The 115,343-nt window shown below is 35.1% G+C and carries 91 protein-coding genes and 1 tRNA gene (1 of these 92 running past the window's edge); 43 read left to right on the top strand and 49 right to left on the bottom strand.

From position 1 onward, the window contains the following. On the bottom strand, window positions 1-1,265 hold the 5' portion of the coding sequence (gene hisS, locus QOL71_RS00460) for a histidine--tRNA ligase (protein ID WP_283415047.1). 364 nt of this gene lie to the left of the window's left edge; the window shows 1,265 of its 1,629 coding nt (coding positions 1-1,265); it begins with the start codon at window positions 1,263-1,265; its stop codon lies off the left edge, out of view. A gap of 157 nt (window positions 1,266-1,422) precedes the next feature. On the opposite strand from hisS, the gene QOL71_RS00455 reads away from it, so the two are divergent. From QOL71_RS00455 to QOL71_RS00445, 3 genes are read left to right on the top strand one after another with little or no spacing between them, the layout of a single operon-like run. Further along, window positions 1,423-3,024 carry a Na+/H+ antiporter gene (locus QOL71_RS00455; RefSeq protein WP_283415046.1) on the top strand — a complete coding sequence of 534 codons (1,602 nt, stop codon included), beginning with the start codon at window positions 1,423-1,425 and terminating at the stop codon, window positions 3,022-3,024. Between the two features lie 11 nt (window positions 3,025-3,035). Then, the gene (locus QOL71_RS00450; protein ID WP_283415045.1) at window positions 3,036-3,491 is read left to right on the top strand and encodes a nuclear transport factor 2 family protein; all 456 of its coding nucleotides are present in this window, start codon (window positions 3,036-3,038) and stop codon (window positions 3,489-3,491) included. Next, window positions 3,491-4,105: an alpha-ketoglutarate-dependent dioxygenase AlkB family protein gene (locus QOL71_RS00445; protein WP_283415044.1), complete on the top strand. Its 615-nt coding sequence runs from the start codon at window positions 3,491-3,493 to the stop codon at window positions 4,103-4,105. The genes QOL71_RS00450 and QOL71_RS00445 overlap by 1 nt, the downstream gene beginning before the upstream one ends. Here the strand turns inward: QOL71_RS00445 and QOL71_RS00440 are convergent. Next, the gene (locus tag QOL71_RS00440; RefSeq protein WP_283415043.1) at window positions 4,098-5,249 is read right to left on the bottom strand and encodes an MFS transporter; all 1,152 of its coding nucleotides are present in this window, start codon (window positions 5,247-5,249) and stop codon (window positions 4,098-4,100) included. The two genes, QOL71_RS00445 and QOL71_RS00440, sit on opposite strands and share 8 nt — an antisense overlap. Window positions 5,250-5,573: 324 nt before the next feature. On the opposite strand from QOL71_RS00440, the gene yidD reads away from it, so the two are divergent. Beyond that, window positions 5,574-5,810: a membrane protein insertion efficiency factor YidD gene (gene yidD / locus QOL71_RS00435; protein WP_283415042.1), complete on the top strand. Its 237-nt coding sequence runs from the start codon at window positions 5,574-5,576 to the stop codon at window positions 5,808-5,810. 453 nt (window positions 5,811-6,263) lie between these two features. After that, window positions 6,264-7,094 (top strand): prolipoprotein diacylglyceryl transferase, encoded by an 831-nt coding sequence (gene lgt / locus QOL71_RS00430; protein WP_346772090.1) that lies wholly within the window; start codon window positions 6,264-6,266, stop codon window positions 7,092-7,094. Window positions 7,095-7,129: 35 nt separating this feature from the next. Here lgt and QOL71_RS00425 read toward each other — a convergent pair whose 3' ends face one another. Continuing rightward, window positions 7,130-8,161: a threonine aldolase family protein gene (locus tag QOL71_RS00425; protein WP_283415040.1), complete on the bottom strand. Its 1,032-nt coding sequence runs from the start codon at window positions 8,159-8,161 to the stop codon at window positions 7,130-7,132. Window positions 8,162-8,265: 104 nt separating this feature from the next. Here QOL71_RS00425 and QOL71_RS00420 point away from each other — a divergent pair, with 104 nt between their 5' ends. Next, window positions 8,266-8,913: a metal-dependent transcriptional regulator gene (locus QOL71_RS00420; RefSeq protein WP_283415039.1), complete on the top strand. Its 648-nt coding sequence runs from the start codon at window positions 8,266-8,268 to the stop codon at window positions 8,911-8,913. A gap of 36 nt (window positions 8,914-8,949) precedes the next feature. On the opposite strand, the gene dnaJ is transcribed toward QOL71_RS00420, so the two are convergent. From dnaJ to QOL71_RS00405, 3 genes are all read right to left on the bottom strand, one after another. Then, complete coding sequence (dnaJ, locus tag QOL71_RS00415) at window positions 8,950-10,071, bottom strand: molecular chaperone DnaJ (RefSeq protein ID WP_283415038.1); 1,122 nt, start codon at window positions 10,069-10,071, stop codon at window positions 8,950-8,952. A 71-nt stretch (window positions 10,072-10,142) separates the two neighbouring features. Then, entirely contained in the window at window positions 10,143-10,682 is a 540-nt protein-coding gene (locus QOL71_RS00410) for a nucleotide exchange factor GrpE (RefSeq protein ID WP_283415037.1), read from the bottom strand. Window positions 10,683-10,832: 150 nt separating this feature from the next. Beyond that, window positions 10,833-12,377, bottom strand: coding sequence for a S41 family peptidase (locus QOL71_RS00405; protein WP_283415036.1), 1,545 nt, complete (start codon window positions 12,375-12,377; stop codon window positions 10,833-10,835). A 113-nt stretch (window positions 12,378-12,490) separates the two neighbouring features. Between QOL71_RS00405 and QOL71_RS00400 the strand changes: the two genes are divergently transcribed. Continuing rightward, the gene (locus tag QOL71_RS00400; protein WP_283415035.1) at window positions 12,491-13,156 is read left to right on the top strand and encodes a head GIN domain-containing protein; all 666 of its coding nucleotides are present in this window, start codon (window positions 12,491-12,493) and stop codon (window positions 13,154-13,156) included. A 49-nt stretch (window positions 13,157-13,205) separates the two neighbouring features. Here the strand turns inward: QOL71_RS00400 and QOL71_RS00395 are convergent, their stop codons facing one another. From QOL71_RS00395 to QOL71_RS00325, 15 genes are all read right to left on the bottom strand, one after another. After that, entirely contained in the window at window positions 13,206-14,237 is a 1,032-nt protein-coding gene (locus QOL71_RS00395) for a LacI family DNA-binding transcriptional regulator (RefSeq protein ID WP_283415034.1), read from the bottom strand. 176 nt (window positions 14,238-14,413) lie between these two features. Further along, window positions 14,414-17,038, bottom strand: a complete 2,625-nt coding sequence (locus QOL71_RS00390; protein ID WP_283415033.1) for a pectinesterase family protein — start codon at window positions 17,036-17,038, stop codon at window positions 14,414-14,416. 43 nt (window positions 17,039-17,081) lie between these two features. Further along, window positions 17,082-18,389 carry a pectate lyase family protein gene (locus QOL71_RS00385; RefSeq protein ID WP_283415032.1) on the bottom strand — a complete coding sequence of 436 codons (1,308 nt, stop codon included), beginning with the start codon at window positions 18,387-18,389 and terminating at the stop codon, window positions 17,082-17,084. Window positions 18,390-18,612: 223 nt separating this feature from the next. Continuing rightward, on the bottom strand, window positions 18,613-19,392 hold the full coding sequence (locus QOL71_RS00380) for a T9SS type A sorting domain-containing protein (RefSeq protein ID WP_283415031.1): 780 nt from the start codon (window positions 19,390-19,392) through the stop codon (window positions 18,613-18,615). A gap of 459 nt (window positions 19,393-19,851) precedes the next feature. Further along, window positions 19,852-20,634, bottom strand: coding sequence for a T9SS type A sorting domain-containing protein (locus QOL71_RS00375; protein ID WP_283415030.1), 783 nt, complete (start codon window positions 20,632-20,634; stop codon window positions 19,852-19,854). Window positions 20,635-20,988: 354 nt separating this feature from the next. Next, window positions 20,989-21,960 (bottom strand): pectinesterase family protein, encoded by a 972-nt coding sequence (locus QOL71_RS00370; RefSeq protein ID WP_283415029.1) that lies wholly within the window; start codon window positions 21,958-21,960, stop codon window positions 20,989-20,991. 4 nt (window positions 21,961-21,964) lie between these two features. Further along, window positions 21,965-22,909 (bottom strand): alpha/beta hydrolase, encoded by a 945-nt coding sequence (locus QOL71_RS00365; protein ID WP_283415028.1) that lies wholly within the window; start codon window positions 22,907-22,909, stop codon window positions 21,965-21,967. 71 nt (window positions 22,910-22,980) lie between these two features. Beyond that, a complete protein-coding gene (locus tag QOL71_RS00360; protein WP_283415027.1) occupies window positions 22,981-24,648 on the bottom strand; it encodes a glycoside hydrolase family 28 protein in 1,668 nt (555 codons plus the stop codon). A 149-nt stretch (window positions 24,649-24,797) separates the two neighbouring features. After that, a complete protein-coding gene (locus tag QOL71_RS00355) occupies window positions 24,798-25,634 on the bottom strand; it encodes a rhamnogalacturonan acetylesterase (protein WP_283415026.1) in 837 nt (278 codons plus the stop codon). Between the two features lie 94 nt (window positions 25,635-25,728). After that, entirely contained in the window at window positions 25,729-26,973 is a 1,245-nt protein-coding gene (locus QOL71_RS00350; protein WP_283415025.1) for a glycoside hydrolase family 88/105 protein, read from the bottom strand. Between the two features lie 162 nt (window positions 26,974-27,135). Further along, on the bottom strand, window positions 27,136-28,134 hold the full coding sequence (locus QOL71_RS00345; protein ID WP_283415024.1) for a DUF4861 family protein: 999 nt from the start codon (window positions 28,132-28,134) through the stop codon (window positions 27,136-27,138). 100 nt (window positions 28,135-28,234) lie between these two features. Beyond that, the gene (locus QOL71_RS00340; RefSeq protein ID WP_283415023.1) at window positions 28,235-29,248 is read right to left on the bottom strand and encodes a pectinesterase family protein; all 1,014 of its coding nucleotides are present in this window, start codon (window positions 29,246-29,248) and stop codon (window positions 28,235-28,237) included. Window positions 29,249-29,495: 247 nt separating this feature from the next. Continuing rightward, entirely contained in the window at window positions 29,496-32,054 is a 2,559-nt protein-coding gene (locus QOL71_RS00335) for a pectate lyase family protein (RefSeq protein WP_283415022.1), read from the bottom strand. Between the two features lie 244 nt (window positions 32,055-32,298). After that, complete coding sequence (locus tag QOL71_RS00330) at window positions 32,299-34,119, bottom strand: RagB/SusD family nutrient uptake outer membrane protein (protein WP_283415021.1); 1,821 nt, start codon at window positions 34,117-34,119, stop codon at window positions 32,299-32,301. Window positions 34,120-34,128: 9 nt separating this feature from the next. Next, window positions 34,129-37,419, bottom strand: a complete 3,291-nt coding sequence (locus QOL71_RS00325; protein ID WP_283415020.1) for a SusC/RagA family TonB-linked outer membrane protein — start codon at window positions 37,417-37,419, stop codon at window positions 34,129-34,131. A gap of 789 nt (window positions 37,420-38,208) precedes the next feature. Here QOL71_RS00325 and kduI point away from each other — a divergent pair. From kduI to QOL71_RS00280, 9 genes are all read left to right on the top strand, one after another. Further along, window positions 38,209-39,045, top strand: a complete 837-nt coding sequence (gene kduI, locus QOL71_RS00320) for a 5-dehydro-4-deoxy-D-glucuronate isomerase (protein ID WP_283415019.1) — start codon at window positions 38,209-38,211, stop codon at window positions 39,043-39,045. A 3-nt stretch (window positions 39,046-39,048) separates the two neighbouring features. Further along, window positions 39,049-39,834, top strand: a complete 786-nt coding sequence (locus tag QOL71_RS00315; protein WP_283415018.1) for a gluconate 5-dehydrogenase — start codon at window positions 39,049-39,051, stop codon at window positions 39,832-39,834. Between the two features lie 21 nt (window positions 39,835-39,855). Then, window positions 39,856-41,265 (top strand): glucuronate isomerase, encoded by a 1,410-nt coding sequence (gene uxaC, locus QOL71_RS00310; protein ID WP_283415017.1) that lies wholly within the window; start codon window positions 39,856-39,858, stop codon window positions 41,263-41,265. 193 nt (window positions 41,266-41,458) lie between these two features. Beyond that, entirely contained in the window at window positions 41,459-41,806 is a 348-nt protein-coding gene (locus tag QOL71_RS00305) for a cupin domain-containing protein (protein ID WP_027383858.1), read from the top strand. Between the two features lie 99 nt (window positions 41,807-41,905). Then, window positions 41,906-42,910, top strand: a complete 1,005-nt coding sequence (locus QOL71_RS00300; protein ID WP_283415016.1) for a sugar kinase — start codon at window positions 41,906-41,908, stop codon at window positions 42,908-42,910. A gap of 72 nt (window positions 42,911-42,982) precedes the next feature. Further along, window positions 42,983-43,645: a beta/alpha barrel domain-containing protein gene (locus QOL71_RS00295; RefSeq protein WP_283415015.1), complete on the top strand. Its 663-nt coding sequence runs from the start codon at window positions 42,983-42,985 to the stop codon at window positions 43,643-43,645. A 24-nt stretch (window positions 43,646-43,669) separates the two neighbouring features. After that, window positions 43,670-45,199: an MFS transporter gene (locus QOL71_RS00290; protein WP_283415014.1), complete on the top strand. Its 1,530-nt coding sequence runs from the start codon at window positions 43,670-43,672 to the stop codon at window positions 45,197-45,199. Between the two features lie 4 nt (window positions 45,200-45,203). Next, window positions 45,204-46,667: a tagaturonate reductase gene (locus tag QOL71_RS00285; protein WP_283415013.1), complete on the top strand. Its 1,464-nt coding sequence runs from the start codon at window positions 45,204-45,206 to the stop codon at window positions 46,665-46,667. A 135-nt stretch (window positions 46,668-46,802) separates the two neighbouring features. After that, window positions 46,803-48,416, top strand: coding sequence for a UxaA family hydrolase (locus QOL71_RS00280; RefSeq protein WP_283415012.1), 1,614 nt, complete (start codon window positions 46,803-46,805; stop codon window positions 48,414-48,416). Window positions 48,417-48,718: 302 nt separating this feature from the next. Here QOL71_RS00280 and QOL71_RS00275 read toward each other — a convergent pair whose 3' ends face one another. The 4 genes from QOL71_RS00275 to ku form a co-directional block, all read right to left on the bottom strand. After that, on the bottom strand, window positions 48,719-49,450 hold the full coding sequence (locus tag QOL71_RS00275; protein ID WP_283415011.1) for a DNA-binding domain-containing protein: 732 nt from the start codon (window positions 49,448-49,450) through the stop codon (window positions 48,719-48,721). Between the two features lie 48 nt (window positions 49,451-49,498). Then, window positions 49,499-51,358 carry a DNA ligase D gene (gene ligD / locus QOL71_RS00270; RefSeq protein WP_283415010.1) on the bottom strand — a complete coding sequence of 620 codons (1,860 nt, stop codon included), beginning with the start codon at window positions 51,356-51,358 and terminating at the stop codon, window positions 49,499-49,501. Window positions 51,359-51,423: 65 nt separating this feature from the next. Further along, on the bottom strand, window positions 51,424-52,035 hold the full coding sequence (locus QOL71_RS00265; RefSeq protein ID WP_283415009.1) for a DNA polymerase ligase N-terminal domain-containing protein: 612 nt from the start codon (window positions 52,033-52,035) through the stop codon (window positions 51,424-51,426). An 88-nt stretch (window positions 52,036-52,123) separates the two neighbouring features. Next, window positions 52,124-52,903 carry a non-homologous end joining protein Ku gene (gene ku, locus QOL71_RS00260; protein WP_120214141.1) on the bottom strand — a complete coding sequence of 260 codons (780 nt, stop codon included), beginning with the start codon at window positions 52,901-52,903 and terminating at the stop codon, window positions 52,124-52,126. A gap of 162 nt (window positions 52,904-53,065) precedes the next feature. On the opposite strand from ku, the gene QOL71_RS00255 reads away from it, so the two are divergent. The 6 genes from QOL71_RS00255 (at window position 53,066) to pdeM (ending at window position 60,744) form a co-directional block, all read left to right on the top strand. Further along, window positions 53,066-53,926: an SDR family oxidoreductase gene (locus QOL71_RS00255; protein ID WP_283415008.1), complete on the top strand. Its 861-nt coding sequence runs from the start codon at window positions 53,066-53,068 to the stop codon at window positions 53,924-53,926. A gap of 33 nt (window positions 53,927-53,959) precedes the next feature. Beyond that, window positions 53,960-54,466 (top strand): pyridoxamine 5'-phosphate oxidase family protein, encoded by a 507-nt coding sequence (locus QOL71_RS00250; protein ID WP_283415007.1) that lies wholly within the window; start codon window positions 53,960-53,962, stop codon window positions 54,464-54,466. A gap of 88 nt (window positions 54,467-54,554) precedes the next feature. After that, window positions 54,555-55,574, top strand: a complete 1,020-nt coding sequence (locus QOL71_RS00245; RefSeq protein ID WP_283415006.1) for a ligase-associated DNA damage response exonuclease — start codon at window positions 54,555-54,557, stop codon at window positions 55,572-55,574. 239 nt (window positions 55,575-55,813) lie between these two features. Then, window positions 55,814-57,394, top strand: coding sequence for an ATP-dependent DNA ligase (locus QOL71_RS00240; RefSeq protein ID WP_283415005.1), 1,581 nt, complete (start codon window positions 55,814-55,816; stop codon window positions 57,392-57,394). 156 nt (window positions 57,395-57,550) lie between these two features. After that, window positions 57,551-59,998: a ligase-associated DNA damage response DEXH box helicase gene (locus QOL71_RS00235; protein ID WP_283415004.1), complete on the top strand. Its 2,448-nt coding sequence runs from the start codon at window positions 57,551-57,553 to the stop codon at window positions 59,996-59,998. Window positions 59,999-60,099: 101 nt separating this feature from the next. Beyond that, window positions 60,100-60,744: a ligase-associated DNA damage response endonuclease PdeM gene (pdeM, locus tag QOL71_RS00230; RefSeq protein WP_283415003.1), complete on the top strand. Its 645-nt coding sequence runs from the start codon at window positions 60,100-60,102 to the stop codon at window positions 60,742-60,744. On the opposite strand, the gene QOL71_RS00225 is transcribed toward pdeM, so the two are convergent. The 3 genes from QOL71_RS00225 to QOL71_RS00215 form a co-directional block, all read right to left on the bottom strand. Beyond that, complete coding sequence (locus tag QOL71_RS00225) at window positions 60,741-61,001, bottom strand: SemiSWEET transporter (protein WP_283415002.1); 261 nt, start codon at window positions 60,999-61,001, stop codon at window positions 60,741-60,743. The genes pdeM and QOL71_RS00225 overlap by 4 nt on opposite strands. Then, window positions 60,998-61,978, bottom strand: a complete 981-nt coding sequence (locus tag QOL71_RS00220; RefSeq protein WP_283415001.1) for a catalase family protein — start codon at window positions 61,976-61,978, stop codon at window positions 60,998-61,000. The genes QOL71_RS00225 and QOL71_RS00220 overlap by 4 nt, the downstream gene beginning before the upstream one ends. Window positions 61,979-62,055: 77 nt before the next feature. Then, entirely contained in the window at window positions 62,056-62,478 is a 423-nt protein-coding gene (locus tag QOL71_RS00215; protein WP_283415000.1) for a cold shock domain-containing protein, read from the bottom strand. Between the two features lie 344 nt (window positions 62,479-62,822). On the opposite strand from QOL71_RS00215, the gene QOL71_RS00210 reads away from it, so the two are divergent. Continuing rightward, window positions 62,823-63,767, top strand: a complete 945-nt coding sequence (locus QOL71_RS00210; protein WP_283414999.1) for a beta-1,6-N-acetylglucosaminyltransferase — start codon at window positions 62,823-62,825, stop codon at window positions 63,765-63,767. Between the two features lie 58 nt (window positions 63,768-63,825). Here QOL71_RS00210 and QOL71_RS00205 read toward each other — a convergent pair whose 3' ends face one another. After that, window positions 63,826-65,337: an acyl-CoA dehydrogenase family protein gene (locus tag QOL71_RS00205; protein WP_283414998.1), complete on the bottom strand. Its 1,512-nt coding sequence runs from the start codon at window positions 65,335-65,337 to the stop codon at window positions 63,826-63,828. A 184-nt stretch (window positions 65,338-65,521) separates the two neighbouring features. Here QOL71_RS00205 and crcB point away from each other — a divergent pair, with 184 nt between their 5' ends. The 3 genes from crcB to QOL71_RS00190 all read left to right on the top strand — a co-directional run bounded on the left by crcB (window position 65,522) and on the right by QOL71_RS00190 (window position 67,558). Next, on the top strand, window positions 65,522-65,887 hold the full coding sequence (crcB, locus tag QOL71_RS00200; RefSeq protein WP_283414997.1) for a fluoride efflux transporter CrcB: 366 nt from the start codon (window positions 65,522-65,524) through the stop codon (window positions 65,885-65,887). A 111-nt stretch (window positions 65,888-65,998) separates the two neighbouring features. Continuing rightward, a tRNA-Ser gene (locus QOL71_RS00195) sits at window positions 65,999-66,086 on the top strand. A gap of 251 nt (window positions 66,087-66,337) precedes the next feature. Further along, the gene (locus QOL71_RS00190; RefSeq protein ID WP_283414996.1) at window positions 66,338-67,558 is read left to right on the top strand and encodes a site-specific integrase; all 1,221 of its coding nucleotides are present in this window, start codon (window positions 66,338-66,340) and stop codon (window positions 67,556-67,558) included. 691 nt (window positions 67,559-68,249) lie between these two features. Here the strand turns inward: QOL71_RS00190 and QOL71_RS00185 are convergent. The 9 genes from QOL71_RS00185 to QOL71_RS00145 form a co-directional block, all read right to left on the bottom strand. Beyond that, window positions 68,250-70,586 (bottom strand): hypothetical protein, encoded by a 2,337-nt coding sequence (locus QOL71_RS00185; RefSeq protein ID WP_089854741.1) that lies wholly within the window; start codon window positions 70,584-70,586, stop codon window positions 68,250-68,252. Continuing rightward, window positions 70,579-71,802 carry a hypothetical protein gene (locus tag QOL71_RS00180; protein ID WP_089854737.1) on the bottom strand — a complete coding sequence of 408 codons (1,224 nt, stop codon included), beginning with the start codon at window positions 71,800-71,802 and terminating at the stop codon, window positions 70,579-70,581. Before QOL71_RS00180 ends, QOL71_RS00185 begins: the two co-directional genes overlap by 8 nt. Window positions 71,803-71,973: 171 nt before the next feature. Next, on the bottom strand, window positions 71,974-73,188 hold the full coding sequence (locus QOL71_RS00175; RefSeq protein ID WP_089854734.1) for a hypothetical protein: 1,215 nt from the start codon (window positions 73,186-73,188) through the stop codon (window positions 71,974-71,976). A gap of 242 nt (window positions 73,189-73,430) precedes the next feature. Beyond that, window positions 73,431-73,562: a hypothetical protein gene (locus tag QOL71_RS00170; RefSeq protein ID WP_262484100.1), complete on the bottom strand. Its 132-nt coding sequence runs from the start codon at window positions 73,560-73,562 to the stop codon at window positions 73,431-73,433. 103 nt (window positions 73,563-73,665) lie between these two features. Then, window positions 73,666-76,032, bottom strand: a complete 2,367-nt coding sequence (locus QOL71_RS00165) for a S8 family peptidase (RefSeq protein WP_283414995.1) — start codon at window positions 76,030-76,032, stop codon at window positions 73,666-73,668. A gap of 8 nt (window positions 76,033-76,040) precedes the next feature. Further along, complete coding sequence (locus QOL71_RS00160) at window positions 76,041-77,129, bottom strand: AAA family ATPase (RefSeq protein ID WP_283414994.1); 1,089 nt, start codon at window positions 77,127-77,129, stop codon at window positions 76,041-76,043. A gap of 891 nt (window positions 77,130-78,020) precedes the next feature. Continuing rightward, complete coding sequence (locus QOL71_RS00155) at window positions 78,021-79,289, bottom strand: HNH endonuclease (protein WP_283414993.1); 1,269 nt, start codon at window positions 79,287-79,289, stop codon at window positions 78,021-78,023. Window positions 79,290-79,616: 327 nt separating this feature from the next. Continuing rightward, window positions 79,617-80,462, bottom strand: a complete 846-nt coding sequence (locus QOL71_RS00150; protein WP_283414992.1) for a hypothetical protein — start codon at window positions 80,460-80,462, stop codon at window positions 79,617-79,619. A gap of 213 nt (window positions 80,463-80,675) precedes the next feature. Next, window positions 80,676-81,515: a hypothetical protein gene (locus tag QOL71_RS00145; RefSeq protein ID WP_283414991.1), complete on the bottom strand. Its 840-nt coding sequence runs from the start codon at window positions 81,513-81,515 to the stop codon at window positions 80,676-80,678. Window positions 81,516-82,006: 491 nt separating this feature from the next. Between QOL71_RS00145 and QOL71_RS00140 the strand changes: the two genes are divergently transcribed. Then, complete coding sequence (locus tag QOL71_RS00140) at window positions 82,007-83,503, top strand: reverse transcriptase domain-containing protein (RefSeq protein ID WP_283414990.1); 1,497 nt, start codon at window positions 82,007-82,009, stop codon at window positions 83,501-83,503. Window positions 83,504-83,662: 159 nt separating this feature from the next. On the opposite strand, the gene QOL71_RS00135 is transcribed toward QOL71_RS00140, so the two are convergent. From QOL71_RS00135 to QOL71_RS00105, 7 genes are all read right to left on the bottom strand, one after another. Continuing rightward, entirely contained in the window at window positions 83,663-83,839 is a 177-nt protein-coding gene (locus QOL71_RS00135; RefSeq protein WP_283414989.1) for a DUF3606 domain-containing protein, read from the bottom strand. Between the two features lie 94 nt (window positions 83,840-83,933). Then, a complete protein-coding gene (locus tag QOL71_RS00130) occupies window positions 83,934-84,065 on the bottom strand; it encodes an HIT family protein (protein WP_283414988.1) in 132 nt (43 codons plus the stop codon). 16 nt (window positions 84,066-84,081) lie between these two features. Then, entirely contained in the window at window positions 84,082-84,300 is a 219-nt protein-coding gene (locus QOL71_RS00125) for an HIT family protein (RefSeq protein WP_283414987.1), read from the bottom strand. A 22-nt stretch (window positions 84,301-84,322) separates the two neighbouring features. Beyond that, window positions 84,323-85,552 carry a Shedu immune nuclease family protein gene (locus tag QOL71_RS00120; RefSeq protein WP_283414986.1) on the bottom strand — a complete coding sequence of 410 codons (1,230 nt, stop codon included), beginning with the start codon at window positions 85,550-85,552 and terminating at the stop codon, window positions 84,323-84,325. A 174-nt stretch (window positions 85,553-85,726) separates the two neighbouring features. Next, window positions 85,727-86,479 carry a hypothetical protein gene (locus QOL71_RS00115; RefSeq protein ID WP_283414985.1) on the bottom strand — a complete coding sequence of 251 codons (753 nt, stop codon included), beginning with the start codon at window positions 86,477-86,479 and terminating at the stop codon, window positions 85,727-85,729. Between the two features lie 114 nt (window positions 86,480-86,593). After that, a complete protein-coding gene (locus QOL71_RS00110) occupies window positions 86,594-86,782 on the bottom strand; it encodes a hypothetical protein (RefSeq protein WP_283414984.1) in 189 nt (62 codons plus the stop codon). Window positions 86,783-86,839: 57 nt separating this feature from the next. Then, complete coding sequence (locus QOL71_RS00105) at window positions 86,840-87,091, bottom strand: helix-turn-helix domain-containing protein (protein WP_283414983.1); 252 nt, start codon at window positions 87,089-87,091, stop codon at window positions 86,840-86,842. A gap of 624 nt (window positions 87,092-87,715) precedes the next feature. Between QOL71_RS00105 and QOL71_RS00100 the strand changes: the two genes are divergently transcribed. The 4 genes from QOL71_RS00100 (at window position 87,716) to QOL71_RS00085 (ending at window position 94,333) form a co-directional block, all read left to right on the top strand. Continuing rightward, the gene (locus tag QOL71_RS00100; RefSeq protein WP_283414982.1) at window positions 87,716-88,129 is read left to right on the top strand and encodes a hypothetical protein; all 414 of its coding nucleotides are present in this window, start codon (window positions 87,716-87,718) and stop codon (window positions 88,127-88,129) included. A 193-nt stretch (window positions 88,130-88,322) separates the two neighbouring features. Next, entirely contained in the window at window positions 88,323-89,573 is a 1,251-nt protein-coding gene (locus QOL71_RS00095; RefSeq protein WP_283414981.1) for a TlpA family protein disulfide reductase, read from the top strand. A gap of 92 nt (window positions 89,574-89,665) precedes the next feature. After that, window positions 89,666-92,860 carry a SusC/RagA family TonB-linked outer membrane protein gene (locus QOL71_RS00090; RefSeq protein ID WP_283414980.1) on the top strand — a complete coding sequence of 1,065 codons (3,195 nt, stop codon included), beginning with the start codon at window positions 89,666-89,668 and terminating at the stop codon, window positions 92,858-92,860. 117 nt (window positions 92,861-92,977) lie between these two features. After that, a complete protein-coding gene (locus tag QOL71_RS00085) occupies window positions 92,978-94,333 on the top strand; it encodes a RagB/SusD family nutrient uptake outer membrane protein (RefSeq protein ID WP_283414979.1) in 1,356 nt (451 codons plus the stop codon). An 85-nt stretch (window positions 94,334-94,418) separates the two neighbouring features. Here the strand turns inward: QOL71_RS00085 and QOL71_RS00080 are convergent, their stop codons facing one another. Next, a complete protein-coding gene (locus QOL71_RS00080) occupies window positions 94,419-94,727 on the bottom strand; it encodes a hypothetical protein (protein WP_027384002.1) in 309 nt (102 codons plus the stop codon). A 280-nt stretch (window positions 94,728-95,007) separates the two neighbouring features. Then, window positions 95,008-95,436: a MauE/DoxX family redox-associated membrane protein gene (locus QOL71_RS00075; protein ID WP_283414978.1), complete on the bottom strand. Its 429-nt coding sequence runs from the start codon at window positions 95,434-95,436 to the stop codon at window positions 95,008-95,010. 350 nt (window positions 95,437-95,786) lie between these two features. Here QOL71_RS00075 and QOL71_RS00070 point away from each other — a divergent pair, with 350 nt between their 5' ends. The 8 genes from QOL71_RS00070 to QOL71_RS00035 all read left to right on the top strand — a co-directional run bounded on the left by QOL71_RS00070 (window position 95,787) and on the right by QOL71_RS00035 (window position 107,769). Beyond that, a complete protein-coding gene (locus QOL71_RS00070; protein WP_283414977.1) occupies window positions 95,787-97,412 on the top strand; it encodes a helix-turn-helix domain-containing protein in 1,626 nt (541 codons plus the stop codon). A 375-nt stretch (window positions 97,413-97,787) separates the two neighbouring features. Next, window positions 97,788-98,507, top strand: a complete 720-nt coding sequence (locus QOL71_RS00065; RefSeq protein ID WP_027384004.1) for an OmpA/MotB family protein — start codon at window positions 97,788-97,790, stop codon at window positions 98,505-98,507. Beyond that, on the top strand, window positions 98,507-100,036 hold the full coding sequence (locus QOL71_RS00060) for a hypothetical protein (protein ID WP_027384005.1): 1,530 nt from the start codon (window positions 98,507-98,509) through the stop codon (window positions 100,034-100,036). The genes QOL71_RS00065 and QOL71_RS00060 overlap by 1 nt, the downstream gene beginning before the upstream one ends. Before the next feature lies 1 nt (window position 100,037). After that, a complete protein-coding gene (locus tag QOL71_RS00055; protein ID WP_283414976.1) occupies window positions 100,038-101,465 on the top strand; it encodes an EH signature domain-containing protein in 1,428 nt (475 codons plus the stop codon). Beyond that, on the top strand, window positions 101,458-104,721 hold the full coding sequence (locus QOL71_RS00050) for an SNF2-related protein (protein ID WP_283414975.1): 3,264 nt from the start codon (window positions 101,458-101,460) through the stop codon (window positions 104,719-104,721). The genes QOL71_RS00055 and QOL71_RS00050 overlap by 8 nt, the downstream gene beginning before the upstream one ends. Window positions 104,722-104,724: 3 nt before the next feature. Further along, window positions 104,725-106,275, top strand: coding sequence for a hypothetical protein (locus tag QOL71_RS00045; RefSeq protein ID WP_283414974.1), 1,551 nt, complete (start codon window positions 104,725-104,727; stop codon window positions 106,273-106,275). A gap of 133 nt (window positions 106,276-106,408) precedes the next feature. Further along, entirely contained in the window at window positions 106,409-107,047 is a 639-nt protein-coding gene (locus QOL71_RS00040; RefSeq protein ID WP_027384008.1) for a hypothetical protein, read from the top strand. Window positions 107,048-107,226: 179 nt separating this feature from the next. After that, window positions 107,227-107,769, top strand: coding sequence for a DUF421 domain-containing protein (locus tag QOL71_RS00035; RefSeq protein ID WP_283414973.1), 543 nt, complete (start codon window positions 107,227-107,229; stop codon window positions 107,767-107,769). Window positions 107,770-107,825: 56 nt separating this feature from the next. Here the strand turns inward: QOL71_RS00035 and QOL71_RS00030 are convergent, their stop codons facing one another. Beyond that, window positions 107,826-108,308: a DUF6265 family protein gene (locus tag QOL71_RS00030; protein ID WP_283414972.1), complete on the bottom strand. Its 483-nt coding sequence runs from the start codon at window positions 108,306-108,308 to the stop codon at window positions 107,826-107,828. 126 nt (window positions 108,309-108,434) lie between these two features. Further along, window positions 108,435-109,250, bottom strand: coding sequence for a DUF6597 domain-containing transcriptional factor (locus QOL71_RS00025; protein WP_283414971.1), 816 nt, complete (start codon window positions 109,248-109,250; stop codon window positions 108,435-108,437). Between the two features lie 1,057 nt (window positions 109,251-110,307). Between QOL71_RS00025 and QOL71_RS00020 the strand changes: the two genes are divergently transcribed. The 4 genes from QOL71_RS00020 to QOL71_RS00005 all read left to right on the top strand — a co-directional run. Continuing rightward, entirely contained in the window at window positions 110,308-110,568 is a 261-nt protein-coding gene (locus QOL71_RS00020; RefSeq protein WP_283414970.1) for a helix-turn-helix domain-containing protein, read from the top strand. A 25-nt stretch (window positions 110,569-110,593) separates the two neighbouring features. After that, window positions 110,594-110,926, top strand: a complete 333-nt coding sequence (locus QOL71_RS00015) for a hypothetical protein (RefSeq protein WP_213083439.1) — start codon at window positions 110,594-110,596, stop codon at window positions 110,924-110,926. Window positions 110,927-111,069: 143 nt separating this feature from the next. Beyond that, window positions 111,070-112,134 carry a PDDEXK nuclease domain-containing protein gene (locus QOL71_RS00010; protein ID WP_283414969.1) on the top strand — a complete coding sequence of 355 codons (1,065 nt, stop codon included), beginning with the start codon at window positions 111,070-111,072 and terminating at the stop codon, window positions 112,132-112,134. 21 nt (window positions 112,135-112,155) lie between these two features. Then, a partial coding sequence (locus QOL71_RS00005; RefSeq protein WP_283414968.1) for a DUF7149 domain-containing protein occupies window positions 112,156-115,343 on the top strand: 3,188 nt, incomplete at its 3' end.

Raw genomic sequence — 115,343 nt, 5'->3', positions numbered from 1 at the left:
CCGAAAACTTCCGTCAGATTGTCATAACGACCGCCACCACCTATAGAACCCATTACGACTTCATCGGCCTTAACCTCAAAAATAGCGCCTGTATAATAATCCAAACCTCTGGCTAAAGTGATATCAAAAACAAGATTCTGAGAATCGATGCCGAGATTCAAAGCATTAGTAATAACAAATTCCAATTCTTCAACACCTTTCAGTCCGATTTCGTTTCCAGCGAATTTTTCTTTAAGATTAAGAAGATTTTCCAAAGCATCAGTCGTTTGATTGAAAAGAAAATCCAATTTGAAAATCGCTTCCTCAGAAATGCCTTTTTCCTGCATTTCTTTTACAACGCCATCTTTTCCAATTTTATCAAGCTTGTCCAACGCAACGGTAAAATCAATCAATTGATTGGCAATTCCGGCATATTCGGCTAATCCGGAAAGAATTTTTCTGTTGTTGATGTGAATCGAAACGGATAATTTCAAATCCTGGAATGATTTAAAATACAACTGTAACAATTCCACTTCCTGCCAAAGACTGGTACTTCCTACAACATCCGCATCACATTGATAAAACTCTCGAAATCTCCCTTTTTGAGGTCTGTCAGCTCTCCAAACCGGCTGAATCTGATAGCGCTTAAAAGGAAAAGCCAATTGTCCGTGATTCATAGCTACAAAACGAGCGAATGGAACCGTTAAGTCATAGCGGAGTGCCTTGTCAGATATAGTTGCAATGCTTGATTTACTATCTAATACAACTGTATTATAAAATCCTAGTAAAAATAAATATTTAAGTCTATCATAAATTTCCTTTACCTGCTTATTTTCTTTTGATAATTCAAAGGATTCGTATCCGTTATGAACGATAAAATCCCTTAGCTTTTCTAAGCTACTAATTTGATTTTCATTATTAAAAAAGGAATTAAAATAATTTATATCATATTTTCTTTTGAAATTGTGAAAAGAAAAATTATTTGATGCATTATAAACTGCTTCATTTAAAAAATAATCAAAGTCGTTTAACAGTTCAAATATTTCCTCCTGACTATTTCTTTTATTTCTAAAAAAATCTCCTGATTCCAAAATTTTAAAAATCAATCTATCACCTTCCTCGCCATATTTTCCTGTCAAAGTTGAAAGATTTTCGAAACTTGGCGTTTCCAAAGGCTGGAATCCAAACAATTCAAAATTCTTCTGTAATGTATTGATGATGTATTTTCTCCTGGAAACTTCTTTCGCAGTAAAATCTCTGGTTCCTTTTGCTAAGCTCGGCTTCATTATATAAAATAAATGATGATTGATAAATGTTAAATCGACTGCAAAAATAAGAATAATCAAACAAAGGTTTCTAAAATCAGAAATAACTTATAGGAAAAATTCGGGCATTTTTATATTTTTAAGAATTATTTTGAACTTAAAAACACAACAATAATTAATGCATACACTTTTACCTTTTTTGCTTGCTATGGTTGCGGCCATTGTTTTGCTTACCATTTTGGCCAATAAGCTGAGAATCGCCTACCCTATTTTGCTGGTGGTTGCCGGCTTACTCATCAGTTTTGTTCCCGGTTTGCCAATGGTGAGAGTAGACCCGGACCTTATATTTTTCATTTTCTTACCACCTTTACTGTTCGAAGCAGCTTGGAGCATTTCTTTCAAAGAAATGAAAAAATGGTGGCGAATCATCGGCAGTTTCGCATTTTTGGTCGTTTTTTTTACGGCATTGTCAGTAGCTATTTTCGCCAATCATTTTATTCCCGGCTTCACCATCGGATTGGGATTTCTTTTGGGCGGAATTGTCTCGCCTCCTGATGCTGTTAGTACGGGTGCTATTACCAAATTTGTCAAAATTCCAAAATCAACATCAGCAATTCTTGAGGGCGAAAGTCTCCTGAACGATGCTTCTTCATTAATTATTTTCCGATTTGCACTGATTGCTGTCGGGACTGGACAATTTATCTGGCAGGAAGCAGCTACCAGCTTTGTATGGATGGTCATCGGCGGCGCTGGAATCGGATTGGTTTTGGGTTGGTTATTCGTTCAGATTCACAAATTACTGGATACAGAACCTGCTTCTGATGTCGCATTGACATTGATTGAACCTTATTTTATGTATCTCGCTGCAGAATTACTCCACAGTTCCGGCGTTTTGGCGGTAGTTGCCGGCGGATTGTATATGTCCTCCAAACGTTTGATTTTTCTTAACAGCGCCAGTAGAATCAAAGGTTACAGCGTTTGGGAAAGCTTTGTTTTTATTCTCAACGGCGTCGTGTTTTTGCTGATAGGATTGGAACTTCCGGAGATTGTGGACGGCATCCGTTCCGAGGGTGTTCAGGTAAGAACGGCAGTTGGTTATAGCATTTTGGTGACAGCTGTTTTGATTTTGGCCAGAATTATCAGTGCTTATGCGGCTTTGGTGGCAACGATTATTTTCCGTCCCAGTGTCATTCCTAATGCTTCATCCAGACGCAGACGTTATCTGATGCCATTACTTCTCGGTTGGACGGGAATGCGTGGTGTGGTTTCACTGGCTGCTGCTTTGGCTATTCCGGTGACTTTAAATGGCGAAGCATTTCCGCACAGAAATTTAATTTTATTCATCACATTTATTGTCATTTTATTGACCTTAGTGATTCAGGGGCTTACCTTGCCTGTGCTAATTCAAAGAACAGGTTTGTTTGGCGGAATTTACAATGAAGATGACGAATTGGAAACCAGGCGAAAAATCAAGCACGGATTGCGACACCATATCTATGACAAATTGAAATATAAGTATGACAAATTGAAATATAAGTATGACAATGGTCTGAATGGAAATCCGGGATTTGAAAGGATTATGAAACATTGGGAAGAAAAAATCAATGCGAATGACGACAGCTGGATGAGCAATGAATCGAAAGAAATATTTTACGAACTTCTTGAAAACCAAAGAGAATATCTGACAGAACTGAATCAAGATCCGAAAATTGATGAGGAAATCATCCGTCAGCAATTGTACCAGATTGATTTGGAAGAGGAACGAATTAAGAGCATCTAAAAAAATATAATATGAAAATCATTCAAATTCTGATAACAGCATTATTTGTTTCTGTAATTACAATTGCCTGTAACAATTGTGATTCGAAGGACAATTCGACTAATGAACAATTCGTAAAGAAATATTTCCAACTGTTCAACCAACATCAATGGAAAGCGCTCTCTGAACTTTACGTGGAAAACGCAGAATTTAAAGATCCAAGTTTCGGAATCGGAATTGTAAAGCAAAGCCGACAAGAATTTGTCAAGAAATATTCGGAGTTAACCGAAATCTTTCCTGACCTGAAAGATGAGATCAAAACAATTTATGTATCTGGCAATAACAATGTCATTGTTGAATTTGTTTCGACAGGAACTGCGCCGGATAATTCCAAATTTGAATTGCCGATTTGTACAATTTTCACCATTGAGAATGGAAAAATTACCAAAGATTTTACTTATTACGATAATTTTGACGAAAATAAATAATGAGCCTTTTTGACGACCAATTCGACATCATAGAAAACATTCTGCCCTACGATGGAACAACTTCTTACTATGGAAAAATATTTTCTGAGGAAGAAGCGAACAACTATTTCAACAAATTAATGACCGAAGTTGAATGGAAAAGTGATGAAGCAGTCATCTTCGGAAAATTGATTGAAACCAAAAGAAAAGTGGCTTGGTACGGTAATGAGGAATTCAGTTATACTTATTCCGGAAGAACAAAAACAGCGTTGCCCTGGAACAAAACTCTTCTTGAAATTAAAGAAAAAATTGAAAACGTAAGTGGCGAAACTTTTAATTCCTGTTTACTGAATCTCTATCAAGACGGATCCGAAGGAATGGCTTATCACAGTGACGGCGAAAAGGATTTGAAAGATAATGGCGCAATTAGTTCCGTGAGTTTTGGTGCAGAGCGAAAATTCAATTTCAAACATAAAACTACGAAAGAATTAGTTTCATTGATTCTAGAAAACGGAAGCCTGCTGATGATGAAAGATACAACACAAAAATTCTGGCTTCACAGATTACCAACGACCACAAAAATCATCAAACCGAGAATCAGTCTGACTTTCCGGACAATTGATAAGTCTAAATAACCGGCTTATATTTTCTGATAAATGCGATACAAAGCAACAACCCGATTCCTGCTAAACCAGCACCAACCAACGAAGGATAATTATATGACAAACCGAATTCCAAAGGTAAACCACCAAAGAAAGCACCTAGTGAATTTCCCACATTGAACGCCGCCTGCATAAAAGCCGCCGCCATCATTTCCGAGTTTTTGGCAGAACGCAGCATTATAATATTAACCGGTGTTCCCACAGCCATAGATAAAGCACCACAGACAAAAGTCAGAACCAATGAAACCGACTGGTTTTCTGAAAAGAAGAAAACACCAATCAGAGCCAGAATCATCGCACTAAGCAAAATTGCCGCAGCTAAAGCCGGTCGCATTTTGTCAGCCATTATACCGCCAAGAAAATTCCCGACTACCATTCCGGCGCCGGCTAAAACCATAATGTAAGCGATAAAATCCGTTTCGAATCTGGAAACATTAGTCATCAAAGGTGTGATATAGCTGAACCACGCAAACAAACCTCCAAACCCGATTCCGGTAATTGCGATGATGTGCCAGGCTTTTGCAGATTTGAAAAACTCCAGCTCGTCTCTGAGTGTTGTTGTGCGCAGGCTGTCCATATAAGGCAAAAGGAATTTTAAACTAATCAACGTTAAAAGTCCTAAAACAGAAACAACACCGAATGCATAACGCCAGCTTAGCTGATGCCCCAACCAGGTTACAAACGGAACCATTGCCAGGTTGGCCAATGTTAATCCGGTGAACATCATGGCGATGCTTTGCGCTTGTTTGCCGGGTTTTGCCAATCTTGTTGCCACCACAGTTCCGACTCCGAAAAAAGCCCCGTGTGGAAGCCCTGAGAAGAATCTCACAACCATCATGGTATAATAATCATTGACCAGTGCGGACAATGCGTTGAAAATCACAAATGCAATCATCAGGAATGCCAGAATTTTCTTCGGTGGAAATTTGGCCGCATAAGCAATTAAAACGGGAGCCCCGACAACAACGCCGAATGCATAAGACGAAATCAAATGTCCGGCCTGTGGGATTGATATGTTCAGGGATTTTGCAACGTCCGGCAATAGGCCCATAATCACAAACTCTGTAGTTCCAATTCCTAATGCGCCCAAAGCCAACGGAAATATTCTTTTATCCATTTTGCAAAAGTCTTGTTTTTACCAATCATTTTCAAGTTTTTGAGATATAAAATCTATAATGATAAGATTGATTTAAACAATAGTTTAAATTCCGTTAATAAACAAGAATTTTTTACCAAAGAATTGTAACCTAATTTTATTAGAGCACTTTACTTAGAATTTGAGACTGTGCATACAAGAAGTTAAAAACGTGAAACTTTCTGCGAGCCATTAAAACTAAGAAGGGAAATAGCAGTATCAAAATAAAGAAAGATTAATGTTATTGTTGGTTAAATTTGATTCCCATTAGCTTTTTTCTGTTATTTTTGTATTAGTAAAACCAAAATGTTAAACAGGATTCTCACTTTTCCATTTGTGATAATGATAAAATTTTATCAGTATTGTATCTCGCCTTGGCTAGGGAAAAACTGCAGATACGACCCAACCTGTTCACATTATACTTTGGAAGCGCTGAAAGTTCATGGACTTTTCAAAGGAAGCTGGCTTGCAATCAAAAGAATCAGTAGCTGTCACCCTTGGGGTGGTGAAGGTTATGATCCGGTTCCGCCAAAACAACATTAAAATAATCAATCAATGAACAATATTTTTCTTAGATTTTATCTAATCCTTTTTGCAGTAATTTTCCAGTTATTTTCTTCTCAAACCTCTTCCATTGGTCTTTCCGATGGAACTCTTAAAATCAATAACCAAGAAGATCTGGCTGTAAAAATTTTTGCAACTCAAAGCAGCAATGAGCTTTATCAACAAGCTTCTAAAAACATTCCGAATGAATTGATTATACTGAATGAAGATAATGTCAAGGCGGAATCTGCAGAACATTTGGCGAGTATTCAGAATATTTTAGAAACATTCAAGACTAACAAATTCCAGTTTCTGGATAAAAATTTCAAGCCGGTAGAATCTGTTTTTGAACAGAAAAACATTGAGAATTTTAAATATCTTCTGAAATCTGATAAGATTCTGAAATCAACCGACAATACTGAACTGGAAACCCAATTCAAAATCTGGGATCCGATGAAAGGAATTCCTCTTGGTCCTGTAATGCTGCATTTCTATAGCCTGATGTTCATTTTTGCATTTGGGCTTGGTTATGTAATCATGGCAAAAATTTTTAAGATTGATGGTGTTGATGAAAAATTCCTGGAGCCTCTTTTCACCTGGACTTTAATAGGAACTATACTTGGTGCAAGATTGGGACATGTTATTTTCTATCAGCCGGAATTGTTTAAAGAAGATTTTTTCAGTGTTTTCTTGCCTATCAGTACCAAAGGTGGTTTGCATTTTACAGGATTTTCCGGTCTGGCTAGTCACGGTGCAACGATTGCTTTGATTTTTACCACGTTATATTACAGTTTTAAAATTATTAAGAAAAATCCGTTTTGGGTCTATGACAGAATCGGAATTGTAGTGGCTTTAGGTGGTGCTTTTGTGAGAATGGGAAATTTTTTCAATTCGGAAATCATCGGAAAGCCGGTTGACCCAAGCTCTCCATTTGCGATTCTTTTCCCACAGCAGAGTTCCGAATATGGTGTGACGATTCCGCGTTATCCAAGCCAATTATTTGAAGCCGTTGGCTATTTCTGTTTGTTTGTACTATTATGGTTTCTTTATCGTAAGACCGACAAAAAGTATCAGCAAGGCTGGTTATTTGGATTGTTTTTTATCATTCTTTGGGCGGTAAGATTCTTTGTAGAATTCCTGAAAGAACCGCAGGGTGATGAATTCATCCAATTTGCCGGACTGAATACAGGTCAGGTTTTGAGCATACCGTTTATGATTGCAGGATTCCTGATTATGATTTATTCTAAGAAATTCAAACTTCCGAAAGAGGAAGCCGTTGCATAAAATCAAACTCCCGATTTAGTCGGGAGTTTTTTGTTTTATAATAATTGGATTTCTTTTACAAAATCTTCTATCATCTCATCAGAAATTGCCCAAGAAGTGATCAATCGGATTGCAGAATTTTCTTGATCCATCTTTTTCCAAACATAAAAATCAAAATTTTCTGATAATTTTTCGATTTGAGAATTGGTTAAGATTGGAAAAATCTGATTGGTGAATGTATCGGATAAAAATTGGAAACCTTTGTTCTGAAAAGCAGATTTGATTTTCATCGCCTGAACGTTGGAATGTTTTGCCAAATCGAAATACAAATCATTTTTCATCAATTCCAAAAACTGAATGCCCAACAATCTGCCTTTCGCCAACATCGCTCCTTTTTGCTTGATATGGAATCCGAATTCTTCTCCCAGTTTGTCATTGGTAATGACAATCGCTTCGCCCAATAGAGCACCATTTTTTGTTCCACCTAGATAGAAAACATCTGTCAGCTTAGCAATATCTTCCAATGTCAAATCATTGATATCGGAAGTTAAAGCTTGTCCCAATCTTGCGCCATCCATGAAAAGATACAAATCATTGGCTTTGCAAAATGCTGATAATTCTTGCAATTCTTTCTTGGTGTAGATCGTCCCAACCTCCGTAGAATTCGAAATGTAAACTAATTTTTGCTTGACTTGATGAGGCTTATTCGTATGCGTATCCAAAACCAATTGGATGTGCTCTGGCTTTAGTTTTCCATCTTCTGTAACAAGCCCGTGAACTTTGTGTCCGGTTGCTTCAATTGCGCCTGTTTCGTTGGTAAAAATATGACCTGTTTCCGCAGAAACAACACTCTCGTGGGGACGAAGAACCGAAGAAATGATTAATAGATTAGCTTGCGTTCCACCACTCACAAAATGAATATCTGCGTTTGGATAATTCATTTTTTGCTTGATTAATGCTCTGGCTTCTGCAGAATAATCATCGTAACCGTAACCATTTTGCTGAACGAGGTTAGTTTTGATTAATGCTTCTAATATATTAGGATGGCAACCTTCCGAATAATCATTTTTAAAGGAATATTTCTTCATTATTTCTTCTTCTTTTCTAGATATCAAAGGTATTGATTTATCAATTAAAATTAAATTGTTAGAATAAAATATAATCCCTTCTAACTTTTTCTTATCTTTGAAATATGAATTCTTTGACAGAAGAAAATTATCTGAAAGCGCTTTATCATCTTGTGAATGAGAATGATGAAGTTTCTGTGAATGATCTGAGCCGACAGCTTAACATCAAAATGCCGTCTGTGAATAGTATGATTAAAAAGTTTGCGGACAAAAACTGGGTAAAATATGAATCATACAAACCTATCAGATTGACGGAATCCGGGAAAAAAGAGGCTTCGCTCATTGTAAGAAAACACAGGTTGACAGAGATGTTCCTAGTAGAAAAAATGGGATTTGGCTGGGAGAATGTTCACGAAATTGCTGAACAATTGGAACACATCCATTCGGAACTATTTTTTGATAAAATGGACGAAATCCTGAATTATCCAAAAGTGGATCCTCACGGTGAACCAATCCCTGACAAAGACGGTAATGTAATACAGCCCGATTTGAAAAAATTGAGCAAGTGTAAAGAAAACGAAACAGTAGAATTAGCCTCCGTAACGACTTCTTCTGAAGAATTTCTTAACTTCCTTAATAAAAGAAATCTAAGTCTTGGAACAGAAATCAAGGTTTTGCTAAAGGAAGAATTTGACCAGTCTATGAAGGTTTTTTACAATAATCAGGAAGAGAATTTCAGCAAAACGGTTTGTGACAGATTGCTGGTGAAATAAAAAAAGAGACTTAAAATTTAAGTCTCTTTTTTATGCTTAGTTGAACATATCTTTTACTTTTTCGAAGAATGTCTTTTCCTTTCCGGTTGGTTCGGCATTCATATCGCCACTTTCCAGCTGACTTTGAAAGAATTCTTTTTGTTCTTTTGTCAGTTTTTGTGGTGTCCATACGTTGATATGAACAAACATATCGCCTTTTCCGCCGTAACCTTCAATATTAGGAAGACCTTTTCCAGCCAATCTAAGGATTTTACCGGACTGTGTCCCTTCATCTACTTTGATTTTCACTTTTCCACCAACCACATTGATTTCTTTCGAAGTGCCCAAAGCAGCTTCCGCAAACGAAATATATAACTCCTGATGAAGGTTGTCACCTTCTCTTTTGATGAGTTTATCCACCTCTTCCTCTACTACAACCAAAAGATCACCGGGAGTTCCTCCAAGCGGCGCATCGTTTCCTTTTCCTCTCACATTCAGTTGGATGCCGTCTCTTGCCCCAGCAGGAATATTGATGGTGATTTCTTCCTCTTCTTTGATAAGGCCTTGTGCATTAGCTCCGGAAGGAATCTTGTCAGCCACTTTTCCAACACCCTGACAAGTGCCACAAGTGGTTTGTGTTTGCATTTGTCCGAACATCGTGTTCATTACTTTTACCTGAACACCGCTTCCCTGGCAAGTAGGACAGGTTTTAGAAGTAACACCTGCAGCCAATTTCATCTTTTTAACTTTAACGGTTTTCTGTGTCCCGTTAATCATCTCTTCAAGATTCAGCTTGATACGGATTCTCAGGTTGGAGCCGCGAGATTGCTGTTGTCTTTGACCACCGCCAAAGCCTCCACCAAAATGTCCACCAAAGATATCGCCGAACTGGCTAAAAATATCCTCCATATTCATTCCGCCACCAAAACCACCAAAGCCGCCGCCTGCTGCACCGCCCATTCCGGCATGTCCAAACTGGTCATACCTTGCCCTTTTGTTGTCATCGCTCAGTACTTCATAAGCCTCGGCCGCTTCTTTGAATTTTTCTTCTGCATCTTTATCACCTGGGTTTTTGTCCGGGTGATATTTGATTGCCATTTTTCTGTAGGCTTTCTTGATTTCCTCCGTACTGGCCGATTTGGATATTTCTAAAACTTCGTAATAATCTCGCTTACTCATAATTGATGATTGATATATGTTGATTGGCCCGCAATCTATTATCTAATACCTTTTTTTTCTAAATTCTTAAATTAATTACCCGTTACAACTTTAGCAAATCTGATAACTTTGTCGTGCAACTGATAACCTGTTTCTATAACATCAACGATTTTGCCTTTGAATTCAGGGCTTGGGGCTGGGATTTGCGTAATAGCTTCGTGAAAATCTACATTAAAATCGTCACCTGGATTCACTTCGATTGGCTTAAGACCTTTCTCAATCAATTTGTTTCTGAATTTCTGATAGATAAGTTCAACACCTTTAAGATCTGCTTCATTGCCATTTTTAGCAATTTCCTTCAAAGCTCTTTCGAAATCATCTAACACACCCAGCATAGACGTCATCAAATCTTTTGAAGCATACAGATAGAACTCGTTCTTTTCTTTAAGAGTTCTTTTTTTATAATTTTCGAACTCTGCATACAAACGGATATATCTGTCTTTTTCTTCTGCCAAAAGTTCTTCTGCAGACTGCTGTTGTGACACATTTTCCTGATTATCCTGTTCAGATGATTCAGTATTCTGCGTGTTTGTATCCAGGTTTTCCTCGTGTATATCTTTGTTTTCTTCCATTATCGATTAATTTATAGGAACTGTTTTTCAATTCCTTTGCCAATTCGGATTTTTTGACAATTAGGCAGAATTTCAGCGGAAAAGTTTTTATTTAAATGATAAATGAGACTTTATTCTGCAGGCAAAAGTTCATAGAAATAAGATACAATATCATTTCTTTCTCTCTATAATAGAATTGCGGAATTTAATATCATCCAAAACCCAATTCAGGATTTTATCTTCAGAATCTGATAAATTCTCGAATTCCGGATCCACTAAAAAGTTTGGAATCACGCCCCTGCTTTGATTTTCGAATTCAATATTAGGACGAATTAAAAAGAGGCCTATTGGCAGAGACAATTTAGAATGAGGTAAAGTGACTGTATTGTTAACACCTGCAACAGTTCCGTCATTAGCTCCGCCCGTTTCTTCACCCACAATTACCGCTCTTTTTTCATATTTTAGTTTTGCTGATATAATGGATGAAGCGGAAAAACTGGCACCATTAATCAAGACATAAATCTTACCTTTAAAAGCATTAGACCTAGGTTTTGTGGAACGAGAAGCAAACTCCCGGAAATAATAGTGATCTTCTTTTTTGGATGATAAGAGGTAATTACCTGCCAAAAAGAACGGATAACCAAAAGCACTAAAAACTGAAGAAAAAACAGTCTGACCACGGAAATAATTCTGATACATCCCGGAAGTTCTGGAAGTCATTTCCGGAGGCTTTATCAATGTAAATTCTTTATCTGTAAGGTAAGAATACAGCGTATTGATCTCTGAAAGTGAACCGCCCAGATTATCCCTGATATCCAGAATCAAATACTTTGATTTTGCGTGATTAATTTTTTCAAAAGTTTCTTTATAAAACTTTTTTGCCAGAGTTGCAGAGAATGTTTTCACTTTTATATATGCCACACTGCTGTCCGGACTCATGAACTTAAAGCTTCTGTTATAAGTTTTGGAATTAGCATCATAATCCTGAACTTTTTGCAGTGTTGTTATTTTTGGCTGTACCCTATCTACAATAACTTCCTTTTCGGTTTTTTTCTGTCTTTTAATAGAAACATTTTCAAGCTTGTTATTGTATCTGGTTACTAATTTCGCGCTATCCAGATAGCCGTTTTCCAATGTATAATAATTGAAAAACGAGAGATTCATAAAATATTTTTGAAAAGTCTGGTTCTTTCCATCGGAACTGTAAAGTTTCCTGTATTTTTTTATTAAATCAGAGACATTTTCATTATTGATTTTGATAATCTCCGTTCCCTTTTTGATTTGGCCAACATCTTCTTTATTTTCTACCACAAACATCTTATCATCCAGAATCCTGTAATCCAACAAAGCAAAAAGAGGCTTCTTTGTTTTGAATGCTTTTTGTTCAGCTTTGGTATATTGCCTTGGAATTGCCCTCAATCTCAAATGACCTTCGTTCACACTTGCAATGACGGGTGATAATTGGAAATAGAACTCGTTAGGCGTCAAAGGTTTTGACAAACTGTTTTTGAGGCTGTCAAACTTGTAATCCAGTTCTTCTTTTGTAATGTACCAATAGAGATTTGGATGAAAGCGTTGCAATTTGCTATAAGCAAAATCGACATCTGCTTTCAGTTGTGAAACAGAAATTTTCTTTTCAAGGAAAAGATTGTTTTTCTTAACGGATTGGCAAGAAAAAATGATGCTTAATACAAAAAGAATAACCGTTCTCTTCATCTGAGATAAAAGTATGATTTTTACATCAGAAAATCAGTATTGTAAGGAAATTTAACATATTCTAACATAGATGTGGTTTTGATTTTGTTACTGAATCACAAATTAAAAAAGACATGAAAAACATAATCATTGCAGCATCTGTATTTCTGGTTTCCCAGTTTTCATTTGCACAGACAAAAGATGTAGCAGCCTTCACTTCGCTTAAAGTGTTTGACAAAATACCTGTAGAATTAGTTTCATCTACTTCTTATAAAGCTGAATTAAGTGGGACTAAAGCAGATGATGTCGAATTGGTAAATTCCGGTAACGAGCTAAGAGTTAGAATGAAACCTACAAAATTATTGCAAGGTGATGATGTCAAAGTAGTTATTTATTATAAGGACATCAATCAGATCCAGGCAAGCCAAGGTGCAAGAATAAGTTCAAATGATACCGTAAAATTTTCCAAACTGGAAGTAACATCAAATGAAGGTTCTCAAATTGACCTCAATATCAATGCTAAAGTCTTGGAAGGAAAAGTGAATACCGGAGGATTATTGAAACTTTCCGGTGGTGCGGAATCTCAAACCGTAGTCGTGAATACCGGCGGACAATATGAAGGACAAAACCTAAAAACAGAAATTACCAAAATCACTACCAATGCAGGAGGAAACGCTTCTGTGAACGCAACGGTTTCTGTAGATGCAACAACCAGAGCCGGCGGCGTAATAGATGTTTATGGAAATCCGAAAACCAGAAATGATAAAAAAGTAGTCGGAGGCAAAATCAACTACCATTAACAGTTTGATCTGTCTTATAAAAGTAAAACTCCCGAATCGCGGGAGTTTTTTATTTTTTTCTTTTGGATGATTGTCTGATATGAAGTGTCGGCGTTAAAACCAGTTTTTTCTCTATACTGATTCCCGATGAATTATCTTTGATACTTTCCAGAAAAACATTCCCTGAAATTTTCCCCATCAAAACCGGTGTTTGATCTACAGAACTTATTGACAATTCCATAAATTGAGTAAACGGCTCATTACTAAAGCCAATCACACCAATATCTTCCGGGATTTTAATTTTCAGATTTTTGATTTCTTTGCAGGCGCCCAATGCCGTAAAATCACTGGCAGAAAAAATTGCGTCCGGTTTCACTTTGCGTTTCCATAAGCTTTTCATCGCACTGATTCCTTCTTCAATCGAACTTCCTGTATTAATAATATTTTCCTTAATCACGGGCAGTTTATAATCTTTCAGTGCATCGAGATAGCCATTGAGACGATTCTGATAGATTTCAAGATTTTGATCTCCCGCAAAATGGCAAATATTCTTATAACCCTGCTGAATCAAATGTTCCGTAGCCTGATAAGCACCCTTATGGTCATCAATTGTAATCGTACTGATTCCCGGGATATCTTTCTTCCTATCAAAAAATATAATCGGTGTATTGGTCGTACTAAGAATTTTTTTGACATACTCCATATCAGACGTATTTCTGGAAATCGAAATAAAAATACAATCTACCTGAGTATGCAATAATGTATTCAGTTGTTTTTTTTCAATCGCAGCATCATCGTGACTTTGGCAAATAATCACACGATAACCGTGAGGAGACAACTCTTCTTCCAGGCCTCTGATGACGGATGAGAAGAAATTGGTATTAATATAAGGCACAATAACACCTACGGTTTTTGTCTCGCCGCTTTTGAGTGCCTTTGCAAGATTATTTTGCTTATAATTCATTTCCTTAGCTGCAGCCGCAACCAATTCCTTGGTTTCCTGACTGATTCTTGGATGGTTGTTTAGCGCCCTGGAAACAGTCGCCACACTCACATTCAGTTTTTTGGAAATGTCATAGATGGTCGTGTTTTTTTTCGTCATATATTCTTATGAATATTCGGTTGTTGTAAATATATAAAATAATACGTGTCACAACTGCTTTTCGGAACCAAAATCTTCTTTAATTGCTTTTTCAGTCCTGCAAATCAGAATTTTTCAACTTATAAAAAGCCGCCTCACCGAAATGAAGACGGCTTCTATTATGAGATTAAGTTGTTTTATTTCTTAACCAACTTTCCTGTTGATTCTCCTGAGTTTGTTTTCAGATTATAAAAATAAATTCCTGTTCTCAAATCTTTTGTATCAATTGTTAATTGTTTCAAACCTTTTTTCTGATTACTTCTAATGGTTTTGACAACTCTTCCGTTAACATCATAAAATGTAAGATTAACATCAGAATTAGATTTCAAATCAAATGCAATCGTAACCTTATCCGTAAAAGGATTTGGATATACTAAAAGCTTGTTATCTTTTACATCATTGACAGCCAAAGTTTCGAAATCGATATTAACAGCTGCGTCCGGCATCCAATCAAAAACGAAAGACGGATCTGTATCTTTTTTGAAGACATTAGAAATTGTATAAACCTGAGAATCGGTTTCTGTTAAAACGACTCCTCCATTAGCTCTTTGTGCTAATCTGTCAGGTGTTGCTCCTGCTCCTGTATTGCCATATTCTACAAATGTCACAGGAATTGTTCCGTTAATAGGGGTTGTCCAACCAGTAGGATTCAGCATAGAAGGTGTTTCGCATCGTATGAAAGCGGACTTTGGCGTATTCTGCCAAGCTCTTCCGAAATGGAAATTGCTGATAATTGTTCCGTTAAAATCCGCTGTTCCAGCTGCAGGCACTGTCAAATTGCAATCCAGAAATACAAATCCAAACTTAGTGGTAGCTTCTGTTGAAGGCGCTGTTACAACACTATTATTACGATTAATGTAAGTTGTACAATGATCAAAAACAACAGTCTGGCGTCCGAATATGAAATCCACATTACCTTCGATATAACAATTTTTGAAATAAGCTCTTCCAATGCTGTTTCCCAGATATGTATCCTGATAACCCAAAATTTTACAATCATAAAAAGCCTGTCTGTCACCTTGCGTTTTAAGAGCAACAGCCTGGGTTGATGAATTGATCTGTGTATTTGCTGTTGAATTAACGAATGTATTGGCAATAGTAATTTTAGAAGCTGTAAAATCACTTCCGAAAACAGCCATAGTCTGAGAAAGAGAAGTTCCGTAAGCGATTCCTGTATCAGGGTTGATATCACCAGCAGAGATATTATTGGTAATAACCGTTGTATCCGCATTATCCCCAATCAGGAATACATTACTCTTATTAGATAAAAGTGTTGGTCTTTCTGTATAAGTTCCCGGTTTGATGTGGATGATCCACCTTCCCGTATAATTATCAGGAACCGCATCAAAAGCTGCCTGAACAGTGGTATAATCCCCAGAGCCGTCTTTAGCTATTGTTTTGATCACATCCGGCTCTGTAGCTTTTGTGGTAACTGTAGCTTGTGAACCATAAGAAGTTCCTGCAGCGTTGGTTGCAAATGTTCTTACATAATATAATGTAGAAGATGCAACACCGTAAGCATAAGACGAAAATGTCCCAAGTCCTGTTCCTGTAGAAATTTTGGTGGCGTTGTCAATTGTTGGGTTTGCGGATGTCGAATAAACAATTCCTCTGTCAGTCACATTGGCACCGCCCCAGTCTGTAACGTTTCCTGAAACTACAAATGACTTGTTCGTTACCTGAGACTGTGAAGTTGTTGTGACAGTCGGTGCGACAATATTCGCTAAAGTGGTAAAGCTGACCTGACTGCCGTAAGATGTTCCAGCAGAATTGGTTGCATACGCACGAACATAATACGTGGTTGAAGGCAAAAGCCCTGACAAATTACTCGTGTATGAGCCAGAGGTTGCATTTTCAGTTGTTTTAGAATCTGCAGTTGTCGGGTTTTCATTGGTACTGTAAACAACACCACTTGCTGTTACTGCGCCACCGCCGTTGCTGGATATCGTTCCGCCTGTTACTGCTGTTGTTGTAGAGATTGAGGTCATCGCTGTTGTAGAAACGGTTGCAGGATTGGCAACAGAACCTTCCATTGTTCCGGAGATTTTAATATTTCTTAATCCGAATTGCTTATTCGTTGCAGCTGAAGCTAGATATGGGTAAAATCTCACATACATCTTTTGGGTTCCGGAAAGTACAACCGCCGTAGATAGTGTTACACTGAGAGCCGATGAACCGTTATTAGGTAATTTTGTTGCAGCCTGAATCGAAACCGGGTTAGAAAAATCAGAATTCAAACTGTAAAAAGCCTGGTAATACATATTTCCTGTTCCGGCAGCTCCAACCAATCCTTCAATTTTATTAACTGTGAAAGTTCCGCTGTTGGTTGGCTTAACGTCCAACTGAATATAAACCGACGAATTAATAGTATTGATGTTGCCTGTTGCTGTCCAGCTATTGTTGCTGCTTGTTCCTTCCCAAAATACGACATTGCTGTCCGTTACAGAATCTCCGGTAAAATCAATTTTTGTATTGACATTATAAGATACAGTTGAAGGATAACTGAGTGTAGATTCCAGATTACCTTCCAAGGATTTTGTAGTAACATCTGTAATCAAAGGCCAGTTAACAGAAGCCGGAGTTGCTTCAAATATTTTCGGATATTTTGTAGTTTCCGTTGTATTCTTATTTTCTTTTATTGATGAAGAATGCTTTTTTGCATCATCATTGACAGAATCTGAAAAAAAAGATATGCTCTTTCCGATCCCAAAAATCGTAGCTGTACCGAAAAGTACAATTGGTAAGATTAGATTTTTTTTCATTAGTAATTAAAGTTAGTAGTTAAGTTAGTATTTGATTCTAAATTTATTTTACAATCACTTTTTGGGTATAAGAATCTTTGTCTGTTTTCACTTCAAAAATTTTCACCCCTTTGCTCAGTTTTTTAATCGAAATCGAATTAACCGTGTTATTTCCTTTCCTAAAATTTCCCTGGTAAATAGTTCCTTCTGATTTACCTGAAATATCTGTTACATTAATTTTTATCGATTGACTATTTCCAGAAAAAGCTTTTAAAAAAATTTGTTCTGAAGCCGGGTTTGGATAAAACAAAAAATCAGATTTAGATTTAGAATTAATTTCATTGGTTGATAAAAAAACACAGTCTGTTGACTGTAACAGAACCGCTCCGGCTCCAGTCATAACTGTTTGTTTAACATCCTGAGATGCAATTTTGTTAATTGAATATGGTGGTGTAAAAGCTGTTCCCGAACCAGTTGCTGTTCCCGATGTTCCAACAAATGTATTGTCAACCAATTGTGCCGCAGTGAAATTACCTGTTTCCAGACGGATTGGATTTTTCACACCTTCAAAATAATTACTTTCTATCAACAGATCTGCCTGGTAACCTGCGTAGATGCAGTAATTGCTTACGGAGCTATTGAAATAATTATTCAGAAGATGAACCTTACCGTAACGTACCCTTGGCATTCTTTCCCTTACACCATTGCCCCACCAGCAGTATTGCATTGTAATTCTCAGCTTTCCGGAATCCTGCGTATCACTGTCGGATGACCCGAATAAATTGGAGAATCTGTGATCATTACTTCCTCCGGAACCTCCAGGAATCGGAGCTTTTAGATATTCGAACTTTGTCCAGGAAATTGTAATAAGATCAGAACCATTTTTGATGTCAAGATTGCCGTCCAAAGCATCCTGAAAGGTACAATGATCCACCCAGACATTGGTACAATTATCAATTGTCATATTATCATTTCCATCCACATCATAAGCACCGGGACCTTCGAAAGTGATGTTTTTGATGAGAACGTTGGAACTGTTTTTCAAAGTCAAAATTCCGGAACCTCCAGCTGTAAGATCTGTTGAAATCAATCTTGCTCCGGCCAGACCTAATATCGATTTGTTGGTTTGATTATTAAGCGTCAATCTTCCCGCACTTGGAAAAGTGATTTGCCCCGAAACATGAATGACTTTTACAGCTGTACTATTTACGGCGGTTCTCAGTTCTGCATAGGTTGTCACAACAGTCGGAGCAGCAGTTCCGCCACCAGTAACACCATTGGTAGAAGCCCAGCCTGCAACATTACATTGTGCAAATAAATTAGTTACAATAGTTGATGTTAATAATGTAAGTATTAAAAATATTCTTTTCATTAGAATAAAATCTTTAAGAATTTGTTTGGAAGTTTAAGATTGCTACATCAATCTTAATTCGGAATTATTTTATAACAAAATGGTTATTAACTATTTAAGAAACAGTTGTATTGATTGAAGTAAAAAAAAGTTTGACGAAAGCAAGTTTCATCAAACTTTAATTAATGAAAAATTTAATCTCCTATAAATTTTTATTGATTTCCAAATTTTCCCGGAACTGTTTTTATTTCACTAAAACTTTCACAGATTTTACACCTGCATCAGATTTCAAATTAACAATGTAAACACCTTTAGTATTAACTTCAAAGTTTGTATCAGCAGAAACTTTGGCAGTTTTTACCAAGGATCCAGTTGCAGAATAAACGTTAACTTCTGTATTCTTTGATTCAAGATCAGAGATATAAACTTTGTTACCGCTGGAGAAAACCTGAGCTTTCATTTCTTTTTTAACATCATTTACCCCAAGGACAGTTGTTCCAACATTTGTAGCAGTGATTTTGTAAAAGTTAAGTGATGTGTCACCATAGATATAAATATCTCTTGCTGGTCCTACATAATCATAATTGTAGATAATGCCGTCTGATGAATTAGAATAAGTTTTAGAAGCTAAAATCGCTGTTCCCGTTCCTATGTATAATGTGCGATCACCAGAACCACCATTTTTGTACCAGATAGTAATTGAAGAGTTACCGTTTGTTTTGAAATAGATGTAACGTTGTGTCGGTGTAGTATTAACTCCTGTTGATGTAAAACCGCCACCATTTAGTTTGAAACGTTTTGTTGCAGAAAAACCGTCAGAAAAAGTCGCAGAATTAGCTTCTACCTGAGCAAAGTTAACAACAGTTTCTGGCCCCGGAACCAAAGCAAGATTATTTTTAACCTTAGCAGTTTCACCAGAAATTACCGGCCAAGCAGCAGATGAAAAATCCCAAGTGGTTTGTGCTTTAACATTGCCAACGGTAGCAACAATAGAAAAAGCTAAAAGAAGTAATGATTTTTTCATGATAAATAATTATTAATTGTTTGTTTAAATTTCAATGCAATCGATTACACAATTATGTGTAAATTTTCTATGGTTCTAATATAAAATTATTATTTAATTGCAAGATATTTTTTTTAAATTTAATATTAATTTTTACACACATCAATCAAAAACTCTTTATTAATAGCACTTTCAGGTAATACCAATTTTCTATTTTGTGAAACTTAATATTATTAAGAAGGTAATTTTATGACAAAAATCAATGCAATCGGTTGTCTTAATTTAACTAAAATCTCTGCCAATTTGGATAAAATTTGTTTTTGAATACTTTTTCCATGCTAACTTTATGATAAACAGAAATAAATAAATATTAATTCTTAATACGGAAAAGAATAATTATAATTCAATAAAAAATCCCTGAGACAAAAGCCTGCAGGGAGTTCTTAAAAAATAATGCGAAAAATTTTACCTTCTGGCCGGTTATTTAATCATCACTTTTACAGACTTTTCGCCAGCCTCTGATTTAACATTCACTATGTAAACACCTTTTGCACCGATATCAAAACTAGCATCCGTAGAAGTTTCAGCAGTTTTCACCAGGGTTCCATTAGCAGAATAAACATTAATGTGTGTATTTTTAGACTCCAAGTCTCTCACGTGGATTGTATTACCAGTTGAAAAAGCAGTTGCCTTGATTCCGGATTTGAAGCCGCTTACAGCCAAAGTACCTGCAGAAACCTCAATCTTGTAGATATAGTTATCTCCAACACCAGACGAAATTATCAAGTAAGGCGCTGACCCAGCATAGGTGTAGGAAATTACAGCAATATCTGCTGTTGTATTACCGGCAAAAGCTGTGGAACTAAGCACCGTTCCCGTATTATCAGAGATGAGAACATTTCTGGCACCGCCGCCTCTAGCCCATATTTTCAGAACGGAATTAGTCGGCACAGCAACTTCTACCCATTTTTTTGTTGGCATCGTCTGTGATCCTACAGCCGGGCTTGATGAGCCGGAATAACTGTTACCGCCAAACTGAAAACGTTTTGTCGCAACAAAATTATCACCAAATGTAACCGAATTAGATGTTATGGCAAAAGCCGAAGATCCCGAAGCTCCACTAAATTTCAGACCGTTTATTGTAGTAGGAACAACAATAGATGCGTCCGGAAAAGTGGCCGTATCTGCCAGATCCCAAACCTGAGCATTGAGAGTAACTGCAGAAATCCCTGCAAACATCAAAGAAAATAATAGTTTTTTCATAATAAATGAGTTTTATAGTTGTTGTTAAAATTTATTGCGCAATCGATTACACTATTTAATAGTAAAAACCGAGAGTTCTAATATAGAATTATTTTTATGTCGTCCACTATTTTTCAGAAAATTTTTTAAAATTGAGTTCAGACTAAGTTAATAATTAATTAAAATTCGCTTTAAATAAATAGCCTAATCGTTAAATAACTGTTTAATTATTTTTTCAGATCATATTGTTCAGATACATCATGTGAGCTATAATTGTTAAAAAAAATAACGTAATCGATTGCATAAAATTCCCAAAATCATAAGTGAAAAATCAAAATTCCGGGACTACAGAAAATTTTAGTTTGTGCAACAAATTTAGGGAATCCAGTTATCCGATTTTTTGAAAATCTTTTCAAGGGAATAATTCTTCAATTCTTTTCTGGAAAGCTGATGAGACCACTCAGCTCTTTTGCCGGGATTGGCACCAATGCCTAAACTTTTGAACTCTGCATAATAAGCAGTTTTCTCTTTATCAGGAAACATTTTATCACCTTTCCAAGGATTCCAGCCTTCCGGTAAAATGTGATTTTCCATTCTTGTATTGATGAAAACAGTTTTCGCAAATGGTCGCCAAGGTCTTCCAAGATAAACTTTTGAAACGCCTTCTTTTGCCGTCAAATGACAGTCAGTAAAAACAAAACCAAATTGACTGTCTTTGCTTGTTGCAGCCGCAGTGATGTAAGAATTTGATAAACTTTTGATTTCACAATTTTTGAAAACCGCAATCGCCTGACCGAAAATAAAATCCGTCGTTCCTTCTATATAACAGTTTTCATAGTATTGCCGGCTATGATCAGTCGCTGCATAAAGTGTATCCTGACAACCCAAAATTTTGGAATTTTTCATCATAAATCGGTCGCCCTCTACATGAAGTGCAACGGCTTGTCCTTGATTACACGACGAATTTTTGATGGTCAGATTTGAAATCTTAATATTATCTCCAGCAACCAAAAATGTGTAAGAATTGAATGTATTAAGCTTTTCTTTGGTTAAAGGATTCTGCTTTCCTGAAAAATCATCATTGTTAATAATAGTACAGTCTTTGTTCTCGCCTTCAATCCTAATTAAATGTTTTGAGGATGGAATCACAACTTTTTCATTATAGATTCCTGATTTGACTTTAATCAAGGCTTCAGCCGGACCTAAATCACGGATCGAATTAATTGCATTTTGAACTGTTGTAAAATCGCCTGAACCGTCCTTCGCCACAATAATAGTGATGTAAGGTGATTGAGCAAAATTTAAAATAACAAGACACAAACTAAGAAAAGAAAGCAACTTTTTCATTGGATTAATTTTTTAAAACTTTATCCAGAAAATCAACAATATATCCCAGAGTTTCACCAAACCAAGGCTGAACCAGCCAAAATGAGTGCGGAGATTCTTTGATTTCATGAGATTCTGTTGGGATATTGTATTGTTTTAATTTCTTTATCATATCGTCTCTTCCAGCGTGAAATCTCGGTTGAGAGCTATTGACAAATAATGTTGGCGGTGTGTTTTTTCCGACATATTCCAAAGGTGAAGCTTCTTTCCAAAGTTCGAAATTCTGAGCTTTTGTCGCACCAAACCAATAAGCCGCATAAGTACCTTCTTCAGATTCGGGATGAATAAATGAGACAATTCCATCGATATTGACAATTGCCTGAACTTTATTTTTGACGCCAACCAAAGTTGCCAATTGTGCTCCGGCTGAGTTTCCTCCAATTGCAATTTTCTTTTTATTAAGACCAAATTTTTTATGATACTTTTTGAGGAATTTCAAAGCATCTTGGATATCTTCAACAGCGGCAGGATATTTTGCAAAATCACTCAAACTGTAATTGATTGCCATTGCAATATAACCTTTTGAAGCTAATTCCTGAGCCAAAAACTTTTCATTTTCTTTGCTTCCAGAAATCCAGCCACCCCCGTGAACAAGAATAATTGCAGGATCTTTCTGAGATGAATTTTCAGGAAAATAAATATCCGCCAAAAGTGATTTACCGTTTCTGGTTTTATATTTTAAGTCATTTTTGACTTTGATATTTTTTGGAAATTCCAGATTCAAAGGTTGTATGAAAGAGTATTTCTTTTTCAGTTTTTCGAATGTCGCTTCAACTGTATAAGGCTGCGCGTTTGGTCTTTCGATTTCCTGAGAATAAATCTTTGAAATCGAAATGAACACCAAAGAAAAACGGATGAAAATCTTCCGCAGGTGACTATTTTGATTCAAGTTAACTTGGGCTGGCTTCATCCGTTTAAATTTTTGTTCGTTAAGTTAAGTCATAATGCTGCGCAAAATTTTGTTCTGAATGACAAAACTGACTATTTTACAGCATTCTTCGGAACATCTTTGGAAATCGATAATTTATCTCCGGAGATTCCTTTTGGTAATTTGATGGCTTTAGTTTTACTTCCGATGACCTTTACCAAAGGTGTTTTGGAAGATTCCAAAGTTAATCCGGAGATGTCAACATTTTTAGAATTATAAATAGTTGCACCAGTTCCATCGGTGTACTTTATTTTAACATTTTCCAATGTAATTCCGTCTGTATCTACGATGGTTAAAGCTTTTTTGGTATCAAAATAAGAATCTTCTATCACGATATTTTTAAGGTTCATTTCAGATAAACCATTTAGTGACAACGCTTCGTAGGAATTGGAAGCTGTGATATTTTTGAAGAACACATTTCTGAAAACCGGTGTTTCCTCGGTCACAGGAATATCTTTTTCTTTTCTTTTCTCATTGTCAGCATTTTGGTCATCTTCGATGATTGGCGAATTGCCTTCATAGAACATATTGAAACCAATGACCTGCGCCGGAATTCCCGTCATATCAACATTACTGATCCATATATTCTCCACAACGCCACCTCTTCCTCTGGTTGTTTTGAAACGAAGTCCAATGTCCGTTCCGATAAACGTACAATCTGAAGCATGAAGATTCCGGACACCGCCGGACATTTCGCTTCCGATAACAATGCCGCCGTGAGCATGATAAACCGTATTGTTTTTGATGATGACATTTTCGGTCGGAATGCCTCTGTCGCGACCATCTTTATCTTTTCCGGATTTGATACAAATCGCGTCATCGCCAACATCAAATGTATTGTTATAAACCAAAACGTTTTTACAAGATTCCAAATCCAGACCGTCACCATTTTGTGAATACCAAGGATTTCTGACCGTCAGATTCCTTAAAATCAAATTACTTGACATCAACGGATGAAGATTCCAGGCTGGTGAATTCTGGAACGTTGGTCCGTCCAAAAGCACTTTGTCACAGCTCACCAAACTCACCATCACCGGCCGGAGAAAATCCTTCACCGATTCCAACTGTTCTCGAGTTATCAATTTTTCAGGAATATTAAAATTGGCCGTACTTTCAAAACCTTTTTTGGAGCTTTCGCTCGGAAACCATATTTTTTTATCATCAGACAAAACGCCGCCTTTTGACAGTAATTCTTTCCATTGCCTGTCGGTCATTTTTCCTTTTTTCACATATCTCCAGGCATCGCCGTTGCCGTCAATCACACCTTTTCCGGTAATGGCAATGTTGGTCGCCCCTTTTGCAGAAATCGGAGACTGACAACGCGTTGTGTTCAAACCTTCGAAACTGACATCAACCAAAGGATAATCCGCAAAATCTCTACTAAACATCACCAAAGCGCCGTCTTCCAAATGCAGATTGATATTACTTTTCAAAACAATTGGTCCTGTTAGCCAAATTCCTCTTGGAACGACAACTGTTCCGCCACCTTTTTGGGAGGTTTCATCAATGGCTCTTCTAAACGCTTCGGTATTTTTCACGATGCCGCCAGAAACAGCACCAAAATTTTTGATATTGACAGAAGTTGCAGGAAAAGAAGTTTCTGCAACTGTCGGCATTTTGAACTCTACATTTTTGTAAATATCAGAAATACTCTGTCCAAAAGCGTTTCCTGAAAATAATGTTGCTAAGCTTAAAGCTAAAATTTTAATCGTGTTCTTCATTCTCAGTATTTTGATTTTAACGCAAAGAGCGCAAATTTCTATTTTATTATATTTTTAAAGTCGCAAGGTTTTTGACCTTATTTTCAATATTTGTCATTCCGTAGGAATCCAAACTGTCGAGATTCCCTTCGGAATGACAAACTTTGAGTTTATTTCTTGCTTACTATTTTTTTGAATTCATTATAAACCAATTGAGCGACAGCTTTTGCACCTTCCGGCTGGAAATGGGTGTCATCTTTCTGACCTTTTGGATAAGCTTGATATTTTCCTTCGGGAAGATTCATAAAATAGGTTGTGGTCACGAAATCTTTTCCTTTTTTCGTGAAAAATTCTCTGGACAATCTGTTCAAATCAATAACATCGACTTTTTGTTCTTGCCCCACTTCTATCATTGCTTTTGCGTAATCGACATGACTATCTTCTAAAATACCTTCTTTCCAAGGATAATTTCTTGAAACCGGCGTTACCAACACGGGCGTTGCCCCTTTCTCACGAACCTGATGAATATACAACCTCAAATACTCTTTGTAACCCGGAACATCCACATAACGGTCGACTTTTTTCTCAGATTCATCGTTGTGACCAAACTGGATCAGTACCCAATCCTTCGGTTTCAGATTTTCAAAAATGTAACGCCACCGGCCTTCCTGAAAAAAGGTTCTTGTGCTTCTTCCACCTTTAGCTTTGTCCACAACCAAAACTTGTTTTGCTAAATTCGATTTGAAAGTTTTGAGACTGTCCGCGCCAAAAAACTCCTGAAAAACGCCGCCCCAACCTTGCTGCGGATAACGCTTTTCCTGATAATTGCTTTCTAAAGTATAATCGGTCAACGTAGAATCGCCAGCTAAAAAAATATTGGTCGTGTTTTTGTCTGTGGAAGGTTGCACGATTCTCTCTTTTTGATTATCCTGTTCTGTCTGAGCAACAATCATCACAGAAGCTGCGATAAAAAATGCTGTCGAGATTTTTTTGAAAGAAATTTTCATTTTTGATTATAATCTATTTCGTTTTAATTTTTTGTAATTCTGAAAAGTCAAATTTGACCTAAAATACCTGAACGCTTTGACAGAACTTATATTTTTATTTCTCTAGTTCCAGACTTGCGAGGATGAACGGGCCTGTTCCTTTTGGGTCATTGGAACGTATCTCTTCATTGACATAATATTCGTAAGTTCCGCTTCTGTAAGGTGTTCCGCCTAATCCGGCAACTGCGCAGTTTTGGTTCAGATTGACTGTCCCATCCTTCTCAACCGAGATTAGATTTTTGAGGATTCCGTTGTAGCCTTTTTTAGCAACCGCATTATAAGAAGCTGGTAAGTATTTTTTTCTGACAGCTTTTGCAAAGGTGTAAACAAACATTGATGATGCTGAAGCTTCGAGATAATTTCCTTTTTCGCCACCTTTGTCCAAAACCTGGTACCAAAGTCCCGTTTTCTCGTCCTGAATTTTCACCAAAGCTTCTGAATAAGATTTAAGATAACCCATGAGTTTTGCTCTTCCGGGATGATGTTCCGGCAAATAATCCAGAACATCTACGATAGCCATGCCGTACCAGCCCATCGCACGTCCCCAGAAATTGGGGGAAAGTCCTGTTTTTTTATCTGCCCACTGTTGTTCTTTGCTCTCGTCCCAGCCATGATACAACAAGCCGGTTTTAGGATCAACCATGTGCTTCTGGATGATATCAAACTGATTCACAATATCATTGTAAGCTTTATCCGCATCAGCTCCTTCATCAAACAATCTTGTATAATTAGCATAAAACGGCTCTGCCATATACAATCCATCCAGCCACATTTGATTGGGATAAATTTTCTTGTGCCAGAATCCACCTTCGGAAGTTCTTGGATGATCGTTCAGTTGTGACCTTAGCAATTGCGTCGCTTTCAGGTATTTTTCATCTTTGGTTGCGAGGAAAAGATAAATTAAAACATTACCGGAATTCAGCATATCGAGATTATACTTATTGATATCGTAGGTTTTAATCGTGCCGTCTGCATTGACCAATTCGTCAGCATAGGCTTTGATGTAATCATAATATTCTCTTTTTCCCGTTTTCCTGAATAATTGTTCCGCAGCTTTCAAAACCAAGCCGTTGGGATAGCTCCATTTCGGTGATTTAAAAAAATCCAACATCCAGGCTTCGGGAAAACGTTTCATCTCGGATTGCATCATTCTTTCTGACCAAGGCAGCTTTGTAGAAATAGTCTGTCTTGTAACCTTCAAAACTTTTTGATTGGTCTGTTTTGGTTGTTGCGCACAGGAAAAAAACAGTCCTGATGCTAATGCAGCCATAGTTAATATTCTGAGTCTGTTGAATTTCATTTTTCTTACTTTTATTCTTTCTCTTCTGTTTAAACAGATCGAGATGATTTGTTTTAACGTTGAATAGCACGCAGCCCGGCCTGAGTGGAGCTCTTTTTCTTTTTTACCGAAAAAGAAAAAAGCGGGAACGGAGGACGGATTAAGCTGCCCAAATTATTCTATTTACAATGTTCCATCGTTGTCGAGCTGGTCTAATTTTTTATTCAGATCCTGATAGAACTCGGTTTCGGTTTTGATGCCGTCTGGTTCCTGTGACCATGCTGCCAAAAAGTAATACGATACATTTTGGGTCTTTTTGAAAACCACTGTATGTGTGGATTTGGTCTTTACATACTTATCAAAACTATTGATGGGATAAAAAACCGCCATCCCGAGATTGTCATCTTTTTTAGCCAAAGTCTGCTGACCAAAAGTAGCAATGTAAGCCCACTTTTTATTCTTGCCTGTAACCTGTTTGACCGGTATTTTGTCGAACGCCACGATCCCTGTACATAATCCGGAAATGGCGTTGCTCAAAGTTAAATCTACTTTTACAAAACGGTCTCTGTTGAAAATCGTGAGTCTGGACTGAACATCTATCGCATCGCCCCAGGTTTTCCAGCCTTTGTAATTGATAATCGCATATGAGTAATCTTTCTCGTTGATTACTTTTGCGGCTGTTGATTTTACCATTTTGAAAGTCTCGACAAAATCGTTTTGTTCATCATATCTGCCGTAAGAACCAATACCAATCGTTCGCCCGGATTTCAATATATCCTGTCCCCAAACTGCATCGTGGTGATATGATTCGAAGCCATCCTGACCGACTTCCGGCAAAACCAAAGTGTTAACTTTTTTCCCGAAAATATCCGTTGCATTGCGCCAATCGAGATATAATCTATAACCAATCTGGTTGTTTTCCAAACCTATCCCTTCATATCTGATGTAAGTTGAATGGTCTGTGTGTTCCGCAGGAATCGTAAGCTCATTAACATTTTTAAACGTCCCTCCGACATATTGATTACCATCCCATTTTCCGCCTTCTTTTATAGATAATTCGGCGTAAGAAAATGGAGCATTTCCGTTTTTCCTGATTGTCCGAATGACATCTGTCTGCGCAGAGCAACTGATAAAACTTATCAGCAATCCTGAATAAATAGTTTTGAGTATGATGTTTTTCATTTTTATTATTTTGTTTGAACGCAAAGTCCTAGAAAATTTTTTATTCTATGCAATGCTTTAAGTTAGCAAAGACACTTCGACTTCGTTCAGTGACCTAATATTAATTTATTTTAAAATTCCAGTTGTCTTTTCCTGAAAGAATATTTTTGATTGAGTAGTCTTTGGACTGTTCCTTTGTTAATTGACGAGACCAGGCAACTCTATTCTTGACATCACCTCCACTTCCGGTCGAATTGAATTCTGCGTAAAAAACAGTTTTTTCAGCTTCCGGCTTTTTCCAATTGTGCCAGCCTTCGGGTTTTATGATATTTGAAATTTCTGTATTGATAAAAACTGTTTTAGCAAAAGGTCGCCAAGGTCTTCCAAGGTAAACAGATTCTGGTTTCGCCTCGCCTTTGATTTTGCAATCGATGAAAACAAAACCAAACCTTATATTTTCCGGAGTTGAAGCTGCTGTGAGATAAGTTGCACTTTCTTTCGCATAGATTGTGCAATCTTTAAAAACCGCAGTTGCCGCACCGAAAATGAAATCAGTTGTTCCTTCAATGTAACAGTTTTTAAAATAATGACGGATTTCCCTTTTGGGCTCAGGAACATCCTGCTGTCCTTTCAGATACAAGGTATCCTGAAATCCGAGAAACCTGCAATTCTTAAAAATAGCTTTGTCGCCTGTAATGAGAACAGCAACGGCTTGTCCTACTTTTCCGGCATCATTTTGAAAAGTGACATTCTTCGCCGAAAAGTTGTCTGAAAAAATAAAAATGGTTGATGAACCTGTTGTTCCCATTTCTTTTCCTTCGGGATTTTTCTTTGATGCAAAATCGCCGTTAACAATTATGGTTTCATCCAAACTTTCACCTTCGAAACAAATAGCCCCTTTGGCTGCAGGAACAATTATTTTTTCTCTGTAAATTCCCTTTCTGATAATAATCTTTGTTTTGGAATCCAACTTATCTTCAACTGCATTAACCGCTTCCTGAATTGTTTTGAAATCTCCTTTTCCGTCTTTTGAAACGGTATAAATTGTTTCAGAATTATGCATAACGCTGAAAGAATTGATAATAATCAAAACAAAGATGAAAGAAAAAAACAATAACGGATTTCTGGTTTTCATTGATGTTGATTCTATTAACAGGTCGCTCCTACGGAGCTCTTTGTTTTTTTAATATTTTACTACAAACATATCGCTCTTACAGAGCTATAAATTTTTGATGTCTATTTCTAGAAATTTTTTTTGTATGAGCCGTGCCAATCTTTTTAAATATACAAGTTTCCACCCCTTTCGGGATGAAAACCTGTATGAATTTAACAATTAAATAATGTGACCTGAATGCTACAGGCTGACATTAGATGATTTAAGTTTATTTTTTGATAATCTTTTTAGTGATTACTCCCTTATCAGTTGTGATGCTGATAATGTAATTACCTGTTGTAAGATCTCTCAAATCAACTGTATCTGCTTTTGCATCCGTTATATTCCTAACCAATGCACCTGCAAAATTGTAAACTTTAATACTTTGCATTTTTTCTCCAGCAGTATTGATATGCAAATAATCAGAAACCGGGTTTGGATATAAAGTTATCTGCGCTTTATTAATATCATTGGCTGCTAATGCATAAGTTGTTTTAATATAATAAAGGTTGGTTGTATCTCCTTTTGTAATGCTATGTGCTCCTGCTGCGACATTAGGGATTGTCACAATACCGTTTACCGCAGTGTAATTAACGCCATCAAATTTCACATTTTTAGCAAAATCGGCATCGAAAACCAATACCAAAGTTGATACTGCAGTTGTTGTATAATTGATACTTGTAGCAGATTCCATTTTGAAACGCTTAGTCAGTGTAAATCCGTCATAAGACTGAGAACCATCTGTAGAATTCATGTTACCTGTGATGGTGTAGAATGTACTTATTTTCCCGGAAGTTGTGAAGTTATGGATCAATCCATCTGAACCCGGATTCCCGGTTGAACCGACTGTAACAGTTCCGCTGATAGAAACAGCTGTCCCAGTGGACCCAACTGTTGTAACTGTGTAAGCTGTAGTTTGAGTCGGAGTTCCGGTAATTGTTACAGTTTTAGCAGTTGAATCTTTTGTAAATGTAAGACCATTGGTAACACCCGTTAACGACACATCTGTCGCATCTCCACCCCAAGTAAATACAATAGGAGCCACTGCAGATCCTGAAGTTACCGTCTGATCTTTGTTTCCTGACGTGTTAACCAAAGTCTGTGAACCGCCTTCTGCCTGGATAAAAACCATAGTTGTTCCATAACCAGTCAAAGCTGATTTGAGGCCTGTAATTACTGTATAAGATTTATCATCAACAGCGTTATCAAAAGTCCAGTTGAAATCGCCACCTTGTACACGTCCTGCATATAATTTTGTTCTGTCTCTAGCAGCAGTCGGATCTTCAACAGATAGATTCTTTACATAAAGAGAAGCATCTGTATCAAAATTATTATATGAGTTTGCTCCTACTTTTGATTTGACCGTGTTAGGAACTATTTCTCCACGTGAGGTTGCCAGGTAAGCATCAAAATCTGTTAATGAACTGATTTTTCCTTCGATATTGTATAAAGGATTCGGGTCTGCATAAGCTACAAAACGCATAGAATTGGTTGCAATATCTGCATCCATAACATTATTAAAAGCTTTGATCATTCCCCCGTCTTCTCCAGAAAAAGTCCCTTGATTGGTTGGATCGTTCATTTGTTTTGAAGGATTCCAAACGTCTGTTCCTTGTAAAGAGATCATCATTGGATTTTTAGAATTTCTGAAATAGTTCCCTTCTAAAAATAAAGATGAACCTTCCGTAGATCCTGAACCGTATTTAGAAATTCCGTCAAAATAATTGTTGTAAATGTGAGCCGAATAATAACGAACTCTTGGATGTCTTGAGTCTGAATGATCGAACCAGTTGTGGTGGTATGTTACATATAATCCGGACGTTGTTCCTTCGCTCAATCCTAATAAACTTGATTTCCCTGAATCCCAGAAATGATTGTAAGAATAAGTCGCGTATGAAGTTCCTTTGTTGTCCAGTGCACCGTCACCTTTGATCTGATCCGCATCGCTGCCGGCATGTCCGTAAAACAAATCATTATTATGAACCCAGATATAAGAGTTGTTTTGCTGCATGCCAATATTATCGCCTTCGCTGCTGTCACAATTCATGAATCCAAGATTCGCAATCTCAATATTAGTCGCATTCTTTACACGAATTCCCCAGCCATTTGCCGTTGCATCATTCCCAACACCTTCTACAGTAATATAGCTCTGATCATTGTTCTTGTTTTCAACCACAAGATCACCGCCTTCCATATCTGTAAAATCGGTAATATTACCAACTAATCTAAAAATATAAGGTCTTTTATCAATTCCTTTTTTGATACCGGAAAAGATGTTCTGAAACCCAACATAATTAGTCGTATTTCCATTGTTACTGGTAATTACATTAAAAGAAATCGTATTTTTACTTTTCTCTGTAATATACAAGATGACAGCATTATCCTTTGGCGTCCCGTCGGCTTTGTAACCACCTGGAACTCTTCCACCATTAAAGGCAAAACCATTCCTGTCCTGTGGAAGAACTGTCAAAGCACCGGTTGTAGAACCTGAGCCTTCAATCCCTAAAATTACCGGTTTAACGGTAATGGTATAATTACCTGCTTTCAGTCCTAAAATGTCAGCTCTGAAATATGATCCGTAACTGCGAATCAAATAATCATCAACCTGCTTGTTTACAACGCCTTCACCGGAATAGTAAACATTGTATCTTCCGGCATTTTCTACCGGCTGCCATTTTACAAAGGCTGTTTCTACCCAGCCTGCAGATTCGTTGAATGTAACAGACTGTCCTGATACCTGCGTCATTACAAATAACAAGAATACATAAAGTAGTTTAAATTTATTCATATAAAATTTATTTTAATGAGTCTTTTACGAGTTTTTATAAAATGTAATTATTATAATTAGTGTTGACTTCAACGAACCCTTCTCATTAACTAATTTTAAATAATAGAATATAGTTTTTGTTTAAATTTTGGACAAAAATCCCTTAGATTCAGCTCTACCAGGATATAAAATCCTGATAGAGTGAGTCTTCAAAAAAAATTAAAAATATAATAACTTAAAAAAATTCTAGTCCAGAATTCTATTTCTAATAACCGTAATCCTGAGTCAGATTATAGTTTGATTGTATAATATCGTTATAGATAGGAAGTAATTCTTTTCTATTTGCTTCAAAATATTGGGCGTATCCTTTTGCAGGATCATTGATGTAAGTAGCTGTCATAGCTGCTCTCCAATTGACTCTTGTATAGCCTGCCGGCGTATTTGCTACTGACGGCATATAATATACGTCTGATCTGTCAACACCCGCAGGAACATACACATCAATTGCCTGAAGTGCTGCCTGTGCGGATTTTGTTTTGTCATATGGAGAAACCTTGTAATACAGATAAGATGGAACATTCGCATACTGTCCCGTTCCATTTAACAGATCTGAAAGCTTTTGTCTGGTTTCAGCAATTTTTGTTGCTAAGAGATTCCAACGGATCAAGTCATATTTTCTAAGACCTTCTCCTCCGAATTCCAATAATCTCTCATGAACAATATAATTAAAGAATCCTGTTTTATCTGTCGGAATTGTTCCAGCCTGTCCCAAGTTACCTGCATATGCCCTGTTTCTAACTTGTCTTACCGCATCCACAGCTTGTGCAGAAGGATTGCCGTTGATTTCATTATCTGCTTCAGCAAACATTAGAAGAATGTCAGAGTAACGTAACAATGGCCAGTCGATAGCAAGATTTTGTGCAGTTCCTGTAACATTTGTCCAAGACTTTCTGAATTTTCCGTCTGTACACAAAACGCCGGTCGACAATATTGCCTGGTTGGTAGCATTGATCTGCATAGACGCAACGGTAAGGTCTCTTCTGACATCATATTTTCCGAATTCGTAAAAATAAGTTGCTATAGCATTGATACCGCCACTACTTTTCCAATTAGAAGCATCATCGTGTCGCATTCCGTTGTAATAACCAATCTTACTATCTGTTGCAGCATTACCTCCGTATGCACCTACTGCAAAGATAACCTCATGTGCTGCATCTTCCGTATTCTCATGCAATGGTCTGAAAGCTGCTTCAAAGCTGCTATTCAAACCGTGTTGCCCGGAATTGATAATATCTCTGCATTCATCATAAGCAATTTTGTAATACACCTCGGAATTAGATCCTTTTGCCATAACTCTTGGATCTCTTCTAAGAGAATACCCGGCTCTAGCCAAAGCAATTCTTGCTCTAAGACCTTTTACAGCAGCTTTGGTGAATCTTGTATTAGATGTTCCTGATTCTGATCTCCAGGGAACTAATTGTGCAGCAGTTGCAAGGTCTGCAATAATTTTATCATAAATAATATCCCTGTCCGTTTTTGGTAAATAAACCGATTCCAAATCTGATGAAGGCACCATTTGCATCGGAACATCACCCCAGTTTTTGATAAGATCATAATAGAACATTGCTCTCAGTGTCAAAGCTTCGCCATAGTAATGATCCATTAACGCTTTATCAGCTGTTGAACCTGTCTGATAAACTGGTGATAAAGGAATGTTTTTGATACAAAGATTAGCTCTTTCAATCCCTGAATATAATTTTAAAAACGGTCTGTTAAGATCCGGATTAGAAGTACAAGCGCCATACGTACTGATTCCCCTTCTGTCATTACAGTTATAATCTCCTGATGTTTTAAAATCATCAGCCGACTGGGGATAATATAAATTCAGTCTCTGTCCATATCCATCATCACCAATTATTTGGTTATAAACACCAACTAATGCGCTGAAAGTGTCGGCAGTGCTGTCAAACTGTTGTGCTTCGTTGGAACTGGAAATATTTTCTGCATTAAGGAAGTCTTCACAAGATGTAAAAATACTGAAGGCAACCAAACAACTAAGAATATAAATTAATCTGTTAATTTTCATTTTTTTGAATTAAAAAGTTACATCAATACCGGTTAAGAAAAATCTGCTTCGCGGAAAAGCCGCATAATCTACCCCTGGTGTAAGCGTGCTTTTTCTTGTACTCACTTCGGGATCATAGCCAGAGTAACCTGTGATCGTAAATACATTATTGGCTGTTGCATACAATCTGAAATTGGTTATACCAAGCATTTTAAGAGAATCTTTTGGTAAAGAATAGCCTATTGTTATGTTATTAAGTCTTAGAAAAGAACCGTCTTCTATTGCATAAGAATGCAGAAAATAGTTACCGCCGGTTGGTGTCCACATTGTAGTATTGGCATTAAGAGCTGCCAACTCCGTAGGATCTGTAACTTTCACACCATCTGCATTGAACCACTTCCAACGATTTGCCATTTCTGCTAACATGTTCTGGTCTGTATATTGATACTTGGTTGTAAATTCAATTTTATTAGCATTATACACTTTATTTCCGACAGAGAAATTGAAGAATAAACTCATGTCAAAATTTTTGTAACGGAATGTCTGATTAAATCCTCCATAAAACTTAGGTTGGGCATTCCCAAGATCGGTCTGGTCTTTTGTATCAATCACCCCGTCACCATTCAAATCTCTTAATTTCAAATCTCCCGGCTGAGGTGCTTTGTTTCCTAAAGCAACAGAGCTTGAACTCGGAATTCCGTCTTTCAGCTTATAAGTACGGTTAGTTGCATTGTAATCAAAGTCGCTTAGCTCATATCTGCCTTCCGTAACATACCCATAAAATGTTCCCACAGGTGCACCTATCTGAACTTTGAAGTCAAATAAGTTATTAACCCATCCTGATGGCTGAAGATAATAATCTGTTCCGGACTGTGTTAAAGACCCTAAACTTTTTATGACATTTTTGTTAGCAGCGATGTTGAAATCAGTTTTCCAGGTAAAGTTTTCATTACCAACGATAATAGCTCCCAAACTGAATTCGATACCTTTATTTTGAGTTTTTCCGGAATTTTGATATTGATACTCATATCCGGAAGTTTGAGGAATTTTAGCTAATAATAATAAATCTTTAGTGTCCGTGATATATCCGTCAAGTGCTCCATAGACTCTTTTATTAAACAATGTAAAATCTATACCCACATTCTGAGAAACGGTTGCTTCCCATTTGATGTTAGGGCTAGCCATAATGTTTCCTGGAGCTGCTCCTGTAATCACACCTATACCACCTGTATAACCATAAGCACTTGATGGCGTGTAGAAAGTATCAAACAAGAAAGACGCAATTCTGTCATTTCCAGATTGTCCATAGCCTACACGAAGTTTAAGGTCATTTACAATTTTAGAATCTTTTAGAAAATTTTCCTCTCCAATTTTCCAGGCCAAAGAAGCTGAAGGAAAATTGGCCCATCTGTTAGAAAGTCCTAAGGTGTTGGAACCATCCCTTCTAATGGATACTGTGGCAATGTACTTGTTGTTATAGATATAATTGGCTCTTGCAAAGAATGAAGCCAGTCTCATTGGAGGCTGAGCTGCTGCAATAGGAGCTTCCTGAACCATTCCCATAGGCGGCGTTGCAAGGACAATATTTGCAAAGGCCTGAGTTGCTGATAAAGAAGTCGGCAACCATCTGATTGTCATATCCGTCTTTTCACCATCTGTCTGTACAATCTCCTGCCCAAGCAATAGATCTAATTTGCTTTTACCAAATTTCTTTTTATAAGCAAGCGTATTACTGTTTGTTATTCTTCTGCTTTGAGTACTTGTTAGCTGAACCACAGACATATCAGAATTGATCCTTGACAGATAAGTGGATGGTCCGGAAAACTGCTTGATATCCTGATCATTCTGGACATAACCAATGGTACTTTTGAATGTTAAATCCTTAAAAATATTATACGTAATAACTCCATTCAGGAATAAGTTATTAACATCATTATATTTTATTTCGTTATTGGCAAGCAAAACCGGGTTAACAAGGTTGGTAGTTGCATAATCATCTGTATCGAACTCATCAGAACCGGCACCTAAGCTAATACCGTTCTCAAATGGCTTATAACGGATAACATTTCTAAGCCTGTTGGTTGTCTGGGTTCCTGACGAGGATGTTCCTGCTCCCAGAATCGAAGTCCTGCTGTATCTTGCGGTCAATCCTACTTTCAGTTTCTTACTGATATCAAAATCATATTTGAAATTGGCCATACTTCTTTTGTAGCCAGAATTAAGCATAATCCCGTCTTCTTCCACATGATTCAATGCCAATGTAAATGCCGAATTGGAATTCCCTCCGGAAATATTGATATTATGAGTATAATTGAATGCCTCTTTTCCAAAAACTTCATCCTGCCAGTTTTTGGTCTTGATAGTTCTATATTTATCAATTCCCACATCTATCAACTGCCCATTATCATCATAAGTTGGATTATAATTGCCATAAAGTTGTATAAACTTATCGATCTGATCCTGGTAACCATCTTTGTTACGAAGTTCATACTGGTACTGGACAAAATCATAAGGACTCATCACATCCAGAGTTTTTGCAATTGTTCTAACACCTGTATAACCATTATAGTTAATGGTGGTTTTAGCATTTTTTCTACCGCTTTTTGTTGTGATCAGAACTACTCCATTTGCTCCTCTTGCACCATAAATTGAAGTTGAAGACGCATCCTTAAGAACCTCTATAGATTCAATTTCTTTTGGAGAGATTAGGGATAAGGCATTATCCATCTGGATTCCGTCCACTATATAAAGCGGCGCATTATCCTGAGTGATAGACGTGCCACCTCTGACTTTAATTTCAGGATCAGATCCTGGCGAACCTTCGCCAAAAGTTACCTGTACACCAGCCATTCTGCCCTGGATAGCTTCTGCCGCACTATTTACAGGCATATCAGCCAATTGTTCTCCTTTTACGGAAGCGATGGAATTGGTCACATCTTTTTTAGACACAGTTGTATATCCCACCAAAACCACTTCATCAATCGCCTTCTCCTTATTACTATCAAATTTTGCTAATGAAACATTAATAACAGTTCTACCGTTGACTTCCACTTCCTGCTCCTCAAAACCTTTAGAACGAAACACAAGTGTTGCGGTTTTTGGAACGTTCAATTCATATTTTCCGGATTTATCTGTCATTGTAGAGAATTTGGAATTCCTTACAGAGATCTCGACATTTGTCAAAGGCTTCTTCTGATCAGACGTGATAGTTCCGGAAATTTTAATTAATTCTTGAGCTAATCCAAATGCCGGCAGTAAAAAGACCGATGCAATAGTCGTCTTTACAAAAGCACTTTGAATACCTAATTTTAAACCACTCATAGATATTTTTTAGTTTTTATAAATTTTAGCAATTATTTACTTAAAATAGTTGGAAAATTCACAATAAAAATGCAATCGATTGCACTTTAAATTTGAAACTTTTCTTAACTCGACTAAACTAAGATTATTTTTCAATTGACAAATAAAAAAAATCATTTTTTATTAATATTAATTTAACATAATGAATTATCATTAACAACAAACAATAATAAATTATTGATTTATAATAAATTATGACAAAATTAAATTTTAGGTATAAAACGACCCATCATAGAAATTAACTTTTATTTAACATTTAGTTTGATTAATTTAAGACCATAAAATAGAGTTTTGTGCAATTTTATTTAACCGAAATTTAACTTAATAGACTTAATTTTATAAAAAATCCCTTTTTTTCATCTTAAAATCAAAAATGAATTAAAATCTGAGTCATTGTTTTACAAAACCTAAAACAAAAGCATAAATACTTATTTATCAAATACTTAATAATTATTTTATTCTGAAAAATAGTTTTTTAGCAAGAAAAGCAACAAATGACAAATTTTGCATTAAATTAGTTTTACTATGCAAAATTAAGCATCCAAAACACTACCTAATGAGTTTAAAAAATTCAATTATTTACTAATAAATATCTGATTATTAAACATTTATAATTAATTTGTTTTTTTTCTTTCTTGGTTAATATTTATATATATATTTACAGAAATTATTTTCTGTGCCAAAAAGAGCAATTTTTAATGCAATCGATTACACAAATTAGTTTTTAGTTCACATTTATATAATAAAGAAATGACAACTTCAGAATTCAGATACGCTCATCATCCGGATGATGCAAAAAAATACACAACAGAAGATCTTAGAAGAGAATTCCTAATCAACAATTTATTTCAAGAAGGACAAATCAAATTAGTCTATACAATGTATGACAGATTAATTGTAGGAGGAGCAATGCCAACAGACAAAGTTTTAAAGCTTGAAACAATTGATGAACTAAAAGCTGAAAACTTTCTAGACAGAAGAGAAATCGGAATCATCAATGTTGGTGGGAAAGGAAAAGTGACTGTTGACGGAACCGCTTACGAACTTAATAATAAGGAAGCCTTATATATAGGAAAAGGAAACAAAGAAGTTATTTTCGAAAACATAGACGGAAATCAAGCATATTTCTACATCAATTCTGCGCCGGCTCATCAGTTTTATCCTACAAAAAAGGTTACAAAGAAGGAAGCCGAAATCGTAGAATTAGGTGATTCTAAATATGCGAACAGAAGAACCATCAACAAATTATTAGTAAACAGCGTTTTGGACACTTGCCAACTTCAAATGGGAATGACGGAACTGCACGAAGGAAGCGTTTGGAATACAATGCCTTCTCACACACATACCAGAAGAATGGAAGCTTATTTCTATTTCGATTTGGAAGAAGGACAAACGATTTCACACTTTATGGGACAACCTCAGGAAACAAGACACATTTTCCTTAAAAACAGAGATGCAGTAATCTCTCCGGAATGGTCAATCCACTCAGGTGTCGGAACTTCCAATTACACCTTTATTTGGGGCATGGCAGGAGAAAATATGGATTATGGAGATATGGATGCTGTAAAAACTGACGAATTAAAGTAAAAAATGAAAAATTTATTTGACTTAACTGGAAAAGTAGCATTAGTAACTGGAGGAACACACGGTTTAGGTTTGGCAATGGCAGAAGGTTTAGCTTCGGTTGGAGCAGAATTGGTGGTGACCAGCACTACTCCATCCAAATTGGAAGAAGCAATTGCTTATTACCAGTCAAAAGGTTACAAAGCAACAGGCTATATTTTTGACGTGACCGATGAGAAAATTGCTGCTGAAAAAGTGGCAGAAATCGAAGCGAATCATAAGCAAATCGATATCCTTATTAATAATGCCGGTATCATCAAAAGAATCCCGGCTCTGGAAATGGAAGTTTCCGATTTCCGAAAAGTGATTGATGTAGATTTGACTGGACCTTTCATTATGTCTCAGCTGGTAGCAAAAAGTATGATTGCCAGAAAATCCGGTAAAATCATCAACATTTGTTCTATGATGAGCGAATTGGGTCGTGACAATGTTGTGGCTTACGCTTCTGCAAAAGGAGGATTGAAAATGCTGACTAAAAATTTAGCAACAGAATGGGCAAAACATAATATCCAAGTAAACGGAATCGGTCCCGGATATTTTGCAACGTCTCAGACAGAACCAATCCGTGTGGATGGACATCCTTTCAACGAGTTCATTATCAGCAGAACACCGGAAGGTCGTTGGGGAAATCCTGAAGATTTGGCTGGAACAGCAATTTTCCTAGCTTCCGAAGCAAGTCAGTTTATTAATGGACAAATCATCTACGTTGACGGCGGAATCCTAGCAACCATCGGAAAACCTTCAAACGAATAAAGTCTTTCATCTATTAGTCTTATGAACACACTTACAAAACCATTTATCACAGATACATTTCTATTAAAGAACAAATTCGCTGAGGAGTTGTATTTCAGATTTGCTGAAAACCAACCGATTATTGATTATCATAACCATTTGCCTCCGAAAGAGATTGCAGAAAACCGTCAGTTTGAAAACATTACTCAGGTTTGGATTGGTGGTGATCATTACAAATGGAGAGCGATGAGAACAATGGGCGTGAACGAAAAATTCATCACGGGAGACGCTTCTGACAAAGAAAAATTTGCAGCTTGGGCAAAAACAGTCCCGAATACGCTGAGAAATCCTCTATTCCATTGGACCCATTTGGAACTAGCAAGATATTTCGATGTTTATGATTTGTTAAGCGAAAAAAATGCGGACGAAGTTTACGAAAATGTATCAGCTCAACTTCAAACACCTGAGAAATCTGTCCGTGGATTGTTGAAAATGAGAAATGTGGAAACGGTTTGTACGACAGAAGACCCAATTGACACTTTAGAGTATCATCAAACAATCAAACAAAATAATATCGGAATCACAGTTAGCACGGCTTTCCGTCCTGACAAAGCGATTTTGATTGATAACGAGGATTATAATTCTTACATTGATAAATTAGGCGAATCCGCAGGCATCGAAATCCAATCTTACAAGGATGTACAGGATGCACTAATCAAAAGGATTGAATACTTTCACGCCAACGGATGCAGATTGTGTGACCACGGATTGAATAAAATTTCTTTTGAAACGTTCACAGATTCGGAAATCAACTCAATTTTTGAAACTAAAAGAAAAGGAGAAACATTGACGCCACATCAGATTGAGCAATTCAAAACAGCCATTTTGTTGTTTTTGGGCGAGACTTACCATTCATTGGGCTGGGTTCAGCAATATCATTTGGGCGCGTTGAGAAACAACAATGCAAGAATGTTGAAAGTTCTTGGGGCAGACACAGGTTGGGATTCCATAGGCGATTTCAGTCAGGCTGCAAACCTTTCGAAATTCCTGAACACATTGGATTCTAAGGATAAATTAACGAAAACGATTATCTACAATCTGAATCCTGCTGATAACGAAATTATGGCTACAATGATTGGAAATTTCAACGATGGTTCGGTAAAAGGAAAAGTACAGTTCGGTTCCGGCTGGTGGTTTCTGGACCAAAAAGACGGCATGGAAAAACAGATGAACGCGCTTTCCAATATGGGACTCATAAGCACATTCGTTGGGATGTTGACCGATTCCAGAAGCTTCCTTTCGTTCCCAAGACACGAATATTTCAGACGTGTATTGTGTAACCTTTTAGGAAACGAAATCGAGTCTGGCGAACTTCCTGAAGATTTGGATTTGGTAGGAAAAGTTGTGGCAGATATTTGCTATTTTAACGCTAAGGAATATTTCAACTTTTAATATTGTCATCCTGAGGCTCTCGAAGGATTTCAGAATAATTAGGGCAGCTTAATCCGAGCAAAAAAGGATTTCCGCTCAAGTCGGGCTGCGAGTGATTTGCGGATTAAAAACTTATTTAAGCGAAGCGGCTTTGTGAACTTAAAAACATTAGAATTAAATAAAAAATCTTTGTGCACTTTGTGTTCAAAATAAAATGGAAACAAAACAAACATCCAAAATATATTACAAATCTGATTCAACAGAATGGGAGAAAATAGATGAATACATCGACCGCCAAATTGTGGGCTACGACGAATCTGTAATGATGGTGAATGTCCGTTTCAAAAAAGGCGGCATTGGATACAAACACAAACATCCTCATATTCAAGTGACTTATGTTGCAGAAGGAAAATTTGAAGTGAACATCGGCGAAGATATTTCAATTTTGAAAAAAGGCGATTCGTTCTTTGTTCCGTCCAATGTTCTTCACGGTGTCGAATGTCTGGAAGACGGGATTTTGGTAGATGTTTTCAGTCCGTTTAGAGAAGATTTTATAAAGTAAAAATTGATAAACTGTCATTCAGAACGAAATGAAATGGAGTGAAGAATCTAGAGATTCCTCGTTCCTCGGAATGACAAACATAAAAATAAAACTAGATTAATGAGCAAAGTTGTAACCTTTGGCGAAGTATTGATGAGATTATCTCCGTCCGACAGCAAAATGCTAAGACAAAGCCGCGAAATGGAATTCTTTTTCGGAGGAACAGAAATGAATGTCGGTGCGTCTTTAGCCATTATGGGATGCGAAACAAGACATATCACCAATGTTTCCGATTGTTTCATCGGAGAATCAGCCATTGCAACAATGAAAAGTTACGGGATTGATACGCAATTCGTCAACAGAACAGAACATCCGATTGGTTTATATTTCTTGGAAGTTGGTTCTGCGATGCGTGCGAGCCGAATTTCCTACAATAGATTAAATGGTTCTTTTGCCAACATCAAACCTGAACAAGTAGATTGGGAAAAAGCATTGGAAGGTGCTGAATATTTCCACTGGACAGGCATTTCTCCCGGAATTTCGGAAGGTGCTTATGAAACTTTGAAGCAAGGTTTACAATTAGCTTACTCAAAAGGAATCGAAATCACAGCTGACCCGGCTTATCGTTCCAATCTTTGGAAATATGGAAAAGAAGGATTCACAGTTCTTAAGGAACTCATCTCCTACTCTACGATTTTCATCGGTGGCGTGAATGAAATCAATGAAATTCTGGGAACATCTTTCGGTTATGATAAAGACAGTTTTATCCAGGCTGCGGATAAATTGATGAAAGAAATCCCTTCTATCAAAAAAGTATTTGATAAAACCAGAATTGGTGTTACAGCGAGCAATCAGGCCACCCAGGGAAGAGCTTTCGTTAACGGACAATATTTCGAAACCGAAAGTCTGGAAGTGAATCCCGTTGTGGACAGAATCGGAACTGGCGATGCGTTCGCTGCAGGTTTGATTTACGGTTTAATCAACTTCGATGATGAGAAAGCTTTGAAATTTGCCAATGCAGCCTGCGCCATCAAACATACGATTTTAGGTGATGTGAATCTGAGCAGTGCCAATGATATTCTGGAAGTGATGAGTGGCAATTCAGGAGGAAGAATTAAAAGATAATTTAGAAATATTGTCACGTTTGTCATTCTGAGCTTGTCGAAGAATCTCAAACCTCAATCAAAAAATATAAAAATGACAAAGATTCAATTAGTTACAAACGCCATCATCAAGCAAGGACTTTTGCCTTTGTATTATAATGCGGATGAAACAGTAACTTTAGAAATACTGAAATCGCTTTACAGAGCAGGAATCCGAGCGGTAGAATACACAAGCCGGGGGGAATCTGCACTAAGTAATTTCACAAAAATGGTAGAAATCCGAAATGCAGAAATGCCGGATATGCTGCTTGGAATCGGAACAATTAAGAATCAAAAACAAGTTGAAGAATATTACAAAGTTGATGCTGATTTTTTCATCAGCCCGGGATTTGTTTCAGAAGTTGCAGAATTCCTGATTCCGAAAGATGCTTTGTACAGTCCGGGTTGTATGACGCCAACTGAAATCATCGAAGCTGAAAATGCAGGTGTAACATTCGTAAAGCTATTCCCTGGAAATGCTTTAGGAACTGGATTTATGAGTGCCATAAAAGACGTGTTTCCAAATTTGAAATTTATGCCAACTGGCGGTGTTGACACAACCAAAGAAAACATCGAAAGCTGGTTCAAAGCCGGCGTTTCCGCTGTTGGAATGGGAAGCAAATTGGTAAGCAAAGAATTAATGGCTTCCAAAGATTACGCAACCATAGAAAACGAAACAAAAAAAGTATTGGACATCATCCAATCCATTAAATCATAAAACAAAACTAAATTCCTAACCAATATGAGTTCAGTTAAATCCTTAAAACCTAGTAATTTCAGATGGTCTATTTGTGGACTCCTGTTCATTGCTACGACCATCAATTATCTTGACAGGCAGGTTCTTTCTTTGACCTGGAAAGACTTTATACAACCCGAGTTCCATTGGAATAATAATGATTATGGAAACATCACGGCATTGTTCTCGATTTTCTATGCAATAAGTATGTTATTTGCAGGGAAATTTGTGGATTGGATGGATACGAAAAAAGGATTTCTTTGGGCAATTTTCATTTGGTCAATTGGAGCTATTTTACACGCATTCTGCGGTATTGCAACTTCGGGAATTTTGACAGGAAACTGGTTGGTAGGTTTTGCAGAATCAAAGGAAATTATTGGAACTTTAAATAATATTTCCCTGGTTACAAGCACAAGTGTGACGCTTTTCATCTTTGCAAGATTTGTTTTAGCGGTTGGTGAAGCGGGAAACTTTCCTGCGGCAATTAAAACGACGGCAGAATATTTCCCTAAAAAAGACAGAGCGTTTTCTACAAGTATCTTCAATGCTGGAGCAACTGTTGGTGCATTAGCTGCGCCAGTTACTATTCCTTTCATCGCCAAATCGATGGGTTGGGAAATGGCATTTATCATCATTGGTGCGCTTGGATTCGTTTGGATGGGACTTTGGATTTTCTATTACAAAAAACCTCATCAGCATCCGAAAGTTAATGAGCACGAATTGGCTTACATTCAGCAGGACCAGGATGATTTTGTAGAAACTATGTCTGATGAGCCTCAGAAAAAAATGAGCTTAAAACAAGCTTTTGGATACAGACAGACTTGGGCTTTTATTTTCGGTAAATTTATGACAGATGGAGTCTGGTGGTTTTACCTGTTCTGGACTCCGGCCTACCTAAGTTCAGTTTACGGAATGGATAGCACGCAAAGTGCATTACCACTCTTCGTTTTGTATATGATAACCTTGGTTTCCATTGTCGGAGGCTGGCTTCCAAAATATTTCGTAGACAAAAAAGGAATGAATCCGTATGCAGGAAGAATGCGTGCGATGCTAATTTTCGCTTTCTTTCCATTATTAGCTTTGGTGGCACAACCTGCAGGAAGCATCAGTTATTGGCTTCCGGTTTTGATTATCGGAGTTGCTGGTGCAGCGCATCAGTCCTGGTCTGCTAATATTTTTTCAACAGTTGGCGATATGTTCCCGAAAAAAGCAATCGCTACAATCACAGGAATTGGTGGAATGGCTGGCGGAATCGGTTCTTTCCTGATTAACAAGGGGTCCGGATTATTGTTTGACCACGCCCACAAAGCCTGGACAACTGTTGATGGCGTTCCACTTTTAGAAAAATATCCTGAATTTAAGGATACTAGGCTTCCTGATGATCTGTGGATTCAATTGAAAAATTCCGGTGCTGTCATTTCAGACGGTATCGACAAAGGATATATGATTATTTTCTCAATCTGCGCAGTAGCCTATCTGATTGCGTGGTTTGTAATGAAATCATTGGTTCCTAAATACAAAATCATTAAAGAATAAAGAAATGGAATATCAAACTAAACAAAAACTTAACCGTGAAAACTCAGGTTCGACTGAGAAACTTCCCATCAAATTTTTACAATTCGGGGAAGGTAATTTCCTTCGTGCATTTGTAGATTACCTTATCGATAAGATGAATAAAGAGGCTGGCTTCAATGCTGGCGTAGCTGTTGTTCAGCCGACTCAGGGTGGTCTTGTTGATATGCTGGAAGAGCAGGATAACCTTTACACACTTTTCATAAGAGGTGTAAAAAAAGGCCAGATCGTGGATGACCAGAGAGTGATTTCTGCAATCCAGCGTTCATTCAGTCCTTACGAAAATTATGCGGAGTATCTAGAATTGGCTAAAGGCGAAGATTTACAGTTCATTTTATCTAATACAACAGAGGCAGGAATTGCTTTTGATGAGTCTGAAACTTCTTTAGCTTCTGGTCCTCACAAGAATTTCCCTGCGAAAGTGACAGCTTTCCTTTACGAGAGATTCAAGCATTTTAATGGCGATACGGAAAAAGGTCTTCACATCATTCCTTGCGAATTGATTGAAAACAATGCCTTGACATTGAAAGAATATATTCTTAAATATGCTCAACTATGGAATCTTGAAGAAGATTTTTCTGCTTGGATAGAGAATAGCAACTATTTCCACAATACTTTGGTGGACAGAATTGTTCCGGGATATCCAAGAGAAGAAAAAGATGAATATGAAGCTAAGTTGGATTATGATGATAATCTGATGGTAGTTTGTGAAGCATTTTTACTTTGGGTTATCGAAGGTGATGAGAAATTGAAAGCCTTGATTCCGTTTGATAAAATTGATGACCAGGTTTCGGTTGTTGATGATATCACGCCTTACAGAACCAGAAAAGTGAGAATCCTGAACGGTGCTCACACAGCAATGTTGGCTTTCTCTATCCTTGACGGAAAAGAAACTGTGAAAGAAGCGATTGATGCGGACTTTGCAGGACAATGGATTTCCGAAACTGTTTATAACGAGATCATTCCTACTCTGGATTTATCAACAGAAGAATTGACGGCGTTTTCGGATGAAGTTTTTGACAGATTCAGAAACCCGTTCCTGAAACATTTGCTTTCCAGCATTGCACTGAATTCAGTTTCGAAGTTCAAAGTGAGAGTTTTACCAAGCTTTCTGAAGTATGTTGAAATCAAGAACGAATTACCAACTAACCTGACTTTTTCATTAGCAGCGTTGATTAGATTCTACCAAGGTGAGTTTGATGGAAAACAACTTCCTGTAAGCGATGATGCGCCGGTTTTGGAAAGATTCAAAGAAATCTGGTCAACTAACGACCTTGGAGAAGTAGCGAAAAACGCTTTATCTGAAGTGAGTTTCTGGGATACAGATCTGACTCAGGTTTCTGGATTAACAGAAGCTGTAACCAAGGCTTTAAGTGCAATCGATTCCACAGGAATTGAAGAAGGATATAAAAGTTATATTAATAATTTATAAGACTTAAACATAAAGACATAAAAGCATAAATCTAATTGTCGTTTTTTAAGGCACAAGAAAAAACTTAGTGCCTTAAAAAAACAGAAGAATAAGAAAATTGTGCCTTTGTGTTGAACTTGATTAAAGCTAAAGATTATGCAAAAGAAAGTTTTAAAAGTCAATCCGAAAGACAACATCATTGTTGCGCTGACGGATTTGCCTGCCGGAGACATCGTGCATCTGGACGGTGCAGATTACACGGTACTGAAAGATACGAAAGCAAAACATAAATTCGCAGCAGAAGATTTTGCGATGGGTGACCATATTATTATGTACGGCGTCATTGTTGGAAAAGCCAATCAGCCAATTCAAAAAGGTGAAGTCATCACGACCGAAAACGTAAAACACGAGAGTGAAGAAGTTTCCAAAAAGACAGGAGATTTGGGTTGGACTCCGCCAAATGTGGATAAATGGAAAGATAAGACCTTCAACGGCTACCATCGTGCTGACGGGCAAGTTGGAACCAAAAATGTCTGGTTATTCTTCCCTTTGGTGTTTTGTGAAAACAAAAATATCGAGAAGCTTAAAGATATTTTCGAAAACGAATTGTTACCGAAAAAAGAAGTTTCCTATAAGAATTTCCTGCGTTCTCTGATTGAAGAAAAAAGCGTGGAAGAAGTGGAAGACCAATCCAGAAATGAAAATCTTCTGGATAATATCGAAGTGAAGTTTATCAATCATCAAGGAGGTTGCGGCGGCATCCGTCAGGATTCGGAACTTTTGGCAAAACTGCTTGCCGGTTATGTGAACAACCCGAATGTGGCTGGTGCAACGGTTCTCAGCTTGGGATGCCAAAATCTTCAGGTTGATATCTTCCAAAATGCTTTGAAAGAAATGAGCCCGAACAGCGATAAAGAAGTGCTGATCTTTGAACAACAGAAAATCGGGACGACGGACAAGATGTTCCAAATGGTCATCAAAGAGTCTTTCGAAGCGATCAAAAGAGCTAATAAAATCCAACGCCAGCCTGCACCGGTTTCTAAGCTGAGCATAGGTCTGGAGTGTGGTGGTTCTGACGGTTTTTCAGGTATCTCTGCGAATCCGGCCTTAGGCGTTGTTTCAGATATTTTTGCAGCATTAGGCGGGAAAACAATCTTGGCCGAGTTTCCGGAATTATGCGGCGTGGAGCAGGAATTAATGAACCGATGTGTGGATGAGGAAAAGGCAGATAAGTTCTTATCATTAATGAAAGCCTTCGAGAAATCCGTTGTGGATGCAGGTTCAGGATTTGATATGAATCCATCGCCAGGAAATATCAAAGACGGTTTGATTACCGATGCTATGAAATCTGCAGGTGCTTCTAAAAAAGGTGGAACCGCACCTATCGTTGATGTTCTGGATTATGGTGAATACATTTCAAAACCAGGTCTGAACTTATTGAACACACCTGGAAACGATGCCGAATGTACCACAGGACTAGTTGGAGCTGGAGCAACTGTGGTTTTGTTTACAACAGGCTTAGGAAATCCGATGGGAAATCCAATTGCACCGGTTGTGAAAATCTCTTCCAACACCGCATTGATCAACAGAATGTCCGACATCATCGATGTTAATGCAGGAACTGTAATCACCGGAGAAAAAAGCATACAGGAAGTGGGCGAAGAGATCGTAGATTATATTATAGAATTGGCGAGCGGCAACGTAGAAACAAAAGCAGACCAACTGAAACAGGATGTATTTATACCTTGGAAACGAGGAGTGTCATTATAATTTTTTTGAATTTTAAGGTTTTTATTTTTAAAGGGCATTTCTTCTTTTTGAAGAGTGCTCTTTATTTCTAAATCATATAAAGAATTAAGCAGTTTACTTATTAATTATATTCAGCTAATCAACACTATTAAGATATGGTAAAATCAACCTTATGCTTTGTTAAGAGTAAGACTTATGCTTCGATAAGAGTAAGACTTATGCCTCGATAAGAGCATGACTTATGCCTCGATAAGAGTAAAACTTATGCCTCGATAAGAGTAGAACTTATGCTTCGATAAGAGTTATCATTCATGAAATAAAGCCTACTCCACACTCAACACCTTATCATATCCTGCGGTTCTGGAAGCTTTCAACAAGTTACTCCCGGAATATTGACTTGTAACCTCCAAATAATAGCTACCGGTCTCTAATTCAGGAATAATGATGATCAATTCTGATGCTTTGTTCACTATTATATCATCTGCAGGAACTATTGTCCTGTTATTAGTTACACTATTGACAAAGAAGATTCCGTTTTCGGGGCTATCTCCAGCTATTTTTATTTTTGCGCCTTTGATGTTCAGATTTCTACCAGGTGAGATCTTATTATTAATGGAGCCACTCTTCATATCTGTCACCTGATAGATGACAGAACCTCTGCTGGCTGCACCAAGAATATTAACCTGGATATCGGGAATCATTGCTCTCATTCTCTCACCCTGATTGAACTGGAAAAGAATCTTATGCTTATTCTGGTCAAAAGTCTCGGACAGGCTATTAAAAACACCCTTGATCTTAGTGCCTGCCGTAAAATAGCCGGTATTAACGGTAAAACCATCGCAAAGCTGGTAAGCCATCTCTTTCAGAAAAAGCGTTACAGCATACTCCATAGACGGTGCCGACATGTCCGCTCCACCCCTATTGACAGCAGCCTCACAGATCTGTTTGATATTGAGCGACTCCTCACTGATGGTACGCGCCAGATAATCGGCAGAATCATTTTTTGTTAAAAGATTCTCATAAAGATGAGCATTAATTGTATGTAGAAGGGGCATAATTTAATCATTTATGTTATCCCTAATATACAATTATTTTAAGAACTACTACTCCAGTTTTTTAATTGTCTTCAGCATATCAATTCCTTTTCCTAAAATCGGTTTGAAGATGTCACCTTTTTCTTTCAGCCGGTCTAATGAATTATGAATGTTGAAGTCGGTCGGCTTAAGTCCTTTTTTGACCTCGTCCCATTCCAACGGCATTGAGACAGGTGCACCTTTTTTCGGCCTAAGACTGTAAACGCTTGCAAGAGTCTGTCCTCTTCTGTTTTGTAGATAGTCGAGATAGATTTTATTCTTATCCCTTTTCTGAAGGCTGCGTTCAAGCGTTGTCAAATCGGGTAACTTCTGCTGAACCATCTGCATTAGCAAGTGTCCGAAATCTTTCACCTGCTCATAAGAATATTTTGCGCCCATTGGGATATAAACGTGTATGCCCGAACTGCCGGAAGTTTTGGGATAACCATTGATTCCTGCCAAATCCAAAACTTCCTTCACAGCCTGAGCGGTTTCTATCACATCTTCGAAGGTATTCTTTTCGGATGGGTCCAGGTCCAGAACAAGATAATCGGGATTATCCGCTTTTTGGATTTTACTGGTCCAGACATTTAGCTCGATGCAACCGAGATTGTTCAGATAGGCCATTGTTTCCTTATCATTGCAGATGATGTAATTGATATATTTATCGGTACTTTCCGAGAAGACCTTCTGCGTTTCTATCCACTCTGGCGTTTCCTCAGCAGCATCTTTCTGGTAAAAGCTCATTCCTTTGATACCGTTCGGATAACGGTTCATAGATTGTGGGCGGTTTTTCAGATGTGGTAAGATATATTTCGAAATGCTTTGATAATAATCAATCACATCACCTTTCGTCACGTCATCATCGGGAAAATAGATTTTGTTTTGATTGGTAAGTTTCAGTTTTTGCTTTCCGATTTTTTTCTCGACATCGTCTTTTCCTGTTCTTTTCTTAGGTTCTGCTTTTTTCACGAGTTCTTTTTTTGAAGGTTTTTCTGGATTGAATGTCACATCATCAGGCTCTATACCATCCCGGAGTCTGAGGAAAATCGGGTGCCTGTAAATCAGGTCTTTTGTCAGTTCCGTAAATTTGATTTCAGCAACCAGTTCAGGTTCTATCCAAGTTGCTTTGGTATTGGTTTTTGGTGTGATTTTGAAAACTGATTTACCGGTAATCAATGGCTGCATTTTATCATAAACCTCGGAAAGGGATTTGTCGTTAAAACCGCCGCCTGTATGACCACAAAATACCATTTCGCCATTTAGATATTTACCCAGAATCAAGGCTCCGAACTTTTTCCTTGAGCCTTTTGGCGCTGTAAATCCACAGATAATCGCTTCATCACTCTTATGGATTTTAATTTTCAGCCATTCCGAGCTTCGGACATCTTCTTTGTAAAGGCTTTCGGTTTTTTTGGCTACAATTCCTTCCAGCCCCAAATCTTTTGCAGCCTGGAAAAACTCTTTCCCGTTTTCCAGGATGTGGTCACTATATTTAATGATTTCATTCTCGATTAGAGCATCTTTTAATAATTCTTTCCGTTGAAGATAAGATAGATTTTCGGTCGAATGTCCGTTGAGCCAAAGCAAGTCAAACACCTGGAATGTCAGTGCCAGGTTTGGATTATCACCAATCTGCTGCAGCCATTGGAAGTTAGGTTTTCCTTTGTCATCGTAAGCAACAATCTCACCGTCAAGGACCATATTGTGTTCCTGTAACTTCAGCGAATTAGTAACTTTTTTAAATTTCTGGGAAAAATCGATACCGTTCCGGGAATACAATCGTATGTCGTCATTGCTCAAATCAGCAATCGCGCGATAACCGTCCCATTTGATTTCGAATGCCCATTCCTTGTCATCAAAGGCTTTATCGGAAACTTTGCAAAGCATAGGTTTGATGAATTCCGATAACTTTTTGGCGCCTGAAAGTGCCGGAGCATAATTTTTAAAGTGCTTTATACCTTCGGACGAGTCATTTTTTTTTTACCTTCTTTCTCTTCGAGATAAGCGGTGACTTTGGAGGTTTTCAACGTGTGTTCTTCAGCGTTGTAGTCTTCATCAACGGCATATTTATCTTTATGTTTGATAAGCAGCCAGGCGTTTTCATCCTTAGAACTTTTGATTTTCACTAATGCAAATTCACCTTTCAGCTTTTTACCGTGAAGAATGAATTTCAATGACTGTTTATGCAGTTCAGCCCGCATTACCAGATCGTCACTTTTGCCTTCCACCTTTTCAATGGGTTCATATGTTCCTTCGTCCCAAATTTCTACTTCGCCAGCACCATAATTACCTTTCGGGATAGAGCCCTCAAACGTCCTGTAAGAATACGGGTGATCTTCAACCATCATCGCCAGCCGTTTATCCGCAGGATTGAGAGAAGGTCCTTTGGGAACAGCCCAGCTTTTCAGAACACCTTCCATTTCCAAACGGAAATCGTAATGAAGCCTTGTGGCAGCGTGTCTCTGAATTACGAATTTTAATTTTTTCCCGCTGACCTTAGCCTTACCTTCCGGTTCCGCTGTTTCCTTGAAGTTCCTTTTTTTATTATAATCCTCTAGTGCCATAACAGTAATAATAAATGATGAATGATACTTTATAATTGAAAAATACTACTCCGAACCCACATTCTAAACCTTTAATCTATAACCTAAATCACCCCACTTTTTTCTTTCCTTTTTCCAGGCTAGCTTTCAGCATTGCCATCAGATCGGTTGCTTTGCCTTCGGGTTCTTTAATTTCGGTCAATTTGATTTTTTTGCCTTTTGCTTTTTGTTTAATGATTTTTAAAAGGTCTGCATTATAAGTGTCTTTATATTTTGATGGGTCAAATTCCGTTGCAAGGGATTTTATGAGCTGTTCCGCCATTTTCAGCTCGGCAGGTTTGGGTGCGCTTCCGGACGGAATTTTTAAGTCTTCAAAGTCGCGCATCTCTTCGGGGTAACGCATCCTGTTAACCATTAAAATTTTATCTTCATATGGCCGGATCAGGCAAAGAATTTCGCGTTCTCTCAGGACAAATGAACCGATTCCCGCCATTTTGGTTTTGGTTAAAGCTTTTAATAATAATTTATAAGCAGCTTCACCATTTTTCTGTGGCTCCAGAAAATAAGGCGTCTCGAACAAAGCAGGATCGATCTCCGCTTCCTTGACAAACTGAGAAATACTGAGAACCTTAGATTTTTCCGGGCTTGCCGCTTCAAAATCCTTATCATCCAGAACGATATATTTATCCTCTATTTTATAACCTTTCACAATATCTTCCCAAACCACTTCTTTTCCGGTACTTTCGTTAACACGTTTGAATCTGATATTGCTAAGATCTTTACTGTCCAGCATATCCAGATCTAAAGTGCTCGAATCTGTCGCCGAATACAATTTGATGGGAATATTAACCAACCCAAAACCAATTGCACCATTCCAAATTGCTCTCATAATTAGAATTTTGATTTGATATTAATAATGAAATTTTATTATTTGATTTTTACAAGAAACATTCCATTGACATCAATTAGGCAAAATATTTAAGATTAATTATTTCTAATACAATTTAGAAATAGCACATTATTTGTAACTGCTTAAAAAAATAAAAGTAAAATGGAAAAAGAAACTAAAAAGAAAATCAGACCAAAGCAGGAACAAAGCCGACCCGGTCTGGAAAAAGAAATGACTCCGGTTCCAGAAACCAGCCCGATTGATTATCCAAAAGGTAAACTGAATGGTAAAGTAGCCTTAATCACCGGAGGCGACAGCGGAATCGGGAAAGCGGTGGCTTTACTATTTGCAAAAGAAGGTGCGGACATTGCGATTGCTTATCTCAGCGCGACTCAAGATGCTGAAACTACTAAAAAAGAAGTGGAAGCTTATGGCAAAAAATGTACTTTGATCAAAGGTGATTTAGGCAATGAAAATCACTGCAAAAAGGTCATTAAAGAAACCATAAAAGCACACCAAAAAATCGATATTTTGGTCAATAATGCTGCATTGCACTGGGAATCGGAATCGATTGAAGATATCACTACTGACCAACTGACAAAAACATTTCAGAATAATTTTTTCTCCTATTTCTGGACTACAAAATATGCGATGCCTTATCTGGAAAAAGGTGCCAGTATCATCAACACAACATCCGTCACGGCTTACAGGGGAAGTCCTCAGCTCATTGATTACGCTTCGACAAAAGGTGCTATCGTTGCCTTTACCAGAAGCCTTTCTGCCAATCTCATTGATAAAGGAATCCGTGTAAATGCCGTTGCGCCCGGTCCAATCTGGACACCTTTGATTGCATCATCATTTGATAAAGAAAAAAACTCAGAGTTTGGAAGTGATTCGCCAATGAAACGTGCAGGGATGCCGAATGAAGTCGCACCAAGCTTCCTTTTTCTGGCCAGTGACGACTCCAGTTTCATTTCGGGACAGGTTTTACACCCAAATGGCGGGGAAATTGTTAACGGATAATCACAATTAATTATAACATCAAAACAAAATATTATGTCAACAGAAAATCTTACCAACCAGGAAGCTATTAAGAAAATCAAAGAACTCTCGGAAAAAGCCAGGATCTGTATGTTTTGTACGGAACTGGACAGACTTCCTGTCAATGCCAGACCAATGAGCATCCAGGAAACCGACGAGAACGGAAATCTCTGGTTTATCAGCAGCGAAACCAGCAATAAAAATTTTGAAATCAAGGAAGACAACCGTGTACAGCTTTATTTTATGAATAACAGCGACTCCGAATATCTTTCAGTGTACGGAAATGCTTTCATCTATAAAGACAAAGCGACAATCGAAGAAAAATGGTCGCCAATGGCAAATGCCTGGTTCGATGGCAAAGATGATCCGAATGTTTCAATCATAAGAGTGGAACCAAAAGATACTTATTATTGGGACACGAAGGCGGGAAAATTGGTAAGCCTATTAACTTTTGCAGCAGCAGCAATTACCGGAAACAAAACTGATAATTCTGATGGCGTGGAAGGAACTGCTAAAATTTAATTAATTTTAAAATGGAAATTAAGTCACAAAGAAAATCATATTTAATGAACTTTGTGACTTTTATTTTCCATTCCTTATCAAACTACAAATGGCGAAACTCATTACATTCACGAACAAAGGAATTTATTGTCCTCAAGGAAAATTCTATATCGATCCGTGGCGACCCGTCGATTTGGCGGTCATTACGCACGGTCACGCCGATCACGCACGTTGGGGAATGAAAAAATACCTTTGTCATCATTTTACCAAACCGATTTTACATAAAAGAATCAGTGAAGATATCGAATGTCAAAGTGTGGAATATGGTGAGATCATTAATATCAATGGCGTAAAAGTCTCGCTTCATCCTGCTGGTCATATTATCGGCTCTGCACAGATCAGGTTAGAATATAAAGGTTATGTAAGTGTCGTTTCGGGAGACTATAAAGTTCAGGACGACGGTTTAAGTACGCCTTTTGAGCTTGTAAAATGCAATGAATTTGTCACGGAGAGCACTTTCGGACTTCCTATCTACAACTGGCTGGAAGTTAATGATCTAAATAAAAAACTGCAAAGCTGGGTTCTCAGAAATCAGGAAAATCAGAAAACATCTGTTTTTATCGGTTATTCTTTGGGGAAGGCACAACGAATTATGAAAGCTGTTGAAGGCTTGGGAAAGATCCACGTTCATTACTCCATCGGCAAGCTTAATCAGGCTTTTGAAGAAGTTGGAATTGTTCTTCCTGAATATGAAATTCCTGATTTTCGGGAAAGTATAAAACACATTGCGGGGGATATTGTCATCGTGCCGCCCGCTTTATTAGATTCAAATGTCATTAAAAAAATTCCTGACGCTGCGACAGCGATTTGTTCAGGCTGGATGCAGGTTCGCGGTGCCAGAAGATGGCGAAGTGCGGATGCAGGTTTTGCAATGAGCGATCACGCCGATTGGAAAGGTCTGTTACAAGCCATAAAAGCGACCGAAGCCGAAATTGTTCACGTCACACACGGACAAACCGAAGTTTTTTCTAAATATTTAAACGAAATCGGAATCAAATCTGATGTCATTGAGACATTATATGGAGACGATGACGAAGAGGAGAAAGAAAAAGAATTTATCAAAGATTAAATCAATGCTTGAAAAGTTCCGTAGGGACTTACTGTTAATAGCAAAAAGAATAAATGGTAAAGCGGAGCTCCGTAGGAGCGACCTGTTAATCACAGAATATAAAGCAGCGAATCTCTCGCAGCCCGACTTGAGTGGAAATCCTTTTTTTGCTAGACTAAAATTTCAATTTACTCTGAAAATGTGCTGCAAAAAAAGATTGGGAACGGAAGGCGGAAATAGCTGCCCAAAATATTAAAAAAATGAAACATTTCGCAGAACTCATCAACGCTCTCGAAAGCACCAATAAAACCAACGCTAAAATCGATGCCATCATCGATTACCTGGAACGCGCACCTGATGAAGATAAAGTGTGGTTCATCGCCTTGTTTACGGGAAAACGACCGAAACGGAATGTGAACACAAATTATATGAAAGAATGGGCGTTGGAAATTACTCAATTACCTTTCTGGCTGTTTCAGGAGAGTTATTCTTCTGTTGGAGATCTGGGTGAAACTTTGTCATTAATTCTTCCTCCGCCAACCGAAAAAATCGAACGTTCTTTATCTGAATGGATGAATGACATTATCGGTTTAAAAAATAAAACAGACATCGAAAAAAAGGAATTTGTCCTGAATTCCTGGAATGGTTTGGATTATACGGAACGATTGATTTTCAATAAATTATTAGGCGGAAGTTTCAGAATCGGGGTTTCGGATAAAACATTGATCAATGCTTTAACTAAATTTTCCGAACAGGAATCCAGTGCATTGATGCACAGTTTAATGGGAAAATGGCTGCCGAATGAAGTTTCTTTCCAGAAATTAATTTCAGCAGAAAATGTGAATCCGGACAATTCAAAACCTTATCCTTTCTGTCTGGCTTATCCTTTGGAAAAAGATTTAGAAGAACTCGGAACGCCCGATGAATGGCTGATTGAATACAAATGGGACGGAATCCGCGGACAGATCATTAAAAGGAATGATGAAGTTTTTATCTGGTCGAGAGGTGAAGAACTGATCACCGAACAATTTCCAGAAATCAAAGATGTCGTTCAGCATATGAATGGTGATTTTGTCATTGACGGAGAAATTCTGGCTGTAAAAGATGGTAAAGTTTTAAATTTTAATGAATTACAAAAGCGTCTTAATCGAAAAACTTTAACGAAGAAAATGCTTTCTGAAATTCCGATCCAGGTTTTTGCTTATGATCTATTGGAATTGGAAGATAATGATCTGAGAGAAAAACCGATTGCCGGACGACGTGCCATGCTGGAAGAATTGTTATTAAATGAAAATCCTGAGAATATAAAAATTTCTCAAGTCATTGATTTTGAAAACTGGAACGAATTAGACCAAATCAGGGAAAATTCCAGGGAAATTAACAGTGAAGGTCTGATGCTGAAACAGAAAAATTCACATTATCATTCGGGACGAAAAAAAGGCGACTGGTGGAAATGGAAAATCAATCCGTTAACCATTGATGCCGTTTTGATTTACGCCCAAAAAGGAAGCGGACGACGAAGCGCTTATTATACCGATTATACTTTTGCCGTGAAGAATGAAGATAAATTGGTCACGATTGCCAAAGCGTATTCCGGTTTGACAGATAAGGAAATCATGGAAGTCAGCAAGTTCGTGAATAAAAATGCAATTGAAAAATTCGGGCCGGTTCGTACGGTAAAACCTGAGTTGGTTTTCGAAATTGCTTTTGAAGGAATAGGTTTCAGCAACCGTCATAAAAGCGGTGTTGCGCTGCGTTTCCCGAGAATTCTGAGATGGCGAAAAGATAAAACAGTGGATGAAATTGATGATTTGGAAGAGATAAAAAAATTGATACAGTAAAATTTAACCACAAAAGTCACAAAAGTTTTTCAAAGACTTATTGATTTAAAATTAAAGTCCATAAAAGATTATACATACAACTTTTTTGAACTTTTGAATAACTTAAGCAACCACTAAAATCTTTTGTGACTTTGTGGTTCAAAAAAATAAATAATTTTGACAACATTCGAAAATACCGACGGCTATAAAATCATTCAGCAATGGATGGCTGATAAAGGTATTTCCCCATTCAAATTTCAGATTGAGACATGGCAGAAATTTGAAAACGGATACAGCGGAATGGTTGTTGCGCCTACGGGTTTCGGAAAAACATTTTCCGTTTTTTTAGCCTTATTAACGAATTTTTTTAATCATCCCGAGAAATATAAAAAAGGATTGAAAATGATCTGGATCACGCCACTCCGTTCATTATCAAAAGATATTGCCAAAGCAATGCAGGAAGCGATTGACGAAATCGGTCTGGATTGGACAGTGGGTGTACGAAATGGTGATACAGATCCAAAAGTCCGTCAGCAGCAGGTCAAAAATATGCCGGAAATTCTGGTGGTAACTCCCGAAAGTTTACATTTGCTTCTCGGGCAGAAAAATAATGAACGTTTTTTTAAAGAAATGAAAACCGTTGTTGTGGACGAATGGCATGAGTTATTGGGTTCAAAACGCGGTGTAATGGTAGAACTGGGAATTTCCCAGCTTACGAAATATGTTCCGAAAATAAAAATCTGGGGAATTACGGCAACCATTGGAAATCTCGATGAAGCTATGGAGGTTCTCATTCCTTACGACATCAAAAAAACAAAAATTACAGCGAAAGAACAGAAAAAGATCGATATTCTTCCCGTTTTTCCTGATGAAGTTGAAATTTTACCCTGGGCTGGACATCTTGGACAAAAATTAGCCGACAAAGTTGTTCCCATCATTTTGGAGTCAAAATCGACGATTGTCTTTACAAATACGCGAAGTCAAAGCGAAATGTGGTATCAGTTGTTGTTGAATGCTTATCCTGATTTTGCCGGACAAATTGCCATTCACCATAGCTCGATTGATGCTCATTTACGGATCTGGATTGAAGAAAATTTAAGTTCAGGGAAATTAAAAGCTGTGGTTTCTACTTCGTCTTTGGATTTAGGAATCGATTTTAAACCTGTTGATACGGTCATTCAAGTCGGTTCTGCGAAAGGTGTCGCCCGATTTTTGCAACGTGCCGGAAGAAGCGGCCACTCCCCTTTTGAAACTTCAAAAATCTATTGTGTTCCGACCCATTCATTGGAATTAATCGAAGTTGCGGCTTTAAAGGAAGCCGTAAAACAGAAAGTGATCGAACCGCGAGATCCACAGGTTTTGTGTTTCGATGTTCTGGTTCAGTTTTTAATGACTTTGGCGGTTGGCGACGGATTTTATCCCGATGAACTGCATGAGAGGATCAAAAAAGTATATGCATTTCAGGAAATGACAGACGAAGAATGGAAAAGCATTCTCGATTTTCTTACCATTGGCGGAAGCGTTTTAAAGAGTTACGAAGAGTTTCATAAAGTTGTGGTGACGGAAGATGGTTTATACAAAGTTACCTCGAGGAAAATTGCCATGCTTCACCGTATGAATATGGGAGTCATTGTAAGTGATGCCATGCTGAAAGTGAAATTTATTTCCGGGGGCTATATCGGAATGGTGGAGGAATATTTTATTTCAAAACTCAAAAAAGACGAAAAATTTATTTTGGCGGGAAGAGTGCTTGAAGTTGCAATGATCAAAGATATGACGGTTTACGTACGCGCTGCCAAAGGAAAGGCATTTGCACCAAGTTATTTAGGCGGAAGACTGCCTTTAAGCTCGAATTTAGGTCAGTTTTTAAGGCAGAAATTATCTGGTGCGCTGAATCCGAAAGCTTCAGAAAAAGAACTGAAATTCCTGCATCCTTTATTAATCAATCAGGAAGAACGTTCTCATATCCCAAAAGATGATGAATTTTTGGTGGAACTCATCAAAAACCGCGAGGGTTACCATTTATTCATGTATCCTTTTGAAGGGCGGTTGGTTCACGAAGTGATGTCTGCGCTTATTGCTTACAGGATTTCAAAGCTGGCCCCGATCTCTTTTTCGATGGCGATGAATGATTATGGTTTTGAATTATTCAGTGATAAAGAAATTCCGCTAAATGAAGAAAATCTGCATAAAATTTTAACCCGGGAAAATCTGATGACCGATGTCATTTCAAGCATTAATTCTGCGGAAATGGCACGACGAAAATTCCGTGATATTGCGGTAATTTCCGGAATGGTGATTCAGAATTACGCAGGAAAACAACGTTCCAACAAATCTTTACAAAGTTCTGCCGGTCTGATTTTTAAAGTTCTTGAGGATTATGATCCGAACCATTTTCTTGTAAGACAGGCTTATACAGAAGTTTTCAATGCGCAATTGCAGGAACAAAGGCTGGTTGAAGCTTTTAAACGAATCGAAAAATCAAAAATAATTCTGAAATTTGCCAATACTTTTACACCATTAAGTTTCCCGATCAAAGTTGACAGTTTGAGACAAACGCTTTCCAGTGAAGGATTGGATGCGAGAATCCAGAAGCTGATTCAGCAGGCGAGGAAACTTAAGTGAATTTGAAACACTTCGACAAGCTCCGTGTGACATCTCTAATACTAAATTCTTTTTATCAGTATTGTCAGGCTGAGCTTGTCGAAGCCTTTTTAATAAAAAAAATGAAAATAGTAACAAAAAATATAACCATTCAGAACGAAATTTTCACCTTAACAAATCAGCGTGCATTATTTTGGAAAAAAGAAAAAGCATTAATTTTATCCGACCTGCATATCGGGAAAACGGCTCACTTTCGTAAAAACGGCATCGCACTTTCTGACCAGATCTTTGAAAATGATCTGCAAAGATTATCTGTTTTGATTGAATATTTTCAGCCCGAAAAATTTATCGTTGTCGGCGATCTGCTTCACGCAGGAGATAATTCGGATGTCGATAAATTCTGCGAATGGAAAAACCAGTTTTCAGATCTTGAATTTCATCTGATAGAAGGCAATCATGATAAAATTTCCAAAAAACTTGAATCAAAATTATGTCTGAATTTCAGGGACGAGATTCTCGAAATCGATGATTTTAAGTTTGTGCATGATTTTGACAAAAAACAGCCGAAATTTCAGATCACGGGTCATATTCATCCCGGGTTTGTCATTAATTCTTCTGTGAAAAATATTAAACTTCCCTGTTTTGTAGTCACAGATAATCAATTATTGCTTCCTGCTTTTAGTGAATTTACAGGTCTGGATACAAAAAATCTCCCTAAAAAAGGAAGATTCTATGTTTTTACGGATGCGGAGATCTATGAGATTTAGTTTCTCTTTTTGAAAATAATACAGCAAACCAATAAGATTAGATTAACTAAAACAGAGAAACCATTTGATAAAATTATTGGCAATTCCTCCTGTAAAATACCGTACCAAACCCAAAGCGACAATCCTGTAATCAACACCAAAAGCATCACTACAGAGATATCTTCAGCGTTTTTCTCTTTAATAACTTTGATGAGTTGTGGCATCATTGCGATAGATGTGATTCCTCCGGCAATTAAACCCAATAATTCTGTATTCATAAATTATTATTTTTTCTTGTTGCAAAAGACGTTTTATAAGCTTCATCCCGTAATTTCTGAATCCTTCCAACGGGCTGTAATTCCTCAATGTTTTCAAAAGGATTGAAGGATAAATTCTCAACCCATTGATTATTTTTGTCAATCAATTCTGTGATTCTAATTGTTCCAATTGATGCAAATTCAGAATTCTTCCATATTGTATTCAACTGATTGACAGGTTGTTTTTTTAAATCGTAACAATATTGAGCCATTAATTCTAATTCGTAGTCATTCTCTTTTAAATAATTTTGAATTGAATAATCTATTCGATTTTCATCAACTTTGTTAGGCACATTTTTCGGAACCAATTTTAATTTAACCAAATGATTTCCCAATCTGTAAACGCCAATGGAATGGTAATCAAATGACAGAATAAAATTGTTTCGATTTTTCAGGAATTTAAAAACCTCAACCATAAAAGAACGGTGAAAAAAAGCCGGAGAAATCAAGATAAAATTCCTGGCTACTTTTATTAAATTCCAGAATTTTTGTAAGACATTTCCTGAGAAAAACCGGTTAATCGCAATGAAAATTTTCAGAAATTGCGAGACATTATTAATCGGAAATAGTGGAAAATTCACCAACGGAAAGTTGGCAATAGTTTGATTGTCATCAGAAATTTTAACCGAAAAACCATAAGCCGGAATCGCTCTTTTCTTAGAAACTAATTTCATATGTGCATTGGAAATTCTAATCAAGCACTCTAATTCCTGTCTTGAAAAAATATGATGCTCCTCAAAAGTTTGATTGGCAACAAAAGTTCCTTTTAAAGTTAAATAAGTCGTAACGTGAGCGTCTCTGGTTTTATAGTTAGTCTGATTGATTTTGTCCGATTTGGAAACGAAGTTTCTAACAGCTTCACAAGCTTTTTCCAGAAGTTTAAGCTCTTTAGATGTCAAGGAATCTAAGTCAGGATTATATTTTATTTTGAAGGCCATAACATTTCCCAAACTAAAATGAAGCCAAAAAAATAAGCTCCAGCTGGAGCTTATTATAAATATTTTAAATCAAAAAGTTATTTGACTAGTTCGATATTGACTGCCGAAAAACCTTTTGGTGATCTTTCTTTTTCGAAAGCTACTTTGTTTCCTTTTTTTACCGGCACTGCACAGTTGTTACTATGGAAAAAGATATTCTCGTTAGTTTTACTCTCCGTAATGAATCCATAACCCTTCTCACTTAAGAAAGTTACGATTCCTGTTTTCACAGTTTCTTCTGCTTCCACTGGCGCTGCTCCTAACTGAATGTTATCCAAATCAACCTCCACCCTTTCCTCAGGCGGTGTAGATGTTAATCTTCCGTATGCATCAACATACATAAACTCGATGTCTTTTCCTTTGTCGTTGTTGGTTTTACGTTCTTCACGACGAAGTGCTTTTTCTTTTTGTTTTTGTTGTTTTTTCTTGAAGTTTTCTTTTTTTGAGAAAGAATCTGCCATAAATTATTGCTATTATTTTAAATTAATGTAGTGAAAATGAATCAATTGAAATTCTAAAATCTTCGTAGAAATGAATTTTAAATCGACTGGTATAAGATTAAAAGGTAATTGTCTTTATTATCCGAGGAAATTTTGTTGCGCCTTCTAGGCATAAAATACACAAGAATTAAAAGAAATATATATTACTGATTAGCAATACAGAAACCCATTATAAATTATAATACAAAGATACAATAAAATATGCAGAAAATATTATTTTTTAATTCACTGATTATCAAAAATATATTTGTAAATTTAAATAAATAAGTTATTTGCAAGTGTGGATAATTTGAAATCCATATAAAATGCAGAATTATTTCTCTTCAACACAACCTCAACCCCAAACTTCTCAAAATCAAAATGATAAGGCATTAAGGATTGCATATTTCATAATGGTTCATAACGAAACTGAGAAATTTATCATACTATTCAAAAAAATATACACAAGAGATCAGTTCTACCTCATTCATATTGACAGAAAAGCTAAGCCAGAGATAACTGAGGCGATTCAACTATTTTTAATACAGTTTCCAAATGCCTTTCTACTAGAAAGTATGAACATAACTTCAGGCGGTTTTAGCATTGTCCAAGCAGAACTTAACGCAATGGAATTTCTCCTGAATGCAAGTCCGGATTGGGATTATTTTATTAATCTAAGCTGCGATGACTTTCCTTTGAAATCTCAAAATATTATCCGCAAATTTTTATCTGAAAACAATGGTAAAAACTATCTTTTTTATTATGACCAAAAGTTTTACAGACCCGACACACTCCAAAGAATACAAAACCATTTTACAGAAATGGCTTATAAAATCTCCTCGTTCATTTACAAAAGAGAATTTATGAAAAACGTTATCCCTTTTATAGGTGGTAAGTGGTTTCTTTTCACAAGAGACACCTGTGCTTTTCTTAATAACAATAAAAAGGTGATGCTTTTCGAAGAATTCTATATTAACACCTATTTGCCCGGAGAATCGTTTTTCCAGACCGTTCTTATGAATACGGATTTTCACGATGTGATTGTAAATGATGACAAAAGAGCTGTATTGGAAAAATCTTTACTAAATAAGATTAATCCGGATGCAATCATTAATTATTTAAGATCTAATAACCACCTTTTCATCAGGAAAATAGATGGTAAAACTGATAAGTCCGTTTTGCAATATATCGAAGAAAACTATAATACCAAATTACCTGACATTGATGAGATAGAGCGGGAATTAAGGATTAATGATCGTCAAAATAATTAAATAAAAAAGACCTTTAATTGATTTTTAAAGGTCTTTTTCATCTATCTTAATTGATTGATTAGAAAAACGTCATCCAATCGCTTTTATCACTTATATCATCCAAAGCACTAATTGCCTTATGATGTTGGAATGATGCAAAAAGCGTTACAATCTCCTGTCTTACAATCTCGATAGAATTGTCTGTCAATTCCTGATTAAATCCAGCCTCATTCAGTTCAATTAAATCATTAACAGTAACAACTCTGGAGATAATTTTCCCAAGATCGATCATTTTTCTTTGTGATAATGGCCCATTAGTCGTTACGTTCAGCTCTTTAGCATATAATTTTGCAGCTTCTTTTGTAATCTCGTTAATAGAAAGATACTCTCCAAGGTTATCCGTCTTTTTCTTCTTCATATCTTTTAAAATTCCCTCAGAGATCTGCGTATAAAGCATTTCATTAGAACCTTCGAAAATCTGGAACGGACGGCTGTCCATTATTCCTCTTCCGCCAATATGACTGGTTCTGTAACCTTTTGCACCAGATAATTGAACCAACATCTGAGCTGCTTCCTGCATCATATCAGTTACAAAAGCTTTCATACTGTTGGCGTGAACACCACTTGCAGAAACATCTTTATCAATACCACTTACACTTGTACTTTTAGCACACATCGCTGAAGATAATGCGAAAAATGACTGTAATTTTGCAATCTGATATTGAACCTGATCCAAGGAAAATAAATTGCAGGTCCCAACGATTCTTTCTTTACAGTGTTTCATCGCTTCATCCATCATTCTTTTGAGAAATCCCATTCCCATTCCAGGGAATTGGAATCTGCTTCTGTGAAGAATGTCCAACATCATTTTAAGACCTGTTGTTTCAGGGATCAATTTATTATATTCAGGCACTTTGATATCCACTTTATTTAATCCGTACGGAATCATATAAAGTCCCGGATTGTCGTAATATTCCAGAACTTCGATATTTTGTTCCGGTTTGTGCGTATCTGCAACGAAAAAGTCAACATCTCTGGCAAGATTTCCGTCAGCATTGATATTTCTGGAAGTTACCAACCAATAATTGGCTAAACCTGTCAAACCTTGCCAATGTTTAGTCCCTTTGATATGGTAAGTATTGTCTTTCAGTTCGTTTTGGGTTTTCATATTCAATGCGTCACTCCCAAAATCCGGTTCTGTGATCATCAATCCGCCCATTGCTCCAAAATCCAAGAAATGTTTGAAAATATCACCTTTGATAATTTCATTTCCATATTTTGCCAATGGTTCTAAAAACAAAGCGATATTAATCCCGAATGTCAGTGATAACGGAAGCGATTCATAAGCCGCAGCCGATAAGACTCCCAGGCATTCTTTAACTTTTGCACCTCTCCCACCGAATTCTTTCGGGATCGAAACCGACAATGGTTTTAAATTCAAAATCTCTTTCCAAACATTGGGTGGTAAACCTCTGGAAAGACTTAATTCATCAATATTTTCTTTTTGAAAAAGGGACGAAAGTGAAGATTTAAAACGATTGAGAAATTCCGGATATGAAACTACCGAAGCGTCCAATGCAAGTGCATTCATAATAGATTAAATAAAAGCCGCTGCAAGCCATTTGTGCAACATAAAAAATTATAAAGTGAAGCAAATGGCAACAAACATTAGACATCTAAGATTGTTTGCTTCACAATGTATGATATTGTGCCAAAGATACTATTAATAATCCAGAGTTATTTTAGAAATCAATGATTATTTATAATTTAGCATAATGAGAAATTTAGTTTACATTTTTCTTGGTGGTGGTTTTGGGAGTATAATGCGTTTTTTGATCTCTAACTATACCCACAAACTTTGGAATATCAATAGTTTTCCCATGGGAACTTTTGTAGTTAATATTTCGGGATGTTTTCTGATCGGAATTCTGTCTGCTTATTTTCTGAAAGTTGATAATTCTTTAAAATATCTTCTGATTACAGGCCTTTGTGGTGGTTATACTACATTTTCAACATTTTCTGCTGAGAATTTTTCACTTTGGCAAAATGGAAATTACGGCATATTGATTTTGTATGCTCTACTAAGCCTGATTATTGGAGTTTCCATGGTATTTACAGGTTTTCAGATTGTCAGAAATTAATTTTTCCATTTGATAATTAGTGAATTAAAAACTTTTTTCAAATATAATTTGCGCATCATACAAAAGCTTTCTATATTTGCACCACTGAAAACGAGAAATCGTAGCAAGTAAGGAGAGTTGGCAGAGTGGTCGATTGCGGCAGTCTTGAAAACTGTTGACTGTAACAGGTCCGGGGGTTCGAATCCCTCACTCTCCGCCAGGTTAGAAACCAAAATAAGCTAAAACGCTGTAAACATCAATGTTTACAGCGTTTTTTGTTTTAGCGCAGTATCAAAAAAAACCAAAATAGGTCACGATTTATATGTCCTATTTCGTGTCCCATTCAAAAAATTACAAAAATGGGTCACGAAAAATCAGTGAAAACCCGACCAATAGGCAGTCTAACGATTGTACATCTTGCAAAAAGTGGTAACAAAAAGTAAATTATTAAACCATTAAAGTTATCACACAATGAACAAAACATTCAACCTGTTATTCTTTATCAAAAAGAATAAAATCAGAACCAACGGAACCGCTCCCATCTATTTAAGAATCACGATAGACGGCAAGGCAGCAGACATTGCTGCTAAAAGGTATATCGATCCGAAGAAATGGGATGTTAAAGCACACAAGGCATTAGGTAATTCGCAAGAAGCCAAGACGCTGAATCTTTATCTTAAAACTTTGGAACAGAAAGTTTACGATTTCCACTACCTGATGCTGAAAAAAGAAAACTTTGTAACTGCAGAGAGTTTAAAATCTAAACTGCTTGGAACGGATATTGAGCAAAGAATGCTCATCCCAATATTCCAGGAGCATAATGACAAAGTGGAAGCTTTGGTCGGTCAGGATTTTGCTCCAGGAACATTGGAGCGCTATAAAACATCTTTAAAGCATACCCAGGAATTCATTAATTGGAAATATAAAGTTTCTGATATCGATATCACGCAAATCGATCACGGTTTTATCAGTGATTATGACTTCTGGCTTCGGAGTGTCCGTAAATGTGGAAACAATACCGCTGTGAAGTATCTCAAGAATTTCAAGAAGATCATCCGTTTGTGTATGGCGCACGGCTGGATCACCAAAGACCCTTTTCTGGGCTACAAAGCAAAGATTAAAGCTGTTGAACGTCCTTATCTTACCAAAGAAGAAATTCAGATGATCTATGAAAAGGAATTTGCGTCAGACCGATTGAATCAAGTTCGGGATATTTTTCTTTTCAGCTGCTATACAGGTCTGGCCTATGTGGATGTAAAGCAATTGTCAAAATCCAACATCAATGTCGGGATTGATGGCGATCAATGGATTTTTACCCATCGTCAGAAGACTGATACCTCTACAAGGGTTCCGCTATTACCTATGGCTCGAGAAATGGTTTTAAAATATGAGAACCATCCTCAATGTGTCAATTCAGATGTCCTGTTTCCTGTTCTCAGTAATCAGAAAATGAATTCATATCTCAAAGAAATTGCCAACGTATGTGGCATCAATAAAGATTTGACGTTTCATATTGCAAGACATACTTTTGCTACTACTGTTACTTTGTCCAATGGTGTTCCCATTGAAAGTGTAAGTAAAATGCTGGGACATACCAATATAAAAACGACTCAGCATTATGCGAAGATTCTAGATAAGAAAGTGAGTGATGATATGGCGGTTTTACGAAGAAAAATCGAAAAATTTAAGTGAATTAACCTGAATTCGGGATAAGGAAATTATTGATTTTACAATGCTCAATTGTTTTTATCGCAAAGAAAAACAAAGGAATATACTCTCTAAAATGATTTTAAGTTAAACAATGCCACGTCGTTTATCAAAGTAAAACAAAATTTTTGTTTCACTTTGATAAGTTTTACGCCCTTGTCTATCTATATTATTGAAAATCAAATAATCAATTTTTTGTTTGGCTTTGCGATTTATAAATCCTTAACCCGAACTCACGTTGAATTAAAGATTAAACTAGTATATGAATCCTGTTATGTGAACTTAACGCAACCCTACTTAAATCATTTATTAGTAGATATTTACAATATTTCAAAGTTGTTAAGTGAGTTTTAAATTATTCTTATATATAAAAAGTGAAGCAAAAAAGTCAATATTTGTCTGATATATAGATATTTTTTTCTCATATTAAGACAACATTATCCAAAAAGCAGTCTTTACAGCTTTCTTTTGTAGAATTATGAATAGTTATGAAAAAAATGTTATTTATTTTTCTGGCTCTCAATAACTACTTCAGGAATAAAATTAAAGGTTTCTTCTGTATGTATATAGCAATAAATTCATCTAAGCATTACATCATACAAAAACTATACATCTGTATATTATTGTTTATAAATTGTTTATGTTGTTTTTATATCAGTATTTAAGTAAATCTATATTAATTAGATGAATCTATATTATTTGAAATTAATTTATATTCTATTTTAATTATTTTACAAAAAAATCTTATCAAATAATTTTTTTCATTTTCTAGTATAGAGAGGAGATATGATAAATGATGTAGTTTGAGGGTCATCTTTTTTATTGCTAAAGAATATAAAAATTCAAGAATTGCTTCTCCTTGTTCTTGAGTTTTATATTTAAAAATGGTTGTCAAGATATCCTTGAGTTGTCCAGACAATTCCTCGTCAAAAGCATAATTAAGTTCCTCTTTACTAGCGCTTCGTAATATGCATGCCTGAATTATTCCGTCATTAAATCGATTAAGATTTTCAGGTGATATAAGGTTTCTTACAAATGCTGATTGTTTTAATGTATGCAAACTATTCTCAGAATTTCTTAATTTATTTATTACGTATGCAATATTAAAATATACATCAGATTGACTGACGTGCTCCGCATAATTTTCACGATTAAAAAAAGCAGAATTTCTTCTTATTTTTAAATTTTTGCTCCCCTTTCCAGCTTTAGTAATAGGTAAAAAAAGATTATCATGCATTCCCCTTACTTCATTTGAGTAACAATTTTCAATTGATTTTATTCTTTCTTTTAAAAATGTATTGAGTTCTAAATCATCAGATAATGTAAGGTGTTTCTTTAAAAAATTTAATTCCTCCTGCCAAGGATTATCTATGTTTTTATTAGAACAAAATATTTTCTCAACCTCAATAAAAGTACTGTTTTCAGCTCCATATCTACCATATTTAAGATTTGTTCTCAAAAAACTGTAAGATTTTTGATTATTTGGTCGGATAATTCCTATAAAATAAATAATTCTTAATTTATAGTTCCTTAAAGCTCTACTTAAATATAAAAGATTTTTTCCATTTGTTATACATGATCCTACAATGAGTATACTTCCTTCATTAGCCTTACTGATTTTTGAAAATTGATCTTGACTAATTAATGATGGAATTGAGCTAGAGCAATAGTTTGCTTTAATTTTTTCTTTAACGTATTCTGCTAGTTTTTTTGACGCATCATCATTTAAATGAAGAATATATTTTAGATTACTAGGAACATATTGATTAACATATGCATCTAATTTTTCTTTATATTTTTTAAATCGATTGTCACTTGAGATGTTATCTATTATGTAAGAATAGTCTATATAAACCTCATACTTTTTCACAAAACCTTCTCCTATTTCTTTGTAATTGGTTTTCATTATTGAGGAATTACCTTTATAAGACATAAATTGATTAATGAAGTGAGAGGAGGTTTGGATATCCATATCACTTGCATCAATTCTTACTCCATTTATTTTTGGTTTTTCTAAAAGAAAAACATCACCAGATATTTCAATCGGATAGGATCCACTAATGCATAAATCACAGCTATGTTGACTTTCATATGAAACAAATCGCTCAACACCGTTAGGATTGCCCTCATTTTTAGTCAAGTTACAAGCTACTTGTTCCAGTGCAATCTTGGATGGCTTTGTATTGTCTAGATAAAATAATGTTACAATATTATCTTTTTTTAATTCTCGATTTTTTTCAATAATATATTCCAATATGTTGCCAGAAGTTGACGCAGAAATTAGAATAAACGAATTGCTTTTAAGCTGAACTTTTCCGCTATATAAACCATCATATGATTGAAAGCTATTAATTGGGTATATCTTGAGCTCTGAACTAAATCTGTTTAATAGATCGTTAAGAGCAATCGCTACCGAATTAATTGATGATGTGTCGCAATATATTTCTTTGTAGTTTTCAGTTTTAAAAAACTGCAAAAGCCTAAATGCAATAAAATAAATTTCAGAACTGTATAGAAGAATATTAGCCACGCGTAGAAACTTGTCACTATGCTTTCTTCCTGAAGGAAACATATAATGATGGTGGCTTCCTGTTGATTCAACTAAGCCACCTCTCTCTACAAAAATTTTGGTTAGCCCCTGATTAATAAAATATTTTTTAAATGTATTTAATCCTTTAAATTCTTTTAAATCATTATGGCTTTGTTCATGGATATTTCCATTTATATCAAAGCATAATACATGTAAATTGTCAAAAAAAGTTATATCTTCAATTTTCGGAACATATTTAAATATATCTTTTCTTGCATTAGTAATCTTTTCAACAAATTTGTCAATATATTTTCCACCTATCAAAACTGTTCTATCCGTTTGAAAATGATTAGTGTAAAAAAGTTTTAATTCCAATTGTAATTGCTCAATATCTAGAAAATTACCTGGACAAAAGATAACTGTGGTCGATGTATTTTTTTTGCCATCTTTATAAAAGACGTCGTATATGTAAAAATTATTCATTTGTATAATCAGAAATTTGAGGTAGAGGGTAAAGTAAACTTATGACACTTCCTGAACTGTATTGCAATGTTGTAAAATTAGTTGTGGAATTACTATTCCAATCAAATAGTTCCATCTGTTCATAATTTCCATTCTCAACATCTTTGTAAGGTTCTTTAACCAAATTTCTGTAGAGACAATATTTATCAGTTTTAATACGTAAAAAACCATTACCAGAATCTAGAATTTGTAAAATACGATCAAGGCCTTTTCCTTTTTCTCTTTTAAATATACCCACAGATGATGTTTGATTTTTTATAAGACATTTTTTTATTATACTAACATCATCTAATATCTCATCAGTGTCATTTATGAATTTTTTCACAAAGCCAGAACCACCATCAAAAACAGAAATCTCCATAAAATAAACCTCATCGTATTTATTACTTTTGATTGTTGTTTCATTACTAAAAAAATCAACAATGGCGGATTCATCAGTATATTCCTCAATGAGCTTCTTACGTCCTCTTTTATAAAATTTCACAAATAACCCTCTAATGTTAGGTGTGATTGGTACATTAAATACATCTTCTTTTCCCCATTCTTGAGTGTTTTTTATAAGTTCATATATAATTCCTATAAAATCATCGTAAACCTTATCTAAAGAATTTTGAAAATAACTTTTTGTATACTTTAGAATGCTTTCCATAAATGGTTTTCTTAAACTATCTTTCAAATCATCTTCCTTTCCAATAAAATCTTTTGATGTTTCAAAATATGGAAGAAGACCAGTAGCGTTATCAAAATGATCAAAACTTGCAAGTAACATTTTTTCACCTTTTTTCATTGCCTCAATTCTTCGCATTTTTAAGATATAATCATTTTGAAAACGTCTAAGGTAAGGTCTAAGATTATTTTGTTTTAAATCTTCTATTGTAACATCGTTCCAAACTAAAGCAATAATGGGAAATATAAATTCTTGTTCGTATAATCTCTCCAAAGTTTCTGGATCGTAATTTTCAATATTCAATAAGAGCCTTTTTGCAAATCCACTTTGAATCCACGTAGCAGTAAATTGAATTAAACTAGAAGTAATCGAAAAAAAATTTCTAGAAAAGCTCTTTGGTATCTGTAAGCTGATAGTATTTTTCTTTTTAATTGCAGAGTACAAAGTTTGATATAGATTATCTACATCATTAAGTCTTGTGTTACTCTTTATTTTTATAATTATTTCCATTATTCGCTTTGTTAAAAGACTATTAATTAATTCTATTGTGCAGTAAATGGCAAATTAATAAATATTTTATTATAGTGATATTATAAAACAGCATTAATAATCAATTTATATTAAAATTATATATTTGAGTTCCATAGACTTCTTAAGTACAATAACCATATCTTAGAATTTTTATTTTCTATTTATTAAAGCTTCATAAATCACGTACCTCAAATATTCTGAAGCTTCTATATCTTCATTCGCTAATATTTGAATATTATTAAAAAGATTTAAAAGATCAATAATATTTTTAGTTGTAGTCGCTGTTAATTCATTCATAATAGATGCTTTAAATTTTCTGATATCCTCATTCTTAGCATTATCAATCTTTCTGCGCACAAGAAATTTTATTTGCTCTGTATTCTTAATATTTTTTATCGCTTTTATATCTTCGTATAGCTCATTATGGACTTTATCTACATTTTCAAAATCAGTCAAGCTCTTCAAGCCATTTTGAGGTTTCTGATTGTGTTTTATTGTTAAAATTTTAGATTTTATATCTTTTGGTTTAATATAAATTTCATTTATTTTCTTTTGGGTATCATAACTAATCGTACAGACTCCTGAAAAACGTAAAGCTTCTCTTTTAATTTCATCATTTGAAATTTCAACAATATTTTTCACATACCCAATTCCTTCAAGTTCTTTTTCGCCTGTTGAATCAAAAAACATTCTGATATTTGATTCATTATATTCACACAATTTAAGAGAATAAGCAACGCCGGAAGATTTAATTTCTTTATAAAGGGTTAGTAGTGCTATTACAACTGCAATTGAATTGTTGTAATCAAAATAATTATCCGTAGAAACTATTGCCCGTAAATAATAATTGTTGTCAGGTTTATAATGTATTAATCTATATTTTTTATCTTTTATTTTTTCTTCTTTTAATAATTCAAGATTTGTTTCTACAATCTTCTTAAATCCATTATCTATAAGCTTTTTTGCATATTTGTCCATGCTGAATAAATTACCGAAGAAATCACGTTGAGCGGAATATTTTGGATATGTGTTTAGCGTCGTCTTACCTCCAAAGTTCTCTTGATCATTAATGTTGTTAAAATTGATAGTGAAAGTATTATCCGAATAGAAAGTTATATTATCAAGAGTTGAAATTAAATCTTTTTTGATATAATTTTTGTTTTGAACAATTTGAGAATTTACAAGTGTTTGAGCTCCTGGTATTGGAATAAACTCATCTTGTTCAAATTGTTCGTTCAAGATTTCTTTGATTTGATTTGCAGTTTGATCCGTTGAAATTAATAATTTGAAAAGATCTGAAATTAAAATTCCAATATCTGATTTTGGAATGTCTAGTTTTAAAATAGAGCGCTTTTTTGTTTCCATGGATTGTAGTTTTTTAAAGATGTTGAATAGTTAATAGTTGGATCTAAAAACTTAACAACCAAATTTATATAATAGTATTTTAATTTTGTTACGGTTTTCCGTAAGTAACAAAAATAAAAATCGCATCGAACTTTAATATCCGTATTTTTACGGAACTTTCTATAATATGAACATTATTTTTAACAATTTCTAATAAAAAAATCCCAACAATGTTAGGATTTGAAACGATGCTATTAAAATTTTTATTTTCCTCTCGGTCTCTTTGGCGGTTTTAAAGAAGGAGTGTTGCCTGGGGTTTCTTTATTATCACGCTGTCTTTTATCGGGCTGACCGGTAGATGTTGCTTTTCTTTTGGGTCCTGGTTTTAATGCCATAATGTATATTATTTAATTGTTAGGTATTGTAATTTCCTTAATATTGTATCAGTTTAATAAAATAAAGTGTTTTTTAATTATCCACTGAATGCTGATAAAGTACTTAATTTCTTAGTTGAATTCTAACATCTTCTTTCAATCGAACATTCTGATGAACAAAATTAAAAGAATCAAGTAATTGTGTAACCTCATTGTAGATATGACTTTCATTTCTTGTGTCTTTTATCGTAATGATTAGACAGAACTCCTGACTTGGTGTTATTCTCTGCATTTCAGCTTTTGTCTCTATGAAATCTCTAAAAAGACCTTCAACTTTTAAATACCAGTTTTTAGGATTTTTCAAATATTTTTCCTTATTGGAGGGAGTGAATTCATCTAAATTAACTGACCATTTTTTCACTGGTTGAAATTTATCTCCATAAGCCACTAAGACTCTCTCCCTCGTATACGGGCTTTCAGTATTCTTAATTACTGATTTACTATATAGACTATGAGATAAAAGGTTCTTTGCGCCGTCTTTCCCTATAGGATTTATAATTCCACGTTTTGATGTATCTCTGTCAGTCTTTTCGTCATATGTTCCAAGCAAAACTTCAATATTTGACTGACAATATTCTGAGCCATTTGCTGCATCAAGAATTGGAGAGGTTACAAGGGTTACACAAATTTCTCCATGAAAGTATCCATCTTCGTCAACCATTGATTGAGGATAAGGAAAATCAAGGATTTCTATGAAGTTGCCTTTCTCCAAATTATCCTGAAGAATCAGTGTAATTTCGTTTGGCTGGTTAAAAAGAATATCCTGAATATTGGAAGGTACACCAAAACCTAAATGTTTTAATTTCTCATCGATAGCAACTTTTAACTCTGTTGGATATTTTGCGGAGTGAATTGTTAAGGCTTTTAAAAGGAGAGGATTAAATCCTTCATTTAATAAATGATCTAATCCAGCAACTATTGATGAAATCCTGGGCGTTGAAAAACTTGTTCCTGCAACTCCTTTTCTATCACCCGTTTTCGAAAATGTATAAACAGGATTTAGTACTAACCTGTTATGTTCATCCAGTCCTGCATTTCCTCCAATGTGAGAGATTTCTGGTTTAATTAAAAAAGATGGACCCGGCCCAATCCTTGAAAAGGGTGATGAATGATTTTTTTCGGATAAATCTGTGGAGTTTTTACTTTTTGCAATTGATCCAACTACTAAGCCTCTAATAGTATCAGCAGATTGAGATATTCTACTTCTCGGACTATTCTTTTTAAAGTTCCCGCAATTACCAGCAGATTTACATATTAAAACATTGTGCTGTTCTTGAATTTCATCTAAAGCCTTTCCGAAGTCCGAAAATTCAATTTCATCAGCCTCTTTGTTAGTGCCTAATGATAAGTTCCATATTTTAATGTGGTCATTTTCACTAATCGCCTCTCTTATATTTTCTATTAATTCTTCTTCCGAGACGCCTTGAGTGGTGTTATTAGGAAATACAATGGCCTCAAAAAGTTTTGCACCTTGAAAACCAGTGTAATTTTCTTCTTCAAATTCGTCGCCATAAAGTAGAACTCCTGATACAGCCGTTCCGTGACCTTTGTCAACATCGTCCTCGTGATATTTTGTAAAGTTATCTTCTAAAAGCCAGGGAGATAAGTGTGGGATTTTCGCAATACCACTATCAAGAATTCCAATGGTCGGATAGTCTATTCCTGCGTCCGGCATCTTAATCTCTATCTCACCGTCACCATCTAATTCGTCCAAAGTGACATAATATCTTGGCATCTCCGAAATAAGTTGCACACCGTCAAAATCTTTTAGTTCTGCAATAGTATCGAGGCTTGCATGGCTGACTTTGAAAATATTTAAATCCGCAGAATATACTGTTCTGCTGTAATCGATCTCTCTATCTCTACAAAATTTTTCAAAAGCTCTAATAGCTATTATGTTTAATTCTGGATCACCATAGTTGAATAATTTTACTTTAAGCTCTTCTGACTCTTCAAATGTTTCATTATCAATGCTAATTTCTGGGTAATGTTCTTCAATATCATCTATAGCAGCAATACCTAATTTTACGCCTTGCTTCGCTGATTGTTTCAAACCTTGCGCAAGCTTTTTTGTAATTTTGCTTACTTCTTCTGCACTTTCAATTTTTATTAGGACTTCATCATTCTGACTCAACCCGATCACATTCATTTTTTGAGTATTGAATATCTGGCGAATTTCTTTACGATATGTTTTTGCTAATGCGTCTTCATTAACTTTTAGCTTGATAACATTTGGGATATAATTATCCTCACGTTGTTTAGCGAGTATTTTTTGAGATACTTCACTTAATGTATAAATGAATTGCTGAGCCTTGTAGGGAACCAGTGCTTCGTCAAACCATTTTGGTGGATCTTGGTTTCCTCCACCTTCAGTATTTCTTTCGTCATTAATTCGTTTCTGAAAAAATTTTATAGGTAAATTCCTTTCCATATCTATGTTTATTTAGTTTTTAAATTGTTTCTGACCTGTCTTATTGAAATGTTCATAATCTGCGTTATGCGCTCTTGAGTAATGCCGCTTTCATTTAAGAATACAATAAGTTCTTCTACCTTATAATCTTTGTTATTGGTTTCGAAAATTTCAACAAGAACATCTTCATACGACAACAATTCTTTATTTCTAATAATTTTCTGAGCAAGGATATTGTTGAATAAAGTTTTGATAAATGAGGGCGTCTTTCCCTCTAAGTTTTGTAAAATCTTGCTAAGTTTTTTTTCATCATTTAGAAAATCATTTGCTGCGCCTTGGATAAACTTTTCAATAAGTCCTTGTATTTCGTTTTGGTTAGGAAGTCCAACTTCAATGATTGTATTAAACCTTCTCCAAATTGCTTTATCTAAAAGTTCAGAATGGTTTGTAGCAGCTATAAGTAGATTAGATTTTGAAAAATTATCAATGTTCTGAAGTAAACTATTTATAACCCTTTTGAGTTCTCCTAATTCGTATTGATCGTCTCTTGCTTTGGCGATAGCATCAAATTCATCTAAGAACAGGATGCAAGGTTTTTCATCTGCATATTCGAAAATTTTACGAATATTTTTTGAGGTGTTACCTAGTAGAGAAGATACGATAGCATCAAAACGAGCTGTAATTAATGGAAGGCCTGTTTTATAGGAAATATATTTAGCAATTGTTGTTTTTCCACCTCCAGGGATTCCGTATAGTAAGAGAGAATTTGAAATTTCAAGTCCATTCTTAATAAGTTCATTTTGGTGTTGGTATAAGTTAACATAATCTTCAACTTTACTAGCAATGCCTGGTGGAAGTATAACTTCTCCATCATTTTTTATAGGCATTGAAATATCAACTATACTCATACGACTTTCTTGATCGACCGGACTAGAAAGCAAGGAGTCCATTGATGCCATTGATGAAGGTTTATTTTCCAGTGTATTAATAATTAATTTTGCTAATTTGCCATCTCCATCTTTTTCCAATTTCTCAGCAAGAATCTTCGAATAATTTGTTATTTTTTTGATATCTCTGTTTAATCCGCCTTCTATTATTCTTAAAATCTCAGTATACATTTTTTAGTTTTAATGTTACAAATATAATATATTTTGTAATATAAATATCAAATTTTGTAAAATTTATAACAATTAATGTTATAATTAATCTTTTTAATGAGTTTGATTTGGTTATGGTGTCGATGTAATGTATTTTAAGCAACTAAAAAAGTAGAACATACTTACCTGCATAGTTTCTCATATCAAATAAGTTTTGATGGTTATTTTATCCTCTATCATGGGGATTTTATTTTAGAATTGTATGTTTACTTATAATTGAAGAAGAAAAATTCTAACTTTCGTTAGAATCCATGGTTTTACATTTGGGCTAAAACTTAGTTAACACACTCTTTATAAAATCTCCAGACAAAGTGAGGCACCTTCTGTATAAATATAACCGTATTCAAATCCATAGCTTCTAGCAACACTCACTTTCTCTGTCTCAGAAAACATTCTTCGTAAACTTGATATTACTTCTGAGCTATACTGATAATTATATCGGCCGGAAGAAGATAGGAACGATTGAAATGACTTCGGTGTTTTTAGGAATAACTGTGACCAAGGTGCTGCTATCGCTGCTTGAATATAGGGGAGTATCCTCCTATAGTTGTACAGTGTAATAGTTTGTGCAAGAAATTACGGATATAATTAATTCGAAATAAAGTAGTAATTTTTTCATTGTAGGTAATTTTAATTCCATACAAATCTAAAACTACGTTAAATGAATTCATTACGGATTTCCGTAACCTAAAATTAAGCATTTAGTAGTCTTGTCCGCCTTTTCTTTTCTATATATTATTACAAATATAAAGATATTATGATGCTTGACATGGATGACAAGAGTGTATTGTTTGTAGTTCTTAACTAATATTGCTTTGTTTTAAGCGTAATTGAAATATATAAAATTACTTATTAGCCGTTATTTTGATTGTCAGATTTAATTTCTCCGTTCAAATTAAAAGTAAAATCTCTTTCCTCATCCGTAGAGTAATCATTAAATCCCCAACTTTTAATTCTTGAATAATGATTAAAATCCTTCCAAAAATTTTGAAAAGCAAATTTATCTTCAAAATCAAATTCGTCCTCTTCACTTAATGGAACTATAAAGGTAATTAACTTACAAGTTAGGTGAAATTCACCAATCATATATGGAAGTTTTTTATTGTTGTTTTTTCTAATGTATAAAAATAGTTTAGGTTCGAAAGTGAAGTTTTTATAAGAAATCGATTCACCAATCATTGGTAGTCTATCGATCTTTATTTCTTTATTAATCCATTTTATAGTCCTGCCAAACTTGTCGAGTTCATTTTCATCAATTACACTTAAACAAAATTTCACTAAGCACCTATATATATCTTGTGAATTGATCTTGTCTTGTAATTCTAATCTAATGTTATATTCATTTGGTTTTTCTTCGATATTAGGTCTGCTTTCAATACCTTGAAATGTTATTTGAACATTTTCTCCTTTTATTATTTCAAAATTTTTTCCTTTGATTTTTTTTTTGCCTCCTTTCCCTTTGACATCATAGAATGTTCTAAATATGGAGAAATAATTAATTAGGTCTGGTTCGATTTCAATACTGAATTTGTCGTTGCATCGGTCACATTCGTCATAAAGAAAAACTTTTTTATTACCCAAGCCCTCTGAAATTGCGTGGGCTTTGTTTTTAAATGTGGTTTTTTCTTCATTCTTTCCACAAAATCTACATTTTCTATTTTTTTTATTTCCTATAAATACCCTTAATCCTCCAAATCCTTTGATATCATAATCATTTAGTGTTTTACCAATTGTAGATTCAAATTCATTATTTAGTTTTTCAAGATCAACGTCTCGACTTAAAGATATCAAATAATTGTTAAGCTGATTTGATAATAATATGGTTAATTCAATATTTGGTAGAAATAAAAAATATTCATTATCATCTAATTTGTTAAAAAATGAGGTTATCTGATTAATACTTGGTGGAAATTTCGATTTGAATTTCACAACGAATTCTTCTACCTGAGATTTTGTTCGTAGATCATTTTTTTGAAGACTTTCTATTGTACTATTGCTGATGTCTCCAAAAATATTATAGAGACCGAAAAAAAAGTCCCTGATTAGAACTTCGTTTTCTGATTCAACTAAAAATGATAATGTTTCATTTAATGATTTGAAAGTAATTTTTGTTGACCACATTTAAAATTCTTTAGTTTAATTATTATGTTATCAAGATGATTAATATTGAGATTTAATTTTTACTAAAATTTGAAATTTGTCAATAACCTCTATATGAGGCTTTTTATTTGATCTATTTCATTTGATTTTAATACCAATGTTTTTATTTTAAGTTTTTCAAATGTTTTTTCAGCCTTATGTTTACATCTGTCATCATTTGTTATAAAAACGTCGCAAAGTGAAGCAGAGAATGTATGTAGCCCATCATCAAACATATTATTGAAATTTGCATCACTTTTATATTCACTCCCAAAAAACAAGTTAAATAACCATAATTTGTATGATTATTTATATTTTTCTTTCTGTGAACTCATCTACGAGAATATCAAAAGGAAAAAAGAGCTTTGTGATGTTTAAAACATCATCTTTTTTAAAGTTATTATCATTTCGAAACCATTTTATTTTGTCTGAAAGTGGTAGCTTTTGTTTATCAAAAAGTAAGCTTACAACATTTGAAGATTCTTCGATGATGTGAGTCGCCAGATCAAAATGTTTAAAAGTGTCTGAATTAATATCTTGTATAAAATGAGAATAAAAAAGTTCTCTTGAGTTCCCTGTTATCTGCCATAATTCAAACTGAATTTCATTATTTTTTAAATTACCCAGAACGTAAAAATCAGCATATAGACCTTTGTCAAAATCTTTTTTTTGTTCGCAATAATAATGTGCCCTAACAGAAGATTTTTTCTCAATCAACAGTTTAAGTAATTTATCATAATTAACATTTATGATTGGAGCACGGCTAGAAACTGCTGTATGTTTTTCTGTTACTTTAATTTTACTACCGTCGATCAAATTGTTGTTGTATAAATATTCAACAATGCCGGTTATTTGTTTAGGAATAAAAAACCAATATCCTTCAATCTCATATATTCTCTTAAAAGGTTTTGAAACATATTTATCTTCTGTAAGTTTATCCAAATCTATTAGTCCGTCCTTATCTACATCTAACTTGATAGACATTTTTTTATAATTTAATTTTTTCGGAATATAAAAGTTATCAGTATACATTTCGACTTCAATTCGTTTTCCATAAAATAAATGGCCAGCAATGACTTTTATTTTTTTGTTTGATTCAATTAATCCATAACTAAAAATATTTCCAATTTTTTCATCAATAATTGTGCAATACATAAAAATTAGTTTTGTAGTTACTAATGCTTTAATGAATTTTTTCTTTTCTCTATTGTGTTTTTATAGGTTTTTGTAATAGAACAATAACAATTAATGCACTTTTCAAAGTTTAAATTATTAGTTTTTAAAAATTGAAAAATATTATCTTTCATTATAGTTTAATTTGTCAGTTATACTTTAAGTCATTAAATATGACGGTTCCAAAAATTCCATTTAAATATTTATCTTTAAGATATTTGATTTGGGAATATTTAAATTATACTTCTTTCTTATAATTTCAGTGAAAACATCTATCCTTGTTGAAACCCAAATATTTTTTTTGCTTGACCATTCTGTTAAAATAGAAACTAACTTTTTATCTACATTTTCGTTGTCAGCGATTAATTGAGTGGGGATAAACCATAATCCTCCTCCGCTCATCCCATAAGCATTAGGTCCAGTCACTTTCGCTTTAGTTGCATTATCAATTACATTTTTTTTGCTGTATTTAACTAAGATATTTAAACTTTCATCGAAAGTCATATCCGTATATATCTTTTTTTCTGCAGGGATTGTATTGTAGATAAATGGCGTGCTACGTAATTGATTTTTATGCTTATTAAATTTATTTTGTGTGGCAGCAAAGCCTATTGCCGTGTAATATGGAAGTGGTACAATTTCGTGATTAATTCCTAATTGATTTTCATTCAGAAAAGAATACTTTCCTGTAACTTTTTCGATACTTTCTTTGTCCAATTCTAAAATAGCAATATCAATTTTGTCGTCCTCTCTTTTTTGATTTTTTCCTAATTCGTTAATTAACCATACTCCTCCAAGTGTCAACGCATTTTTGGAATCAATTCCTATAGAAATTGAAGTTTGTAAATCTTCAGCTACGTGTGCAGCAGTAAATAAAAAATGTTTTCCAAAAATTTGAACAAATACTCCAGTTCCGTGTGGTTCAGGTATTGCATTTTTTATTATTAAGAAATGACAAGTGCTATTATAAGCATCCTGACTCGCTCTAAATTGTAAATCTAAGTGATATTCTACCAGATTTTTAAGGTTCGCCATATATCATAAAAAATTTATGCATTATTTCAAATATAGAAAATATCGAACTAAGTTGGCAATAAAATATATCTCTGTTTTGATAGGATTAGAAAAAAGTATTAATTGTTGGCATTAGTTGAGTGGATGAATTCTCGTACTATGTTCGGATTGCTGTTACAAGCTCAGATAAAAAAGTAAATCCTAACTCTTGTCAACACTTCCTTTTTATTTTAATCTCATTATCCAAATCTATTTTTTTGTGATGTTGCTTTCATAACTAATTTTAAAATTTTACAGATTAAATAAATTTTATATATATTTGTTACAAACTCTTATGGAGTTAACGGATTCTACTACAGTTCCAAAAAATTGAGCTAGCTTGGTTTGCGGGAAAAGGTTTTTAAGTATTCTACGATATTTAAAATAAGTTAGAATTTATTTTTATTTGTAGATTCCGTGGTGAAGTCCTTTTATTATTAAAAGGATTTTATTGTTTAAAAAACTAATATAGCATGGAAAAAATTTTACAAGAAGATATAGAGAAAATTTCTCTTCAATTAAAAAAAAGATTCGAAGATTATCATAATAATTTACATTTATGGTATCTGAGAAATAGTAAAAATTATACAGAATTTGATCCCAAATATGTTAATTTTCCAGAAGAGTGGAATTCTGATAATAAGTATAACCCTTATTATGTACTAAAAAAAAAGAAGCAAATTTCGAAGTCAATTTCCAAAAATATTCTATCGGGCAGATATGAGCCGAATCCACCATATATTAAACAAATTCCCAAACCAAATGGAGGAATGCGTGACATAAGCATATATCAAATACAGGATTCAGCAGTATCTTACAGAATATATAAAAATCTTTTAGTTAAAAATAAACATAGATTTAGTTCCTTAACATATGCTTATAGAAATGATAGAAATATTCACTTTGCAATCCAAGACATCGCACATGAACTATTAACAGTACCAAGAATATTTGTTGCTGAATTCGATTTCAGTGACTTTTTTGGTTCAATAAATCACGAATATTTATATGAACAACTTAATGTAAATGGCTATTTAATTAGTGAAATAGAATTAAAAGTTATTAAAGCTTTTTTGAAAGACCGACAAGTCGGAATACCTTTAGGTACATCTATATCCCTATTTTTGGCTAACGTAGTTTGTTGGAAGCTAGACAGGCAACTCGAAGACGAAGGTATTAGATTTGCGAGATATGCTGATGATACTATTATTTGGTCAAAAGATTACGCAAAAATTTCGAAGGCTTTTGATATAATATCCACATTCTCTAAAGAAGCAAATATTCGAATAAATTATAAAAAATCTGATGGAATTTCTTTACTTAAGAGAGGTGATATGCCATCTGAATTTTTTAATTCCAAAGAATATATTGAATTTCTTGGGTATAAAATATCTACTGAAAAGGTATCAATTAAAAATAGATCTACTGATAAAATAAAAAAGCACATATCATATTTACTTTATAAGAATTTAGTACATCCCTTAAAGCAAAATGATGTTAATCGGCTTAATTTACCATTCGATGGAAGGGATAAAAATTTCTTAACCGCATTAATGGAAGTACGAAGATATTTATATGGAAATCTAACAGAAATTACGTTGAAAAAGTATATGAACGGAACGTATAAGGTGTTGTCTTTTAAGGGGATAATGAGTTTTTACCCTCTAATTAATGATGTTGAACAGTTAAAAGAATTAGATGAGTGGTTGATAAGTACTATAATGAATGTCTTACGCAGACGCAGACTCCTGTTAAGAAATGTTTTCCCTTCAGAATTTGATTTTTATCAGGCACCTTTTTATATGAATAAAAATCAATTAGTTAATCATTGTAAAAATAGTATAATTGGTGGAAAAAAGGGATTATTGGAAATTCCGTCTTTTTTAAGAATTCATAATGCATTAAAACTCGGGCTGATCAATGAAGGTATTGTTAGAGTAATGAATCCACGTTCAGGATATTACAGATAGTGATATTTTTTATGTAGCTCAAATCACAAAACCAATTTTTAGTGGAGAAAGATTACAGTAGAACTATACAAAATACTTCTTTATTAAGTATCGCCAAAAATCCCAACTCTCGTTAGGATTTATTAATAAAATAAAAAGTTATCATTTGGGAAAATCAAATTACTTTCCAAGATACCTCTTCACTGCGGCGACAGAAGTTCCAACAGCCATAACTGCTTCTTTCAATTGTTGTTTGGTAACACCAAGTTCTTTCGACCAATACTCTAATTCCCAAGCCTCGTGCACGTTAATTTTACTTGCATCTTGGGGTCTTCTTTTACTTAAATCATCGCTCATAACAAATAATTTTTAGGTTAATAAAAGTAAAGATAAGCGGATTTATAATCAGATAATTATGGTTTACCGTAAAAGCGAAAATTCTAAAAAAAATCTAATAACTTCCCTTACTCGGTATAACATGACGAACCCCACCTCTAGGATTTTCCATATCACCTTTATATCTCGGAATAACATGGCAATGGAAATGAAAAACTGTTTGTCCTGCATCAGCGCCGCAATTCATTCCTATACTGTAAGCGTCAGGTTGATGTTTTAGCTAATATAATTTCTTTAGCCTTTTCAATCATTCTGAGAAGGTAGTTTTTCTCTTCTTCGGTAAGCTCAAAAAAGTCCGTTCTCACATCATTGGAAATTATTAGTAAATGGCTCGGTAATACAGGAAAACGATCTTCTATTATGAAGAAATGATTTCCTTTAAATAAAATTTTGTCGTTTGGTATTGTAGTGAAATCTTTCATTAGAAAAGAGGTTCAAGCTCATTTATATTTCTTCACCTTGTTTATTATCGCTCACTATAAATTTTGCCTTTTCTAAAAGTTCATCAAAAGTTACAATTTCTATATCTCTTGAATTTCTTCTATACAATTCGAAAGTTTTTCTTTTCATTAAACTTTCTTTTTTCTCTCCTTCAAACTGTTTTGTATTTCCAATTATTAATATAGCCTTTGGATTATAAGTCGATTGGTAGATTGGATTACCTTCACTATCAAATTGAGTATTTTGTGATTTAATTTCCCATTCTGCTTTTTGACTTAGTATTTGTGAAACAGCATATGTTAAATCCTTTGATAATCTCCATGATTCTGAACGGTTTTGTATGTTGTCAAATAAAGCGGTGTCAGGTCTTTTAAGTTCTACAATAACTGTAAAATTATTGTCTCCGAGAAGAAAATCTGTTTTAACTTCATTTTTTCCGCTAACATCAATGGAAGAAACTGATGCCTCTTTTTGTAAAATACTTAAAAATTTGTAATCAAGACCATAACCAAATATCCAGGAATTATTTTTAAAAAAATCTTGCCATTCAATTTCAGTAATTGGATATTCACTACCTAAATAACTTTTAAATTTTTCAAGTCCATCTTTTCTTCCTGTTAAAATGTCAAGATCTGTTTTAGTTAGGATTTTACTCTTTAATGTTTCAAGAAAATTTTCTCTTTCTTTTAAATCTAAATCATCGAACTTACTTATTAGGTCACCAAATTTTTTATCTACCAATATCTTATTTGGATTAGGTTCACTTAAATTCAGCAAAATCTTATGGTGGCTAAAATTCTCTGAATCTATAACGAATCTTTCTTTATCATTAAAATCAAGAAATTTGACGTCACTAAGAAATTTTAAAAGTTCTGTAAATTCTCTATTCGTAAATGAAAAAGCAGAATCTTTCACAGGTCTCAATTTATCTTTAGTCTCTATAAACTTTTGTAAGGTAAATTCTAAAAGATTTGTATCTTGTTTTGAATATACAACTGCGTTTACTTGATATTTACCAAATAAAGTTGGTATATTTTTCAAGATTAGTTCTCCTTCAACTTCAACAAGTTCTGAAGTATTGTCTTTTTCAAACACTTTCTTTATATACCTTTTCTCTCTGGTTATAACTCTACTGAAATGTAGATAAGGAAAAGCTTTACTTACATAGATTTTTTCAGGTTTTCTTTGATTGAAATAATAAAGTTCATTCTCAATATTGTTTTGCTTTTTCATTGGAAATTCATCTTTTAGTTTATTCAAATATACGAATTAACCAATGTTTTATTCAGTTGTAGCAATGGATAAAAAAAATCCTAGCTTTTGTCGGTATAATTAATTTCAGTAATATGTAATAAAGGTATATCAGTTTAATTCTATTATATTAAAAACATATTTTTGTGAATAAATTTACAACCATTTTTTTCTTGTTTCTTGAATATGAGCGTCTAAAGATTTGGAAAATAATTCTTCATCAATTTCTTCATTTTTTTCAAAATATTCAATAAGTTTTTTACTTTGCTCCCAGATTTGAATTAGTTCTGAGATTGTTGGTTTTAGAGCCATTGAATTATCAGGAGTATAATGTACTGTCTTATTTCTTAAAGAAAATAAATTACTTATTTCATTTAGATGTAATTTGTTATTTGAGATTTCGTCCTTAAAAATGAATATTAACCTTTCCAGAACTTTTGATATGGAAATGCGTGAATAACAAAAATCATTTATTTTTTTGCTTTGGTAGAGATAAAGTAAATGTCTATTTGTTAATGTTTCGATAAAGAATCCAAAATTGTTCAAATGACCTAAAATTTCAATTGAGGTAATCTTGTGCTGCTTGTTGAATTTATGATTAAGTTTTTGAGAATAAATTTTTGATTTTTTCCAAGCATCTATAAAGGATTCAACTGTTTGTTTGGTCAAAAATTCAATTTCATTAGATTTTAAATTTTCAATAACATCTTCAGATAAAAACTCTGAAGATTTTTTTACAAGTTCTTCATCATCTTTCGTAGGATTTATTTTTTCAATTAGTTCTCCGAAAATTAAATTTCTCAATTCAGATTCAAGGCACACATTGATATATGAAAAAGATTCATCCAAATAAAATTTTGCTCCTTCTGCTAGTTTTGAATATGTTTCAATATCGTGTTTTTTACTCATAACATTGGCTATTAAAATTAAAATAGTAAAATATAAAAGTAATTTCAGTTACTGTTTATTTGAAATATTTAAAGCTTAAAGTTGCAGAATTATTATTCTACAACTTTAACATTTCTATTTATTTTTAAACTCTAGGAGTAAGTCGTTATCGTCTTTTTTAATATATTTTTGTTCTTTTGAAACTAATTCTAGTAAGCTCTTTCCGAATGCAAATTTATAAGTCGCAGAATTTTTACCGAATAAAATAATAGATCGCCATTGCGATTCTAAACTTGGATCATTTTCTTGAAAATTAATAGACATTATTTGTAATTAATTTACGGCCTGATGAAAAAAAACAAAATCCATTAAGGATTTGAACTACTCATCTATTTTATATTTAGTGATATCGAACTCAAAGTTGAAAAGTTCCTTAGGATGAACTTGCAAAGCCACGGCAAACCTTAATAATGTTTTTAATGTCAAATTTATTTTTCCAGATTCATATTTGCTTATATCTGCTTTATCTATGCCCGTCAACAAACCTAATTTCTCTTGGCTAAAATTTTTATGTTTTCGTACTTCCATAATTCTTTTTCCGAGATGAACTGTTAAATCCGCTGTGATATCCATTATTGCAATTTTATAGCAAAGTCGAATATTTTATTAAAAATTCTATTGGGATATATCCCAGTGTTAGAATTTTGTTATATATTTGTAAGATAAGTTACAGTGCTGTAACTTTGCGATACTTCAAAGAATTATAGAAGCTATTGCTTAGAATCTCGCCCGAAAACTGGTAATTTTTAACACACGAGAGGATAAGTATTTAAGCTCACGACCTAGGCGTGAGCTCTCTTATCTGTGTGAAAGGTATACCAGTACCTCAGGGCGGATAATGTAGAGTTCCACGCCGTTTTATTTCCAATGCTGTCCGCACATTCTACCATCTAAGCACCTTCAAAAACATAGTATCATAGACACGATACAGTGAGGTGTACAACTCATTGCGGCTTTAAAGCTTTCACGGGACACAAATTTCATTCATATTTAATCTTGACTTTATAGGCAGGAAGTTTTCTGCACTGTTAAAACTTCCTCCTATGCGGTCATTAAAGCAAACACCTTATATATAAACGATTGAAAAGTAAAAGAATAGACTTTGAAGCCAGATTTTGGTCCGGTAGCAGGAAACAATCAGGGCTAAGGCTTATTGAGACATTTTTCCATTTCAATGACCTTGTTACCGCCAAAGCGATGCTCAACAAGATTATGATCTATGCCGGGAAAAAGAAAGCTGCGATCAATGAGGATTCTTCGGCGATTTTCCATTTTCATCAGGCCCTGCGATCCCTCGTGCGGGCGTGCTATGCAATCAGGTTGAAGGAATGGACTTGGGAAATGAATTCTAATCCTGAGAGTTTTTCTCCATTGATGCAGGCATCACTGTCGGATGAGGAATATCTAAATCCAACCTTGGTATTTAAAAATGCTTTTGCAGAATACAGCATTAAGGACTTCGACTATTACATTGCAGTTGCAGTCTATTTCTCAATGGGCATTTACGCCCATGCAGCCGAGAGCAAGATTTTTGCTCCCTACATCCATCTTATTAAAATGTTGGATGCGGCGCAGCTTATCCTAGAAAGAAGAATCCAAAAGAATCAATAACCATTAAAAGTAAAATTCAGAGCATGGAAAACAGTACCTAGAAATTATCCCACTACAATAAAAAAGCCCTTTCCGCAAGAGTTTGGCGACCAAACGGAAAGAGCATAATCAGTGATTAATAATTATTAAAAACCTATTCAAAAGTATGAAAAATATCTTTTGCAGGGGAATCCTGTCCCTTGTTTTTATCCTTGTGGCGACTATCACATCCTTTGCCCAGAGTAAATCTGTTAAAGTCGGAGAACCTCTTCCCGAAAGCTTCTGGACAACTTCTTTTCAGATAGTCAACCATCCGCAAAAAACCTTAAATCTTTCTGAGGATAGGAATAAGCTCATCCTCTTGGACTTCTGGAACACCTGGTGCAGTGCCTGCCTGAAAGCTTTTCCCAAAATGGAACAGCTTAAAGAACAATTCGGGGATAAAGTGAAAATCCTGGCAGTAAGCAATCAGGACCGCCAGACTCTTGAAAAATTCTTCGCCTCCAAAAACGGTCAGCGTTTCAATAATGTGGTCTCCGTGGCGGGAGACCAGCTCTTTCATCCCTTGTTTCCGCATCAGGGCGTTCCCTATGTTGTATGGATCAAAGATGGAAAGCTGCTCAGCACAACAGACGGTGCTCAGGTCAATGAAAATACCATCAGTAAGGTCTTAGGCGGGGAAAGTTCCGGTCTTCAGACCGTCATCCAGATGAGCAGGGAAAGACCCCTGATGCTTTCCGAAGATTTTGATCGTGAAAAAGGATTATCAATGATCAATTACTCGATTTTCGCTAAGGGGAGAATACGCGGAATGGGCTTTGGCTCAGCTTTTCGCAGATCGGGTAACAAGGTATACGGAAGACAGTTTACCAATCTGTCCCTTCTCGAGATCTTTTCCACGCTTGCCGATGAGATCTTTCAGATGCGTAAAGAATCTTTTAGCGAGAAACGAAGAATTGTTGAAGTCCAAAACCCAACATTACTGGACTACATCAAAAAGGCTGACGGATCTGTAGAAGACAACAATCTCTACAGCTATGAATTCATTGTTCCGCTATCCAAAGCAGATTCACTCTATCCGTTAATGCTGAAAAATCTCAGCGAGTATGCAGATTACAATGCTACGATCAAAAAAAGGAAGGTTAGATGTCTGGTACTAAAAAGAACATCATCCGTAGATAAGCTAAGGACCATAGGAGGCCCAATGCGTTTTTCATTCTCTATGACGGAAACGACCGTAAAAAATGCTTCACTCTACAAGTTGGTCAATAACCTGAATGCCATTCCCACGGTTTCCTTACCCATAGTGGACGATACGGGAATCACGGGCAATGTAGACCTGACAATGGGGGCGATCTCAGATGTACCTTCCATCAGGAGGGCACTTTCAAAATATGACCTGGACCTTCAGGAAGAAGAGCGTGAAATTGATATGCTGATCATAAGGGACAAATTGAAAAATTAGCCCTGATATATTGAGGAGAATAGTATTAAATAAAAGTATTCTCCTGTCGCATTTCAAAAACTAAACAATTATTCAAACTGTAATTTTTAACTATGAAGAAACTATACATCCCGCTATTGCTATGCTGTACACTGTCACTCACGGCACAGCATACTGTTTCAGGTTATGTGATCACTGAAGAAAATTCGCTTCCGCTTTCTGGAGCAACGATCAATATTCCGAACGCAAAAACTCTTATAATTACTGATCAGAATGGCTTTTTCAAACTTCCTGCAAGTGGGGAAAAGGTCACCCTGAATATTTCGCATAGCGGCTACAGATCAGCATCGCTTGATGTTACATTACCGCTTGATACCCCTTTGAGAATTGTTCTTTCGCACAAAGTCAATGACATTCAGGAAGTGAATATCTCCACCGGTTACCAGAAGATCCCCAAGGAAAGGGCTACCGGTTCATTTACATTCACGGATAATAAACTGCTCAACCAACAGGTTAGTACTAATATACTTGACAGGCTTGCCAATGTTGCCGGAGGTGTTTTCCTGGAGCGGGGACGTTCCGGAAGTCCCCAGCTGATGGTCAGAGGGCTCAGTACCATCAACGGTCCCAAATCCCCTCTGATCGTGGTCGATAATTTTCCGTATGAAGGCGACATCAGTAACATCAATCCCAATATGGTGGAAAGCATTACAGTACTTAAGGATGCCTCAGCAGCCAGTATATGGGGTGCAAGAGCCGCCAATGGGGTCATCGTCATTACTACAAAAACCGGGAAATTCAACCAGCCTGTCAAAGTGGAATTCAATTTAAATACAAGCTATAGTCCCAAGCCTAATTTTGGATATCTGAAAACAATGTCATCTTCCGATTTTATAGAGGTTGAAAAAGGATTATTTCAAAAAGGTTTTTATAACAGTGATATCAACTCTTCCTCTCATCCTGTCCTGTCACCTGTGGTCGATCTGTTGAATAAAGCAAAAAACGGATTGATCTCTTCCGACGAAGCCGATCGTCAGATCCAGCAATTGAGCAGTATTGACGCCAAAGAACAGTTCCGCCGCTATATGTACACGCCTTCGGAAAAAAGACAATACTACGTAGGGATTACAGGGGGAGCTCCTGCATTTTTATGGAGTACCGCACTGGGGTATGATAATAATACCGGCAATCTCGGGGAAGACTATAACAGAATGAACCTGCGTTTCCAGAATGTATGGAAACCTGTCAATAAAATCTCGCTCACAAGCAGCCTGTATTACACGGAAACTACTACGAAAAGCGGGCGTACCGCTTATGGTGGGATCATAATGGGAAGAAACTCGTTCGTTCCCTATATGCAGCTGGCAGATGGGAACGGCCATCCTCTTGTCGTGAACAAAGATTATAACCAAAACTACAAGGACAGCTTTGAAAAGGGCAAGCTGAATGACTGGAATTATTATCCTCTGACGGACTGGCAGAACGACCAGGTAAAGACAAAAGCCTCGGAAGTGATGGTAAACGCCGGCATCAATTATAAAATATGGAAAGGACTGGAAGCAGATATCAAGTACCAGCATCAACGTTTGAATGATAATTCTGATAACCTGCATAATGCCCAGAGTTACTATGCGAGGAACTACGTCAATAGTTTTGCGCAGATCAATAATGGCAATGTAACGTTCATTGTTCCCAAAGGAGGCATCTTGGACCAATCCTCTTCTCTGACCACCATCAACAACATCAGAGGGCAGCTCAGCTACAACGGGCAATGGAACAGGCATAACATCTCCGTAATCGCAGGAGGTGAAAGCCGTGATGCGGTCAGAATCTACAATTACAACCGCTATTATGGATTTGATCAGGAACGGATGACCTCCGGTGCCGTAGATTATGCCCATCAATACCCGCTGCTTCCCACAGGCAGCACTGATTTCATACAGCGAAACCAGTCTCTGGGAAAGCGTACCACCCGTTTTGTTTCCCTTTATGCCAATGCAGCCTATACCTACGATAGCAAATATACGGTTTCCGCAAGTTTCCGAAGGGATGCCAGCAACCTGTTCGGGCTTAAAACAAATGACCAGTGGAATCCTTTCTGGTCGGTCGGTACTTTATGGGATATTTCCAAAGAAAATTTCTATAGGATAGCCTGGCTTCCGACCCTGAAGCTAAGAGGTTCTTTCGGCTATAATGGGAATATCGATCCTGCAATGGTGGCAGTAAGTACAATTGCCTACGACCTGGATAACTCAGTTTACACAGGAACACCAATGGCCCGAATCGACAATTATTACAATCCAAACCTTCGATGGGAAACCTCAAGTATGGCTAACATAGGACTCGACTTTTCATCCCGGAACAACAGGATCAGCGGCTCCGTGGAATATTTTACCAAGAAAGGAACCAATCTCTTTGGCCCTGCGCAGATGGACTATACCACAGGTATTGATTATATGCGTTCCAATGTGGCAGAGATCAAAGGAAAAGGAATGGATATAGTCCTCAAAACACTCAACATTGATAAGGCCATTCAATGGAACACGATTCTCAACTTCAGCATTTACCACGATAAGATAACAAAATATTATCTGCTGAATCCAATGGCTAATCAATTTATAGGCAATGGGTCTTCTGTACCGATTTCAGGAATTGAAGGCCGGCCGGTGTATTCCATCTTTGCTTATCAATGGGCAGGACTGGATCCCCAAACAGGAGACCCCAGAGGTTATCTTAATGGCGCAGTAAGCAAGGATTATTCAGCTCTTACCGGTGCAGGAACATCGGTCAATGATCTGGTGTTCTTTGGTTCCGCTTTACCAAGGGCATATGGCTCATTCATCAACTCTGTGGGCTATCAGAGTTTTAGTCTCGATATCGGTATTGTATTTAAATTGGGATACTATTTCAGAAGGAGTTCTATTAACTATACCAATTTGTACAGGAGCTGGACGGGACATAGCGATTTTGAAAACCGCTGGCAGAAAGAGGGGGATGAAGCATTCACGGATGTTCCGTCCAATACATTGCAAAGCAACGCCAACAGGGATGCTTTTTACAGTGGTTCAAGCGTACTGGTAGAAAAGGCAGACCACATCCGTTTGCAATACATCAATCTCAACTATCGTTTCAGTGAAAATTTTTTACGATCGACAATGTTCAAAGATCTCAGTTTATTTGTAAACCTCAGTGACCTCGGTCTGTTGTGGAAAGCCAATAAAAGTGGAATCGATCCGGATTTTAACCTGGGTGGCAACGGATTGAAACCACCCTCCGTGTATACCATTGGACTACGTGCAAATTTCTAAATCTTTGATCTAACATTACTTATTATATTATGAAATCGCCATTAATAAGCTTGCTAACCAACAACAATGAAGATGGGCGATAAAATATGTCCTTTGAAAAACAATAAATATCTGCATATGAAAAAGTCATTTAAAATAACATTAAGATTATTATCTGTATTGATGATACTGACAGGCTGTAACCGTTTTCTGGATGAAAGGTCTGATTCGACACTCGCCGTGCCTGTGAGCCTTGAAGATAATCAGGCATTGATGGATCGCCTTTCTGATGTGATGATCAATTTTGCATCCAGCGGACTGGCTTCCTGTGATGAACTCTATTTGTCGGATGCCGATTTTGAAGCTATGGAATATCAGGAGGATAAAAGATTGTACACCTGGCAGAAAGATCATGTGTCCGCCAGTCAGGGTGCTGGCAATGATTGGTATTATACGTACAAAGGTATTTATATTTCTAATGTTGTCCTCAATAATCTGGACAGCTACGCCATTCCGGGAGCCGAAAACGTAAGAGGCCAGGCATTGGCAATGAGAGCGATACGCTATCTCGATGCGGCGCAGATCTGGTGTCCTGCCTACAGCAATGCTAAGGCTTCAACAGATCTGGGACTTCCGCTTCGTTTGGATCCGGATATGAATATTCCCTCCCAGCGTTCTACAGTGAAACAAACCTATGATCAGATCCTGAAAGACCTGCATGAAGCTGTGGATCTTTTGCCGGTCAAACAGGTTGCTGCCAGCAGACCATCTAAAATTACGGCATTAGCATACCTTGCAAGGACTTATCTCTTTATGGGCGATTATCAGAAATCCCTAGCCTATGCCTTGCAGGCGTTGAGCTATCAAAATACGCTCTTGGATTTCAATACACTGAACGTAACAGAATCATACCCCATCAAAAATATGAATGTTGAAGTTTTGCTGCGGACAACTATGCGGATCTCAGCACCCGTACGCTTTGCAGCAGCTAAAGTGACTGATACGCTTTATCAGAGTTATCATTCTAATGACATCAGAAAGTCCGCTTATTTCACAGTAAATGCTAACGGTGATATTTCTTTTAAGGGCAATTATACCGGAGGCTCCTCAGGGAAAATGACAAGTGTTACAGTGGACGAATTGTACCTGATCGCAGCAGAATCCTATGCCCAAACGAACGACATCGCCAATTCTATGATGATGCTAAACAGTCTCCTTATCAAGAGATGGAAAAACGGAACCTATATTCCGTTTACAGCCAGCTCAAAGCAAGAAGCCTTATCGATCATCACAAAGGAAAGATGCAAGGAACTGTTGTTCAGGGGAATTCGCTGGGCAGATCTTAAGCGGTATAACCGGGACGGGGCTAATATTACGTTAACAAGAACGGTCAAAGGACAAACTTATACGTTGCCTCCGAATGACCTTCGGTATGCAATAGCCATCCCTGAAGAAATTATAACGCTAAGCGGAATGCCTCAGAATCCAAGATAAAGACGAAAGCAATAGAATAAGGTCTATAAAAGAAGGCTGGCAAGTGCCAGCCTTCGATTTATTCCTCATTTATTGTCAACAATAATTATGGCTTGCGACCAGAACTCATAGATAGAACCTGCGCATTGCTTTTTCCATCCAAAACATCATTCAGGGTTTGCCCGTCGGGAACCACAATACTACAAGGTCTTTCTCCCTCATCTTCACACCCTGAAAGATTGGTGGTTTGCCAGTGTGAGGGATTAGAAAATGCTCCGGAGGCAATACTCGAGTTGTTATAGAAATACGTTGTAGCCGCTTTTTTCTCCATCACTTTAAAGGACATCACAGCCCCTGAGAATATCACGGCAGCAATAGCTACCGCATTGGCTTTCAAAATTTGATTAAGTTTCATAATTCCGGTCTTTTTATAGATCAAAAAAGATTACCATAAAAACTCTAGAAACTTGCCCGGAAATTACGGATGAACCCGTAAAAATTACTCATTGTACCCATAGTTTTAAAACTTGCCGTACCACATACCGCATTTTCGTATTTCCTGACAAATTGTTGTTAATAAAATCATTTTAAAGTTTCGGGTTGTTAAACAGCTTTCGGCTGTCTAATTTTAAGGTTGAACATTAATTACAAATCCAGTCACGATCGATCATCCGTAAATAATTACGGTAACATACTTATTCAGCAGGCCTGCTGTATTTTAGATTTAAACTTAAAGCGATGATAGAAAGAACGACACAACCCATATTGAAATACAGATGCTGTTGCCAACTCATTTTCTCCAAAATTCCTCCACAGGAACAAGGGAGATTTTTACTTGTACTTAGCAGTAAAGCAGTATATCCGGTGAAGATGAGCATCAAAATAAAGCTTCCTATCAATCCTGTAGTTCCGGTCTTCCGGTAGCATAACAATCCTGCAATAAGAAACTCAACAATGATTATCGTGGAAGGCAGGAATTTCGAAAATCCATTCAACAAAGGTGATGCTGAAATCTGGGTCTGGAATTTTTCAAAATCCAATAACTTAGTTATAGCTGCATAACAAAACAGCAGTATAACAAAGTAGCTTATGAATTTTACGATTATTAGTTTGCCCTTTTTCATAATTATTATTAGTTTTTTTTAATTTTTTCTTACGGTTTATTCGCCTTGAATTCTGAAGACTAAATTACAGTGACAGGAAGGTTCTGGAAAGTATTGGTGGGAAAGATATATCTTTTTATAAGTCACAAATGATACATTTTTACCACTGTTTTTGTTTTTAAAAACCTGAAAACAAAACACTTGTGTTATTTTTGTGATTGATATCGGGACGATGGCTTCTCTAAATGATTTTAAAAAGATTTTTCAAGTAAATTTGAGTATATCTTATTGTTATGAATTATTATCATAAGATTTTACTGCTGATTTTCAATATATTGTCCTTTTTTATGATGGCGCAAGATTTAGAAAAAATGACATACAAGACAATTTCAGACTTGTATGCGGGTTATCCTGAAAATGATGAAAGAGCAATAGTCTTTGTAAACCGATATATCGAAAAAGCCAAAAGAGAGCATTGCCTTAATAAGCAAATCATCGGTTATGAAGAAGCCATCTTTTATACTAAAAATGTAAACCGCAAATTATCTTACGCTGACAGTGCCATTTCTGTAGCATTACAAGCAAAAGTTCCTAATGTCATCTCAAGGTCTTACCTCGGAAAAGGAATTATTTACTATTACAACAAAAGACAGTATAAGCAGGCTTTGGAACAATATCTCAAAGCTTACCAATGGTCTCAAAATTCAGACAACGATTATCAGAAAAACAAGGTTATCTATCACCTTGGGATGGTAAAAAGTTATCTGGGTGATTATCAGGAAGCCTCCGGACATTTCCGAAATACGGCGAGATATTTTGAGGAACGTCTGAAAGAAAATCTTAATCGCAACATTAGGCTGAATAATGAAGCGGGATATTTTAACAGCATTTATCGGCTCAGCAACTGTTATAGAAATTTAGGGAGGTACAGTCAGGAAGATTCGTTGATTGATGTGAGTTTGCACAAACTGAAAAATATCAATGACCATCTATTAGAATACGGTTATTTACAAACAGGAAAAGGCGTACAGCTTTTGAGAAAAGGAAATAAAGCCGAAGCATTAAAACATTTAAAATTATCACGTGATATTTTACTTAATAATCAGGATTACAATTCATTGACAATAATTTACTATTACTTAGGAAAAGTATATTGGTCACAAGAAAATAGGACTGAATCTTTGCGTTATCTGAATAAAGTAGATTCTATGATCCATAAATTCCATTTCATAAGCCCGGAGATCAGCTCGAATTATCAGTATCTTATTGCTGATGCAAAACAGAATGATAATGTTGACAGGCAGTTATATTATATCGATCAGCTCTTGAAAATGGATTCAATTCTCATTGCTGATTTTCCATTGATGGCATCAAAAATCTATCACAAGTATGACAGTGTTCAATTAATAAAGGATAAACAATTGCTGAAAAAGAAACATTATAATTTTAACGTAGTAACTGTTGCTACGGTTGTAGCAACCCTGATTATTTTACTTATTACACTGGATTACCGGCGGCGGGTAAAAAAGAAAAGAATTGATATTAGGTATTATGAACTGCTGGAAAAAATGAGAAAGCACAATGATCTTTTTGAAACAGCTCCCATACTTTCCAATAAAAAAGAGCCATTCAGTCCGGAGGTTATAGAAGATATCAAAGCGAAACTTAAAAAGTTTGAAGACCAGAAACAATTTCTTACCAAAAATCTGACTTTACCAAAGGTTGCCAAAATGTTTGGCAGAAACCATTCCCAATTGTCTTATGTACTGAACGAGCATCTGAAAATGTCTTTCACACAGTATCTGAAAATTTTAAGAATCAAGTACATCACTAATCTTCTGATCGAAGACAAGAACTATCTCAAATACAAGATTCACGTTTTAGCCGACCAATGTGGAATGTCTAACAGGCAGTCATTCTCCGCACACTTCCTAGAAATCAATGGCATGAGACCTACAGAATTTATAAAGAAAAGATTGAAGGAAATTGAAGATTAGTGATTTAGATGAAAATATATTTTCTACTTTTATCAAACATAAGTAAAATACCGATTAAACAAGTATTACTATGTCAAAGCTTAAAATATTTTTAGGAGAATACAAAAAATACTTTTTGTATTTAATAGTATAAAGCTATTGAAAAATCAGGATAAAATAAACCACAAACAAAAGTATGAGCAAAAAGTTAAAAGTGTCTGAAACATATTTAATGAGAGAATAAATCTATTTAATCAAAAAATAAATTACGGAAAACCATAAATTTATTTTTAAATCATTACTGATTTTTGAGATTTAATTTTCCTAAATTTATAAATATGAAAAATCTACTCAAAATTATTTATTAACTTAATTAGTTAAAACATATAATAATAAATGTCAGGAACAAAGAAAGAAAGTCACTGGATTCCCCTAGCCGATCTAATGACCGTTTTAATGGTCATTTTTTTATTTATGTCAATTTCATATATGGCTTTAATAGAAAAACGACAAAAAGAACAGAACCAAATATTTAAAGATTACGAAGAATCAAAAGTTACATTATACAATGAACTGAATGAGGCATTTAAAAATGATTTTGCAAAATGGGATTTAAAACTTGATAATGATTTATCAATCAAGTTTACTAATCCACAAGTACTTTTTCCAACAGGAAAATCTGATATTACTCCACATTTTCAAACCATCCTGACCGACTTTCTCCCTAAATATCTTTCCGTTGTATTGCAGAAAAAATACAAAGACAAAATTGCTGAAATTAGAATTGAAGGTCACACAGACACAAAACCAATTGGACTTTCTGGAGACCCTTACATTGACAATATGAAGCTCTCACAAGATAGGGGAAGAAACGTATTGGCGTTTTTACGTTCGCAAAACTGCTTTATCAACTTACAACCAACAGAAAAAGAAAGATTGCAATATTGGCTTACAGCCAATGGACTTTCTTATGGTCGTACAGTTGATAAAGATTATAAAATTTCCTTCGACAGTAAACGACCAATTGACAATGACAAATCAAGAAGAGTTGAATTTAGAATAGTGACTACAAGTGAAGCAATCATAAACGAAGCACTTAAAAATATAAATGAATAATGAGTTTTGAAATAATATTTGGAATTGGAATAATCCTTATTGTTGCCATTTGGGCGGCAATTTATATCAATAAGCGTACTAAAGAAAACACCAATGAACATTTGTTCGACTTTATTCCTCATTTGTTCCCTACGCTCGGAATTTTATTTACTTTTTTAGGAATCGCTATTGGTTTGTGGAATTTTGACAGCAACAATATTGAAAAAAGTATCCCAGATTTAATGAACGGGTTGAAGACTGCTTTTCTTGTGTCAATTTTTGGAGTTGCTTTATTGGTTGGTTTCTCTTTTTGGACAAACATTAAAAAGAAAAAGTTGGAGGAAGGGGTTTTGAGTGAGGAAACACAAGCAATCAACAATTTAATTACAGCAATTCAAGAATTAAAAAATGATTTTACTTCAACTGATGAAGACGGAAACACAGTCAAACCGGGAAATATATTTCGTGATATTTACAAGGAATCCCAAAAGCAATCAAACGCTTTACAAACTTTCTCAGCAGAATTAGCTCTAAATATTTCAGCTGGATTTGAAGAAATTTTTAATAACCCATCAGGTGCCGTGGTCGAACAACTAAAATTAGTAAAAACTGAAATTGAAAGTTTGGGCAATAAATTGAAAGACCCTGCAACTGATATGACCCAAAATATTGTAAAGGAGTTGCAGGAATCTATGGGTAAAATGATAGAAGAATTTAAAACCTCGATGAGTGGAGATACCAAAAACGAAATGGAACGCTTAGCTAGCTTACTAGGGCAAGCAGGTGGCTCTTTAACAGATTTTCCAGTCAAGTTGCAGAATATGACCGATAACCTAAATGAAAATTTTAGAGGATTACAGGAAGTGGTTCAGCAAATTTCAAAACAAACACTTTCTCAATCGGAAGAATCTACCACCCAAATGAGAAAGCAAGTTGAAGATATGAGCGAAATTCTACGAAGCAAAGTCGGGGATTTACAATCAGGACAACAGACTTTACTTACTGAACAGTCTAAAAATCTTCAAGTTTCAGAAAACCTTTTGAGTGCTTTTAATACAAGTATTGAAAAGATGAATGGACTTTCCACCGAAGTAAACGGAAGTATTTCAAAACTTAATCAAGCTCAAATTGAATTAGACAAAGTTATTTCCGTTTTCAGAAATGTGTCGCAGGAAATCAATACATCATCTAGTAGGTTTGGGGAATCTCAAAATGAATTTTCAAAACATTCTAACCAGTTCTTACAAAATAACTCAAATACAATCAGCGAAATTCAGAAGTCATTAGAAACAGCAAAAGGAGTTTCTGCTGATTATGCAAAGAAATTTGAAATTATTGAAAAAGGATTATCAAAAGTATTTGAAGACCTGGATACAGGACTAAGAGGTTATCAAACTACAGTTAGAGAAAGTCTTGAAACATACTTAGGTAAATATACAGACGCTTTAACCAAAACAGCTGAATCACTTGCAGGAGCATCGTCAAAACAAGAAGATATTTTAGAAGAACTAACAGAACAACTTAGCAAATTGAACGGAACAAGAAACTAATATGCCAACGATACAAGACATATTACAATTTCATTTTTCACCGACTACATTTCAGCAGTCGGCACAAAAGATTGTTCCTATAACATTATCATCATTAAACGAACACAGGATAGACAAACTTAAAAAAATAATTGAGGAAGTTGGAGCAAGTTCATTTTCGTTTTCAGGCAATAATCTTATTCCTCAAGTTTTTAGAAAATTTAAAAAATCCATCAATAACAACGATACGATTTTTGAACTTAGAGAATTACGAACACTAACCTTTTCTCTCAATTTTTCTGAACAAAATTTATCACTAATTTTTGCGAACGAAAGCGAACTGAAATATGCCTTGACCTTATTAGAATCAAACTGGAGAGATTCATTTTTAGTAGGTTTGATAGATTGCTTTTTGAGAAATTGGGAAACTAAATATCCCAAATCATTAGAGCTATTAGAAAAGTTCATTGCTAATAAATTAGATGGCTATAATGGCAATCGAAGCACATTAGTATCTTTCAAAAACAATAAGCGTTATTTTAATACAAAAAATGGAGATTTAATTTTAGGCGACACCATCGCAAAACTCAATAAACCAATTCAAGAAGCTACAACAGTTTTAGGCGTTCCTGAGTCGTGGTTAGATTATACTTACTTCTCAAAAGTTATTGTTACTTATTACGAAAAAACGAAAAGCAAAATATCAGATAATATCGCTAATCTGAATGAAGTTCTACTAAAACACAACAATTCAGTTACCAATAAAAGATTGATTAGTAAAATCATTATTCAAGCAAACAAACCTGAATTTGCCGAATTGCAGGACAGTATAAAAAAGATAGCTTTTACACAAATTGGTGACCCGAGTAATATTTCAAATTGGACAGCATTTGAGAATGCAGTTGAAATTGAACGCAGGGAAATTCTTGAAGCAAGAAATATTTTAGACGAATGGATAGCTAAACAATTTATTGATATTTTCTTTAGAGTTTGTATTAATGATGAAAGAAGAAAACGTTTTTGGTTTAAAGTGGCATCAAAAAATCGAGTTTCTTTTAAAGTTTATGGTCCAACCCACACAAAGAATATTCTCAAGCGAGACGATAGAATTCTAGAATACCTAGATGGAAGATTCCAAGCAGTTTCTAGTAATAGAGATGTGTCTGCGTTTATTCTCTATATTGGAGATTATATGCTAATTGAATTCAGCGATGCAGGCTATGCTTTTTATGCCTACAAAATGAGTGGAGCAAATAAGCCGAATCTAAACTATCGATTAGAAAGTGTAGATGAATTACGAAATGGTGCAATGCCAATGCTTGTTTACCGTTCAGGTTACAGCATTAATAACACTAATATAGAGGGACGTCTAACGCATAATGATGGCGATTTGAATTGGGAAGAAGTGTTTGAATATTGGTTTAAAAATATAGCAGGAATAAATGTTTAGATTTACATACAATAATAATTTTTCATTTTACTTCTTAAGTGAATCGGGAAGCAAAGTTCCTGTTTCAGAATGGGAAAAATTACAGCCAGAATTTTTATCTCAACTTGCAATTCTCACAGAGTTACACGATAATGGTTTAGCAGATTATACAAACAATTCTTGTGAAATTGAAAGTATTGATATTTTAAGGTTAAGTGATATTGACAAGCAAATATTGGATTTGCCAAACAGTTATCCTTTTGAAATTTTTGTGGAATCAGATGGGACCTTAACTCATAATACTTTTAAATTCAAATATGGATTTTATGATTTTGCACCTAACGGAACAAGATTAAAAACTACTCGAAACGGAACAATATTAAAACTAGAAGAGAACCAGTATTTGCTTTCCGAAAACCAGTATTTGCTTTGCCAAGCAATTGACGAATTCAACGACTTATCTGATAGCGAAAAAGGAAATGTTACCAATCTGAAAAAATTATCTGAGTTAAAATCACTATCAAAAGAGAGCGGATTGACCTTAGAGCAGTTTTTAGGCAATCAAGAATTGTTCATTCCCAATAAAATAAAATTGGACGTTGATTTTAATAATGGGTTGTTTGAAATTATTCCTACGGTTGAAATTGAGAATGCAATTGGGTTTACCAATACGTTTGATAAATTACCAATGATCCGTGATGTTTATCCAGTATCGGGAAATAATGGAGAAACGACAAGAGTAGTAATTTCTAAAAATCAAAAAACAGAATTACAAAAAATAAAACAGAAAAGAAAAATTGCAGACCGAGAAACAATTCAAGAAATCATAGAGCATCCCGAATTGTTTTTTAACGATGATGATGTTGATTTCACGGTCTTTTATAGTGACAGAGTTAAGGAAATTGGCGTTTATAGTCCAAAGTTTTATCCTTTTGCAAGTCCATACAAATCCCAATGGATTCCCGGAATTGTAATAAAGGATAAAGTTCTTGGAGAGAAAAAAGTATATTTTAAAACACCCGAAAGACTTAATGACTTTATTGAACAAAAAGAAAAAGCTATTAAGGATAAGAAACAAACAGTTGATTGGGAAAATGTAGAAATCCCAATCAATGATGCAGAAAAATTCATAAAGTCTGCAAAAAAGCAATTTGAAAATCCTAATAGGCCAATAAAACAGGATAAGAAAACTGATCACGAAGTATTAATAATAAAAGAAAATGCAGAGTTAACTGAGTTTATCCAAAGCGGAGAGCTTCTTAATAAATTCAATCTCAAATACTCAGCTATTAATAATCTGTCGGATGGTTTGGAATTAAAAAAGCATCAAATGCGTGGTGTTGCTTGGCTTCAAACATTAATAAAGGAAAAGCAGCCCGGAGGTTTACTCGCTGATGATATGGGATTAGGAAAAACATTACAACTATTATATTTCATTGAATGGCACAGCCAAAATTATGATGACAACAAACCTTATTTAATAGTTGCACCCGTTAGTTTGCTTGAAAATTGGGAAAATGAATATCAGAAGTTTTTCAGTCCGAAAAATTTGCCGTTATGCAAACTTTATGGAGATGTTCCGCTAACAAAAGAAAACAACCCAGTTCAAAACCAGAAAGATGCAAGGCAATTGCAGTTCAAACAAATCATTCTAACCAATTATGAAACATTAAGGTCATATCAAATAAGTTTAGGTCTGCTTGATTTTGCAATTATCGCAATGGATGAAGCACAAAAAATAAAAACACCAGGAACACTCATTACGAATGCTAGCAAAGCATTGAAGGCAGATTTCAAAATTGCAATGACAGGAACACCAGTTGAAAATACATTGGTTGATATTTGGTGTTTAATGGATTTTGCAGTTCCCGGACTTTTAGGTAATGCAAAAGATTTTGCAAAGGAATACCAAAATCCATTGAGTGATGAAAGTGTTGATATTAAATCACTTACTGAAAAACTTCGTAGCAATATTGGTGACTTTATATTAAGAAGATACAAGAAAGATGTTGTTGATTTACCCAACAAACACGACAACGAAAAATCAAGAATTAAAAGAGAAATGCCGTCCATTCAGTTAAACCGCTACAAGCAGGAAATCGAAATGGCAAATGATTCAGAATTGGAAGGTGTAGAAAAAAGAAATCAAAAATTAAAATCACTTTGGGCGATAAGAGATATTTCAGACCATCCATATCTATTAGAAAGCCAAATTTTAAAATTCTCTACAGAAGAACTAATTTCAAGTTCATCTAAGCTACAAATAACAGTAGGAATTTTAGTCGATATAAAATCCAAAAATGAAAAAGTAATTGTATTTGCGGACAGACGAGAAACTCAAAAAATGTTGCAGAAAGTCGTTTACGACACTTTTGGAATTTTCACAAGTATTATAAATGGAGATACGCCTACAACAAAACAATTAGAAGGAAAATCAAAATTTAGCAGACAACAAACGATTGATAGATTTCAATTAGAAGAAGGATTCAATGTAATTATTATGTCACCTATTGCAGCAGGCGTTGGTTTGAATGTTACAAAAGCAAATCACATTATTCATTATACACGGCATTGGAATCCTGCAAAAGAAGAACAGGCAACAGATAGGGCATATAGAATAGGACAACAAAAAGATGTATTTGTATATTATCCAATGGCAATATTTCCAGATAATATGAAAGATGACGAAGGAAAAAGATTGAAATCTTTTGATGAGATTCTTGATAAATTATTAAATAACAAAAAAGCATTAGCAAGCAATACATTATTTCCAACAGAACAGGCAGAATTAACACCAGATGAGCTATTTGGAAATGTATTTGCAACAAAGGCAGAAAGTAAATCTAAACCTCTTTCTTTAGCTGACTTAGATAAACTTCATCCGAATCTTTTTGAAGCAAGCATAGCAGCGCTTTATAAAAATCAAGGATTTGATGTTTATCTTACTCCGTATTCTAATGACAAAGGTGTTGATGTTGTTGTCTTAAAGAATGGAGAAAACTATCTTATTCAGGCTAAACAAACAAAATCTTTAGTTGGAAATTCAGCAATACAAGAGATTTGTACCGCAAAAAAATATTATGAAAACAAGTTTAAGGAAGAATTCAATCTTATAACTATAACCAACAATGATTATACATCATCATCTACAGTTCTAGCAAATTCTAACAATATCAAGCTAATAAACCGTAAAACTCTTGAAACATTAATAATTCAAAATAATATAACAATACAAGATATTAGTAAAATTGAATCACAGCGAATGGTAAGAATTTAGGCAATGATAAACAAAAATATTTGGAACTTATACAAGAACTCTGAAAAAGGAAGTCAAACAATTGAATTATTTACATTCAATAAAGAAAGCAGCAATTTAGAGGTAAGGGCAAAGGAGATTTTTCAGAGATATAATGAATATTTGGGTGGAATAGATACAGAGGAAAATTTTTTAGATATATGCTTTCTTGTTATTGATAGTATTATTGCGGATGGACTTCATAATAATGATACAGAAAATTCGTCAGAATATTTTACTAAACTCATTGACAATATTGAACTATTTTTTGTGGAAGAAAATAATGATGGAGAATTAACAAAGCTAGCGGGCGAGCTTCCTATCATTCCTAAAAAGAACTATAAGTCATTTTGTTCTATTTTACCAGAAATTTCACTCATCCTATCTTTTTATAGTGATTTGTTTTTTATTCCAATCCTTTTTCGAGAACAGTTTGATGTATTTATGAAAATTCTTGATGTATTAGATATTCCCTTGCCAGAATTACCCCCTAAATCTGACAAAAGAGGCAGGCTTATGCTTTATAATGAGCTGAATAAAAATATCGCAAAGTTTGCCGAAAAAAATAACTTGACAGCTGAAGAAACTTGCGCTTGTATTTATGATTTTGCTTTTATGTTATTGGAAGAATGCCACACGCAAAATGATTTGCCACAGCCAACAAATATTTGGCTTACTGGAGCCAGCAAAGAGGATTTTAAAACATTCTTAGAAAACCCCATAAAAGGTGAAAAATCTGTTTGGACTTGCAACGAAAATACAAAACGTGGAGACATAATTATTATATATGTACTCTCACCATTTAGCTGTATTCAATCTATTTGGAGAGCTGATATTGACGGAGTTTATACACCATTCAATTATTACAATAGTAGAACCAAAGTTACTGATGGAATAAAAATTCCTCAAGTAACTTTGAACGAGTTAAAAAATGACCCATATTTTTCTTCATTACCAATAACGCGAAAAAATTTTCAAGGAGTTAATGGAGTTAAGTTTTCAGCAAAAGATTATCAAGAACTACAAAGATTACTATGTGAAAAAGGTCTAGATATTTCTATCTTGCCACAATTATATAAACCCAATTTAGAATTTGACAAGCAAATAAACTGCGAAAAAGATGTGGAAGATAAATTACTAATACCCTTATTAGAAAAAATAGGATATTCTGAAACTGATTGGACAAGACAATTATTACAAAAAGTGGGAAGAAATGAGAAAGCAATTCCTGATTTTGTATTTATGCCTACAGGTGAGTTGCATTTTCAAAATACACCATTAGTTATTGAAGCAAAATTTGACATTAGTTCAAATATAGAACAAACAAAAACGTACAATCAAGCCCTTTCTTATGCAAGAATTATGAAGTCTTCGACTATTGGAATTTGTGATAAAGAAAGATTAATAATCTATAAAGAAAAAAATGGTCATTTTGAAAGATTTAAACCAACTTTTGAAGAATATTGGCAAAACATAAATAATGCAGAAACTTTTAGAGATTTGAAATTATTAATTAGCAAAGAAGCTTTGAAATAATATTCCTGTAGATAAAATTTCTTTAATGAAATTTTATACTCATGTAGGAAGCAAGAAAGTACTAAAATATATTAACGAACTTTATAAGCAGAGCTTTTCTAAGAAAAATAAGTACCAAAACTAATTTATACAAATGTTAAAAGAAAATCAAATTAAACTAACTGAAGAAATTGTTGAGACAGCGTATAAATTGTTGACTCACAAACTTGCATTTGGCGGTCTAACAGCTAGAAATGAAAGTGCTTTTCAAATGGAATTTGGACATATTCTCAAGACAATTGGGCAACTATATGAGTTTCGCCTTGTTGATAAATTTCACCTCGAGTTTGAGACTTATATTTCGTTGAATGGGGCCAGTATTAAAAGTAAAACAAATAGAGCAAGAGTTGACTTATTATTAAAATATCAAGATAATGATAACACGACAAAAGCAGCTATTGAATTGAAATTTTTCAAAAAAGAAAACCACAGAGAACCAAATAATCGTTATGATGTATTTAAAGATATTTCAAATCTTGAACTTTACAAAAGTCACGATATAGATCTTTGTTATTTTATTCTAGCAACTGACCATTCACATTATTGCGATCAAGACAATTATTCATTGGATACAGCAGATTTTGACTTTCGGAACAATAAGGAGTATAAAGCAGGAAAGATTTTGCAATATAAAACAGCAAAACCTTTTGGTCCAGATATAACACTAAAACAAAATTATACTTTTAAGTGGGACAAAATTAATGATTTACATTTTTTAAAATTAAAAGTATGATAATCAACAAGTTAAACCGAAAATTTAGAAAAACATTACAATAGATTTACAGGTTCTCATAGAGTCGGAAAACAACTTTGGCGGAATAGATGGCACTATAAACATTTGTATGAAGATCATTCTAATTCTACGTCATTTCTGGCATTATTTTATCAACACTAATGGTAAAAAAATAGTAAATGAACGATTTGTTATTTGAAAACTGGGAAAAACTTGGACAGGTCGCATTGATGACCATCGCCTCTTTTGTCATTCTATTCCTTTTCATCAGGATTTCAGGAAAAAGAACCCTGGCTAAGTTCAACGCTTTTGATTTTGTGGTCACAGTTGCTCTGGGTTCCACATTGGCCTATATGATGCTTGCGATGGTTCCCTTAGCAGAAGGTGTAATGGTCTTATTTCTGATAATAGCTTTACAATACCTGTTTGCGAAATTGGCCAGTACATCCGATAAGATGGAACACCTGATCAATTCCTCTCCACGTTTACTGTTCTATAAAGGCAAATACCTCAAAGACAATATGAATACCGAGGCCATAACGGTTGATGAAATCAACGCTGTAGTACGTCAGGAAGGACTTGAAAAGTTAGATGATGTTTTGGCAGTTGTCATTGAGCTCAATGGAGAGATCAGTGTCATCAAAAAATCGAATACTCCAGGCGGTAAAAGTTCTTTAGAGGATCTTGATATCCCTGAAGATCAACGAGGGGGCGATCTGTAGAATTTTTGCAGTTATATATTTTAATTTATCGAATTAACCAAAGCTTGTCTACATTTTTACTTTTTCACTCTTTTCATTGGGAAAGTCTGTTTGCGTTTCTGTCCGTTTTTTGTTCCTGAAATTTCGGCGATCAATGAATCGGAATTGATTTTTGTGTAAGCGATGATTTGCGGAAAGTCGTGTTGTGGATTTTCAAAGACCAATTGATTTTCTGAGATAGTTTTGGCGGCAAAACGAACAGGTAGTCCATCATTTTGATTTTTAACAATTGGAATGTAAAACAACTTTTTATTTTCCTGCACGAGCCGGATATTTTCAAAAACGATCGTGTCTTTATCTTTGACACTGTAACTTTTCCCTGAAAATTCATTGTGTCCTGGTTTGGTCCAGGTTTCATAGATATTGCCTCTTTGGGTCTTGTTTTCCCAGGTACCGATCAGCCATTCCGCTTTTTGGATGTCGTTGACCTGCTTTATTGTCCAGGCATAAAGAATCGCCAAACTGACTACTGTAATAAAAAACTTTGCTCCTGTTTTCATAATTTTAGCTGATTGAATAATTGTTATTCTATTTAATTTCCAAACACGGGATGGCTTCTTTGTCGAAAATTTAGATGACAAAGTTGCAATGTTTTTTAAAACTAAAATTGTAAAAATGGGACAAGTCTAATCCGTTCCGTAAAAAAGCGAGGACATCTTAACGTGAGTACCGTAAAATTCTTTAGGCGTAGATCCGGTAAATTCTTTAAACTCTTTGATAAAGTGTGCCTGGTCATAATAATCGTTTTCATAAGCCAGTTCTGCGAGGTTGGAGAACTGATCGTTCAGCAACATTTTGAGTGCAGACTGCAATCGGATCGTCCTGGATAGTTGTTTAGGGCTTAGGCCAATGGCTGAAGAAAATTTGCGCAACAATTGTCTGCGATTGACTTGGGTAACCTTGGACAGTTCATCGACTGAGAATTGTCCATTGGCTGTCATAATCGTTTCAACCGTTGATTTTACGATTCGGTCAATGATTTCGATATCGGTCAGCCGATCCAGTAAAAATTTTTCAATAAGCTTTATTCTCTCCGAAGTGGAATTGGCATTTAAAACCAGCTGCTCAATTTCCTGTCCATCCTTTCCAAACAGCTTTTCCAATGAAACAGCGGTATTTTCCATCTTTTTTATAGGAAATGTGGTAAAAGGCAAAAATCCTTCGGGATGAAAACGAACGGAGAAAATTCCGGTTTCGCCAGTCGGCTCTATTTGAAGTGGTTGAGTCAACTGTCCGATTACAAAACATTTGGGCTGGATAATGCTGTTCCCATTATTTAAATATTGTTTGTACAGATTGCCATAATGAAAGATCATCTCCATACATCCGTCAGGAACGATGGTTTGCTTTTCAGGTGTTTCTTCTTCCGGGCTTTCCAATGTCCAATAACATTTGATAAATGCTGCCAGGTCCTGATTCGATTCAAATGTCTGGTAATTCATTGCATTCTTTTGATGAAAGTTATTTTACTTTTAAACTTCAAAGTAATTCAAATATAATCAATCTTCGCACAAGAGATTGATGTATATTCTATCATAAACCTGCGTGATTTAAGTACAGGTTAACTGGAAACCTGTGTAAAATGTGCACAGGTCAGATTAAAACTGGCTCGAAAATTAAGCAACTCAACACTGATCCTGCGTAAAAATTGAGCCGGTCATCACTAATCTTGCGCAAAATTTGAGCCGTATACTGTTGATGCGGCCCAAGATTTAAACCTCCATATCTCTAAATTGTATCCAGGAAAGTAAAGTAGCTCATATCCCTGCTTAAAAATTACGCCACTTTTTTGAAAACTGGTTCAAAAATATTACCACAAAACGTTTACCTGGCTCAAAAAGTGAGCTGTTCATCACTAACCCGGCGCAGAATTTGAGCCGGATACTGTCGATGCGGCTCAAAAATTAAACCGCCATATTGCTAAACTGTATCCAAGAAACTATAGCAACTCATATCCCTGCTTAAAAATTGAGCACCCTTTTTAAAAACCGGCTCAAAATTGTTACCACAACACGCTTACCTGGCTCAAAAAGTAAGCCGTTCATCCCTAACCCGGCGCAGGATTTGAGCAGGATACTGTAGATGCGGCTCAAAAATTGAGCAGCCCTGATATCATTGTCTTTTCTGTTTTTTTTCTTTTCAAAAGCAATTAATACAACTGATTAATAATCAATTAAATGCAGTCATATTTCAGAGCTCTGAAAAATCAGCGATACAATTAAGCAAGATGTGTCTTTGTATATACAAACTTTTCAAGTTGTACATCCAAAAACGCTCTTGCCTTTTTTGCAAAAAGGGGAAAAGACTTCGGAACTCGTCTTTTCTTATTTGTAAACCATCTAGTAGATTCCAATTTATTCTTTTTTAATCTCCAAAAGATTCCTGCATCATCCAGATTGTTCTTATTTAGCCCATGCCCGTCTAACACTATTGTTTTCAATGTCTTAATACCACAACTTTGTTGAAGAAAACTATGTCAAAAACAAAAATGAAGTAGTTATGATTGTAAACCTAATTACCAAAGAAGACCTTCAGGAATTTAGAACCGAATTGCTGGAGGATATACAAAACCTGTTTCAAATAAAAATTTCCCGGCAGAAATTATGGCTGCGTTCGTCAGAGGTCAAAGCACTGCTGAAAATCTCCTCCGGAACATTGCAGAAGCTACGAATCAATGGAACTTTATCTTACACCCGTGTCGGCGGAACACTATATTACAATTACAAAGACATTGAAGAAATGGTGAAAAATAAGCAATGATATTTCGAAGCACCAAAACTAAATTATGAATTATATCAAACACCTAACAGCTTTCTATGAAAAGGTGGCTCAGGACAATTCGCTTAATCCATCACACATCAGCCTCTATTTAGCCTTATTCCAGTTCTGGAATTTCAGCCGTTTCCGAAATCCGGTCAGTATTTCCCGCGATGAGGTGATGCGAATCAGTAAAATCCGCTCAAAAGCCACCTATCATAAATGCCTGAAGAATCTCCATTCTTCGGGCTATATTGATTATCAGCCGTCTTATAATCCGTTTACAGGAAGTCAGGTGGTGATGTTGGACTTTGGTGGGGAGTTGAAGGTTGGTGGTAAACAGCAAGATAGGAAAAAGTAATTTTTTCTTAAAATCCCCAACGCACAAATTGAATAAGTATTTTTAATCAATTCCTAAATAAATAAACTTACGTAAGGAAAGAATCATTTTCTTAGTATATGATATTGATGAAGGATAATGGAAATAATGTTAAATTTGTAAATATGCATCAATTATCATCCACCCTTTTCAAATCCATTAAGCATTTGATTGAAAATGCTAAGAATAGTATCGTCCGCAATATTAACACTACTATGTTATTAACTTATTTTGAAATAGGTAGAATAATTGTTGAGGACGAACAAAATGGCAGAGATAGAGCCGAATACGCTAAGGAGATACTTAAAACACTCAGTAAACAATTAACGAAAGAATTTGGAAGAGGATATTCTATTTCAAATCTGGAATATTTCAGAAAATTTTATTTAACATTCCAAGACAGAATTCCCCAATCGATGACTGGGGAATTTAGAAAATCCCAATCACTGATTGGGATTTCTTCAGAAAATTTAAATGATGAAACACCATCTCGTAATTTACCATTTACATTATCATGGACTCATTATATACAATTACTTAAAATTGAGAATGAAGACGAAAGAAACTTTTATGAAATAGAAGCTTCTCAAAACAATTGGAGCGTAAGAGAACTGACCAGACAATATAATTCTGCAATTTATGAAAGATTAGCTCTTAGTAGGGATAAAGAAGGCGTGAAACAATTAGCTCAAAAAGGGCAAATTATAGAAAAGCCCACCGACGTTCTAAAAAGTCATTATATTTTGGAATTCCTGGATTTGAAAGAAGATAGTCGCTATTCCGAAAGTGATTTGGAGACAGAAATTATCAATAAGCTGGAGCATTTTATGTTAGAATTGGGTAAAGGTTTCCTTTTTGAAGGCAGGCAACGACAATTTACTTTTGACGGTGACAGCTTTTTTGTGGATTTGGTTTTCTATAATCGGTTGCTAAAATGTTTTGTTCTATTAGATTTAAAAATTGGAAAACTAACCCACCAAGATATTGGACAGATGCAGATGTATGTAAATTATTATGATAGAAAGATAAGAACGAAGGATGAAAATCCTACAATAGGAATCATTCTCTGTAAAGAGGAGAACAAAACAGTGATAGAATTTACACTTCCGGAAAACAATAAGACCATTTTTGCGAAAGAATACAAAGCTATTCTTCCAAGTAAAGAAGAATTAAAAAAACAAATTGGATAACCATCAATAAAAACTAAACCCGTGTCACAAAAAATATTAACTCCTCATAAATCTCTAAATAAATCCTTTCTGAAACTTAAACCAAACAGAAAAGATATTGAAAATTTCAAACGCAACTTTATAACACTTTTTGATAGGATTAACGAAAAAGAATCTGAAGAATTTCAAAAAAACCTCATCATAGACTTCCTAAAAAAAAATAGTTTTGATGCTGATTTCTATATAAATACAAAAGGAAAAAATGATTTAGTTATACATACTGATAAAACAGCTGCTAGTCCTGTAGGGGTCATTATTGAAACCAAGAGCATTAGCAATTCTGCGGAAATGGTAAGTGCTAAAAAACTAAACACTAAAGCACTTCAGGAATTGTTATTATATTTTCTTAGGGAGAGAATTACACATAAAAATTTGGAGGTTAAACATCTTATTGTAACCAATCTATATGAGTGGTTCATTTTTGATGCGTATCAATTCGAATATTTTTTTGCTAAGAACAAAAAATTAGTTAAGCAATTTGAGGATTTTGAAACGAAAAGACTTTCAGGAATATCAACAGATGTATTCTATAAAGAAATTGCAAAGCCATTTTTAGATGAGGTAGCTAGTCAATTAGAGTTTACTTATTTCAATTTAAAAGATTACGCATCTATTGTAAAGAACCATTCTCAAAGGGATGACAACAAGCTGATTGCTATTTTTAAAATATTTAGTCCGGCTCATCTCCTAAAACTTCCATTCATCAATGACAGTAATACTTTAGATAAGAGTTTTTATAATGAATTATTACATATTATTGGATTAACAGAGACAAAAGAAGCTGGAAAACGATTAATTGAGCGCAATAAGTCTGGACAAAGAAATTTAGGTTCTTTATTAGAAGATACCATTATACAATTGGATTCTTTGGATAAGGTAAATCGTATCAATAAGCCATTCTTGTATGGAGATTCATATGAAGAAAGACTTTTCAACATTGCACTAGAACTCAATATTACTTGGATTAACCGGGTTTTATTCCTAAAGTTAATGGAGGGACAGCTCGTCAATTATCACAGAGGTGACAAAGCATTTCTCTTCTTAAATTTTAATAAGATAAGACAGTACGATGACCTTAATACTTTATTCTTTCAGGTTCTAGCGAGAAAGTATGAGGACAGAAATGAAGATGTTAAGAAAGCATATGAAAAGGTTCCTTACTTGAATAGTTCGCTTTTTGAACCTACCGAATTAGAGCATTCGACTCTAATTATTAGTAATCTAAAGGACGAAAAGAAAATACCCATACTTCCTACAACAGTTCTGAAAGATACAACAGGTAAGAAAAGAAGTGGAGAACTTAATACTTTAGAATATCTATTTGAATTTTTAGATGCTTATGATTTTGCAAGTGAAGGGACAGCAGATATTTTAGATGAAAATAAGACCTTGATTAATGCTTCTGTCCTAGGGTTAATTTTTGAGAAGATTAACGGATATAAAGATGGTAGTTTTTATACTCCAGGTTTTATCACAATGTATATGTGTAAACAAACGTTACGCAAAGCAGTTTTACAAAAATTCAATGAGATAAAGAATTGGGATTGTAAATCAATTGTCGATTTACATAATAAAATAAACGATATAAAAGAGGCAAATGAGATTGTCAATTCTTTACGTGTTTGCGATCCCGCGGTTGGTTCAGGTCACTTTTTGGTATCTGCTCTTAATGAATTGATAGCGATTAAAAATGATCTTGGAATTCTGGTAGATAAATTCGGGAAGAAATTAAAAAATTATAATATCGAAGTACAGAATGACGAATTAATAATTACAGACGAAAATGGAGAACTTTTCGAATATAATCCTAAAATTAAAGAAAGCCAGAGAATTCAGGAGACTTTATTTCACGAAAAACAAACCATTATAGAAAACTGTTTGTTTGGCGTAGATATAAATCCCAATTCTGTAAAAATATGTCGTCTTCGTCTTTGGATTGAATTACTGAAGAATGCTTATTATAAATCAGAGAACGAATTGGAAACACTTCCTAATATTGATATTAATATTAAGAATGGCAATTCATTAATTAACCGTTTTGGATTGGACAGTAACTTGTCATCTGCTTTGAAAAAAACAGGAATTTCCATAGAAAAGTATAAGGAAGCTGTTGATCTTTACCGCAATGCAGAAAGCAAAGCTCAAAAATGGGAATTAGAACAACTTATTAACAACATTAAAACAGGATTCAGGACAGAAATTAGCAAGAACAGCAAAGAAATCAAATCTCTTAATCTGTTGAGAGGAGAATATTATACGAAGTATCAAAGTGAGCAACTTTTTGAAACTGTTTTAACAAAAGCTCAACAAAAAGATAAGAAAACTCTGGAGGCAAAAATCAAAAAAATTGAAGATTTTATTGAAGAGATTAAGAACAATAAAATCTACGAAAATGCTTTTGAGTGGCGTTTTGAATTTCCGGAAGTATTGGATAACGAAGGAAATTTTATTGGTTTTGATGCTATCATAGGGAATCCTCCATACATTCAATTACAAAAAATGGGAGCTGAAAGTGATGCCCTTCAACAAATGGAATATGAAACTTTTGCTAAAACTGGAGATATTTATAGTTTATTTTATGAGTTAGGATATGATATTCTTAAACCAAAAGGAATATTAACCTTTATTACTTCGAATAAATGGATGAGAGCTGCCTATGGCGAGAGTCTGCGTAACTTTTTTGCAGAGAAAACAAATCCTGAAATTTTAATTGACTTCTCAGGCAATCAAATATTTGATACAGCAACAGTAGATACTAATATTTTGACATTTACCAGGGATAAAAATAGACAACAAACAGAAGCCTGCATTGTTAAAGAAAAGCTGTTAATTAATTTGAGCGATTATTTTAGACAGAATTTAGTAAAAGCAAATTTTTCCAGTAGTGACTCTTGGGTTATATTAAGTAATATCGAACAACGGATAAAAGCTAAAATTGAAGCTATAGGAACCCCTCTTAAAGAATGGGATATTAATATCTATAGAGGGATTTTGACGGGATACAATGAAGCCTTTATAATTGATAAAAAAAAGAAAGATGAACTCATTGCAGAAGATCCAAAATCTGCCGAAATCATACGACCGTTATTAAGAGGGCGTGATATTAAGCGATACTCATTTGAATTTGCTGATTTATATCTAATTACGACATTTCCAAGCTTGAAAATAGA

The sequence above is a fragment of the Epilithonimonas pallida genome, assembly GCF_900182975.1.
Lineage (GTDB): Bacteria > Bacteroidota > Bacteroidia > Flavobacteriales > Weeksellaceae > Epilithonimonas > Epilithonimonas pallida.
The sequence above is the reverse complement of the archived record's forward strand: the minus strand, read 5'-3'. Positions and strand labels throughout refer to the sequence as shown.

Coding starts and splice junctions, on each gene's coding strand:
- QOL71_RS00455 (WP_283415046.1), top strand. CDS start 1,423: ATGCATACACTTTTACCTTTTTTGCTTGCTATGGTTGCGGCCATTGTT.
- QOL71_RS00450 (WP_283415045.1), top strand. CDS start 3,036: ATGAAAATCATTCAAATTCTGATAACAGCATTATTTGTTTCTGTAATT.
- QOL71_RS00445 (WP_283415044.1), top strand. CDS start 3,491: ATGAGCCTTTTTGACGACCAATTCGACATCATAGAAAACATTCTGCCC.
- QOL71_RS00440 (WP_283415043.1), bottom strand. CDS start 5,249: ATGGATAAAAGAATATTTCCGTTGGCTTTGGGCGCATTAGGAATTGGA.
- yidD (WP_283415042.1), top strand. CDS start 5,574: ATGTTAAACAGGATTCTCACTTTTCCATTTGTGATAATGATAAAATTT.
- lgt (WP_346772090.1), top strand. CDS start 6,264: ATGAAAGGAATTCCTCTTGGTCCTGTAATGCTGCATTTCTATAGCCTG.
- QOL71_RS00425 (WP_283415040.1), bottom strand. CDS start 8,161: ATGAAGAAATATTCCTTTAAAAATGATTATTCGGAAGGTTGCCATCCT.
- QOL71_RS00420 (WP_283415039.1), top strand. CDS start 8,266: ATGAATTCTTTGACAGAAGAAAATTATCTGAAAGCGCTTTATCATCTT.
- dnaJ (WP_283415038.1), bottom strand. CDS start 10,071: ATGAGTAAGCGAGATTATTACGAAGTTTTAGAAATATCCAAATCGGCC.
- QOL71_RS00410 (WP_283415037.1), bottom strand. CDS start 10,682: ATGGAAGAAAACAAAGATATACACGAGGAAAACCTGGATACAAACACG.
- QOL71_RS00405 (WP_283415036.1), bottom strand. CDS start 12,377: ATGAAGAGAACGGTTATTCTTTTTGTATTAAGCATCATTTTTTCTTGC.
- QOL71_RS00400 (WP_283415035.1), top strand. CDS start 12,491: ATGAAAAACATAATCATTGCAGCATCTGTATTTCTGGTTTCCCAGTTT.
- QOL71_RS00395 (WP_283415034.1), bottom strand. CDS start 14,237: ATGACGAAAAAAAACACGACCATCTATGACATTTCCAAAAAACTGAAT.
- QOL71_RS00390 (WP_283415033.1), bottom strand. CDS start 17,038: ATGAAAAAAAATCTAATCTTACCAATTGTACTTTTCGGTACAGCTACG.
- QOL71_RS00385 (WP_283415032.1), bottom strand. CDS start 18,389: ATGAAAAGAATATTTTTAATACTTACATTATTAACATCAACTATTGTA.
- QOL71_RS00380 (WP_283415031.1), bottom strand. CDS start 19,392: ATGAAAAAATCATTACTTCTTTTAGCTTTTTCTATTGTTGCTACCGTT.
- QOL71_RS00375 (WP_283415030.1), bottom strand. CDS start 20,634: ATGAAAAAACTATTATTTTCTTTGATGTTTGCAGGGATTTCTGCAGTT.
- QOL71_RS00370 (WP_283415029.1), bottom strand. CDS start 21,960: ATGAAAAAGTTGCTTTCTTTTCTTAGTTTGTGTCTTGTTATTTTAAAT.
- QOL71_RS00365 (WP_283415028.1), bottom strand. CDS start 22,909: ATGAAGCCAGCCCAAGTTAACTTGAATCAAAATAGTCACCTGCGGAAG.
- QOL71_RS00360 (WP_283415027.1), bottom strand. CDS start 24,648: ATGAAGAACACGATTAAAATTTTAGCTTTAAGCTTAGCAACATTATTT.
- QOL71_RS00355 (WP_283415026.1), bottom strand. CDS start 25,634: ATGAAAATTTCTTTCAAAAAAATCTCGACAGCATTTTTTATCGCAGCT.
- QOL71_RS00350 (WP_283415025.1), bottom strand. CDS start 26,973: ATGAAATTCAACAGACTCAGAATATTAACTATGGCTGCATTAGCATCA.
- QOL71_RS00345 (WP_283415024.1), bottom strand. CDS start 28,134: ATGAAAAACATCATACTCAAAACTATTTATTCAGGATTGCTGATAAGT.
- QOL71_RS00340 (WP_283415023.1), bottom strand. CDS start 29,248: ATGAAAACCAGAAATCCGTTATTGTTTTTTTCTTTCATCTTTGTTTTG.
- QOL71_RS00335 (WP_283415022.1), bottom strand. CDS start 32,054: ATGAATAAATTTAAACTACTTTATGTATTCTTGTTATTTGTAATGACG.
- QOL71_RS00330 (WP_283415021.1), bottom strand. CDS start 34,119: ATGAAAATTAACAGATTAATTTATATTCTTAGTTGTTTGGTTGCCTTC.
- QOL71_RS00325 (WP_283415020.1), bottom strand. CDS start 37,419: ATGAGTGGTTTAAAATTAGGTATTCAAAGTGCTTTTGTAAAGACGACT.
- kduI (WP_283415019.1), top strand. CDS start 38,209: ATGACAACTTCAGAATTCAGATACGCTCATCATCCGGATGATGCAAAA.
- QOL71_RS00315 (WP_283415018.1), top strand. CDS start 39,049: ATGAAAAATTTATTTGACTTAACTGGAAAAGTAGCATTAGTAACTGGA.
- uxaC (WP_283415017.1), top strand. CDS start 39,856: ATGAACACACTTACAAAACCATTTATCACAGATACATTTCTATTAAAG.
- QOL71_RS00305 (WP_027383858.1), top strand. CDS start 41,459: ATGGAAACAAAACAAACATCCAAAATATATTACAAATCTGATTCAACA.
- QOL71_RS00300 (WP_283415016.1), top strand. CDS start 41,906: ATGAGCAAAGTTGTAACCTTTGGCGAAGTATTGATGAGATTATCTCCG.
- QOL71_RS00295 (WP_283415015.1), top strand. CDS start 42,983: ATGACAAAGATTCAATTAGTTACAAACGCCATCATCAAGCAAGGACTT.
- QOL71_RS00290 (WP_283415014.1), top strand. CDS start 43,670: ATGAGTTCAGTTAAATCCTTAAAACCTAGTAATTTCAGATGGTCTATT.
- QOL71_RS00285 (WP_283415013.1), top strand. CDS start 45,204: ATGGAATATCAAACTAAACAAAAACTTAACCGTGAAAACTCAGGTTCG.
- QOL71_RS00280 (WP_283415012.1), top strand. CDS start 46,803: ATGCAAAAGAAAGTTTTAAAAGTCAATCCGAAAGACAACATCATTGTT.
- QOL71_RS00275 (WP_283415011.1), bottom strand. CDS start 49,450: ATGCCCCTTCTACATACAATTAATGCTCATCTTTATGAGAATCTTTTA.
- ligD (WP_283415010.1), bottom strand. CDS start 51,358: ATGCTTTGCAAAGTTTCCGATAAAGCCTTTGATGACAAGGAATGGGCA.
- QOL71_RS00265 (WP_283415009.1), bottom strand. CDS start 52,035: ATGGCACTAGAGGATTATAATAAAAAAAGGAACTTCAAGGAAACAGCG.
- ku (WP_120214141.1), bottom strand. CDS start 52,903: ATGAGAGCAATTTGGAATGGTGCAATTGGTTTTGGGTTGGTTAATATT.
- QOL71_RS00255 (WP_283415008.1), top strand. CDS start 53,066: ATGGAAAAAGAAACTAAAAAGAAAATCAGACCAAAGCAGGAACAAAGC.
- QOL71_RS00250 (WP_283415007.1), top strand. CDS start 53,960: ATGTCAACAGAAAATCTTACCAACCAGGAAGCTATTAAGAAAATCAAA.
- QOL71_RS00245 (WP_283415006.1), top strand. CDS start 54,555: ATGGCGAAACTCATTACATTCACGAACAAAGGAATTTATTGTCCTCAA.
- QOL71_RS00240 (WP_283415005.1), top strand. CDS start 55,814: ATGAAACATTTCGCAGAACTCATCAACGCTCTCGAAAGCACCAATAAA.
- pdeM (WP_283415003.1), top strand. CDS start 60,100: ATGAAAATAGTAACAAAAAATATAACCATTCAGAACGAAATTTTCACC.
- QOL71_RS00225 (WP_283415002.1), bottom strand. CDS start 61,001: ATGAATACAGAATTATTGGGTTTAATTGCCGGAGGAATCACATCTATC.
- QOL71_RS00220 (WP_283415001.1), bottom strand. CDS start 61,978: ATGGCCTTCAAAATAAAATATAATCCTGACTTAGATTCCTTGACATCT.
- QOL71_RS00215 (WP_283415000.1), bottom strand. CDS start 62,478: ATGGCAGATTCTTTCTCAAAAAAAGAAAACTTCAAGAAAAAACAACAA.
- QOL71_RS00210 (WP_283414999.1), top strand. CDS start 62,823: ATGCAGAATTATTTCTCTTCAACACAACCTCAACCCCAAACTTCTCAA.
- QOL71_RS00205 (WP_283414998.1), bottom strand. CDS start 65,337: ATGAATGCACTTGCATTGGACGCTTCGGTAGTTTCATATCCGGAATTT.
- crcB (WP_283414997.1), top strand. CDS start 65,522: ATGAGAAATTTAGTTTACATTTTTCTTGGTGGTGGTTTTGGGAGTATA.
- QOL71_RS00190 (WP_283414996.1), top strand. CDS start 66,338: ATGAACAAAACATTCAACCTGTTATTCTTTATCAAAAAGAATAAAATC.
- QOL71_RS00185 (WP_089854741.1), bottom strand. CDS start 70,586: ATGAATAATTTTTACATATACGACGTCTTTTATAAAGATGGCAAAAAA.
- QOL71_RS00180 (WP_089854737.1), bottom strand. CDS start 71,802: ATGGAAATAATTATAAAAATAAAGAGTAACACAAGACTTAATGATGTA.
- QOL71_RS00175 (WP_089854734.1), bottom strand. CDS start 73,188: ATGGAAACAAAAAAGCGCTCTATTTTAAAACTAGACATTCCAAAATCA.
- QOL71_RS00170 (WP_262484100.1), bottom strand. CDS start 73,562: ATGGCATTAAAACCAGGACCCAAAAGAAAAGCAACATCTACCGGTCAG.
- QOL71_RS00165 (WP_283414995.1), bottom strand. CDS start 76,032: ATGGAAAGGAATTTACCTATAAAATTTTTTCAGAAACGAATTAATGAC.
- QOL71_RS00160 (WP_283414994.1), bottom strand. CDS start 77,129: ATGTATACTGAGATTTTAAGAATAATAGAAGGCGGATTAAACAGAGAT.
- QOL71_RS00155 (WP_283414993.1), bottom strand. CDS start 79,289: ATGTGGTCAACAAAAATTACTTTCAAATCATTAAATGAAACATTATCA.
- QOL71_RS00150 (WP_283414992.1), bottom strand. CDS start 80,462: ATGTATTGCACAATTATTGATGAAAAAATTGGAAATATTTTTAGTTAT.
- QOL71_RS00145 (WP_283414991.1), bottom strand. CDS start 81,515: ATGGCGAACCTTAAAAATCTGGTAGAATATCACTTAGATTTACAATTT.
- QOL71_RS00140 (WP_283414990.1), top strand. CDS start 82,007: ATGGAAAAAATTTTACAAGAAGATATAGAGAAAATTTCTCTTCAATTA.
- QOL71_RS00135 (WP_283414989.1), bottom strand. CDS start 83,839: ATGAGCGATGATTTAAGTAAAAGAAGACCCCAAGATGCAAGTAAAATT.
- QOL71_RS00130 (WP_283414988.1), bottom strand. CDS start 84,065: ATGAATTGCGGCGCTGATGCAGGACAAACAGTTTTTCATTTCCATTGC.
- QOL71_RS00125 (WP_283414987.1), bottom strand. CDS start 84,300: ATGAAAGATTTCACTACAATACCAAACGACAAAATTTTATTTAAAGGA.
- QOL71_RS00120 (WP_283414986.1), bottom strand. CDS start 85,552: ATGAAAAAGCAAAACAATATTGAGAATGAACTTTATTATTTCAATCAA.
- QOL71_RS00115 (WP_283414985.1), bottom strand. CDS start 86,479: ATGAGTAAAAAACACGATATTGAAACATATTCAAAACTAGCAGAAGGA.
- QOL71_RS00110 (WP_283414984.1), bottom strand. CDS start 86,782: ATGTCTATTAATTTTCAAGAAAATGATCCAAGTTTAGAATCGCAATGG.
- QOL71_RS00105 (WP_283414983.1), bottom strand. CDS start 87,091: ATGGATATCACAGCGGATTTAACAGTTCATCTCGGAAAAAGAATTATG.
- QOL71_RS00100 (WP_283414982.1), top strand. CDS start 87,716: ATGCTCAACAAGATTATGATCTATGCCGGGAAAAAGAAAGCTGCGATC.
- QOL71_RS00090 (WP_283414980.1), top strand. CDS start 89,666: ATGAAGAAACTATACATCCCGCTATTGCTATGCTGTACACTGTCACTC.
- QOL71_RS00085 (WP_283414979.1), top strand. CDS start 92,978: ATGAAAAAGTCATTTAAAATAACATTAAGATTATTATCTGTATTGATG.
- QOL71_RS00080 (WP_027384002.1), bottom strand. CDS start 94,727: ATGAAACTTAATCAAATTTTGAAAGCCAATGCGGTAGCTATTGCTGCC.
- QOL71_RS00075 (WP_283414978.1), bottom strand. CDS start 95,436: ATGAAAAAGGGCAAACTAATAATCGTAAAATTCATAAGCTACTTTGTT.
- QOL71_RS00070 (WP_283414977.1), top strand. CDS start 95,787: ATGACATACAAGACAATTTCAGACTTGTATGCGGGTTATCCTGAAAAT.
- QOL71_RS00065 (WP_027384004.1), top strand. CDS start 97,788: ATGTCAGGAACAAAGAAAGAAAGTCACTGGATTCCCCTAGCCGATCTA.
- QOL71_RS00060 (WP_027384005.1), top strand. CDS start 98,507: ATGAGTTTTGAAATAATATTTGGAATTGGAATAATCCTTATTGTTGCC.
- QOL71_RS00055 (WP_283414976.1), top strand. CDS start 100,038: ATGCCAACGATACAAGACATATTACAATTTCATTTTTCACCGACTACA.
- QOL71_RS00050 (WP_283414975.1), top strand. CDS start 101,458: ATGTTTAGATTTACATACAATAATAATTTTTCATTTTACTTCTTAAGT.
- QOL71_RS00045 (WP_283414974.1), top strand. CDS start 104,725: ATGATAAACAAAAATATTTGGAACTTATACAAGAACTCTGAAAAAGGA.
- QOL71_RS00040 (WP_027384008.1), top strand. CDS start 106,409: ATGTTAAAAGAAAATCAAATTAAACTAACTGAAGAAATTGTTGAGACA.
- QOL71_RS00035 (WP_283414973.1), top strand. CDS start 107,227: ATGAACGATTTGTTATTTGAAAACTGGGAAAAACTTGGACAGGTCGCA.
- QOL71_RS00030 (WP_283414972.1), bottom strand. CDS start 108,308: ATGAAAACAGGAGCAAAGTTTTTTATTACAGTAGTCAGTTTGGCGATT.
- QOL71_RS00025 (WP_283414971.1), bottom strand. CDS start 109,250: ATGAATTACCAGACATTTGAATCGAATCAGGACCTGGCAGCATTTATC.
- QOL71_RS00020 (WP_283414970.1), top strand. CDS start 110,308: ATGATTGTAAACCTAATTACCAAAGAAGACCTTCAGGAATTTAGAACC.
- QOL71_RS00015 (WP_213083439.1), top strand. CDS start 110,594: ATGAATTATATCAAACACCTAACAGCTTTCTATGAAAAGGTGGCTCAG.
- QOL71_RS00010 (WP_283414969.1), top strand. CDS start 111,070: ATGCATCAATTATCATCCACCCTTTTCAAATCCATTAAGCATTTGATT.